The following is a 112,417-nucleotide window of genomic DNA, read 5'->3' as shown; positions in this document are numbered from 1 at the left end:
CATCGGTGCCACCAGCGAGGGGTCGGTCAGCAGCACAGCGCCCAGTGCGGCGACGGGCGCGAACAGGATCACGCTGTAACCGCGGTATGCCACCAGAATGAGGAAGGCCAGCGCTGCAAGTACGATCAGTAACGACATACGGCGCTTCCAGGTGGGGACGCGCCCAGTATCCGGATCTGGCGACCGCTGCCGACTGGACCTAGGTCCACTCGCCGGTGCGCCACGGCGCCGCTAGCCTAGGCAGCATGGGTGGCAATGGGCCATCTGCCTTGGGGGAGGACCGAATGAAACGGAATTGCTTGAGCCTGATGATCGGCACGCTGTTGGCCACCGGGCCGGTTCTGGCGCAGGACGCACCGCAGGGCACGCCGGCGGCGGGCAGGACCGCTTCGGCGACCAACCTGGACAGCATCACGGTGACCGCGCGCAAGCGCGAGGAAACCCTGCAGGAGGTGCCGGTTGCGGTCACTGCCTTTACCTCCGAAGCCCTCGACAAGATGAACGTCCAGGACATCAGCGACCTGGATGGACAGGTGCCCAACCTGACCATCTACGCGGCGCGTGGCGCCAGCAGCACGGTCACGGCCTACATCCGCGGCGTCGGCCAGTCCGATCCCACCTGGGGCGCTGACCCAGGCGTGGGCATCTACCTGGACGACGTCTACATTGCCCGCCCGCAGGGTGCGTTGCTGGACGTGTTCGACGTCTCGCGCATCGAAGTTCTGCGCGGTCCGCAGGGCACGCTGTACGGCAAGAACACCATCGGCGGTGCGATCAAGTACATCTCGCGCGGCCTGCCCACCCAGACAGAAGGCTTTGCCCAGATCACCGTGGGCAACTACAGCCAGCTGGACGCCAAGGCGGCCATCGGCGGCCCGATCGGTGGCGCCGACAGCGGTCTGCGCGCCCGCGTGGCAGTGGCCAGCATGAATCGTGACGGCTTCGGTGAGAACACGTTCACCAACCAGCCGGTGAGTGACAAGCAGATCAATGCGGCACGCTTCAACCTGGGTGCGTATGCGGGTGACGATTTCGATGTGCAGTTCGCCCTGGACTGGATCGATGACCAGTCCGGCATGCGCGGTTCGAAGATGCTGGCGCCCAATCCATTCGTGCGCGCCTACCCGCCGATGGATGACCGCTACGACATCCGCTCGGGCATGCGCAACCTCAACAGCGTGGAGACCAAGGGTGCCTCGGCGACGGTGAACTGGCGGCCCAGCGAGGATGTTGCACTGAAGTACGTGGTGGCCAAGCGCGAATCGGACAGCGATGCGAACATCGACTTCGACAGCACGCCGGTCAAGCTGGCCGATGTGGGTGGCACTTACCACGACGACCAGGTCAGCAACGAGGTGCAGCTGAACTACGATGCCGGCGGACGCGTGCGCGGCGTGGTCGGCCTGTACCAGTTCAGTGGCGAAGCCGGCGGCCAGATCCGCAACAACTTCTTCAACCTGCAGTTCGGCGATACCCGCGGCAAGGTGCTGACCGACAGCATCGCGCTGTATGCCGATTGGACCTTCGACCTGACCAGCAAGCTGAAGCTGGACGTCGGCGCCCGCTACACCGACGAGGACAAGCGCGCGATCGTGTTGAACCGCTTCTACGCCGACGCGACCTTCAGCAGACCCATCGCGGTGGCGGCGGATTTCGACAAGAAGACCAACTTCAAGAACGTCTCGCCGAAGGTGTCGCTGGACTACCAGATCACCCCGGACATCATGGTCTACGGGCTGGCCACGCGTGGCTTCAAGTCCGGCGGATACAACATCCGCGCCAACGCCGTGGCCGTACCCCGCTCAGCCGAGCCGTTCGATGACGAGACCGTGGACAGCTTCGAGATCGGCAGCAAGATGGCCTTCCTCGACCAGCGCCTGTTCCTGAACCTGTCGGCGTTCCACAACAAGTACAAGGACATCCAGCTGTCGGTGTTCACCGGCATCGATACCAATGGCGATGGCGTCGACGATGCCTTCTTCGGCGACTTCACCAATGCCGGCGCCGGCACCATCAACGGCCTGGAAATCGAGTACCAGTACCTGCCCAGCCAGCACTGGCTGATCTCCGGCAACCTGGCCTGGCTGGACGCCAAGTATGACGAGTACATGGATCGTGGCGTCAACGTGGCCAAGCAGATGAAGTTCACCAACGCACCGGACTTCTCGGGCGCGTTGAACGTGGAATACCGCACCGAGCTGGCCAATGGCAGCAACCTGTCCGCTCGGGTGAGCTACAGCTACCAGAGCGAAGTGTGGCCGACCACCGACCTGAGCCCGGTGATCCGCCAGGATGGCTATGGGCTGGTCAATGCCGGCGTGATCTGGAAACTTGATGACGCCTGGACGTTCTCGTTGCAGGGCACCAACCTGGCCGACAAGGAATACCGCACCACCGGTTACAACATTCCGGCGGTCGGCACGCTGATTGGTTTCTATGGGCCGCCGCGCCAATATAGCCTCAGCGTCCGTTACGATTTCTAGGAAGCTTCTGCATGACACCGTCTTACGATGATCTGTACTGGAAAAGTGACGATGGGCTGCGCCTGCATGCGCGCGACCATGCCCCGGGTGCGGGGCGACCGCCCCGTGGCACGGTGGTCTGCATCCCCGGCTTGACCCGCAATGGCGCCGACTTCGATGCCCTTGCGCAGTCGCTGACCGCCGTCGGCTGGCGGGTGATCGCCGTTGACCTGCGTGGACGTGCGGGTTCGGAACGTGCGCTGGATCCGTCCAGCTACAACCCACGCGCGTATGCCGATGACATGGTGGCACTGCTGCGGTCACAGAACATCGACAAGGCGGTGTTCGTCGGCACATCGCTGGGGGTGCTGGTCACCATCACCCTGGCCTCGCGTGCGCCCGGGCTGATCGCCGCGGCGGTGCTGAACGACGCCGGCCCCAAGGTGCCGCGCGAAGCCCTGGCGCGCATCGGCAAGTACGCCGGCAAGCCCGTCCCACCGATGGACCAGGCACAGGCGACGAGCTATGTGGAGTCCATCGGCAAAGCCGCATTCCCGCGCTTTACCACCGACGATTGGCGGGCGATGGCCGTACGCACCTTCCGCCAGCGCAGCGATGGCCTGCTGGAACTGGACTACGACCCGGCGGTGATCCGCACTACGCGGCCGTGGGTGCTGTGGCTGCTGCGCCCGGTGTTGTGGCGGGCCGTGCGTGGCCTGACTTCGCGGGTACCGGTACTGGTAGTGCGCGGGGCGTTGTCGGACATCCTGCCTGCCGATGTCGCGCGGCAGATGGCAGCCACCTCGCCCAACACCCGCCTCGTTGAAGTACCGGAGGTGGGCCATGCGCCGATGTTGTCCGAGCCCGAGGCGCGCGATGCGATTCTGGCCCTGCTGGAGCGCGTGCGATGAGTTCCGGCGTTTCGACGGATGAGCTGCCTGCCGCCCTGCAGGCCCTGCGGCAATGGGCGGCAAGTGAACGGCTGAGCGGCAGCACGCGCATCACACAATCGCGCATCGATGCCTTCGCCGCCGCCACCGGTGATCACAACTGGATCCACACCGATCCGGTCCGCGCCCAGACCGGCCTGCCGGGCGGGCAGACCATCGCGCATGGTTTCCTCCTGCTCTCGCTTACCGTCGAGGACGATGTGGCGGCCCTGGCCGGTTTTCCCGGCATCGCCCTCGTACTGAACTACGGATTGAACAAGGTCCGCTTCCTGGCGCCGGTACCCAGCGGTTCCGAGGTGCGGATGCGCTCGCAGCTGCTGTCACTGGAGGCGCGCAGGCCCGGGCAGTGGCTGCTGACCCAGCACAAGTCGGTGGAAGTGATCCCCGCCGGCGAGGTGGCCGTGGTCGCCGAACAGCTGTCGCTGATCGTGCTCGCCGGCTAGCGCCGCCCTAACTCTGCAGCGCAGCACCTGCCGGCTGCCCGCCGGACGCGGTTCTCTCTACACTGGAGCGATGTTGACGCCCTCCATCGTCCTGTTCGCCTGCATCGCGTGGACCGTGCTGCTGTTCGGCGTCGCCCTGTGGGGGGAACGCCAGGGGCATCGGCTGTCGAAGGTCTGGCCGGCCATCTACGCGCTGTCGCTGGGCGTGCACTGCACGGCATGGACCTACTACGGGGCAGCCTCGCAGGGCGTGCAATGGGGCTTTCCAATCCCGCCGACACTGATCGGCATGGCGCTCATTTTTGCCTTCGGCCTGCCCTTCCTGGTGCGGCTGGGGCGACTGGCCAAACAGCACAACAGTGCCACCATCGCCGATCTGGTGGTCGCGCGGCTGCGAGCCGACCAAGGGCTGGGCATCACCATCACCCTGGTCGCGCTGTTCGGCATCATTCCCTACATCGCACTGCAGCTCAAAGCAGTCAGCCAAGGCCTTGGCGCCTTGCTTGGCGATCAGTTCGCGCCCGTCGGCTGGCAGCTGGACGTATCGTTCTGGTTCGCGCTGACGATGGCGGCATTCACCACGTTGTTCGGTGCGCGCAAGGCGTCGGCCACCGAACACAACCGGGGCATAGTGATCGCGCTGGGCCTGGAATCGCTGTTGAAGCTGACGGCACTGCTGGCGATCGGCCTGTATGCCGCGCTCTCGGTGCACAAGTCCGGTGAGCCGCTGCTTGAAAAGATGGCGCAGCTGCCGCCGCCGGCAGTCGTGCCGGATTACCTGACCATGGTGGCGCTCGGTGCGATGGCCGCGTTCACCCTGCCCCATCAGTTCCATGTGGGCGTGGTCGAACTGCGGCAGTCGTCGGACCTGAAGACGGCGCGCTGGCTGTTCCCGGTGTACCTGCTGTTGATCGGCCTGCCGTCGGTGCCGATGGCACTGGCCGGTGCCGCACAGCTGCCGTCTTCGGTATCGCCCGACCTGTATGTCCTGGCCCTGCCGCAGGAACGCGGCCACCACCTGCTGGCGCTGCTGGCCTACCTGGGCAGCCTGAGCGCGGCCACCGGCATGATGATCCTGTCCGGGCTGACCCTGTCGATCATGCTCGGCAACCACGGCGTCGGCTCGCGCCTGCTGAGCGGCGTCAACGGCTTCAACAGCGGCGCTGATCTGCGACCACGTGTGCTGGCCTTCCGTCGCGCCGGCATCCTCGCCGTGTTCCTGATGTCGTGGCTGTACAGCCGCGCGATGAGCGGCACCGAGGCACTCAGCGACTTCGGCCTGATGTCGTTCACCGCGCTCTCCCAGCTGGCACCGGCAGTACTGCTGGCGGTGTACCGTCCGCGCACGCCCTCCCCAGCCATCATCGCCGGGATCGTGCTGGGCTCACTGGTCTGGTTGTGGCTGGTACTGCTGCCGATGGTGATCCCCGCCCCGCCGCCGTCGGCCAGCCCCGACGGACTGCACTGGCTGGCGATGTTCTCGCTGCGCATGCAGCCGGGCCATATCGCCATCAGCATGGGGGCGAGCCTGGCGGTCAATCTGGCGACCGTTGTGCTGGTGTCACGTGCGGTGCGTCCCTCGATGCCACGGCAGCGCGACGCGGTGGCCGCAGCATCCTTGCGCAAGACGGCCGGTCGCTTCCTCGGCCAGGAACGGGCACGCCAGCTGATGGACGGGCATGCCGGGCAGATGCTGGATGACGAGCGCGTCACCGCCATCGAGCGGGAGCTGACTGCCGTGGTCGGTGCGGGCATGGCACGCCTGCTGGTGGAGGCGGCCCGCGATGGTGGTGCCGCACCGCTGGACGCCGTTACCCGCGCGGTCGGCGAAGCCACCCAGGTGCTGCGCTTCAACCAGCGCCTGCTGGAAGCCGCGTTGGAAAACATGAGCCAGGGCATCAGCGTGGTCGATGCGCAGCTGCAGTTGGTGGCCTGGAACAGCCGTTATGCCGCGCTGTTCAAGTTTCCGCCGGAGCTGCTGCAGGTGGGGCAACCGGTGTCGAACCTGACGGCGTGGGCGTTGGGACAGCTGAAGATCGGCGACGCCCCCGGCGACTCGCGCGACAAGGCGCTGCAACGCCGGGTGGTGCACATGCGGCGCGGCACCCCGCATCTGTCCGAGCGGATCTTCCCGGACAACACCATCGTTGAAATCCGCGGCAACCCGATGCCCGGTGGCGGCTACGTGGCCACCTTCACCGATGTCACCGCTTTCCGGCGGGCCGAGGACGCGCTGAAGCGCAGCAACGAAACCCTGGAGCGCCGGGTGCAGGACCGTACTGCCCGGCTGGAGCAGGCCGTGCATGAAGCCGAACGAGCCAACGTGGCCAAGACACGCTTCCTGACCGCTGTCGGCCACGACCTGATCCAGCCCCTGCATGCGGCGCAGCTGCTGACCGATGCCATGTCGCAGCACATCGAATCGGAGTTCCTGGACAGCTTCCTGCGCCAGATCCGTGGCGCGCTGGACTCCACCGACGATCTGCTGTCGGGCCTGCTCGATATTTCGCGGCTGGAAGCCGGCGGACTGGTCGCCGATCCGCGTCCGTTCGCGCTGTCGACCGTGCTGGATCCACTTGCACAGGAGTTCGCCGTGCTGGCGGCGGCGCGCGGCCTGCAGTTCCGCCATGTGCGGACCCGCGCGTGGGTGCACAGCGACCCGTTGCTGCTGCGTCGGGTGCTGCAGAACTTCCTGGCCAATGCCATCCGCTACACCCGTCGTGGCGGCGTGCTGCTGGGCTTGCGCCGGCAGGGCCAGACCCTGTCGATCGGCGTGCATGACAGCGGCCCCGGCATCGCACCGGAGCAACAAGCGGTAGTGTTCGAGGAATTCCATCGTGGCGACCGCAGCAACGGCCAGGGCCTCGGTCTGGGGCTGACCATCGCGAGCCGCATTGCCGACCTGCTGCACGCCCCGCTGCAACTGCAGAGCGCGCTCGATCGCGGCTCGACCTTCTCGATCACCGTGGCGCGGGCAGCGCCGCCTGCGGCCCCGCGCACTGAACCCGCCGCTGGCAACAGCAGCATCAAGGGTATCCGCGTGCTGGTGGTCGACAACGATCCGCAGGCGCTGGAGGCAATGCGACAGATGCTGCTTTCGTGGGGCTGCGATGTCATCGCGGCGCGCGATGTCAATGCGCTGGGTGCTGCAGCACAGGAGGCTGCACTGTGGCTGTTCGACTACCACCTTGATGATGGCGATACGGGTGTCGCGCTGTGGAAGCGCCTTGTCGCCGTCCACGGGACGCGGCCGACGGTGATTCTCAGCGCCGACACCGGCAGCGACACCCGCGAGGCGGTGCGCAGCGTGGGCCTGTCACTGCTCAACAAGCCGTTCAAACCGCTGGCACTGCGCTGGGCGATCAACCATCTGCTGGCAACGGCCGCTACGGCAACGCCCTGACCAAGGGTCAGGCGTCCTGCGTCTCTTCGATCTGCCGCGAAGGATCGGTCAACCCCATCTCGTGCAGCACACGGATGGCCTGCGCACGATTACGCACGCCCAGCCGGCCCATGATGCGGGTCATGTGCGCCTTGACCGTGCGCAACTGCACGCCCAGCCGGTCGGCGATCTGCTTGTTGAGCAGCCCTTCGGCCACCAGGCTCAGCACCTTGTACTGATGCGCGGACAGGCTGGACAAGCGCGCGGCAAGATCGGCGTCCTTGTTGAAGGGCGCGACCCGCGCCACCGGCTCGCGCAGCAGCGCCGGAATCCAGCGCTCACCTTCCAGCACGGTCTGCAGCGCGGACTGCAGGTCGGTCAGCCCTGAACTCTTGGGCAGATAGCCGGCTGCGCCCAGATCGATGGCGCGGCGGATCACGTGCGGCTCTTCATTGGCCGAGACGATGATGATCGCCAGCCCCGGTTGCAGTGCACGTATGGTTGCCAGCCCGGCAAGACCGTGGTTGCCCGGCATATGCAGGTCCAGCAGCATCAGGTCGATCTGCTGGCTCTCGATCGCTTCCAGCACGCTGTGCAGCGAATCGGCCTCGCTGATCTGCAGGTCAGCCACTGCCTCCTCGGCCGCGCGATGCAGCGCGGCGCGGAACAAGGGGTGGTCATCGGCGATGAGCAGGGTCGGCATGTCCAGCCGAGGTTAGCAAATCGCCTGCGGTTGGGCACGGGTACCAAGGTACGCTGGCGTGCGCCGCCCGGATTGCTAGGGTGGAGCAATGAACATCCATCGCTCCCTTGCTCCGCTGTGCGCCGCGCTGGCCCTGTTGCCGGGCGGGATCTCCGTCGCCGATGCCGCCACGCCCCGCCCCACCGCCGCAGCTCCGGTGTTCGAGCAGTGGCGGGAAACCCTGCATCGCGGCAACGATGAACTGCTGACGGCGGGACTGGACATCGACGCCCTGCGCTCGACCACCGCGCCAGCCTTCAGCAACCCGGCCCAGCCCACGGCGGAGGAGGCCCGGCGTCGTGCGATCTGGAGCAGCTGGCGCGGCATCGCCGACCTGACTCCCGGTGGTGGCTTCGGCGATGTCTACGGCAGCCTGCAGGCAGTGCCCGGCCGCGAGTTCTCGGCCTACGCGCGCATTCCTGGCGCGCGCCAGCCCCACCGCGTACTGGTGCAGGTACCCGACAACTTCGACGCCTCGCGACGCTGCCTGGTCGTCGCTGCGTCATCCGGCTCGCGTGGCATCTATGGCGCGATTGCGGTAGCCGGCAGTTGGGGTCTGGCCCACGGCTGCGCCGTCGCCTATACCGACAAGGGCGCAGGCAGCGACTACTACGACCTGGACGCCAAGGCCGGCTTCCAGGCAGACGGCACGCCCGCCTCACAAGGCGCGTTGGCCTTCATTCCTGCGGGTGCGGCAACCACGCAGGGGATAGCTTTCAAACATGCCCATTCGGGTGACAACCCGGAAGCAGACTGGGGCCGGCATCTGCTGCAGGCGCTGCAGTTCGGCCTGCAGTCACTGGACCGCGCCTACCCGGGATCGAAGCCATTCACAGCGGCCAACACGCGCACGCTGGGCGTGGGCGTATCCAATGGCGGTGGCGCTGTGCTGCGCGCGGCGGAGATCGAAGGCGATTGGTTCGATGCGATGGTGGCCGGCGAACCGAATGTGTCGGTGGCAGGCGCTCCGCCGCTGTACGACTTTGTCACCCAGGCCGCGTTGCTGATGCCCTGTGCCCTGCTGGCAGAGGACGATCTGCCGCAACCGCCGATGCGGGCGCAGGCCGTGCCGGTGTGGACACAGCGATGCGCCACGCTGAAGTCCGCCGGCTTGGTGCAAGGTGATGACACTGCGGCACAGGCACGATCGGCACGCCAGCAGCTGCTCGACGCCGGCTTGAGCGCCGACGCACTTCGCGCCGGCGCGTTCTCGACGGGATTCGATCTGTGGCGCGCCATCGCAGCGACATATTCGTCGGCCTATGGACGCCACGGCGCTGGCGAACATCCCTGCGCGTACAGTTTCTCGGCCACTGGGGCAGATGGCAGGCCTGGCGTGGCCGCAGCCGAGGCTCGCGCAACCTGGTGGAGTGAGGGCAGCGGCATTCCACCGGGCAACGGCGTGGTGCTGGTGGATGGCAATGCAGCCGGGGCGGCAGACAATCCGCTGCGTGGCCTGAACTGCCTGCGTGCACTCGGCAAGGGCGATAGCGCCGATGCCCGGCGGGTACGCGCCGGCATCGCCGCGGCCACCACCAAGGCGCCGCGTCGCGGCCTGCCCATCGTGGTGATCCATGGCATCGACGATGGGCTGGTGCCGATCAGCATGACCAGCGATCGCTACGTGCCACGTGCACGCAAGGCGGGGGCGCCGATCGCCTATTGGCGGGTGAACAACGCACAGCATTTCGACTCGCTGCTGGCCTTCCCGGATTACCGGAAGCGCTACGTGCCGCTGCTGCCCTACATGTTCGCGGCGATGGACCAGGTATGGGATCACCTTGAGGATCCAGCGCATCCACTGCCGCAGGATGCGCTCATCCAGCCAACGCCACGCGCCGAAGCGCCCTTGCTGCGCGAGCAGCTGTCCATTCCCGCAGCCCAGGCCATCCCCAACCGCTGACGCGCCGCCACCAGGAAACCCCACATGTCACCCGCCACCGCCACAGACGCGCCCGCCGCCGAGGCTCATGCCTATCCCCTGCTGATCAAGCAGTTGCTGCTGACGCCGCTGGCCGTGCGTCCACAGCAGGAAATCGTCTACGGCGACAACGTCCGCTTCGACTACCGCACCCTGCAGGCGCGCATCGGCCAGCTGGCCGGGCTGTTGACCTCGCTGGGGGTAAAGCACGGCGATACCGTGGCGGTGATGGACTGGGACAGCAACCGCTACCTGGAGAGCTATTTCGCCGTGCCGATGATCGGTGCGGTGCTGATGACGGTGAACATCCGCCTGGCACCCGAGCAGATTGCCTATACGCTCAATCACAGCGGTGCGCGGGTGATCCTGGCCAACCGCGAGTTCCTGCCGGTGCTGGAAGCCATCGACGAACAGCTGCCGGATGTGCGCACGCGTGTCCTGCTGGATGATGAGGATGGGCCGCTGCCAGCGGGCTTCGTGACCGAGTATGAAGCCGGGCTGCGCGAGGCCACGCCCATCATCAGCTTCCCGGACTTCGACGAGAACACCCGCGCCACGACGTTCTACACCACCGGCACCACGGGCCTGCCCAAAGGGGTGTATTTCAGCCATCGGCAACTGGTGCTGCACTCGCTTGCGGCGATGGCCGCACTCGGCAGCGCCTCCAGCCAGGGGCGCCTGCACCGCGACGACGTCTACATGCCTATCACCCCGATGTTCCATGTCCATGCATGGGGCATGCCTTACGTGGCCACGCTGCTGGGCATCAAGCAGGTCTACCCCGGGCGTTATCTGCCGGGCAAGCTGCTGGCGCTGATCGCCCGCGAGAAAGTGACGTTCTCGCACTGTGTGCCGACCATCCTGCATATGTTGCTGGGCCATGCCACGGCGGCCGATGCCGATCTGCGCAGCTGGAAAGTGATCATCGGCGGTGCGGCACTGCCGCGGGCACTGGCGCAGCAGGCACTGGCCCGTGGCATCGACATCTTCGGCGGCTACGGCATGTCCGAAACCTGCCCCCTGCTCACCGTCGCGCAGATCGATGCCCACGCCCTGGACGACCCGGATGAGGAGCTGTCACTGCGTACCAAGGCCGGCATCCCGGTGCCATTGGTGGACCTGCGCATCGTGGACGAAGACATGAACGACGTTGCCCACGATGGCGTCGCTACCGGCGAAGTGGTGGTACGCACGCCCTGGCTCACCCAGGGTTATCTGCACAACCCGGACGCTTCAACGGCGTTGTGGGCGGGCGGTTACCTGCATACCGGCGACATCGGCAACATCGATGGCGGCGGCTACCTGCGCGTGGCCGACCGCATCAAGGATGTGATCAAGACCGGCGGCGAGTGGATCTCCTCGCTTGCCCTGGAAGACATCATCGCCCTGCATCCGGCGGTCAACGAGGTCGCCGTGATCGGCATCAGCGATACGAAATGGGGCGAGCGGCCGCTGCCGTTGGTGGTCCGGCAGGACGGCAGCGATGTGACCGAGGCTGACATCATCGAACTGGTCGCAGCACGCAGCCGCTCAGGCGACATCTCCCGCTACGCGATCCCCGACCGCGTCAGCTTCGTTGATTCGCTGGAACGCACCAGCGTGGGCAAGATCAACAAGAAGAAACTGCGTGGGCTGCATGATCCAGAGGCAATTGTTGATGACCCGGGCTCACATGAAGCGGACCGTCCCAGCCATCGAGGTACTTCGGCAGCGCATCTGCAACGTCGATGACGCGCTCCCGATAGAACAGGTGCATCGTCGGCGAAAATACTTCATCCAGCACGCCATCAGCGGCTCGGGCAACCACCGCGTTGGGAACCACGCGCATTCCAAGGCGATTGGTTCCAAACAACACATCGCCGCAGTTCAGGCAGAAGGTCTTGGAAAGCTGCTTGGACGGGTGCTGGAAGCGCGCATTCTTCTCCCCTGAAACGGCCACCGATTCGGCCGCCCATGCGGTGGCCGAGAGCATCGCAACGCCGTAGAAATCCCTGCAGGTTGCGCAGTGGCAGTTCGCCTGCGCAGCGGGAGTGCCGTGCAGTTCCATGGTATTTGCGCCGCACAGGCAGGTGATGCGAAGGGCCATGGACGTCTCTTGAAGGGAATGGCTGGCGAGGAGTGTGCTGTTACCGCTCGCCGTTCACAAGAGGCGATGGAAGGCTGAAGCCTCTACTTACTGGCCGGGTCCACGCCAACGTACTGGTTCCGTCGCAGATAGACCTCACCCGTCTTCATGTCCAGCAGCATGTTGAACTGCCGGAGAACACCCGCGCCGATCGTACCGTCGCCGGTGGAGGCGTCATCGTCGATTGGGAAGGATGCAGCAGGCTTGCCGATGGCCAGCCCCTGGATGCCAGCCGAGGGGACCCGCACATCCACTGCACGGATGACATTGCCCGCGCTGCCGGTGAAACGGGACGTTCCCACCTTCTGGGTGAACACTTCCATCAGGCCATGGCGCGAGCTGTAGGCATAGCTGAGATCGATGGAGCCGTTGCTTCCCGTATCCAGTGCCAGCCAGGGCTTGACGACGGCGTCACCGTTGCCGAGCGTGACTTCGATTGCGGGTGTGTTGTCGATCCAGCGGACGTTGGCGCGGGTATAGCCGGTTACATCCGGCAGGCTACGATGGACGAGCAGCTGCTGCCGGTCGTAATCGATCTCGACCACCTTCCCTTCAAAAAACTTCCATCCCAGAACCGCATCAAAGGGACGGTTCCTGTAGTCGACCACTACCGCGCCCATGCGCGTATGCAGCCCGCCGATCTCCACGTCGTTGCGCGTGCTGTAGTCCATCGTGGTGACGCCGTCTGAACCTATGTTCTCAGTGCGATCATCGATGACCACCGATGCCTTCGGCACGATGGCGCGCGATATGGCCAATCCGTCCGCGCCGGTGTCCACCAGGAATCGCAAGGGCTCGGACCTGTTGACGCTGCCGCGGACGTAGATCCGGTGGTCCTTGTCCTGCTCGAACGGGATAGCCACGGGCGTGGCATTGGCGCCGGCACTCGCGCCTGAAGCGGCTGAAGTGATGGCGGCAGCCAGCAGAAAATGCAGGATTCCAGGCACGGGCGACTTCCCTTCCGTTTGGCGATAGTGGCGTGGCACCTGATGGATGCTGCCAATGCGGGAAAGGTTTAAATCGATGCCGGTGCTGCGGGTGATGCCGACCGATGGGGTGTCACTGCGGTGGCGCTGACGGAACCGGCGCATCACGTTTTTCTGGCGGCGTCATGTCGGCAGAGGCATACTCGCGCGCCTTTACGCGAAACGGGGCAATGCAGCCGGCAAGGCTGATGCAGATGGAGAGGGAAAGTGCGATCAGGGCCAGTGTTTTCATCGAGCTGCCAGGTTGTGCGGGGTATTCTTGGAGCGCCATGGTCAGGTGCTCGTGGCTATAAGTCCATAGCCATCTGCCGCTGTCGGCATGCTGCCCCGTGGTAGGCTGGCCCAGCAGAAACTGCGCACGATCTCCCAGCCACGCCTCCTTCCGGGATGACTTCCATGAAGAACCCACCCGTACCTGCCGCCGAGTCGGATCGTGGAATGGAGGACCAGTCGCCCAACCTGTTTGCCGCCCTGCGCGATCTGCTGCTTCCCTACAAAACCGATCTTCTCGTCGTGCATGACGAGGACGATCACTTCTACGCCAATTGCAGGAACGTAGACGCCAAGGGCAAGGCTCAGTTCTTCAGCGCGGTGAAAGTATCGGGTCGCAGGCATTCATTCCATTTCATGCCCATCTACACCTTCCCCGACTTGTTGGCCGGCATCAGCCCGGCCCTGAAGAAGCATATGCAGGGGAAGTCCTGCTTCAACTTCGATGCCTGGGATCCAGCGTTGCTGCACGAACTGCAGATGCTGATCGAACAGGGTGTCTCCCGCTACCGGGTGGTCGGCAAGCTCTGAGCACACCACGCGGCATCTGCCGCCGGTGTGCCCACGGAGCGGCCGCGGCATGGATTCAGTGCAACGGCACCTTCAGCACTGATGGCGCGGATGCGGGTGAACTGAAGGTCACCGCCCCGCCCAACTGGCTGATGCCTGCATAACGCAGGTCCACCGTATCGACCACCAGCGTCAGGCGACTGCCGGCGGGAATGTTCCAGCTGCTCGCTTCCAGCCGCAGATCGAGGGTGGTCGCCTGGCCCGGTGCAACGCCGCGCAGGGTGTAGGGCTTGTGGCTGATCAGCTGGCCATTGCCCAGCACATCTTCCGCGTACAGATAGGCATACAGCGTGGTGTTGGCGCGGCTGGGGGTGACGGTCACGCGCACTTCCGGCGCACCGTCCAGGCGGCGTGCGTTCCAGTAGATCGGCCCCTGCCAGACGCCTGCAGCGTTGCGCCCGATGAAAGGCACGTATGCACCCGGCGGAAGGTTGATCATCTGCAGCGAGCCCGACACCATCGCCACGCCGGAATTGGCAGCGGTAGGCAGGCCGCTGCCGATGCGGTAATTCCAGCCATTGCTGCGCCCGTTTTCAACCAGGCCTCCGGTGGGCAGAAGCAGGCCGCCGGGTGCGGTCAACGCGTAGCTGACCGCGCCACTGTTGGTGGCCTGCCAGTTCGGGTAGCTGCTCCAGCTGCCCTTCTGTGACTTCAGCTGCACCGCCGGCTCGCGGTCGATGCCGTTGGTCACGCCCTTGAGGTAATGGTCGAACCAGTTGCCCACCGAGTCATAGGCCTCGTTGGGAATGCCCAGTGCGCCCAAGGCCTCGTTGAGGGCGTGGTCGCCATGGCGCAGCTGCAGCTGCTTGGGGCCTTTCAGCTGGTTGAAGAAATCCACCAGCTGACCCGGCGGAAACAGGCTGTCGTTGAAGGCGTTGGCCAGGAAGACGGCCGGCTGGTTGGCGTTGATCTCGTTGATGCTCGCAGCGGGGCTGCGGATCGCGGCCACCGGCAACAGCGATTCCACTGCGCCCTGATAGTTGCCGACCACCACGTTGCGGTTGATCGTGGCCAGTTCGGACCCGGGGCGGCCGGTGACCAGGCCGGCGGCCACCAGCAGTGCGATTCCCTGTGCACTTGGGGTGTCGTTGGCGTACAGCGACGCCTGCAGGTCGGCCCATCCGCTGAGGGCGGCCACTGCCTTGATGCGGGGATCGCGTGCCGCCGCCAGCAGGCTGGTGCCGGCGCCGTAGGAGATGCCCGAGACGCCGATCCGCGCCGGGTCGGCCTGGGTGTTGTCCAGCGCCCAGTCGATCAATGCGCTGACATCCTCGACCGTGGCTGGCCCGGCGATGTCGATGGCCCCGCCGGACTCCCAGAAGCCGCGCGAGCTGTAGCTGATGACCACGTAGCCGCGTTTGGCCAGCGACTGTGCGACCCCTACGTACTCCACGCTGGGAACGGCCCAGCTGCTGGGCATCACCAGCAGCGGGTACTTGCCGCTACCCGCGTCCTGGGGCTCGATGACAAAGACCCCAAGGGGTGTGCCGTCCCAGCTGGGAACGGTGCGGTGGGTGGTCTTGACCGTGGCGGCCCAGGCGGTGGGCGCCAGTCCGGTCAGCAGGATCAACAGCAGCAATACCTTGCGCATCGTCGTCTCTCCCCGTTGTTGGTGGTGCAACGGGTTGGACCGTACCAGTGCGAATGGTGGCTGACACCTTGCGCCGCAACATGCGGTGGCGGCCCTGCCACCCCACGCCACGGGCCTGAATGCGCCTACAGCGTCGCCTGCGCCTGCAGGGTGAACACCCAGCTGTCGGGTCGGCTGGCATAGGCGCCGGGACGTGCCACGTACTGAACCGCCGGCCGCAGCACCAGCCACGGGGCGACCTGCACGCCGTAGTTCAGCTCGACGAACTGCTCGTTGCTCTGCACATCCTTTCCGGTCAGCTGCTGATGGCGGGCGAGCCGGTCGGAGATATCCAGCCGATTCCAGGCCAGGCTGAGCACATCATCCTCGCGCGACGCGATCACGCCGCGCCAGCTCACGCCCGCTTCCCACGAGTAGCGCATCAGCCCTGTTTTCGCGTCCGCACGAGTGGCCACGCCGAACACCGAGATGCCGCGCACCGTATCGCCCTCGGGCTTCCACACGCGCTGCGCGGCCTGCACGTACGAACCGCTGCGATGCGAGGCGCGAGGTGCGGCCGGATTACCGATGTCATCGGCGTTGGAGGTGTCCAGGTAGTAGCCGACCTTGTAGGTGCCGCCATAGTCCTCGCCGGACTTGCCATGGCTGTAGCCCACTTCCACGGGCAGGAACAGACCGGTCTTTCCCCTCGTCGAAACACGGAAGCCACTGTTGGCCTGCTTGCGCGTCGGGTTGACGTCGTAGATGCCGGTCTGTGCATACCAGCCCGACGGATCGTTCCACTTCACCCGCAGGCCCCACTGGCCCGTGGGGTTGTCCAGCCACCCGGAACTGTAGATCGGGCCCAGCGGATGCCCGCATTGACCGTTGTTGTTGAAGTTGCAGGTGTAGGGCAAGCCACCGAAGTCGTTGCCCATCGAGTAGAAGCCCCCTTTCAGGCTCAGCCGCTTGTCCAGCAGCAGCCGCTCGTAGGAGAGCTCGTTGAAACGCAGGTTCTGGCCTTGGCCATAGAAGGCCTGGTTCTGGATATAGGAACCGGTGGACCGCTCGTTGATGGCGTTGCCGAAGCGGTCGGAGATCACCACGCGCAGCGTGCCGTCGAAACCGAGTGCTTTGCCGGTATCGATCGTCGCGCCCAGATCGATGTGTTCGGCGGTGGACCAGCCACTGCCCTTGTAACCGTCGCTGTTGACGCCGCTGCCGATCACGATGCGTGCGCTGGGGGTTACACCACGGTCCTGCAGCCAGAGGCGCGCGGCCCAATCCGCACTCAGCGGCGTCTGCACGATGCTGTCTACCGGTTTGGGCTTGGCGGTAGAACTCGCTTCGGTGGCCGACACCGGGCCATTGGCCACGAGCAGGAGCAGGCCGAGGCCGTTCAAGGAGAACAGCTTCATGCTGCGGCCCTCCTGTCCTTGCGCTTCTTCCAGGCGCGCCGCACCAGCAGCACGACGCCGACCAGCGCCAGCACGGCAACGATGAGCATCGGCAGCCACAGCCGTGCGATCTTCGCCAGCAATGGCTTCTCGCCGCCGGCGCGGGTCAGCGCCACCTGGGCCTCGGTGACCTGGTCGCCCGGCCCGAACTGTGTACGCACGTAGGTCGCCACCGCTGCGATATCGGCGTCACTCAGGTCCTGCACGAATGAGCCTTTCGAGAAATGCGGCATCAACGCGTGTTCGCCATGCACATCGCGGTCGATGCCGCCGATGATGGTGGCGATGAGGTTCTGCGGGCGGGTCATGCCGACGGTGGTGTTGTGCACCAGGGAGGGGTAGTACCCGTCCCTGCTGCCCTCGCCCCGCGATCCATGGCAGCTTGCGCACAGGCCCGAATACAGTACTCCGCCCGATGCCAATGCCGCACCCGTGCCGCGTACCGGTTGCTCGCCCGGCGTAGCGGCGGCATCGCCCCAGGCAAAGGCGGCCCGCGTGGCGTCAGGATCGGCCACCGCCGGTACCGTGCGCAGGTAGGCAACGATCGCGGCGATATCCTCGTCCTGCAGCTTGGACAGGCTGTTGCTCACTGCTTCGGCCATGCCGCCACCGGCCTGCGCCTTGCCGGCGACACGGCCGGTCTTCAGGTACTGGGCCAGTTCTGCATCGCTCCAACCACCGATACCGCTGGCGGGATGGGAGGTGATGTTGGGTGCGTACCAGTCCCCCAGCGATCCGCCGGCGAAGGCCTTGCCGCTCACTTCCTGCATCATCAGCCCACGCGGGCTGTGGCAGCTGGAGCAATGCGCCAGACCCTCCACCAGGTACGCGCCGCGATTCCATTGCGCACTCTTGCCCGCATCGGGCGTGAACGTTTCCTTGTCCAGGAACAGCAGGTTCCACACCGCCATGGACTGGCGGATGCTGAAGGGGAACGGCAGTTCGGTCGCGTGCGCTTCCTCGTCGACCGGCGCCACCTCCGTCATGAAGTAGGTATACAGCGCGTGGATGTCCTCGTCGGTCAGCTTGGCATACGAGGTATAGGGCATCGCCGGATACAGATGGGCGCCATCCTTGCGCACGCCTTCGCGCACTGCTTTGGCGAAGTCATCCTCGCTGTAGAGACCGATGCCATGGCTTTTCGAGGGCGTGATGTTGCTGGCCCAGATCTCACCCAGCGGGGACGCAATCGCGTAGCCGCCGGCGTAGGGTTTGCCCTGTTTCGGGCTGGTGTGGCACGCCACGCAGTCTGCGGCGACCGAGAGGTAGCGCCCACGTTCGGCGACCTCGTCTGCGCGCGCGGATTGGCTGGCTGCAGCCAGCAGCATCAGCAGAGCCGACGCGAAGGTCTTCATGCCGCACGCTCGATGGCATCTGCAGCCCGCAATGCCAGCGCGGCCATGGTCAAGGTGCTGTTGACCACGCTGGCCGATACCATCGGACCACCGCCTGGCAGCCACAGGTTCGGGTGGTCGTGCGCTCGGCAATTGCCATCGACCACCGAATCGCGCGGGTCAGCGCCCATGATGGTCGAGCCCATGATGTGGTTGTTGGCGTTGAGCGCCGTGGTGATGACGAATTCCTCGGCGTTGAACAGCGAACCGATATGCCGCAGCTGTTTGCAGGACTCGTCATAGCCCTTGCGGGCGTAATCGCCCAGCGAGTAGTGGATGTCCGGGCAAGCCAGGCCATGGCCATCGACCCGTGTCTTCGACAGCGTCAGCCGATTGCTCGGGTCCGGCAAGGGTTCCAGGCTGATCGAAAGATCGACGCCGAAGATCGCGCGGCGACGGATTTCTGCATCCAGCGCGTCGCCCACAAGCCCCTTCTGCAGCGCCTGGTCAGTGGCGATCGCCACGCGACTGATGTTGTTGAGGATGATCTTGGTGGCCGAGTACTGCGAGCGGAAGGCGCCGTCGCGCGGACCGACCATGCAGCTGGACTGCGCCGGTCCGCGTCCCAGCCAGATCGGGCGATCGGCGATGAACGAGCAGTGGAACCCGGAATGGTCGAGCATGTTGCGCCCAACCTGGTCGGAACTGTTGGCGATGCCGTTGGGGTTCTGCTCGTTGGCGGCAAGCAGCAGCAGGCGCGGCGTTTCCAGCGCGTTGCAGGCAATCACGAAGCTGCGCCCGGTGGCCTTGTGGCTGACCTTGTTGTTGTCATACCAGTGAATGGCCGTCACCCGGTTCTGCGCATCGGTGTCGATCTTGTAGGCCACGGCTTCGGCCAGCACCTGCGCACCCAGCTTCTCGGCCGCTTCGATGGTATGGATGCCGTTGTACATCGCGCCGATCGGGCAGATCGGCTGGCAGTTGTTGTTGCCGCAGCAGGCGGGCCGATCATTCCAGGGCGTGACCATGCGGCCCTGCGGAATAGGCACCAGGTTGTAGCCGTGCGGATTGACCACCTCGGCGAACACCTTGTCGCCGTTCCCCCAGGGAATCATGTCGGCCAGGTACGGCTTGGATCGCTCGGAGGGGCTCTGCTTGCCCGGGTCGTTCGGCCCGGAGACACCCATGGCCTCTTCCGCGCGGCAGTAGTACGGCTCGATGTCGTCGTAGCTGATCGGCCAGTCGCGCCCTACGCCATAGGTGGACTGCATCTTGAAGTCCACCGGCAGGTGGCGCCAGCAGGAGGCGGCCCAGTGCCAGGTGGTGCCACCCACCGCCTTGATGAAGCCCTGGTGGAAGCTGCTGGCGTCCGGGCCGGTCAGGCCCACGTAGTCGTTGGCCGGGAAATACAGCGGCGCGGTGGCCAGCGGCGACTGCGGATATGGGCCCTGGAAGTCGCTGCCGATGCGTCGCTCGAAGCTGACGTTGCGCCAATTTTCAACCACGTCGGAACGATGCAGGCGCGGGCCGGCTTCAAGGACCAGAACCGATTTTCCGGCACGAACCAACTGATGGGCGATCAATGCGCCGACGACGCCCGAACCGACGATCACAACATCGGCATCGGCGTCGCCATCACGGAAAACCGGAGCTTTCATGAGGGGAATCCAGATCAATTACGGGAAAGAGATGGAAGCGCTGGCTCAGCCGTGCGCTCGTACCGTCGGCGGCGGCGCAGCCGTCCACCACGCAGGGCCACCTTGTGCGTAGGTCGGCGGGAACAGACCATCGTCCACCGGACGCTGCATCAGCGCGTCGCGATAGGAAACGGTGATGGCCTGCGGGCCCTTGCCGACGCTGCCGGTGTACCAGGCAGTGATGATGGCCAGCGCTGTGGGCCGTGCGTCACCAGCCGCAGCCAGCAGTGCTTCAGGGCCTTGTGCCTGTTGCGCCTTGGCCGCGAGTGCCGGGAACCGGGCGTGCATCTCGGGATGCAGCTTGGCGAATGCGGCTTCGATGCGGCCGGCGGTCGCCGGATCGAGATCGATCTTGCCCGTCAGCGCCTGCGACAACTGCAGAAAGCGCCCGTCCGCCGGCTTTGCAGGGGCGGCACTGACAGCGGTTGCTGGCACCTTGCCGTTGCAGGCCACCAGCAACGAAGCCGAGCCGACTGCCAGCAGGAAGGTTCTGCGCGTCAGGCCTTGCCCACTCCCTTCCAATCCCTCGGGAACACTCATGATGTGGACTCCTGATGCGTCACTTCTTCGGCTGCCCCGGACCGCGACGCGGGGGGCACCTACAGGTGAAACTGTAACGCACCTGCTCGTCGTCGCGGGGTGAGTGGGAGGGGCGATACAAGGGCCACGTGCGCTCCCTTTCAGCGCCAGAGGCGGTGGATTTTCGTTGGTGGCAACGCGATCCCGTCACGCCCGGAGAACGCGCTCAGCGCTAGAAACAAGGGGGTTTTCCACTCTGGAGTCTGGCCATGCGGGTACTACTGTTCTGTGCCGTGGCGGTGATGGCATTGTCGGCCTGCGACCAGGCCGAACGGACCGATCAGGCACAGCATGCCGATGCGGTTCGGCAAACCGCACCAACGGGCAGCGAGCCGGCGCGCAACGTGCCTGGCGGCGGCAGCGGGACCGCAGCCTCCGAGGACCAGGCATCGGGAACGGACGCCAACGACGGAAAGGATGCCCCGCCACAGCCTCCTGCAAAGCGTTGAGCTCCAAAAGGACGACCCTCAGCTTGCCGTAAGGGTGCTCGATCCCATGCTGGCGCCATGGGGCGTTCAAAGGAAAAGCCGCCGCGACAGAACACCGTCGCGGCGGCCTGGATCAGGCGTTTTCAACGAGATGTGAAACTCGACCTGACGTGGATTCACGCCGACAGCGCTTGAGCAGTGGCATGTTTGCACCGCTACCAGAGAGGTCTGCTCCATGCCCGATACCGGACTCTTCTACGTCTTTTCAGTGGATTACGCGGCCGACGCAATGGGCGGCCCCGATCAGGTCAGCTCGATCACCTTTCGCTGCAACCAATGCCACCACGTGTCCCGCACTGAAGCCGGCGTCCAGCGTGTAAGCGGGGGTACGCTGCTGACCTGCGGAAAATGCGGCGCCCACCAAGCCGTCAGCAACGCGCGCTTCGTCGACTGCATGCCTCCGCCTGCAGCTCTGCGATCTGCAACTGCTCTAGGTGAACGGTAAGGTCGCTACCCCGGCACCTTTCGTAATCCACTACGTCCACTCCATCCCCTGACATCCATCACGCCAGCGTTGTCAGGCGTTGCGGGCTGCTCAGGTGCTGGTGGTACTGGCCACGATGCCTGCGGGCTGCTGCCGCAAGGGCATGCAATGTCTGCTCGACGGCGCAACGCGCTCGTGGGTGGCGGCGAGAACCTGGTTCACGCGATGAAGCGTGCCACGACCACCGGGTTCGATACCGATGATGTAGACGAAGCGGCCATCGCAGCGCGACTGGGCCGATTCAAGCCCCTCTGCTTCAGCAAGGACACGCTTCAACGTCTTTTCCCAGGCTCTGCCCGGAGCCGATGCCAACTCCACCACCACCGCAGTTTCCCCGCAGTCCAGCGGCATCACCTCCACGCGCAGGATGCGTGGCGTCCTGATGGTCTCGGCGCTACCCATTTTGAGTCCTCCTCAGCATGCGACGGCGGCAGTATCCACGCCCGGCGCCAAGGCGGCGTCAAGAATGGATGGCCGTTGCGTGCAGATCGGCCTCTGCCAGCTTTCCCGCGTGAGCCATTGACATCAAGGCGTGACCAGATGCTGCCCGCCCTCTTCTTCTGCCGGCGGGGGCACTGCGGGAGCGCTGACAAATTCATGGCGTGCGAGCAACCAGGCGTGATCGGCAGCCAGGGCGGCTCTCGCCTGTGCCTCCCGATCAATGACGCTGACCAGATTGCCCGTTATCCGCAACAGTGTCTCGGTGTCCACGCGGAAGGGTGAAACGTCGCCAACGTAGATATCACCGATGTAGTTGAGCTTGCCCGCCTCGATCGTGAAGCTGACTGCCTGGGGCTCGGCAATGGCGATGCCCTGCTGCCCGATGCCAACCCAGCCGATGTAGTAGCGGCCAGCCTTGATGGGGCGGGTCTTCAGGCCCTTTGCGCAGGTGGCTACGGCATCGAACCTGTACGGCCCCCAGAAGCCGGTCGACGTATTTCCAGACAGGTAGAGCTGCACGAAGTTGATCTGATCTGCGCAGGTGACCGAAGTGACCAGAATCCCTTCGTCCGGCTTGAGCTTCTTCGATTCCTTCATGTTCTCGATACCCGCGCAGGCCGTTGTAGACAGCATCAGCAGCACTGCCGCCGCAATGATTCGCTTCATTTTCCAGGTTCCGTTGAAATGCTGGGTGTCACGCGGGGACTACCGCATCTGCAATGGTGGTGCGAGGTACGCGTTGCACTTTTCGCCGCAGGCTCTCAACTCTTCTTCGAGCGCGTCGCTGGACGGTGCGCCCTGCGCGGGAACGGCCAGCTGGCGTCGGAAGGGATACCGCGCGAGCAGCCATCCCTGCTTCTCTTCGAGAAGGCGTCGGGATTCGGCTTCGCGGTTGCGTACCGACACCCAGCGATCGCTGTTGCCGGCGTGGCTGTACAGCCCGAACACGATGATCTCGCCGACGTAGGTGATCACGCCGGGCTGAACATCGAAAACGAGCGCCTCACCTTCCTTCACCAGACCCATGAAGCCGTAGCCATGTTCGATAAGGTGGCCGATGTAGTGCCGCCCTGCCTTCATCCGCAAGGACACCAGTCCCGCCTTGCAGCCCACATCGAAGTCACTGCGCCTCTCGGCAAATGCGCCGCCGGAATCCGCGCCGCTGGGAAAGAGGGTGACGTAGTTGATGTTGCTTTGGCAGTTCATCGACATCACCACCATGCCCTCGTCTGTGGCGAGCGGGATATCGGGTCTGGCCAAGTAGGAGGTGCAACCGCTCATGGGTAGCGCGCAGAGTGCTGCGGCCGCGATGGAAGTCCATTTCATCTGCGTATGCCCTTTTTCGGGCGAGCATAGCGCCAGCGCTGCGCGGCCGCTACGGGGCATCGAGCCGCTCACTCGTGATGCGTCACGTTAATCATCGGCGAGCGCTCTGCAGGCAGGTCTCGCCCAGGCAACGGCCACGCCACTAGCAGCTCTTCTTTTCATGCATGGGTGCCCTGATCTGACAGGAGCCCAGTGCTTGCGCGCAGCCACACCTTCGCACTTTGGTCGTTGACCTGCTGGCGTCAACAAATGACGCTAACGACACCGCAGCACTATTCCTAGTGCCCTTCCGCGGTCGAGATCCCAGGCAGTACCGGCCACGGCCGGGTCGCGTCCCCAATACCTGTCACCGCATCGTCCTTCACACGGAAAGGCCTGGCCTGCCGTGGTGGACGGCTGCGCCTTGCCCATACCCATGGAGATCCGCAATGCGCCTTGCCACGTTCTTCTTTGCCCTTGTTTTCAGCAGCTTTGCCGGTGCCGCACACGCCCAGGTCGTGACCCTCAACAAGGGCGGATTCGTATTGACCTATGACTGCAGCATCCACAGCGCGACCCGATACGAATACACACTGGTGGCCGACACCGGCTCGGCCGCCCGCCCGTCCAGCTTCTACAAGGACCCGGACCTGCCGGCCGGCTGCCTCGGCCAGACCAGCACCGCCTCCTATGCCAGCGTGCAGTCCGGCTATGACCGCGGCCACCTGGTGACGTCCAACCACATGGACTACGACACCACCTACATCCGCCGCGCCAACTACATGACCAACATCGTGCCGCAGGTTTCCAGCTTCAACCAGGGCATCTGGGTGAAGGCCGAGAACGTGGCCGAGTGCTATCGGGACATTGCCCCGGTCGACGTCTATGGCGGCGTGGTCTATGGCGATGCGTCCAATGACTATTTCCTGTCCAGCCATGGCATTCCGACCCCGGAATTCTTCTGGAAGACGATCATCACCAAGGATCCGAACACCGGCACCGCCAAGGCCATCAGCTGGATCATTCCCAATGAAACGGGACTGGGCAGCCTGGACAGCTATCTGGTCACCATCGCGGATCTGGAAGAGTTGCTGGGCGCCAGCTACGTGGCGATCAACGCACCGGCGTCGCTGAAGAACATGCTGCCCAGCGCCAGCTGGCCGCTGCCCAGCGGTTGCGATCTGAGCTGAGCACCCAACGGCCCGACGGAGTGCGCTCCGCCGGGCCCATCACGCCCGCCGGCTCAGCCTCGGTGACCCTATGCCGGGCAGCCTCAAGGTGCCGCCTCGGCGCGCGAACCGAGAGCTCCGCGCCGGTAGTGCAGCGCAAACAGATACAGCCCCGTGAACAACTGCAGGAACAACGGCGGCAGCGGCGAGTACGTGATCCACGCCGGGGGCTCGCCCTGCCCGATCCCGCGCGCCACGAAGTTGGCGATCACCGCCAGGGTGAAAACGATCGAGGTCCAGCGGTGCACGGGACGCGCCCAGCCGCCGGCCCTCACTGCGGCTTCCTCGCGGGGCGCTCGATCATCTTCCAGCCATTGCCGGACGGATCACGGAATCCGGCATCCACCGCACCGTAGCGCTCCACCGGCTCCTGGGTGAATTCCACGCCACGGGCCTGCAGTTGTTTGTAGCTGGCCCGGCAATCATCCACCGCCAACACCAGCGGCGGCATCGCGCCCTTGGCCACCATCTGCTGCAGGGTCAGCGCAGTGGCTGCGTCGTGCACCGGCGGCCCCGGCTTGAACAGCCCGAGCTGGAAACCGCCCTCGTCGCCCGAATGCACCGTCAGCCAGCGATAGTCGCCGCTGCCCACGTCGGTGTGCACCTGGAAGCCGAGTTTGTTGACGTAGAAATCGAGCGCTGCGTCCTGGTCATGCACATACAGGCCGACCACATTCACCATGCCAGTCATAGGATCCTCCCTCAGGTGGGATCTACGCTAACAAGGCCGCCGCGGCGGCGCTTCTCCAAAACTGCGATCTTCAGGTCCGGACGCTGCGCGGCACGGGCGTGGCACTCGGGAACCAGGTCCTGCGCCGGGGCGCTTGCACGCTGGCGGTCGCGGATGGCGCCGGGGCTGTCGCCGGTGATGTCGCGGAAGATCCGGCCGAAGGTGCCCAGGCTGGTCCAGCCGGTCTGCAACGCGATCTCGGTGATCGGCAGGTCGGTATCGCGCAGCAGAGCGACGGCGCGCTCGATGCGTCGACTGAGCAGATAGCGGTGCGGCGGCACTCCGAACGCCTCCTTGAAGGAACGCGCGAAATGGGCCGTGGAGACCGCACTGACCTGTGCCAGCCGCGCCACCGGCCAGTCTTCATGGCTGGCCCGATCCATGTGATCTTTTGCGCGCAGCAGGCGGCGCAGCAGTTCCGGACTCTGAGGGGAGTGGGCGGCCATAGGTGCGGCCTAGCCTGAGCCGTGCCGCCTGCGGGGTCAATCCCCTGGTCGACGTCCGCGCAGCGGCGTGTACCCGAGGCAGATTCCGCTGCGGATTGGCGCAGGGATGTTCACCCCTGCGCCAACGCTCAACTCAGTGCGCCATGACTCGGGCCGACTGCTCACGCGCAGACTGCTCCTGTTCCCGCTCCTGCTGCGGGCTTGGCTGCTGGGCCGCTGCCGACTGCGTCTGCTCCTGCAGTTCACGCACATGCTCGCTGACCGGCGTCGCCACCGCCTGCGCGGTCTCGGTGCGGGCGATCTGTCGATCCGCGGCGTGCGGCTGGCCCTGCACCGCAAATGCATACCTGCCGTCGTCACTGAGCACGGCCTCGTCGATCCGCTGCATGCCCTTGTCCTTGGCCGCTACCAGCAGTGCCATGCCAAGGCGTTCGCTCATTTCATCCGGCTGTCGCCCCATCGCCTGGTCGAGGCTGCTGACCGCGCCTTGGCTCTGCAGCCACATGCCATGGTCCGGGCTGGAAGTGTGCCGGGGGTCCTGCCGGAGCAGCAGCGGTGACGGCGGCGCAAGTGACTGCAGGTGCTCGCCCTGAACGCCAGCGTCGATCTTCTGAAGATCCTTGCCGCCAGCCGCGGCGATGTGGAACATGCGCTCGGCCATGCCGTAGGTGGATTGCCCCTGGTTGCGCGCCAGCCCCAGGGCGAAGGCGTCCACGTCCTGCTGCGGCTTGCCGCTGCCGTCCTCTGCAAGCACCTGCCACGATGGCCCCAGCATCGGGTTGTCCTTGACCATCGACTGGGTGCGCTCCATCAGCGTGCGCATCTGGGCCTCGCTGAAGCTCAGGGTATTCAGTTCGCCGGCCTTCATCGGCCCGCGATCACCGGCAGGGTCGCCGGACAGCGCCGCGTTGACCATGCCGGCAATCTGTTCGCCCTGCGCATTCCCGCGCAGGTCGAAGGTGAATTCGTAGCGGCGCTGCGCCGTATCCTCCTGGCCATCGGCGCCGTAAGCGCTGATCCGGGATGCAGGCAGGTTGCCGTTGTACTGCACGCTGCGCAGCTCGGTGCGGCTGCCGTCTTCGCGACTGACCTGCACCACATCACCGCTGTTGCGAGCACCCGCCAGATCCATGCCAAACGTGTCGCCGTAGCCGACCTTCAGCCGCGTCTGCGAACTCATTCCCAGCCGCTCGACCGTGGCCAGATCCTGCACGCCCGCGGTCTGGCTGTTCAGCGTGCCGTTGTCGATGAACTGTTCATAGGCCAGGCGGCCTTCGGGTTGATTGATGTCGAAGGTCGCAGTGCGGACGGCCGAATGGCCGAGCGCGTCCTGGCGACCGGCGATCGCGCTGAACCTGCCTGCAGTGAATCCCATGCCGTTGAAGGCTTCGACCGCCTCGTTCGGCCCGGTGGTGACGCGCACCCGGCCATCATCCAGGCGATCCACGCGGTAGCTGGCACCGCTAGCCTCGGTCGTCTGGCTCTGCATGGCGATGTTGCGGAAACTGCCTTCCAGTGCAGTTCCAGTGAACTGCTGGCCATCCAGGGTGACGCTGCCACCGTTGGGAATGGTCTGCGGATCGAAAGGATTGATGCGGGTGGGATCGACGTCCACCGCGTCGCTGGGCAGGCTGACCCTGTAGCGCCCGCGTACGCCGGTGCTGCTGGTGTCCTGGAAGCCGGCACTTTTCACGCTTGCACCGACCACCGACTCCATCGTCAGCAGGTAGTCCCTGCCACCGTCGGCTGTCGGGCTGCCGGCCATGTTCAGCGACGTGCCCTGGAACTGCGATGCAAGACTGGACGCTGCGCGTTTCTGCTCGGCGCCCACCTTCAACGCCCCATCGCCCTCGTTCAACGTGACCGAGTAACCGCCGGCGGCAGCGCGGACCTCGCTGTTGGCCGAGGTGTAAGTCGGATCGAATGACGCCGCGGCGGCATCGCGTGGCGCATCCGGGGTTGCGCCTTCCTTGCTGGTCTGGGCATTCATGCCGTGACCTCCTTGAACAGAGACTCGCTGATTATAGGGCGCAGGGCGCGCGGCACGTTCACATCGCGCCGCAGCAGCATCCACGATAGTGATGGCCATCCCATTCCCTGCCGAGGGTCCATGCCCCGCTCCCTCGCCCGCCCGCAGCGATGGCTCCACCATGCCCGCAAGCTCCTGCCTTATCTGCTGGGCCTGTATCTGCTGTACCTGCTCGCGGGCAATGTCTTTCTCAACACGCCGCTGTTCGATCAGGTCACCAATCGCAAGCCGCACAAGTTCGTGATGACCACCGGGCCCGCGATCACGCTGCTGCCGGGCCATGTGATCGCCTGGAACGTGCAGATGCGCGGCCACGTCAATCGCACGGTGTATGTGCTGCGCGCAGACCGGGCCAGTGCGCGTCTGGCGTTGTTGCCACTGTTTCAGCGCGAGGTGCGGGTGCCGTCGCTGCACGCGACCGGTGTAGCCGCCGAGATCGCGCGGGTGGATGAGGCGATCCCCTCACCTCCGCGCGGCGATCGCGGCTGGACGTTGCGATTCGATGCCATTCATAGTGAGAGCATCCGCAGCTTCCGCGCCGGCAAATTGTTGATCGTCGGCGAAGGCAGCGGCACGGTCGGCTTCGTCAAGCAGCTGCGCGGCGGGCCATCGGAGCTGCTGGACTCGGAGGTGGCTTTCGCGGATGCCGATGTGAGCATTGATGGCACCCAGCTGCTCGGCGACATGCAGTTGAAGTCGCAGTTCTCCTATCCACGGCACTACCGTGACCAAGCGCCGGGCCTGGAAAAGCTGGGCCTGCTGCACGCAGTGCTGGAGGTACAGGCGCGCAGCCAGGGGTTGCGCCTGGATACGGACACGCAACGACCCGCCGTTGCCAGCGCCGCCGTACCGGGGCAGCTGCAGGCCTCGCTTACCCTTGACCAGGGCGCGCTGCAGCCAGGCAGCCATGCCGTCTGGCGGGTTCCGTTGCAGGTAGGGGCCGGCGCACCGGACCGTGGAACGCTGGCGATACAGCTGGATGCCGCTCGCGATATCCGTCTGCAGGCGCGATTGCCGCAGCGCGATGGCACCGGTGCTGCACTGGACGCGGATCTGATCATTGCCGGGCGACACCTTCCATTTGAGGATCCCAGCGAGGTGCTGGGGCGCACCTCCGGCACGGTCAAGGGCGAATGGACCTTCACCTCGCTCAACTGGATTCCCGCACTGTTCGTGCAGAAGCCCTGGTTCCAGCTGCAGGGCGGCGGCGTGCTGCGCGCGGACCTGCGCCTGCAGAACGGCGAGCTGGCCGCCGGCAGCAGCGTCGATATTCCCGCGGCGCGGGCGGTGGCCGAGGTCGCCGGCGTGCACATGCAGGGAACGGCCAGCGCGCATGGGCAACTGCAGGCCGGCACGCCGACGCGCGCCGTGCTGGCAGTGAAGCTTCCCACGTTCAATGCCCGTGCGGGCAACCCCAAAGGTGCCACGCTGTTCGATGGGCGCGACCTGGCGCTGACACTGACCGGTGACGGGCGCCTGCGCGAGCTGCGCAAGGGTGTGCGTGCGCAGCTGCGCTTCGACGACGCAACCATTCCAGACCTCACCGCCTACAACCGCTACCTGGGCAACGGCCAGGTGCGGCTGCTGGGAGGCGCCGGCCGGGTGAGCGGCGATGCTCAGCTTGATACCCAGGGCCGGGTCGGCAACGGCAGCGTGCGCCTGCGCAGTCAACGCGCACGGCTGCAGGTGGCGGGGCTCGACCTGCAGGGCGACGCGCGCGTGGATGGCAGGCTGAAGCGTGGCGATTTCAGCCAGCGCCGGTTCGATCTGGGCGGAAGCGTGATCGAACTGCGCAACGTACAGGTCGGTGACCAGCAGCGACCACAACCGTGGTGGGGCCGTGTCACCATCGCCCGCGGCGACATCGATGCGCAGTCCCCCTTCCAGGTGGACGCACGTGCGGACCTTGCCATGCGCGACGCCGGCCCGTTGCTGGCGCTGTTCGCCGAGCGCAGCGATTACCCGCGCTGGGCATTGTCCCTGCTCGATTCCGGCCAGGTGGACGCGCATACCCGACTGCGCTGGCGGGCCGGGCATCTGGTGCTGGATGGGCTGCAAGCGGAAAACGAGCGTCTTTCGCTGCGTGCGCGGCTGGATCTGCTGGACCAGCGCAAGCGCGGCGACCTCTACCTGCGCTGGGGCCTGCTGGGCGCCGGCATCGAACTGGATGGCCAGCGCCGGCAATGGCATCTGGCCGGCGCGCGGGAGTGGTTCGACGGTCGGCCTGCGTTGTTGCCAGCCCCTGCGCAGTCTGGCACCGGTGGCACAGCCGACTGACCGGGCGCCTGCATCCAGTCGCGACGCAACTGCGTACAACGCGCTGTCACAACCGGTGGCAGTGCAGGAGGAGATACACCATGAATGTCCGCAGGCAGGTTGTTGGTCTTCTGGGCTGGGCCGTGGTTACTTTTCTGGCTGCCGCGCTGGGTGCTCGCGCCTCTATTTCTGCGGCGGACTTCTACGCAGGCCTCACGTTGCCTGCATGGGCGCCGCCTGCCAGCGTGTTCGGTCCGGTGTGGACGGTGCTGTACGCGCTGATGGCGCTGGCCGCGTGGCTGGTCTGGCGCCAGGGCGGATGGCGCGCGGCCACGCCTGCGCTGGTGCTCTACCTGCTGCAGCTGGCCCTCAACGTGTTGTGGAGCTGGTTGTTCTTCGGCTGGAAGCAGGGAGCGCTGGCGTTTGCGGACATCCTGCTGTTGCTGGTGCTGATCGTGGCCACGGTGGTCGCCTTCCATCGCGTGCGTCCGGCAGCGGCGTGGCTGCTGCTGCCTTACCTGGCATGGGTGGCGTTCGCCAGCGCGCTCAACTTCGCCGTGTGGCAGACCAATCCGGGCGTGCTTTAGCCGGGCAATGCTTACAGAGCGTGTGGCGCCTGCCGCCACTGGCGCAGCACGCTGCCCCTGAAAGCCTGCTCGCCGCAGCCGGTCGGACAACGCAGTACGCGTGCGGCAGAGGTGCTGACCAGTCCATCGCCTTCCTGCGCCTTGAACACCAGTTCGCAGGACAGGCAGCGCGCCACCAGCGAGTAGAGATGGACGATGCGGCCGCTGCCGGGATCCTGCAGCGCGTTGACATCCAGCAGGTCGAAACGGCCGTTGTCAGGCACTGGACGCGAGGGGCGAAGCGGAGAGGACGATGGCTGCAGGTTCACGTCGATGCGTCACAGAAGGAGGAGCCTCGACTGTAGTTGCCGCGATGTGCAGCAGATGTGCACCACGGTCCTCAGCCTGCGGAAGCAGAACCCAGTCGATTGATCTGCGCACATTCCAGCACTGCTGGCGGGTCCGGCATCGTCGCCAGCACGATCATCGCGCGGCCGATGGCCTCGTTGCTGGTCACCAGCGAAGGCAGGACGCGGCCCGCCGCCGCCATCAAGGGGCCGCCGAAGCGGTACAGCGGCTTCAATGCCGCATGACGGGTGCCGGTTCCCGCCACCGGGCGTACCCCGGCTGGACGCAGCATGACGGTGCGCACCGCGAGCTGCGCCAGCGCGGCCTCGGTCTCGCCCTTGATGCGCAGCGGCATGATCCGGCTGTGTGGATTGGCGTGGGCGCCAGAGACATACAGGAACCGGCCGTCCGGATTCGCTTCCGCCCACGCTGCAGCCACAGCCAGAGTGGCATCGAGCGTCACCTTCCGATACTCATCCTCGGCGGTGCCGACCGGTGGCGCGCCGGCGCAGTAGAAACAGGCATCGAATCCGGACAACTGCGGGCTCACGTTGCGGGCCTGCTGGAAATCCGCCAGCACGATCTGCTCGATTCGAGCATCGAGCCCGGCCTTGCTACGGACCAGGGCTGCGGTCCGCGCAACCTGCGGCGAAGCGAGGCAGGCACGGGCAACGCCCTGCCCGACCAGTCCAGTTGCACCGGCCAGCAGAATCCGCAGCGGGCGTGTTTCGTGCATGCGTTGACCTTGAAGAAGGCTAGAGTTTGACGAAGCGCTGGATTTTGCGGGCCAACCAACCACTGAACACCAGCGGCGCGTCCAGCGCGGAAACGCAGATGCACGGTACACCAGGCGCCGTTACCGGCTGGTGCTCGACGTCCTCGTCCAGGTCTGCAACATCGCCCGGCGCGAACAACCCGAGCGCATCATTGTAGGAGCCTCGCAGGATCTGGGTCAGCTCGCTGCGGCCGTGGCTGTGCATCGGCAGGCATTTGCCCGGCGCGATCTTCAGCATGATCAGCGAAGGCATCTGCTCGGCGCGGATGCAATGCACACCGGGGGCCATCCAGCGCCAGTGCAGCCGACCCAGCGAATCGCCAAAGTAGGGATGCAGCGACTTCGGCAGATGGTCCGGGTCGGCCTCGGGCCGTTCCGGCGGCATCGACCGCGGCGGGCTCGGTACGATGCCGGCATGGTCCTCACCGAGCTGCGCAAGCATTGCGTCGCGCAGCCCTGCCCGCCGCGCCTCAGCTGCCGGCGGCTGGGTCTGCTCCAGCAGTGCGGCACCGATGGCCTCCGCTTCGCGCAGGCGCTGGCGGCAGTGCGGGCACTGTTCCAGATGCGTGCCTGCGACAATGCTCAGGGGTGTCGGCAGCGCACCGGCGGCGTAGCTCATCAACGTCGACTCATGCAGGTGGTGGTGCGGATTCATGACGCACCCCCGACCTTCGACTGCAATTGCAGGAACGCCCTTCGCAGGTGCGATTTGACCGTGCCCAGCGGCATGCCCAGCGCCTGTGCGATCTCGCTGTGGCTCTTGGCCTCGAAATAGGACATCCGCACCAGGCGCGCCTGTGTGGCCGGCAACTCGTTGATACGCTGGCGCAGACGGGCATGGTCGGCAAACTGCTCGGCGCTGCTGCGTTCGCTGACATCTCCAGCGGCAGCATCCTCCACCGCCTCCTGCACCTGCATCCAGCTGCGCTCGCGGCGCACGCGGTCGATGTGCAGGTTGCGGCCGATGCGGTACAGCCAGGTGCTCAGCGCGCCCTGCGCAGGATCGAATTCGGCCGCGCGCAGCCACAGCCGCAGCAGGCACTCCTGGGCAAGCTCTTCGGCCACCGCTGCAGGTGCGCCAAGGCCGCGCAGGTAGATGCACAGGCGCGGCATGAAATGGTCGTAGATGCGCATGAAACAGTCACGGTCGCGCAGCCGGGCGACGCCGTCCATCTCGCCGTTCCAGTTCGTCGGCTCGTTGCTGGGCTGCTGTGAACTGGACACGATCCGCGCGGTGTCGAAGGAAAGAGAGGGGCTGGCGGGTGGACGGTACATCGGCGGGGGCAGCCGTTGAGTGAAGAGGAGTCCTTGTCTCTACGCACAGCAGCACCGGTTGGATGCACCCCGGATGGGCGCCAGCGTGCATCCAGCCGGTGCCACCGCCCGTACAGCCGGGCAAGCCTCCCATGGATCGCCCCGATGCGTGTTGCCTGGTTGTTGATGGTTGCCCCCTGCGCCGCCGGTGCGGCGCCGCTATTGCGTTCGGAGGGCGTTGCCACCCTACCCGATGGAACCGCCGCCTACCGCGAAGTGCATTGGCAGCGCGGCGCCGGCGATGGCAGCGAGCGCTGGGTGGAGTACCTCTGCCCTGCAGGGCAGCCCTTCGCCCGCAAGCAGATGCCCGCCGCCGCGCGGCTGCAGGCGCGGGGCTATGTGCTGCAGGACGCCCGCAGCGGCCAGGCGGCCCGCGTGGTGGTCGGCCGCGACGGGGTGCAGGTCGACTGGAAGGAAGACAGGTCTTCGCCATCACGAACGAAGCAGCTGCCTCTACCGGCGGATGCCGTGATCGACGTCGGCTTCGATGCCGCCGTACGGGCCCACTGGCAGACGCTGTTGGGTGGTACGCCGGTCAGCCTGCCCTTTCTGGTCCCCGGGCGGCAGCGCTTCTATCCCGTGCAGGTGCAGTACCGCGGCCTGGTGCGCTGGCAAGGGCTTGCCGCCCATGCGGTGGAGGTCCGCCTTGATACCTGGTTCGGGGCGGTGGCGCCGCGTCTTTCGCTGGTCTACGCCGATGCCGATCGCCGCCTGCTGGAGTTCCGCGGCACCAGCAATCTGCGCGATGCGCGTGGCGATTATCCGCAGGTGACCGTGCGCTTCTCGGCACCCGCAACGGAACGACCGGAGCAACGCTGGCGCGATGAACTGCAGCGACCGCTGGTATCGAGCTGCGTTGTGACAACCAAGTGAAAACACAGACGGATGCGATCCACTGCATCCAACCTGCACTACTACACGTAGAGGTAGGCAATCGACTCCCTCGGGCTTCCGTCCATGGCATCCGCAGCGCCTCCACTCCGCAGACGTTCGCGCCTGTTGCGTACCTTCCAGCGCTGGTTCGATACCGATGCCGGAAGCGAAGCGGCGGCCGACGGTGGCCAGGGTGACCGCATCGACTGGCTGCGCGCCCTGCCCTTCGCGCTGCTGCATGTGGCCTGCCTCGGGGTGATCTGGGTAGGCGTGTCCTGGACGGCCGTCGCGGTCGCGGTGTTCCTGTACGCGATCAGGATGTTCGCCATCACCGCGTTCTATCACCGCTACTTCTCTCACCGTACCTTCGAGGCATCGCGCACCGTGCAGTTCGTGTTCGCGGTCATCGGTGCCGCCAGCGTGCAGCGTGGCCCCCTCTGGTGGGCAGCCCACCACCGCCATCACCACCGCCACGCGGATCAACCGCAGGACCCGCATTCCCCACGCCAGGGCGGATTCTGGCGCAGCCACATGGGATGGTTCCTCACCCGCGGCGCCTTTGCCACCGATCTGCAGCGCATTCCCGATCTGGCCAAGTACCCTGAGCTGCGCTGGCTGGACCGGTTCGACACCGTGGTTCCGGTGGTTCTGGCCGCTGCGCTGTACGGCCTCGGCGCGGTACTGGAGCGCGTGGCCCCGGCGTTGCATACCTCCGGCCCGCAGCTGCTGGTTTGGGGCTTCTTCATCTCCACCGTCGTGCTGTTCCATGCCACGGTCACCATCAATTCGCTGGCGCACCGCTTCGGCCGGCGCCGCTTCGAGACCCGCGATGACAGCCGCAACAACCTGTGGCTTGCCCTGCTGACCTTCGGCGAGGGCTGGCACAACAACCATCATTTCTTCCCCGGCACCGCGCGCCAGGGCTTCCACTGGTGGGAGATCGACATCAGCTGGTATGGCCTGCGCGTCATGGCCGCGCTGGGCCTGGTGAAGGGGCTCAAGCCGATCCCGGCCTGGGTGCTGGCCAAGGCGAGGCACTGACATGCGTATCGCGGTCATCGGTTCCGGCATCGCCGGTCTGTCCAGCGCGTGGTGGCTGGACGGCGAACATGACGTCACCCTGTTCGAGGCCAACGACTACCTGGGCGGCCATACCCACACCCATGAGGTGACGGTGGACGGACGCAGGATGGCGGTCGACACCGGGTTCATCGTCTTCAACCCACACCACTACCCGCTGCTGTCGGCCCTGTTCAATGAACTTGGCGTGGCCTCGCAGCCGACCACGATGAGTTTTTCGATGCACAGCGAGCGCAGCGGCGTGGAGTACAACGCCACGTCGCTGGATGGACTTTTCTGCCAGCGCCGCAATCTGCTCTCACCGCGCTTCTGGGGGATGCTGGCCGACCTGCGGCGCTTCTATCGTGACGCCCCCCTGCTGCTCGGCGAGGAGAAGGGGCCTACGCTGGGCCAATACCTGCACAGCCAGCACTATGGCGAGGCGTTCGTGCAGGAGCATCTGCTGCCGATGGCCTCGGCACTGTGGTCATCACCGACCGCACAGGTGCTGGACTTCCCAGCGCGCTACCTGGTGCAGTTCATGGCCAACCACCAGATGCTGCAGATGACCGGGCGTGCATCCTGGCGCGTGGTCAAGGGCGGTTCGGCCCGCTATGTGGATGCCCTTCGTGCGCGCTGGCGGGTACACGAGCGGCTGGAATGCCCAGTGCACGCGGTCGAGCGCATGCCCTGGGGCGCGCGCGTGCACACCGCGACCGGCGTTGAAGGCTTCGATGAAGTGATCCTGGCCTGCCACAGCGACCAGGCCCTGGCGCTGCTGGCCGACGCCGACCCGGTTGAGCAGGCGGTGCTCGGTGCGATCCGCTACCAGCCCAATGAGGCGGTGCTGCACACCGATGCCTCGCTGCTGCCCGCCAACCGCAAGGCCTGGGCGGCCTGGAACGCGCATGTGCCGCGCGATCCAGCAGCGCCCTGCACGGTCAGCTACTGCATGAACCTGCTGCAGGGGCTACCCGGCGACACTCCGTTGGTGGTGACCCTCAACCGCAGCGAGGCCATCGATCCGGCCAAGGTACTGCGGCGCCTGCACTACGCACATCCGGTACATGACCACAGCGCCGTAAGTGCACAGCAGCGTTGGGCCGAGGTGCAGGGACATCGCCATACCTGGTTCGCGGGTGCGTACTGGGGCTGGGGTTTCCACGAGGACGGCATCCGCAGTGCCCGCCGCGTGGTCGACGCGCTGCAGGCACGCTCATTCCGCAGCCACAGCGCGCAGCAAGCGGAGGTGCCCGCGTGAGCGCCAGCGCCATCTACTTCGGCCACGTCGAGCATCGTCGCCACCACCCGCATGCCCACGCGTTCCGCTACCCGATCGCGCAGCTGCTGCTGGATCTGGACGAGCTGGACCAGGTATTTGCCGGACGCTGGCTGTGGTCGGTCGGGCGCCGCAACCTGGCAGAGTTCCGCCGCAGCGACTACTTCGGTGATCCCGCGACCTCCCTGGCCGACGCAGTGCGTGACCATGCCGCGACGGCGCTGGGGCGGCGCCCCGACGGCCCGGTGCGGCTGCTGACCCACCTGCGCTTCGGTGGCCACGTGTTCAACCCGGTCAGCTTCTACTACTGCTACCAAGCTGACCGGGAGACCCTGGACTGCATCGTCGCCGAGATCACCAATACGCCCTGGAAGGAGCGACACGCCTACGTGCTTCCGGTCGAAACTGCGATACGGCAGGGCCGCGCCCTGCGCTGGCAGTTCGACAAGACCTTCCACGTTTCACCCTTCATGCCCATGGATTGCGCGTATGACTGGCGCTTCACCGCGCCCGCGGACGACCTGCGCGTGCACATGCAGGTATGGCGCAACGGCCAGCGCCAGTTCGATGCCACACAGAGCATGCAGCGGCGGCCCATCGATGGCCGTGGGCTTGCCCGGGTATTGGCCTGCTACCCGCTGATGAGCGCGCAGGTGGTCACCGCCATCCACTGGCAGGCATTGCGCCTCTGGCTCAAGCGCAACCCCGTGCACGACCATCCTTCCCTAGCCGAGAAGCCGCGATGAACGAAATGACCCCCTCGGCCACCCTGCCCCAGCCCGGCACCCTGGACGCGTTCCTCCGCCGACGCCTTCTGGTCCAGCTTGCGCCGCTGCACAACGGACGTCTGTGCGTGCGTGATGCGTTTGGCGAGGTGCAGCTGGGCAACGCAGGCAGCGACCTTCAGGTCACCGTGACCATCGATGACCCGGCGTTCTACCGCAAGGTGGCGGCGAACGGCAGCGTTGGCGCCGGCGAGAGCTACATCAACGGTGATTGGCGCTGCGACGACCTGGTGGCGCTGGTGCAGCTGCTGGTACGCAACCGCGACCTGCTGGATGGCATGGAACGCGGGCCGGCGCGCATCGGCGGCTGGCTGCTGCGCGGCTGGAACCGGCTGCGGCGCAACAGCCGCGAAGGCAGCCGTCGCAACATCGCCGCCCATTATGACCTGGGCAATGATTTCTTCGCCCTGTTCCTGTCGCCGGACCTGATGTACTCCTCGGCGCTGTTCACCGATGCCGGTGACTCACTGGAAAGCGCATCGCGACGCAAGCTGGATCGCATCTGCCAGCAGCTGCGACTGCAGCCGGGTGATCGCGTGGTCGAGATCGGCACCGGCTGGGGTGGCTTTGCCGTGCATGCCGCGCAGCACTACGGCTGCCATGTCACTACCACCACCATCTCCGCCGAACAGCATGCCTTGGCCGCACGGCGGGTGGCCGATGTGGGCCTGCAGGATCGGGTGACGTTGCTGATGCAGGACTACCGCGATCTGCAGGGACAGTTCGACAAACTGGTTTCCATCGAGATGATCGAGGCCATCGGTGCCGAGTATCTGGACACCTACATGGCCACCCTGCAGCGGCTGCTCAAGCCTGATGGGGTGGCGCTGCTGCAGGCTATCACCATCGAGGACCAGCGCTACGAACAGGCGCGGCGCAGCGTGGACTACATCAAGCGCTTCGTATTTCCGGGCAGCTTCATCCCGTCGATCAACGCCATCCTGGCCGCCAAGACCCGGGCCAGTGACCTGCAGCTGATCGCCCAGCAGGACTTCGGCCACTCCTATGCATTGACCCTGCGCGCCTGGCGGCAGCGCTTCCTCGGGCAGTTGCCGGCGGTACACGCGCAGGGCTTCGATGAGCGCTTCTGCAGGCTGTGGGAGTTCTACCTGGCCTACTGCGAAGGTGGCTTCCTGGAGCGCTCCATCGGCGTTTCCCATCTGCTGCTGGCACGCCCTGGCTACCGCCCCGAAGCGGATGCCCATGGCGAACGGATCGGCTGACATGCGTCGCACCTGGGTCAACGTGATCGGCAACCAGCTGGTATGGCTGTGCGCCGTCGCCGGCGCCGGCCGGGGCTGGCAATGGCCGGCAATGCTGTCGGCCACTGTGTACATCGGCAGCCAGCTGCTCACCTCAGCGCAGCCCCGCCTGGATCTGCGCTTGTTGCTGCTCGCGCTGGCATGCGCATTCCTGGTGGATGGCAGCGCGGCCGCCAGTGGTGGCGTGCACTACGCCGCTGCGCCGCTGGGTTGGGTACCGCCACCGTGGATTCTCGCCCTGTGGGCTGCCTTTGCGATGACGCTGACTGCATCGATGGCGTTCCTGCAGCGGCACTGGCTGCTGCCGGTGGCCCTCGGCCTGCTGGCGCCGCTGGCGTATCTATCTGCGGCGCGCGGATTCCAGGCGGTGCATTTCACCCCCCCGGCCTGGCAGGGCGTAGCAACACTGGCGCTGGGCTGGTGCATCGCGCTGTCGCTGCTGTGCGCGGTGGCACGCTGCGGAACGCCCGGCAACCACGACACCCCATTGATTGGAGCAACCTGATGAGCAGCGTGTGGTGGGTACTGCTGTACGCCGTGCTGATCATGGCTTGGGGCTGGGCGTGGCAGCGCAGGCACCAGAACATCGGCATCGTCGATGTGCTGTGGGCAAAGGGTGTGGCGGCAGGCGCGCTGCTGCTTGCATGGCTGGGCGATGGCGCGCTGCAGCCCCGCATCGCGCTGGCGCTGCTGGGTGGGCTGTGGGGAAGCCGGCTTGCCCTGCATCTGTGGCGGCGTGTGCGCAGCGAAGCAGAGGACGGTCGCTACCGCTATCTGCGTGAGCACTGGCACGGCCACCAGGGAAAGATCTTCGGCTTCTTCATGGCACAGGCCGCGCTGGTGGTGCTGTTTGCGCTGCCGTTCGTGGCCGTGGCCAACAACCCGCGCAGCGACATGCCTGCCTGGATCGCAGCGGCGCTCGTGGTGTGGCTGCTCAGTGTAGGTGGCGAAGCACTCGCCGACCGCCAGCTGGCTCGTTTCCGTGCCGACCCGGCCAACAAGGGCCGCACCTGCCGCGAAGGGCTGTGGCGGTATACGCGCCACCCCAACTACTTCTTCGAGTGGCTGCACTGGTTCACCTATGTAGTGCTGGCAGCGGGGTCGCCGCTGTGGTGGCTGGCCTGGACCGGGCCGGTGCTGATGTACGTGTTCCTGCGCTACCTCAGTGGCGTTCCCTTCACCGAGAAACAGGCGCTGCGCAGTCGCGGTGATGACTATCGCGACTACCAGCGCAGCACCCCGATGTTCTTCCCGTGGTTTCCGCGCAGCCCCAAGGAGTGATTCCGATGAACAGCACCCCGTCCCTTGCTCCGGTTGCCGATACCGAGGGCGGACTCACCGGCTGGGCCGAGCGTGGCTGGCTGCCTGATGCGGCGCTGCGCGCGGGCATCCGTCGCCTGTGCGCACAACGCCTGGCCGAAGAGTCGGCCGGCAGCATGGAGGAGCAGTCGCAGCGCTTCAGCCGCCGCATTGCCGAACTGGCCAGCAGCCCGCTCGCCCTGCACGTGGATGCAGCCAACCGCCAGCACTACGAGGTTCCTGCCGCCTTCTTCCAGGGCTGCCTGGGGCATCGCCTGAAGTACAGCAGCTGCTACTACCGTACCGGCAGCGAGACGCTGGACCAGGCCGAGGACGCGATGCTGGAACTGTACGGGCAGCGCGCCGGGCTGGCCGACGGCCAGCACATCCTGGAGCTGGGCTGCGGCTGGGGCTCGCTGACCTTGTGGATGGCCGAGCGCCACCCGAACGCGCGCATCACCGCCGTGTCCAACTCGCATAGCCAGCGCGACCATATCCTGGCGCAGTGCGAGGCGCGTGGGTTCGGCAACGTCGAGGTGCTGACCCGCGACGTCAACCAGCTGGAGCTGCCTGCAGCGGCATTCGACCGCTGCGTATCGGTGGAGATGTTCGAGCATGTGCGCAATTACGACCGCCTGCTGGGTCGCATCGCCCGCTGGTTGAAGCCGGACGGCGCGCTGTTCGTGCACATCTTCGCCCATCGCACCCTGATGTATCCGTTCGAGACCGAGGGCGACGACAACTGGATGGGCCGGCACTTCTTCACCGGCGGCCTGATGCCGGCTGCGGACACGCTGCTGCACTTCCAGCGCGAGCTGGTACTGGACCAGCGCTGGCTGCTGGACGGCACCCACTACCAGCGTACCGCCAACCACTGGCTGGCCAACCAGGATGCCGCCCGCGAGCAGCTGCTGCCGATCCTGGCGCAGACCTATGGCGACGAAGCCGCCGCACGCATCTGGTGGCAGCGCTGGCGCATGTTCTGGATGGCCTGCGCCGAGCTGTTCGGCTACGACGATGGTCAGCAATGGCTGGTCGCCCACTATCTGTTCCGCCCGCGCTGAAGGAGACCGCCACCATGCGTATCGCCCCACTGTTCACGCTGCTGGCCGTGGCCCTGTTCGGCGCAGGCTGCAGCAGCCACGACACCCGCCCCATCCCACTGCCACCGAAGGTGGACGTGCCCCGCTTCATGGGCGACTGGTATGTCATTGCCCATATTCCTTCGCGGCCCGAGCGCGAGGCCTTCGATGCCGTGGAAAGCTATGCGCTGCAGGCTGATGGGCGCATCAAGACCACCTTCACTTATCGCAAGGGCAGCTTCCAGTCGCCACAGAAGTCGATGCACCCGATAGGCCGCGTCGAGAAGCATGGCAATGGTGCGGTCTGGGGCATGCAGTTCATCTGGCCCATCCAGGCCGAGTACCTAATTGCCTGGCTGGATGAGGGCTACACGCAGACCATCGTGGCCCGCAGCAAGCGCGACTACGTGTGGTACATGGCGCGTACGCCGCAGGTGAGCGAAGCGGAGTATCAGCAGGCGGTGGCCCGCATCAAGGCAATGGGGTACGACACCGGGAAGCTGCGCCGGGTGCCGCAATCGGTGCGCTGAGACGCCTGCACGTGCTACGGGTTGCGGCTGGGGCGTCAGGCGGGCCAAGGCCCCACAACGAGATGAATGGGGGCTCGCCCGGCCGCTAGCCGGGCGTAGCCTGCCTCCTCTATAGTCAGCCGAGCACGACAGGCGTGGTGCCTGTCCGGCAACTACAGGGAGTGGGTCATGGGTCTGGTACAAGCGGTGAAGGGTGCAGTCGGCGGCGTGCTGGCTGACCAATGGAAAGACTTCTACACCGTGCCGACCGGCCTGCCGTCCACGGCAGCCCTGTTCGCGGCGGTGCCGCAGGGCACCAACGCCGGGCGCGGCTCGAACACCAGCGGCTCCTCCAACATCATCAGCAACGGCTCCAAGATCGTCGTGCCGGAGGGCTACGGCCTGCTGCTGTTCCAGGATGGCGCGATCACCGCCTTCGTCGCCGAGCCGGGTGGCTACGAGTGGCGATCGGATGATCTGAACTCCCAGTCGATCTTCGCCGGCGACGGCCTGGTCAGCACCTTCATCAAGCAGAGCTGGGAGCGCTTCAAGTTCGGCGGCCAGCCGGGCTCGCAGCAGGCCGCCTTCTTCGTTTCGTTGAAGGAACTGCCGGACAACCGCTTCGGCACCCAGTCGGAAATCTACTGGGACGATGGCTTCCTCAACACCCAGGTCGGCGCGGTCACCCGTGGCTCGTACACGCTGAAGATCGTCGACCCGATCCTGTTCGTGAAGAACTTCGTTCCGGCCAGCTACCTGCAGCCGGGCCAGGTGTTCGACTTCACCGACCTGGACAACGCCGCTGCCAGCCAGCTGTTCAATGAAGTGGTGGGTTCGCTGGCGCCGGCATTCAGCCTGTACACCAACGATCCAAGCAAGGGCAACCGCATCACCAAGCTGCAGCAGGATTCGCTGGGCTTTGCGCAGAGCCTGTCGGCTGCCGTCGAGCAGGGCTACCAGTGGAAGTCCGATCGCGGCCTGGCCATCGTCAAGACCGCCATCGTCTCGATCGAGTACGACGCCAACACCCGTGAGCTGCTGAAGACCGTGCAGCGCGCCGATGCCTTGTCCGGCTCGCGCGGCAATTCCAACCTGCAGGCCAGCGTTGCCCAGGGCATCCAGTCCGCAGGCGAGAACGGCGGTGCCGCCGGCCTTGTCGGCGTGGGCATGGCGTCGGGCATGTTCGGCGCGGGCAACCTGCAGCAGCCGGCAACCCCGGCCGCGCCGGCTGCCGACGACCCGGTGGCCAAGCTGAAGAAGGCCAAGGAAATGCTGGATCTGGGCCTGATCACCCAGACCGACTATGACGCGCTGAAGGCCAAGGCGCTGGGACTGTAAGCAGACGCAGGACGCGCAACCACCATGTCCGATCCCAGAAACACGCCGCCGCCGCTACCCCGCTCCGCTTCAGCACCGCCGCCCCTGCCGGCGGCGGTGCTGGATGGGCCGGGATCGCCGCAGGACGTCCCTCCCCTGCCCGGCAGCTTCCCGCTCGATACCTCGACGCTGCCTGAGGCCATCCGCAACGAGGTCGGGGCGCCCGACCCGGTCGCCATCGATACCTCTGCGGCCGAACTGAAAGACGGCCTCAACCGCTGCCCGAAGTGCGGCGCTACCGATATCCGGCCCAAGCTGGGCACCGATATCCTGGTCTGCCTGTACTGCCGTCACGAATGGCATGGCGCACGGGTGGAGGAGGAGTTCGGGCTGGGTGAAGCCATCGACCAGCTGCGTGGCACCGTCATCGCATCGGGCGCGCGCGATATCGATGCCGACACCTCGGCACTGATGACCTTCAAGTGCACCGGTTGCGGCGCCGAAGTCACGGTCAACACTGAAAGCACGATGACGGCGCGCTGCCACTGGTGCCGTCACGTATTTGGCGTGAACGAACAGATCGCCAATGGCGCCGTGCCTGACGCCGTGCTGCCGTTCCACATCAAGAAGGAGGATGCGGTCGCGCGCATCCGCCAGTTCGTCGACAAGCGCCGGATGTTCGCGCTCAAGGCGTTCAAGGAACAGTTCACCCCGGAAAACGTGGTGGGTGTGTACCTGCCCTACATGATCGTCGACGGCAATGTCAGTGCGGCGGTGGCCGGCAAGGGCGAGATCAAGACACGCGAATACACCCGTGGCAGCGAAAAGAACAAGCAGACCTACTACGACGCGGACATCTACCAGGTAGAACGCCAGGTCGATTTCACCGTGGACGACCTGCCGCTGGAATCGTCGGCAGAGCGCGGCAACCTCGACACGCGCGCCAACACCAACAACATCATCAACACGATTCTGCCGTTCGACACCAAGAATGCAGTGAAGTGGAACGCCTCCTACCTGGCGGGTTTCACTTCGGAAAAGCGCAACCTGGATGTCGAAAAGCTGCGGCCGCGACTGGAAGACCAGCTGCTGTCGATCGCCCGCGCGCAGGTGGAAGGCACGGTGCGCCGTTACGACCGTGGCGTGCGCTGGGAACAGGAGCAGCTGGAGGTGCACGGCACCCGCTGGGTGGCCATGTACCTGCCGGTGTGGCTGTATTCGTACCACCAGCCCGGCAAGAACGGCGGCATGCTGCACTACATCGCAGTGAACGGCCGGACCGGTGAAACCATGGGCAGCGTGCCCGTGCAGCAGTGGAAAATGCTGCTGGCGGCGCTGACCGCCGGCACGATCATCGAAGCCCTCGCAATTGCCTTCCTGGTGGCCAGCACATGAGTGATGACAGTGGTCTTTGGTTGTTGGCTGCAGGCCCGGCCGGCGCGACCGCGCTGTACTGGGCGCTGTACCGGTTCTACCGCAACACCGACAAATCGCATTCGTTCGAACACGAAACCGAGATCGATGCCAAGCCGGTGACCGGCTCGGATCGTCGCGTGGACAGCATCAGCGGGACGCAGGAAAAGCGGATCCGCGGTGACAACGTGTATGAGTACCGAAAGCGTGTGGCGCGGGTGAAGACCGGCCCGGAATAGTCGACCCGGCCGGCCAGGGCCGGCCATGACTGTGGCGTACTGCCCAGATCCGGGCGCAATGCCGTGCCTATACTGCTGCCGCCCTGGTCCGGCGGCGCCTTCGCGCCCGTCGATCCGGGCGGCGGGGCTGGATGTCCCCGTCCGGCCCGTGGCAGCAGTCACGGGCCCTTGCAGTGATTCGTAACCCGACGCGGTTGAACCAATCACCAGGGAGGACGCTATGCGTTACACACGCCGTGATTTCCTAGCAACCACTGCCACCGCCTCATTGGCCTCGCTGTTCGCGCCCAGTGCCTTGGCCAGTGCCCAGAGCGCGACCGACGGTACCGCAGTGGCGCGCTTCCACCGCTACAACGTCACCAGCCCGGAAGGCCAGCGCATGCTGGCCAGTTATGCCCGAGGCATCCAGGCAATGCTGGCGCTGCCGGCTGACGACCCGCGCAACTGGTTCCGCAATGCGTTCGTGCACCTGATGGATTGCCCGCACGGCAACTGGTGGTTCTATGTCTGGCACCGCGGCTACGTAGGCTACTTCGAACAGACCATCCGCGAGCTCAGCGGCGATCGCCAGTTCGCCATGCCGTACTGGGACTGGACTGAACTTCCGCAGATTCCGGTTGCGATGTTCGACGGCCTGTTGACCCCGACCGACAAGGCCTATACGCCCTACACCCGCAACCTGGCGGTGTTCACCCAGTTCATGAAGCCTGCGTTGCAGCGCCACTGGAACACCCTGGACAGTGGGCAGCGGCAGCAGCTGTCGCTGCGTGGCTACAACAGCGCCGAAGACGTCTGGAACGACGTCACCGGCTACAACGCTAAGGAACAGACCGGCATTTCCGGCAATGCGGCGTACGCGGTTACCTGTGGCGCCCGCTATCTCTGGCGCGAGCATCCGGGCTTCGACCCGAAGACGGCCTCCGCCGTGTCCGCCGACACCATCCGTGCCGGCCTGTCACCGGTGGAGTTCAACAACCCTGACATCAGCCGCAGCTTCACCAGCTCGCGCACCACCTCGCACGTGCTGCAGCCCGATGGGGCCACCAAGTTCTCGGTGCTGGAAGGCTTCCCGCACAACAAGGTGCACAACTGCATTGGCGGTGTCGGCGCCGTCGATCCCGGCCCTTACGGCAACATGACCAACTTCCTGTCGCCGCTGGATCCGATCTTCTACCTGCACCACGCCAACATGGATCGCCTGTGGGATGTGTGGACACGCAGGCAGCAGGCCTTCGGCCGCCCGATCATGCCGACCGACGCTGCCGAACGCCGGCAGTTCATGGACGAACCGTTCCGCTTCTTCGTCAATGGCCAGGGCCGTTACGTCGGCACGCGCCCGGCCGCGGAATTCTTCTCCACCACCGCGTTCGACTATGACTACGTCTATGGCCGCGGTGTCCGTGCCGCAGAGCAGGCCGCAACGGCTCCGAACGCCGCGAAGGCCGCGCGGCTGGTGCGCGGCAAGCGGACCGACGGCGCCGTGCGTGTAGCCGTGCCCAACGAAGCGGTTCGTGCGCATCTGGCGGCCACCGGCCCGCGCATGCTGATTGCGGAGGTGACCCTCGAGCGTCCCCATGGACTGCACAACACGCGCGAGTTCGACGTGCTGATCAATGCACCGGCCGACGTCACGTCGGTCAGCGCGGACAGTCCGTACTACGCCGGCACGGTCTCATTCTTCGGGCCGAGCATGGCGGCCATGGGCCACGATCATCCAACGACGTTCGCCGTGCCATTGCCACAGACGCTGGGGGCGCTGCGCGCGGATGCTGCCGGCGGCGGTTCGACGACGCTGGAGATCCGCCTGGTCGCCTCGTCGGGCCAGGCACCGCAATCGTTCCCGGTGCTCGACGCTGCGATCCTGGTGTCCCCGAACTAGCGGGCACCCATGCCGGGTGGCGTCGCCACAGGGCGGCGCTACCCGGGTCTGCGCAGGCAATCGACGCGGGGAATCTATCCGGAGTTCTGGCCCCGGCACATCGCCAACGCGCCACGTATCAGCGCCTGCATGCCACGATCAAACTCGGCCTCGGCTTGCTCCGGGTCGTAGGCGCGGCGTGAGGTGTCCACCGTCTCGTGCCGTGCATACACCGTGTCAGCCAACGCCACGCAGTGGTAGGCCACGGTTGACAGCAGCCAGGCGGCCTGTTCCAGCGGCAGGTCGTGGGCACGCGCGAATGCCGCATGGTGCTGGCGGATGCGCTCGACCATCTCCGGCGTCTTCGCACCATGGCTGACCAGGAAAGGTGCCAGGCCCGGGTTCTGTTCGACCAGTGTGCGCAGCGATCGATGGAAGGTGAACAGATCACCCTCGATCGTCGCACCTTTGCCCGTGGCCAACGGCGGCGCGTGCCAGCGCTCGAAGATCGCCTCGGCCACCTGCTCGCGCAGCGCCGCAAGATTGGCCACGTGCTTGTACAGCGCGATATGGCTGACGCCCAGCAACGCGGCCACGCCGACGAAGCTGAGCTTCGGCAGTGTCATCTCGATGCCGGCGTCGGCAATCCGCTCACGGGTGATGCTGGGCGGTCGTCCGCGCGTCGAGCTTTTCTTCGGTGCAGCCATGGAACTCCGGTGCGCGGCATGTGGATGGATTACGCGCCATGGTGGTCAGCACTGCCGGATTGGTCAATGCGCCAGCAACCGCATTGTTGCGGCCGCGTGAAATTAGTTTACTATGATGTAACTAATTCGCATTCGCGCAGTTGCAGGCCATATCCGATGTCCGACACCTCCATTGCCGAAGGTCCGCCCGGCGCCCTCCGCGGCGCTGACCACGATCGCGGCCTGCAGTCGTTGCGGGTCGGCGTCGTCGATGTAGTGCGACCGGCCGGCAGCCTGCAGCGGGTGACCGCGCAGCTGCCTGCGCAGGCCGATCTGGCACCCTGGCTTCGCGCGAACACAGCGGTACGGATCGCGCTGGGTGCCACGTTCGGCGATGTCTCACGCATCTATACCGTGCGCAGCGTCGACCCTGCCGCAGGTCGTTTCGTGTTCGACGTGGTGCTGCACGCATCACCGGGCCCGATGCTGGCCTGGGTCGCTGCGTTGCAGCCAGGCGACACATTCACCCTGACCGGCCCGCGCCCGCATCTGCAGGTGCCACACAGACAGGGCGCCAGTGCGCTGCTGTTCGCCGACCAGAGCGCCATTCCCGCGCTGTACGCGCTGCTGCAGCAATGGCCTGAGGGCCTGCGCGCCGAGGCCTGGATTGCATCGGATGACCCGCTGCCGGTGGCCGAACTGCCTGCGGTGGCCGGCGTGGTCCTGCACCGCATCGAGGCGCCCTCCCCGGCTGCACCGACGCCGCTGCTGCGCACTGCGCGCGCCCGCAGCACCAGCGCGGCAAGCGTGGTGTGGGCGGCCGGTGAACGCGAAGAAATGCGTGAGCTGCGCCGCCATTTCCTGCATGACATCGGCCTGGATCGAGCGGACGTTGCAGTCGCCGGCTACTGGAAACGCGGCGAGACCACCAGCGAGACCGACCAGCGTCGCCGCCGCAACTACGAGCGCGTGCTGGCAGGTGGCGGTGGCCTGCAGGATGTCGACGACCTCGCCGACGACATCTGATCCGCCCCTCATCCACCCGCTTCATCCTCCGCGCTCCGAAGCACGGAGATCGTTCCACCGAGCCACAGATCGCCGATGTCCCTTGCCCGTCGCAGGGTGTTGCGTGCCCTCTGCCAGCCATCCCTGCAGCCCGCGTCGTCCTGCCCCCAGGTCATCGACGGCGCCGCGCTGGCCGAACGCACCGCTTCCCACGACGAGTACCCCCATGATCTGCCTGACATCCATCCCCACCCTTCCTCGCCTGCGCTTGCTGGCTGGTACCGCGCGGCTGGCGCTGCTGCCATCGCTGCTGGCAGCATCGCTGGTACACGCGGCCGAGCCCGATCAGGGCGCCACGCAGTTGCCGTCGGTGAACGTCCGCGCCGACAAGCTCGCGCCGACATCACCGTATGCCGGGGGCCAGCTCGCACGCGGCAGCCGCGTCGGCCTGCTCGGCGACCTGGACTTCATGGATACGCCGTTCAACACCACCAGCTACACGGCCGAGTTCATCGACAACATCCAGGCACCGGACCTGGTGCAGGTGATCGCGCTGACCGATCCCAGTGTCTACAGCAGCGGCTCGAGCGGCGGCATCACCGACTACTTCAACATCCGCGGCTTCGGCGTGGCCTCGTCGGACATCGGATTTGGCGGCCTGTACGGGCTGATCCCCTACTATCGAGTAACACCGGAGCTGGCCGAGCGCGTCGAAGTGCTGAAAGGCCCGTCGGCGCTGCTCAACGGCATGCCGCCCGGTGGCTCGGTGGGCGGCGCGGTGAACCTCGTGCCCAAACGGGCCGACGACACGCCCTTGACCCGCTTCACCGCCAGCTACGGCAGCGATGCCCAGTTCGGCGGTCATCTTGATATCGGCCGGCGCTTCGGTGCCGGCAAGCAGTTCGGTGTGCGCCTCAATGCCGTGCACCGCGATGGCGACACCGCGACGCGCAACCAGCAGCACAGATCGCAGCTGGCATCGCTGGGGCTGGACTGGCGTGGCGAGCGCTCGCGGGTATCGATGGATCTGTTTGCCAGCCGTGACCATGTTGATGGCCTGAATCGTGGCGTATCGCTGGCGGCGGGGCTGGCGGTGCCGCACCCACCAAAGGCAGACACCCTGTTCGCGCCGGACTGGACCTTCAGCAACGTCAAGGACCAGGCAGCGGCGCTGCGCTGGGAGTTCGACATCAACGAGCAGCTGTCCGCCCACGCGGCCTACGGCCATGGCCACACCGACTTCGATTCCATCGCCAGTGGCACCACGCTGATCGTCAACAGTGCAGGCGACTTCCGCAACAACTTTGCCCATCAGCGCTTCATCTACAGCAAGGACACGGCCGAGGCCGGCCTGTCCGCGCGCTTCCGCACCGGTCCGGTCGACCACGCGCTGGCGCTCAGTGCCGCGTGGTATCACCACGACTACAAGTTTGGCTTCCAGCGCAACCTGCTGCCGCGGGACTGGATGACCAACATCCACGACCCGCAATGGGGCCCTGCGGTGGATCGCAGCTTCAGTGACGCCTCGCTGCCGAAAACCGGCGAAGTGCGCACTACCAGTGTCGGTATCGCCGACACGCTGTCTTTCGCCGGCGACCGGCTGCAGCTGACCGTGGGCATCCGTCGCCAGACCGTGCTGAGCGACACCCTGGACGGCGCTACCGGCAAGCGCACCGCGCGTTACGATGCCAGCGCCAACACGCCCGCAGGCGCGCTGCTGTTCAAGGCCAGCGAACGCCTGTCGCTGTATGCGAATTACATCGAAGGCCTGAGCCAGGGCACCACGGCACCGGTCACCGCCGCCAATGCCGGCGAAGTGTTCCCGCCCTACAAGACGCGGCAGCGCGAGATCGGTGCGAAGTTGGATTTCGGCCAGTTGGCCAGCGCTTTCAGCGTGTATGAGATCGAGAAGCCCGGCTCCTATACGGACCCGGCCAGCAATGTGTTCTCGTTCGGCGGCCAGCAGCGCAACCGCGGCGTGGAATGGACCGTGTTCGGACAGTTCAGCGACCAGCTGCGTCTGCTCGGCGGCATCGGCTGGCTGCAGCCGAAGCTGACCCGCACCCAGGGCGGCGTCAACGAGGGGCGGCTGGCCACCGCCTCGCCGCAATGGCAGGGCAAACTCGGCGCGGAATGGGACGTTCCCGCCCTGCCCGGCCTGACCCTCACCGGCAACGCCATCAGCATGTCCAAGGGCTACATCAACGCTGACAACAGCCAATGGGTACCAGGCCGCACGGTGTTCGATCTGGGCGCGCGCTACGCCACGCAGGCGGCGGGCCATCCGCTGGTGCTGCGGGCAAGCGTGCAGAACCTGACCAACAAGGCGTACTGGGCCGGCAGCCTCGGTTCTGGACTGGGCTCGCCGCGCACTGCGCTGCTGTCGGCCACCGTTGATTTCTGATTGCCTGCCAACCTGCGCCAGGTCTTCGGGCCTGGCGCGCTGGAGTTCGCTTCCGTGAATGCTCGTTGGATTGTTCCGGTAGCTGCATGGCTGCCGCTGATGTCACGTATCGCCGCTGCACTGTTCGGCGGCTACGCCCTGGCTGCGCTGTGCAGCGTCGCGGCCCTCGCATTGCCGATTGATCCGCAACAGGCCGTGTTCACCGGCATGCTGGCCAGCTTCCTGCTGTATGCCGGCGCGGTGATCTGGGTGTTCGCGGTGCGCTCGGCGGCACGGGCCTGGCTGGGGTTGGGGATCGCCGCCATGCTGTTGCTGCCGGCGGTTTACCGGGTCTCTGCCGGAGCAGGCCCATGAGGTCGTCCGCCGCCCGTGCGGCGACACCGCGCGGCATCCGCCAGACCATGTCCGACCTGCACATCTGGGTGGGGCTGCTGGCAGGCTGGATTCTGTACGCGATGTTCCTTACCGGTACCGCCAGCTACTTCCGTGATGAGATCTCCCGCTACACGCGCCCGGAAATCAACACACCGCAGGCCCTGCCCGATGCGGCAGACACTGCCACGCGGCTGACAACGCACGTGCTGGCCAACGCACCTGCAGTCACCCAGATCAACATCACCCTCCCCAGCGAACGTATGCCGTGGGCGTCAGCGATGTGGGCCAGTCCGGGTGGGCGCGGTCGCCACGGATTCGATTCGGGTCTGTTCGACGCCGCCACCGGCACACCGCTGCAGTCGCGCGATACCAGCGGCGGTGACTTCTTCTACGCCTTCCATTTCAACCTGCATTACATGCCAGCGATGTGGGGTCGCTGGATCGTCGGCATATGCGCGATGTTCATGCTGGTGGCCATCGTCAGTGGTGTCATCACCCACAAGAAGATCTTCGCCGACTTCTTCACCTTCCGCTGGGGCAAGGGCCAGCGATCGTGGCTGGACGGCCATGCGGCCGCTTCGGTGCTGGGCCTGCCGTTCCACTTCATGATCACCTGGAGCGGGCTGGTGATGCTGGCGGTGCTGTACATGCCGTGGGGACTGTCGACGCTGGACGACAAACGGCAGCAGGCCGAAGTGGTCAGCGAAATGCGGCTGTTCCCGCCACCACATCCCGCCGCCGCAAGCGCTGCGCCATTGGCGGATATCGGTGCGATGGTGCGCCAGGCAGAACATCGCTGGGGCAGTGGCGCCGTGGGCGGCATGCAGATCCAGAACCCCGGGGATGCACAGGCACGCGTGGCGGTGGTGCGCGCACAGTCCACCCGCGTATCCACCACCCCGAACTACCTGCTGTTCGATGGCACCGGTGGTGAGCTGCTCCTGGCAAAGGAGTCCTCGGGCGCCGCTGCACAGACCCAGGGCGTCCTGTACGGCCTGCATCTGGGCCGCTTTGCCGATGCCGCTACGCGCTGGCTGTACTTCCTGGTCAGCCTGGCTGGCACGGCGATGGTCGGTAGCGGGCTGGTGCTGTGGACGGTCAAGCGACGCAGCCAGCTGCCCGATCCGCAGCGCCCCTACTTCGGCTTCCGGCTGGTCGAATGCCTGAACATCGGCACGGTGGCTGGGCTGTCAGTGGCGATGGCGGCGTTCTTCTGGGCCAACCGCCTGCTGTCGGTCACGGTGGCCGGTCGCTCGGCGTGGGAAGTCCATGTGTTCTTCCTGGCGTGGGCGGCGATGTTCGTCCATGCCTTCCTGCGCCCATCCAAACGTGCGTGGGTCGAGCAGTTCGCACTGGCGGCCATCCTGCTTGCATTGCTTCCCGCACTGACCGCGTTCACCACCCCGCATCCGCTATGGCGGACCCTGGGCGCTGGTGACTGGGCGTGGGCCGGTGCGGACCTGACCCTGCTGGCGTTGGCGATGCTGCATGCGTACATCGGATGGCGCGCCTGGCGCTTCACGCCCAAGGCCCGACGTCCGCGCGCATCTGCCGCCCCGCAAAGCGCATCCGTGCGTTCGGCAGCGGAGGTTGGGTGATGGTGCATGCACTGTTGTTCGTGCTTTCGCTGGCAGGGTTCGTCTGCCTGGCCCTGGCGATGGAGCGCCACCAGCGCGATCTGTGTGGTCATGCGTTCGCGCGGCATCGCAGCCGTCACTGGCGTGTTGCCGGCTGGGCATTTCTGCTGCTGGCACTGGCCACGGCAGTACTCGCGCAGGGCGTTGGCTTCGGCCTGGCCAGCCTGTCCGGACATACCAGCATCGCTGCGGGTGTCGTGGTGCTTGCGCTGATGCTGCGTGCCCGACAGCGTCCCTGACTTCCAGCCGGGGTCCTGCACACCGCCGGGACAGCGGCAGCGCGATCATCGGCCATCGATTCCACCGCCGCGCTGCCATGTCCCGTCCTACCGGCTCACGCCTTGTCATCTACGCTGCACTGGCAGGCAACCTCGCCATCGCCATTGCCAAGTTCATCGCCGCCGGCCTGTCCGGCAGCTCGGCCATGCTCAGCGAGGGCGTGCACTCGCTGGTCGATACCCTCAACGAAGTACTGCTGCTGTACGGTCTGCGCCGTGCCGAGAAGGTCCCCGACACCCTGCACCCGTTCGGCTACGGTCGCGAGCTGTACTTCTGGAGCTTCATCGTCGCCCTGCTGGTATTTGCCGCCGGTGCCGGCGTCTCGGCCTACGAGGGCATCCAGCACATCCGCCAGCCGGAGGCGGCCACCAATCACGCCATCAGCTACGGCGTGCTGGGCATCTCCATCCTGTTCGAAGGTGCCTCATGGTGGGTGGCGCTGCGCGAATTCCGCCGCGGCAAGGGCTCATTGGGATACTTCGAGGCGTTCCGCCGCAGCAAGGATCCTTCCACCTTCACCGTGCTGCTGGAAGACAGTGCCGCCCTGCTCGGCCTTGGCTTCGCCCTGGTTGGGCTGCTGGCCGCGCAGCTGCTGGAGATGCCGGTGCTGGATGGGGTCGCCTCGCTGTGCATTGCGGGTGTGCTGGCGCTGACCGCGTTCCTGCTCGCGCGCGAGACCAAGGGCCTGCTGATCGGTGAGCCGGCCCACCCGGCGGTGGCGCAACGGATCATGGCCGTGGCCGTGACCGACCCGGATCTGCGCCGCGCCAACGGTGTGACCACCCTGCAGATGGGCCCGGAACAGGTGGTGGCGATGCTCAGTGCGGAATTCGAGGACGATCGCACCACGCCGCAGATCGAGGCCTGCATCACCCGCATCGAGTCTGCGGTGAAACAGGAGTTCCCGGAACTGGTGGCATTGTTCATCAAACCGCAGACACCGGAGGTGTTTGCCGCGCGCCGGGCCGCGCTCGATCGTCCAGCCACGGCGGACTGACACCACACTGGCGACAGCTTCACCGCGGACAGGCGATGATTCCAGCATGCCGAAGCAGACCGATCCAGATGCCACGTTCGCCGCGCTGCCCGTTGACGGAGCCCGGCTCCCGCGCGCCTTCTATCAGCGGCCTTCAACGGTGGTCGCACCGGAGCTGCTGAACAAGCTGCTGGTCCGCACCGATGGCCGCGTGGCGCGCATTGTCGAGGTCGAGGCGTATGCGGGCAGCGAAGATCCGGCGGCGCACTCATGGCGCGGCATGACCGCGCGCAACGCCAGCATGTTCGGCGAAGCGGGCCATCTCTATGTCTACTTCACCTATGGCATGCACTGGGGCAGCAATGTCGTCTGTGGTGACGTCGGCAAGGGTGTTGCGGTACTGCTGCGCGCCGCCGCGCCGGTTGCCGGACAGGACCTGATGTACCCGCTGCGCCCTGCCGCCCGTCGCGACCATGACCTGACCAGCGGCCCCGGCAAGCTGTCGCAGGCGTTTGGCCTGGACCGGCGCTTCGACGGCGCTGACCTGGTGACTGCCAGCCACGGCATCACGATACTGGACGATGGCATGCCGCCGCCGGACGACCCGGTGGTGGGGCCGCGCATCGGCATCACCCGTGCCGTGGATTTTCCCTGGCGCTGGCATGTGCGCGATCACCGTCACGTTTCGGTACGCGCGCCCCGCGCGGCAACGCCAAAGAGACCTGCATGAAACCCATCACTGAAGGATCATTGACACCAGCCTCACTGTTTCGCGCAACGGCATAACGTGCCGCGCCCTAGCGTGACCGCTGTGACCTGCCCTTCCCTGCCGGAGACGCAGTGCCTGCCATGGATGAAGCTTCCAGACTCCTCGAGATCGACCGCCTGGGTGTTCTCGATACGCCGCCAGAGCCCGTGTTCGATGCCATTGTTGCCGCCGCGCTCGCTGCCACCGGCATGCCCATCGGGTTGATTTCCATCGTTGCCGCGCAGCGGCAATGGTTCAAGTCCAGCATCGGGCTGGGAGACGTTACCGAAACGCCCCGCTCGATTTCGTTCTGTTCGCATGCCATCGAGCAGGACGAGCTGCTGGAGATTCGAGACGCGAGGCAGGACCCACGGTTCGCCAGCAGTCCGCTGGTCACCGCAGGGCACCGGGTACGCCACTACGCCGGGATAGCACTGACCACCGCCCATGGCGCACGCATCGGCACACTGTGCCTGCTCGACACGCTGCCCGGCGTGCTGTCGCCGTCGCAACGGGAATTGATGGTCCATCTTGGCCGGGTCACCACGCAGGTGCTTGAACAGCGCAGCGCACTGCTGCGGCAGATCGACCAGGCGCAGGCGCTGCATCGCGATCTGAAGCGCAGCGAGGACTTCCTGCAGCGCACCAACACCGCGGCCAAGGTCGGCGGCTGGGAACTGGACCTGGACACCCGCGAGGTACGCTGGACGCGCGAGACCAAGCAGATCCACGGCGTGCGCTCCAGCTACCAGCCCACATTCGAATCGGCCTTGTCGTTCTACCGCCAGGACAGCCGCAGCATCATCCAGACTGCCGTGCAGCGTTGCGTGGAGGATGGCACGCCCTGGGAGGTGCAGCTGCCGATGAGCACAGCCGATGGACGCAGCATCTGGACCCGCGTGGTGGGCAACCGGCAGCAGGTGGAGGGCCATCCGCGGCTGGTGGGCGCGATCCAGGACGTCACCGAAGAGCGCGCGGCGCTGGACGCCCTGGAAGCGAGCGAGGTGCGCTATCGGCGTCTGTTCCACTACAGCCTGGGGCTGATCTGCACGCATACGCTGGATGGCACACTGACCTCGGTGAACCCAGCGGCGCTGCAGTCGCTGGGCTATGAGGAACGCCAGATCATCGGCCGCAGCCTGTGCGACTACATGCCGCCCGAGCGCCGCGAGGTATTCAATGCCTACCTGAAGCGCATCGAGGCCAACCACACCGATGCCGGCGTCATCGAACTCATTGCCGCCGATGGAACGCTGCGCTACTGGGCCTACAACAACGTGCTCGACAGCGAAGGACAGCCCCCCTTCGTGCTCGGCCACGCCCAGGATGTCACCGCGCTGCGCCTGCAGGAGCAGCGCCTGCGCGAACTATCGCTGAAGGATCCACTCACCCAGTGCCACAACCGCCGCTACCTGCACCGGCTCGACGAGATGACCGCCGGAACGTGGGCGTGCCTGGTATTTGACCTGGACGATTTCAAACGAATCAATGATGCGCAGGGCCACCGCCGCGGCGACGCGATGCTGGTCGAGTTTGCCGCCTTCCTGAAGGCGCCTCTGAGTGCGGGAGAGACCGTGGTCCGTCTGGGCGGAGACGAGTTCCTGGTGGTGTTGACCGCATCGGCGTCCGAACGCCTTCCCGTGCTGGAGGGCTGGTACACCACCAACGCAGCGCAGTCGCCGACGGCGTTCTCGATGGGCGCGGCGGTCAGCGCGCCGGGTGAGTCCGTGGCTGACACCATCCATCATGCGGACAGCCAGCTCTATGACGCACGCGCACGGGTACGTACGCAGCGGCGCGACGACTAGCAACAGCGTCTGCTGTCACCGCAAGGCAGGACTTCATCCGGTGAGGAATCGCGTCATACGCTCCAGTTCATCATCCAGCGCATTGCGGAACAGAACGTCCTTCATGGGAGAGGCGCTGGCGAAACCAATATCCGGCTGCAGGGCTCCATCCTTGGCGGTGACATTGGCCCAGCCGACCACTTGGTCGCGCCACAACAGCGGCAGCGCGTAGTAGCCGAAGCGACGCTTGGCCGCAGGGGTGTAGGCCTCGAACTTGTAGACCCAGCCCCAGAATAGTTCGAATCGTCGCCGATCCCAGGCCACGGGATCGAACGGTGCCAGCAGCCGCACCTGCTCATCGGCCTGGTAGCGCCGCGAACGGGGGTTCTCCTCGGCCGACCAGTACCAGCTGGTCCCGTCGATGATGCCGCCAGCCAGTCGCTCGCGCGCCAGCCGCAGTGCCTGCTGGATCTCAACGGACAGATGTGGAGCGCCATAGCCCAGCAGCCGCGCCAGATAGGTGAGGCTGGCCGAAGGCAACGGCGCGTACTTGCGCACCACCAGGTCGATCAGTGCGGTGGCGCGCTGCAGGCGTGCGGCCTTGCCGCCCTCGGCGAGTGCATGTGACGCAACGGCGTAGATGCGGGTACCACTGTCACGACGAGCGATGCGCAACATGCCGCGGTAGTGCATGCCATCCAGCAGATGGGTGCTGGCATTGCTGGTGCCGCCCCAGTAGTTGGTCACCCGGCCATGCGCGAACGCCTGATCGACCTCGCGTGGATGCACCGCACCCCGCTCCTGCACGAACGCAAGCACCTCGGCCGCCTTGCGCCGCGTGCTGGCATCCCACGGCCTGCGGGACACCCGCGGATGCATCAACGCCAGGTGCTCGCGCGGCAGGAAACCGTAGTTGACCAGGAAGTCTTCCTCGATCGGCAGCCGGCTGTAGCGGCGCTCAAGATCCCCGGCCTGATAGCCCTTCACCCGGTGCCGCAGGGTCAGGTCCTGGGCTCGCGCGGGCGCACGGATGGGATCGGCCTGCACGAAGCCCAGGCGACGGATCGCGGTCAGCAGCGTGGTGGGCGTGAACAACGTGCGGGCTACGGCGTAGCGGCGCAGATCGTCGAGGGTTGGCGGGGCAGGCATTGGCCGATTGTAGAGGCGAGCGTGCCTGGTGTGCGTTGCGGCCTGGAAAGACACCAGCGGCGTGATCGGGGCAGCTGACCGCTACCATGAGTGCCGTTGCTCAGCGCAGCCACTGCGCATAGGCGGCGAGGACCGCCAGGTGCCCCACGTAGTACACGTAGAACGCCCAGCGTGAACGCGGAACCTTCCACGGCACCCTGGCCAACGCCAGCACCAGCGGGATGGCCAGCAATGCCCATCCGTTGCCGTTGACCCAGCACAGCCCGCCGAATCCGAACGCCAGCAGCCAGTACGCCCGGTGTCGGAACGCGATCCAGCCCAGCATCACGAATGCCACGCCCGCCCATTGGTAATCCACGAAGAACGGCAGCAGGCCTCCCGCCACCAGCAGCAACAGCTGCCGGTTGTTGACCAGCGCATGTACCGCCACGGCGGCCAGACCGAAGGTCAACAGGATGTTGAGCGGAAGCCAGTGGCCGAAGGCGAGCATGTGCAGGGGTTGCGCAACCAGGCCCCATGCGGACAGGCGCCGGATCGACTTGCCCAGATCGGCGCCCGGTTGCGCCAGGTTGCAGGCCATCACCAGCGCGAACAGCGGGAAGGCGATGCGCCCAAACTCGCTGACCACCGGCACATAGCCACCGAAAACCACCTTGGCGACGTGATCACCGGTCATCGACAGCAGCGCGATCCACTTCATCGACTCGCGGGCGCCGCTGCTGAGGATGCCGCGCGCCGATGGGGCGTGTACGGCGACGTCCTGCGCGCTCATGTCGTTCATCCTCTGCGTCCTGCCATGTCCATCCCGCCAGGCATCGACGGCATTGCCCCTTGAACGCAGAGAATACTTGAACCTGACGCGGATGACGCTGACCGCTGCACCCCGCTATCCTTGCAGTCCCCGCTTGTGAGGCATCGCCATGCGCACGCTGTACCCGCCGATCACCCCGTACCGCGAGCACACGCTGCCCGTAGGTGCGCTGCACACCCTGCATATCGAAGAGTGCGGCACGCCTGATGGCATTCCGGTGGTGTACCTGCATGGTGGCCCGGGCGCTGGCATCTCGCCTACCCATCGCCGCTTCTTTGACCCGGCGCGCTACCGCATCGTGCTGATCGATCAGCGCGGCAGCGGCCGCTCCACGCCGTTCGGCGAGCTGCGTGACAACACCACGCAGGATCTGGTGGCCGACATCGAGAGGGTGCGCGAACACCTGGGCATCGAGCGCTGGCTGGTCTACGGCGGCTCCTGGGGTTCAACCCTGTCGCTGGCCTACGCACAGGCCCATCCCGACCGTGCCACCGGGCTGATCGTGCGCGGCGTTTTCCTCGGTCGCGAGGAAGAGAACCGCTGGTTCGCCGAGCTCAACGGCGGTGCCCGCTGGATCTTCCCGGAGCGTTGGGATCGCTACGAGGCGCACATCCCGGAGGACGAGCGCGGCAACATGCTCGAAGCCTACTGGAAGCGCCTGGACCATGCCGACGAAGCCGTCCGCATCGCAGCGGCACAAGCCTGGCTGGGCTGGGAAGACAACGCCGCCACGCTGGTGCATGACGTCGACGCGGCCTCCGCTACCGATCCGCTTGATACCCTGGCCAAAGCGCGCATCGAGGCGCATTACTTCCGCCACAACACCTTCCTGGAACACGGCCAACTGCTGCGCGATATCGATCGCATCCGCCACCTGCCCGGCGTCATCGTGCAGGGGCGCTACGACATCATCTGCCCACCACGCAGTGCCTGGGACCTGGCCAAAGCCTGGCCGGAAGCCACCCTGGAGATGGTCATCGCCGGCCACAGTGCCAACGAAGCGGCCACGACCGATGCGCTGGTGCGGGCCACCGACGCTTTCGCGGACCGCAGCTGAACAAAAGGGGCCCACGGCCCCTTTTTCTATACCAAGGTATAGCCGGGCTAACCCACGGGCCTCTAGGCCTGCTGAATACGAGCGCGGACAATAGCGCCACTGGCCAGCGACTGGCCGCCCCACGCGGAGACGCAGATGGATCCCGACCCTGCCGGGCGCGACGCGCGCCCCTGCCTGCCTACTTGTTCACTGCTGGCGACTGACGACCGGTTCCTGTCCGTGTAAGCGATGGGAGCCCCGGGCAGCGCCTGCCCGGAGGAATCCCATGTCCTACAAGATTCTCTACATCACTGTCCGCCGCCTGATCGGTGAGCGCGATGTTTCCGCCCTGCGCAGCCTGCTGCTGCAGCACGGCCCTGTCCTGTTCGCCCGTTCGCTGGCCCTCGGCTCGCCACGGGTGGTGGCAGACGCCCTGTCGCTGCTGCCGATCAGCGAGCGCATCAACGTGCTGCGCCACCTGCCCTACCCGCTGCGCGATGCGATGAAGCCGCTGTGCATCGGCGGCAGCCAGCGGCTGCGCATGCAGCCCTGGTCACCCGCGGTGCTGGCCATGCGCCACGCCTGACGACCTGCCCCTTCCGCTCCACGCGCCGGCTCCACCCGGCGCCGTTCCAAGAGGATCTTCCCATGAGCCTGCTCAACGCCTGGTTCAACGCCTTCCTGCGCAGCCGCCGCGCGGGCAACCTGTTCGGTCGTCGTGCGATGCCCGAAGCCGGTTACGGCCGTGGCAGCACGCAGGCCGCACCGGCCACGCTCACTGCCGGACTGCTCGCGCTTGCACAGGGCAGCGAAGCCGATGCGCTGGCCACCCTGCAGTCGCACGTCGACGGTCTCAGCCCGCACGAAGCCGAAGAGCGCCTGTTGCGCTTCGGCCCGAACGAGGTCGACCACGAGAAGCCGCTGCCGTGGTGGCGTCATCTGTGGCAGTGCTATCGCAATCCGTTCAACCTGCTGCTGACGGTGCTGGCGGCCGTGTCCTGGCTGACCGAGGATGCCAAGGCGACCGTGGTGATCGGCGCGATGGTGGTGCTGTCCACCTTGATCCGCTTCGTGCAGGAGGGGCGCTCCAACCGCGCTGCCGAACGGCTGAAGGCCCTGGTGGGCAATACCGCACGCGTGCTGCGCCGCGCTGCGGGCACCGAAGCGGCGGAAGTGGCCGACCAGTACTTCGGCGCACAGCTGCACAGCCGGCGGCCGGCACGGCTGCTGGATCTGCCGATCCGCGACCTGGTACCGGGCGACCATATCGTGCTGTCGGCCGGCGACATGATCCCGGCCGATTGCCGTGTCCTCGCGGCCAAGGACCTGTTCGTCGCACAGGCCGCGATGACCGGCGAATCGTTGCCGGTGGAGAAGTTCGTGCAGGCGGGCAACGCCGAGGCTGGCCTGATGGAACAGGCCAACCTGTTGTTCATGGGCACCAATGTGGTGTCCGGCACGGCAACAGCGCTGGTGCTGGCGACCGGCAACAGCAGCTACTTCGGCACCCTCGCCCAGCGCAGCATTGCAAGCGATCGCGCGCCGACGGCATTCCAGGCCGGGGTCAACAGCGTCAGCTGGCTGCTGATCCGGTTTGCATTGGTGATGGTGCCGTTTGTCCTGCTGGTCAACGGCTGGACCAAGGGCGACTGGACCGAAGCGTTCCTGTTCGCGCTGTCGGTGGCGGTCGGCCTGACCCCGGAAATGCTGCCGATGATCGTCACCTCCACCCTGGCCAAGGGCGCGGTGCTGCTGTCGCGGCGCAAGGTGATCGTCAAGCGCCTGGACGCGATCCAGAATTTCGGTGCGATGGAAGTGCTGTGCACCGACAAGACCGGCACCCTCACCCAGGACAAGATCGCGCTGGAGCGGCACACCGATGTGTTCGGGCAGGATTCGGAGGATGTGCTGACCTTCGCCTACCTCAACAGCCACTTCCAGACCGGCCTGATCAACCTGCTTGATCGTGCGGTGCTGGAGCATGTGGAGCTGCAGAGCTCGCTGCGCCTGTCACAGGACTACCGCAAGGTCGATGAGATCCCGTTCGACTTCGAGCGCCGCCGCATGTCGGTGGTGGTATCCGAGCGCGAGGACCATCACGAACTGATCTGCAAGGGTGCGGTGGAGGAAATGCTGGCGGTGTGCAGCACCGTGCGCGAGAACGGCCAGGACATGCCGCTGGATGAGCAGCGCCTGGCCCGCGTGCGGCAGACCACCGAGGAACTGAACGAACAGGGCCTGCGCGTGGTGGCCGTGGCGATGAAGGAAACCGCGGCCAGCCAGAACGTGTACTCGCAGGCCGACGAGCGGGAGCTGACCCTGGTGGGTTACGTGGCCTTCCTCGATCCGCCGAAGGAGTCGGCCGCGCAGGCGCTGCAGGCGTTGGCCGCGCACGGTGTGGAGGTAAAGGTATTCACCGGCGACAACGAACTGGTCACCGCCCGGGTCTGTGCCCAGGTCGGCCTGGACGCCGACACGATCGTGACCGGCCCGCAGATCGAGCGCATGGACGATGCGGCCGTGGCACGTGCACTGCAGGAACACCGCGTGTTCGCCCGCCTCACGCCGCTGCACAAGGAACGACTGGTGCGCGAACTGCGTGCACAAGGCAAGGTGGTCGGCTTTCTCGGTGATGGCATCAACGATGCTCCCGCACTGCGCGCAGCCGATATCGGCATCAGCGTGGACAGCGCGGTGGACATCGCCAAGGAGGCCGCCGACATCATCCTGCTGGAAAAGAACCTGATGGTGCTGGAGGAAGGCGTCATCCAGGGGCGGCGCACCTTCAGCAACATGCTGAAGTACATCCGCATGACCGCCAGCTCCAATTTCGGCAACGTGTTCTCGGTGCTGGTGGCCTCGGCGTTCCTGCCGTTCCTGCCGATGCTGCCGTTGCAGCTGCTGGTGCAGAACCTGCTGTATGACATCTCGCAGATCGCCATTCCGTTCGACAACGTCGATGAGGAACTGGTGCGCAAGCCGCTGAAGTGGAACCCGGCGGACATCGGCCGCTTCATGGTGTTCTTCGGGCCGATCAGCTCGATCTTCGACCTCAGCTGCTTCGCCTTGATGTGGTACGTGTTCGATGCACGCACGCCGGCCGACCAGGGCCTGTTCCAGTCCGGCTGGTTCGTGGTCGGCCTGCTGACCCAGACCCTGATCGTGCACATGATCCGCACGCCCAAGGTGCCGTTCCTGCAGAGCATCGCCGCGCCGCCGCTGCTGCTGATGACCGGGGCGATCATGGCGATCGGCGTGATCCTGCCGATGAGCCCGTTGGCGGGCTACTTCAAGCTGCAGGCGCTGCCGGCCGGCTACTGGCCGTTCCTGGTGGCGATCCTGTTCGGCTATGCGGTGCTGACCACCGCGCTGAAGAAGCTCTACATCCGCCGTTACGGCTGGCAGTAAGCGCATCGGCGCAGGGAGAACCGTCATGGACTTCAACCCCCACCTGCCCGCGTTCAACGCGGGCGCCACCCTCAGCTCGCTGATCAGCCTGTCCGTCGCCTTCGTGCTGGGCGCGCTGATCGGCCTGGAGCGGCAGTTCCGCCAGCGCACCGCCGGCCTGCGCACCAACACGCTGGTGGCAGTGGGTGCCGCGGTGTTCGTCGACCTGGCCGTGCGCTTCCACGACATGTACGGCGGTCCGCCGTCACCGCTGCACGTGGTGGCCTACGTGATCTCCGGTGTCGGCTTCCTCGGTGCCGGCGCGATCATGAAGGATGGCGCACAGGTATCGGGCCTGAACACCGCAGCCACCTTGTGGGGCTCGGCGGCGGTCGGCGCGTGTGCCGGCATCAAGCTGCTGCCTGAGGCGGTGCTGGCTGCGGTGTTCGTGCTGGCCGCCAACACCCTGCTGCGGCCGGTGGTGAACCGCATCCAGCGGCAACCGCTGCCGGAAGCGTTCAGCGAGGCAACCTACGCGATCAACGTGGTCTGCCAGCGTGAGCAGCAGGCCGAGGTGCTGGACCGTCTTCTGCTGTTGCTGGAGCAAGCACAGTACCCGGTGCGCGCGGTCGACCAGCGCCCGTTCGGCGAGCGCGATGTCGAGATCGAGGCGGTGCTGTACGCCACCACGGTCGATGGCGGCGAACTGGATGCCGTGCTGGCGACGTTGGCGGCCACGCCGGGCGTGCTGCAGGGGTTCTGGAACGCCAGCCTGGAGGAATGACGCCCGGTAGTGCCGGCTGCTGGCCGGCAACCAGCAAGAGCGTGCACACCAAGCTTCGGTAGGTGCCGACCGTTGGTCGGCACGGATCTTCAGATACCCCGGCTTCCTGCTGCTGTGCCGACCAACGGTCGGCACCCACCGCGGCACCCGCGGCCGTTCGAGGGCATGGGCTCACCTTTGCTATCCTTTCCACCCACGCCAGGGAGCCCCCGATGCCATCGCTGTCGCCCCGCCGCCCCCTGGTCGTGCTGGCCCTGATCATCGTGATGGCGGCCATCTTCCTGGTCGATACAGTTACCGATTACGCCGTTGCCGCCGCCTGCTTCTACGCAGCCGTCATCCTGGCGGCGTCGCGGCAGCTGCCCGCACGCGGCCTCATCGCGCTTGCGGCAGTCTGCATCGCATTGACCGGCATCAGTTTCTTCCTGACCCGTTTCGGCACCTACCGCATCGGCCTGGTCAATTCGGCCATCGGCATGCTGGTGATCGGCATCACCACGTATCTGGCATTGAAGATGGAAGCGGCCAAGGCTGCGGTGCAGGATGCACAGGCACGCCTGCTGCGGGTGGCCCGCGCCTCCACCGTCGGCGAGCTGACCACCTCCATCGCGCATGAAGTGAACCAGCCGCTGGCGGCCATCGCCAGCAGCGCGGAGGCCAGCCAGCGCTGGTTGGCCCAGGATCCGCCGAACCTGGACAAGGCACGGCAGACCATCGCCCGTATCGTCGCCGACGCCCATCGCGCCAGTGACGTGATCGCCCGCATCCGCGGCCTGACCCAAGGGGCTGCACCTGAGCGCCAGGCCTTCGACCTCAATCAGGCCGTGGAGGAAATGCTGGCGCTGTCGCACAGCGAACTGGAGCAGCATGGTGTGACGGTCGCGCTGGTGCTGGGCAGTGACCTGCCCCCCGCCCATGCCGATCGCGTGCAGGTGCAGCAGGTGATCGGCAACCTCATCCTCAACGCCGTCGACGCGATGGCCGGTACGCCCACGGGCGAGCGCAGGCTGTCGCTGCTGACCGCGCATGATGGGCACGGCCACGTCAGCCTGAGCGTGCGCGATCGTGGTATCGGCCTGCCGGCGGAGCAGCCCGACCGCGTGTTCGATGCATTCTGGACCACCAAGTCGAACGGCCTCGGCCTGGGCCTCAGCCTGAGCCGCTCGATGATCGAGGCCAACGGCGGCCATATCCGCGCCGAGCGCCCCGCTGGTGGTGGCGCCTGTTTCATCTTCGAGCTGCCCACGCACATGGAAGCTACCCATGCGTAAACCCACGACACTCCCTGTGGAACCGTCACCGATCGTCTACGTGATCGACGACGATGCTTCGGTGCGTGCTGCGCTGGAAGACCTGCTGGCCTCGATGGGCCTGCAGGTACGGGCCTTCGCCTCGACCGGCGAATTTCTTGCGCAAGCGCTGGAGGATGCCCCGGCCTGCCTGGTGCTGGACGTGCGCATGCCGGGCCAGAGCGGACTGGATTTCCATCGCACCATGGCCAGCCATGGCCTGCACCTGCCGGTGGTGTTCATCACCGGGCACGGCGACATCGCCATGGGTGTCAATGCAATCAAGGAAGGCGCCATCGAATTCCTGACCAAGCCCTTCCGTGACCAGGAACTGCTGGATGCCATCCACAAAGGCATCGAGATCGATCGCCAGCGACGCCGCGAGGGCGACCTGCTGGGCGCATTGCAGCAACGCTGGGACACCTTGAACACCGGCGAGCGCGAGGTGGTCGACGGCGTGGTGCGAGGTCGCCTGAACAAGCAGATTGCCGCTGACCTTGGGGTCAGCGAGATCACGGTGAAGGTGCGACGTGCGCAGGTGATGCGCAAGATGGGCGCGCGCACGCTGGTGGACCTGGTGCGCATGTACGATCGGCTGCAGGCGGGCCTCGCCTGAACCTTGCTTGCCTGATCCTGGCTTACTCCGGGTCGGGCAAGCTGTAGGCCAGACGGTAGTCGTGACGGCCATCGCTGATGGTGATCTGCAGCGTGCCGCTCAACCCGAGCAGTCCGTCCGTGCCTGAGTCCGGCACAACCACTACGCTCAGGCTCGGTGTGCCGCGCGTCATCACGCCGGTGTGCTGCAGCGTAAACGCGCCCTGGCGTCCGGCCAGCGTGGCGGTCACCCGCTCCATCGCCACGTAGCCCGCTGAACCCTGCACCGCGCTGCGGAATGCCAGCATCTGGCCAACGCTGATACCCTGCAGGTCGCCATGGAAGATCTTGTCGATTGACATCACCCCGATCGGGCCGTTATTGCCGCCGATCGGCAACAGCGTGACCTCGAACGTACCAGTTGCTTCGCCCTGCATCCTGCTCTCCCTTGTCGATTGGCTTGATGCTACCGCTTGGTCGCCAGCACGATCACACCGGCGACCACCAAGCCGATCCCGCTCCATTCACGCAGGCTCGGCCGTTCACCCAACAGGAGGTAGGCCAGCACGATGACCAGTACCACGCTGAACTTGTCGACCACCGCAACCTTGGCCAGTTCGCCACTCTTCAGCGCGCGGAAATAAAACAGCCACGATGCACCTGTGGCCAGCGCAGACAGCATCAGGAACAACTGGGTGCGACCCGGCAGCAGCAACGGGTTGGACCATTTTCCGCTGAGTACAACCAATGGCAGGACTACTGCAGCGACTACCAGGGTGCGGATCGCCATCGCCAGATCCGAGTCGACATCCCTGACCCCGGCTTTGACGAACAAGGCTGTCAGCGCCGCAAACAGTGCTGACAACGTGGCCCATACCAGCCATTGCGGAATGTTCTGCATGCCACTCCACTCCTGCATTAGAGGGTCGACATCCGCAACGCTACTCCCATCACCGGGTTCCGCAAGCACCCAGTCGCTGGCCGCAATCAGGCGCCTTGCAGGCGCCGCTGCAACCGCGTATCCATCAGCCCCACAATCAGCAGCACAGCGCTGGTCAACCAGCCGGCTGCGAGCAAGTGCGTATGCGGCAGGACCACGCCCAGCACGACCAACGCCGCTGCCCCCAGCAGATGCGAGCGCGGCACGTGGCCGTAGACCGCCCGCTTGTACAGCGCGCTGCCCAGCAGGTAGATCAATGGTCCCGCCGCCAGCATCGCGGCATACGGCAGGGTCACCACCGCTTCCGGTTCGTCCATCACCAGGTCATTGCCGACGGCGGTGGCGATGATGCCGGCGATCAGCAGCGCATGCACGTAGTGGAAATAGGCGCCGATGCGGCCCGGGTCGTCGGAACGGGTGATGGTGTCGGTGGCGTCGCGGCTGGAGATGCCGAAGTACAGCCACCACATCGCGATCGTACCGGCGAAGGTCGCCAGCACCGCCGAAACCACCGCGCCACTCCAGTGCTCCACTTCGCTCAGCACGCCGCCGGTTGCCAGCAGCGTCTCACCCAGTGCGACGATCACGAACAGCTGGCAGCGCTCGGCCAGATGCCCGCCTTCGATGGTCCACTCGCGGGTACGCGAGCGGCCGAGGCCAGGAAACGCGAAGCCGAACATCGGCGAGATGTATTCGCAGGCGACGGCCAGTGCCCACAGTGCCAGCCGCGCATTGCCCTCGACCGCTGCACCGGCCAGCCAGAAACAGGCCGACACGCTGACCCAGGCCAGCATGCGCCTGAAATTGGCGGCCAGCGGGTGTGCGCGCCCTACTTCCAGCAGGACGAACAGCGTCCGCCCCACCTGCATCGTGGCGTAGGCGCCGGCGAATATCCACGCGCGTCCGGCAAAGGCTTCGGGGATGGACGAAGACATCAGCAACGCCAGCAGCATCGTGACGAACAGCAGGCCGCGGATGCGCGGCGCTTCCGGGTCGAACCAGTTGCTGACCCAGCACGCGTACTGCCAGCCGAGCCAGACCGCAAACCACAGCACCAGCGTCTGCAGCACGCCCAGCAGGCCCAGGTGGTGCAGCAGGTGGTGGCTGAGCTGAGTGACGGCGAACACGTAGACCAGATCGAAGAACAGTTCTTCGTAGGTCACCCGCGCATGATGGCCGTCGCGGCGACGCAGGGCAGGAAGACGGGGTGATGCCGGCATCGCGGATCCTCGCTTCAGCGGCCCAGCCGCCAGAAAATGACACCGGCCACCAGCGCCGGAACGGCAAACACCAGCAGCAGGATCGGCAGCTCCTCGCGCACCGCATAGCCCGCCCGGCTGACCCCCACCCACATGTTCGCCACCGACACCAGCAGCCAGGTGCCGATGAAGGCCAACAGCGCCGTGGGCAGCTGCGAGCTGCCGGTGCTCCAGAGCCTGCCGAACAGGGCGAAGACGCCCAGCAGCAGGAACCCGCCGACGATCACCAGAAGCACGTGCATGGTCACTCTCCCCGATGGCTGCCCTGCAGCCTATCTGCAGCCGAGTGTGCGCGGCAGAGGGTGATCGTGGATTCACTTTCCGGCGGCCACGAACAATGTCGCCGCGGAACACCTGATAGCAAATGCGAACAGTTCCCATTACTATCGTGGCGCCGCGTAGGCCCGTCTTGCGTGGCCCCACCCCTTCCCGCCTGCGCCGCTTTTCCGGATGTCCACGCCACCGCACTCCCCACCACCTGCGCTGCCGCTGGTGTCCTCGCTGGTGCGCCACTACGAGGAACTGGTGGACTACCTGCGTCGTCGCTTTGCCTCGCCCGGGCTGGCCCGCGAGGTGGTGCACGATGTCTGCATCCGCCTGCTGGAACGCCCGGCCCCGGCCGACGTGCGGCAGCCGATGGCGCTGCTGCGGCGGATGGCCCACGACGCCGCGGTTGATCGTTGCCGTGCCGAAGACCTGCGCCGCCAGTGGGTGGAACCCCGTGCCGAACTGCCCGACGCCGCCTACGAAGGCGCCGGCCCGGTCAGGCAGGCCGTTGCCACGCAGGAACTGGAACGGCTGGTCGAGGTCATCCGTGCGATGCCCTGTCGACGTCGCCAGGTGTTCATCCTGCACAAGATCCATGACGTGCCGCAGGCGGCGGTTGCGCGGCGCATGGGGATCGGCCTGAAGGCCGTCGAGCGCCATCTGCGGTTGGCGATGGTCGAATGCCGGCAGACGCTGGATGCGGGAGCGCTGACGTGACAGCACCACGTCGCCCGCGCCCGCCGCGTCCGGACAAGACCGCCGCGCCCTCGCCTGATCGTGTGCTGGAACAACATCGGGACACGCTCAAGGCACTGTTTCCCGTGCCCGATGCGGCGCAGCTGTATCGCCCTCATCGCAGCCGTCGGATCGGCGGCGCCGTGCTCGGCCTGCTGCTGGTGGCTGGACTGGGCGGGCTTTACGCCTTCGATCCCGGCTGGCAACAGGGCGATTACCAGACGGCCATCGGCGAGCGCCGCAGCGTGCTGCTGGCCGATGGCAGCCGCATCGAACTGGATGCAGACAGCCATCTGCAGGTGCGCAGCCATCTGCGTTCGCGCCGCACGGTGCTGGTCTCCGGACGCGCCCGCTTCGACGTGGCGCCTTCGCGCTGGCGTCGGTTCCAGGTCGATGCTGGACCGGTGCAGGTGCGCAACTACGGCACCGTGTTCGATGTGGATCGACGCGGTGACCGCAGTGAAGTCCGCCTGTGGCGCGGCAAGGTCGGCGTGCGCGTGGCTGGCCGCGATGGCGAGCAGCGCCTGCACCCTGGCCAGCAGCTGCTGGCAGGGACAGGCCCGGTCCAGCAACCGCAGCCGATCGCCGCCGGCAGCGGAGAATGGACCGAGGGCCGGCTGCAGTTCGCGCAGACCCCGCTGGGCGAAGTGGTACGCAGCCTGCAGCGCTATCACCGCGGCGCGATCGTACTGGACGAACCCGGTCTGGCCACGCTGCAGGTTTCGGGCGTGTTCGATGGCGACCATGCCGCCACCGCGCTGGCGCTGCTGCCGGAGATCCTGCCGGTCGCCGTCCACCAGCGCGACGATGGCAGCGTCCACATCTCCGCACATCACTGAATTCCGCATCGAGGGTGGGTTGTGGCCCTGCTCATCCGGCTGCTGCTTGAACCCCTCTGAAGGACCCCGCATGACCCGCATTGCCCTGCCCGCCGCCCTGCGCCGCCTGACGCCTGCCCTGCTGGCCGTCAGCCTGTGCGCCGCCCTTCCGGTGGCGGCGCAGTCCACCCCCACGACGGTGGACGTCCATCTTCCGGCAGCCCCGCTGCAGCAGTCACTCAATGCGATGGCCAAGCAGAGCGGCATCCAGCTGCTGTTCGCTGCGGACAGGGTTGCCGGCCGCCAGGCGCCAGCACTGGACGGCCGCTATGCCCCGCGCGAGGCGCTGCAAAGGCTGATTGCCGGCCAAGGCCTGGACGTCGAGGAACGCTCGCCAGGCGTATTCGTGATCCGCAGTGCGGTCGCAACCGCGAAGCCGGCGGCAAAAGCAGATGGCCCGCGCACGGCAGCAACGGCGGCAGCTGCGACCTCACTCGGCAGAGTGACCGTGTCGGCGTCCACCGCGCGCATGCCGCAGGGCGAGACCGCCATGCCCAACACCATCACCGTGCTTACCCGTGAGGACATCCAGCAACAGCTGGCACTGGGCTCGGATGTGTCGCGCGTACTGTCCTCGCAGATCCCGGCCTTCGCCCCGGCGCGCGAGAAGATGTCCAACTATGGCGAAAGCATGCGCGGGCGCGGCATCCTGTACATGGTCGACGGCGTGCCGCAATCCACGCCGCTGCGCGACGGCTCGCGTGACTCGCACACCATCGATCCGGCGATGATCGAACGCATCGAAGTGATCCACGGTGCCAACGCGCTGCAGGGTATCGGCGGCACCGGTGGCATCGTCAACATCATCACCCGCAGCGCGCCGAGCGAACCGGGTGCTTTCCTGCTGGACAGCAACCTCTCGCTCACCGCCGCCTCGCCGGGCCGCCGCGACGATGATGGCCAGCGTGCTTCGGCACTGGTGGGTATCCGCGGCGAACAGTTCGACCTCGTTGCCGGCCTGGCCCATGAGCGACAGGGCCTGTACTACGACGGCGATGGCCGTGCGATCGGCACCAATGCGCAGGGCGAACTGATGGATTCGACCTCGACCAACATCTTCGCCAAGCTTGGCTGGAACATCGCCGAAGGCCAGCGCCTGCAGGTGATGGCCAACCGCTACGAACTCCGCGGCCTGGACAATTACCTGCCCGTGGATGGCAACTTCCGCACCGGTCGCCCGGCCACGTCGGTGCCCGGCGATACGCCGCTCGATCCGCCGATGAACCGCTCACGCTCGCTGACCCTGGACTACAGCAATGCCGATCTGTTCGGCGGCCAGTTCCTGGCGCAGGCCTTCGCGGTCGATTTCGAAGGGCGCTACGGTGCCAGCCAGTGGGACCCGTGGGGCAACACGGGTGCCAACGCCGCCTGGGACCAGACCCAGAACGAATCGGACAAGCGCGGCTTCAAGCTGACCCAGAGCTGGCGCCGCATCGGCGACACGTCGCTGGACGTGACCCTGGGCCTGGATGGCCTGCGTGACCGCACCCACCAGGTACTGCTGGCCAGCGGCCTAAACTGGGTACCACTGACCACCTACCAGAGCCTGTCGCCGCTGTTGCAGCTGCAGTGGTGGCCCACCGACCACGTCATGCTGTCCGCTGGCCTGCGTTACGAAAAGGGCGAACTGGAAGTGGGCGACTACACCACCCTGCCCCGCTACGGCGCACGCAAGGTGGCCGGTGGCAAACCGACGATGAGCGAGACGCTGCCCAATTTCGGCGCGGTCTGGTACATCAACGATCGCCTCAACGCCTACGCGTCGTACTCGGAGGGCTACACCGTGGCCGACGTTGGCCGCGTGCTGCGCGCGATCAACCGCGATGGCCAGCGCGTGGACAACCTGGTGGACCTGTCGCCGGTGGTGTCGGACAACCGCGAGATCGGACTGGAATATGACGATGGTCGCTTCAGCGGCGATATCGCGTACTACACTTCCGAATCCAAGCTGGGTTCGGTACTGGTCTATGACGCCGGCATCGATGCCTACAACGTGCAGCGCCAGGCTACGCGGGTGGAAGGCTTCGAGACCAACCTCCGCCTGCGCCTGGGCGACAGCCGCCTTGGCCTGGGCTATGCCCGCGCCAATGGCCGCTACGACGCCAATCTGGATGGCCGACTGGAAAGCGACCTGGCGGGCGTCAACATCGCCCCGAACCGGCTGACCGCGTTCTGGGAACAGAGCTGGACCTCGCAGCTCAGCACCCGCCTGCAGGCCAGCCATGCCTTCGACCGCGACTTCGACCTGCGCGGCGTGCCGGTGGCCAGTTTCAAGGGCTACACCACGTTCGACCTGGTCGCCCGCTATGCGCTGGACAAGAGCAGCTTCACCCTGGGCGTGCAGAACCTCGCCAACAAGCAGTACATCACCTACTACTCGCAGACCACGCCATCCAACCCGAGCTATTTTGCAGGGCGCGGACGTGTGCTGACGCTGGGATGGCAGTACCGCTACTGAGACATGCCGCCCTTATGGCTGCCATGAAATCTATGCGTGACGCGACGAAGGAGGCCCATGCTAGTTTCTGGGCCTCCTTCATCGGTGTCCACCCATGCGCCTGCAGACCCTCGCCATCACGCTCGCTGCCCTGCTTCCCGCTGCGGCTTCTGCCGCCGAACCGCCGCTTCCACAGCTGCGTGCCTACACCGTGGATGCGTCCTGGCTGCAGCCGATGGTGCCGCTGCAGATTGCCGACCACACCTGGCAGGTCGGCACCGAAGACCTGACCGCGCTGCTGGTGCAGACGCCGCAGGGCGCGGTGCTGCTCGATGGCGGCATGCCGCAGATGGCCGACCACCTGCTGCGCAACATGAAAGCGCGCGGTGTTGCGCCGCAGGATCTGCGCCTGATCCTGCTCAGCCATGCCCATGCCGACCACGCCGGCCCGGTTGCTGCGCTCAAGCGCGGCACCGCTGCGCAGATCGTGGCCAATGCAGAATCGGCGGTGCTGCTGGCGCGCGGGGGCAGCAACGACCTGCACTTCGGCGACGGCATCACCTATCCGCCGGCAACCGCGGACAGGATCATCATGGACGGCGAGGTGGTCTCGCTCGGTGGCATCGACTTCACCGCGCACTTCGTGCCCGGCCACACCCCGGGCAGCACCGCCTGGACCTGGACCGACACCCGTGAAGGAAAACCCGTGCGCATCGTCTACGCCGACAGCCTGAGCGCACCGGGTTACCAGTTGAGGGACAACCCTCGCTATCCGCGCCTGATCGAGGACTACAAGCGCAGCTTCGCGACGGTGCGGGCGCTGCCCTGCGACGAATTGCTGACCCCGCATCCTGGTGCCAGCAACTGGAACTACAGCGCTGGGGCCAAGGCCGGTGCCAAGGCCCTGACCTGCAAGGCCTATGCGGATGAGGCCGAGAAGAAGTTCGACGCGCAGCTGGCCAAGGAAGCGGCCGGGGCCCGCTGATCCTGTAGCCGAGCCGATGCTCGGCTTGCCGGCCGAAAGCAGCCGAGCGTGGGCTCGGCTCTACACGTGGCGCGCCGAAGAAGGACTACGTGGATGCAGCCGAATGGGCGCTCGACACGCAGCTGGCCAAGCGGCCGGGGCCCGCTGATTCTGTAGAGCCGAGCCGATGCTCGGCTTGCCGGCCGAAAGCAGCCGAGCGTGGGCTCGGCTCTACACAGGCCGCGTGGAAGGGTGCCGGTCAGACCGACCGGCACCGCCACTGACTGTCAGCCTCCCTGCCCGTGCTGTGCGAAGGGCTGGGTGCTGCCATCGGCCAGCACCAGCTCTACGGTATACGGCTGCACATAGCCATCAGGCATTTCCATGCCCGGAGATCCGGCCGGCATCCCCGGCAGCACCAGGCCACGCGCCGTCGGCCGTTCCTTCAGCAGGCGCTTGATGTCGCTGGCAGGAATATGGCCTTCCACCACATAGCCACCGATCTCGGCGGTATGGCAGGACGCCTTGCCGGCCGGTACGCCGAGGCGCTGCTTGACCGGATGCATGTCATCGGTGTCGCGTATCTCAACCGGGAAGCCTGCGGCTTTCAGGTGGTCGGCCCACACGCCACAGCAACCACAACTGGCCGTCTTGTGGACGATGGCCAGCGGTAGTTCCGGATCGATCGTCGCCTCTGCCGTCACCGCCGCTGCCGAGGCGGTTGCGGCTGCGACTGCGGTTGCCGTGGCGGACGAGGACACGGCTTCTTCGGAGGCGCGCGCGCAGGCGCTGCCCAGCAGAACGGTGGTAAGCAACAGGCTCAGGGAAAGAGTGCGGTTCATATGTCAGGTTGTCCTTTGCAATCGCAGGCGCGCGCGCCTGCCACCCACACGACGGATTCGCGTGGGTCAGGTAAATGAGGGGGGTACTGCAGGACGGCAGGCACGCAATGCCTGCGCGCGATCAGGCGATCGGCGGACGGATCAGGTGCGGCAGCGCAGGCGCGGGATGACCGGGTCGCAGCGCCTCGCCGGGCACTGCACGTCGCGGCGATGCAGCAACGCTTGCCGCCGACGGCAGCATGGCCACACTGGCCGGCACGCATTCGCAACCCTCGCTGCTGCACGCGCCTGCGTCCCGTTCATCGCAGCAGGCGGGCGCGGCAGAGATTGCAGTGTTGGCGCTCTCGTGGGGCGCACCGCAATGACCATCGCTGGCCTGACCGTTGATGCCGCCCGAGGCAAGCGCCAGCGCCGGTGCATTCAGCACCAGGGTCAGGAGCAGCATCAGTCGCAGCAGCAGGCCGGATATATCCACGGGCTGATGATAGCCGACGCACGAGGCACCCGTCGCCGCTGCCTGGTGTCATCATGGATGACGTTCATTGGAGCATTTCCATGTCTGCCCGCTGCACCCCTGCCGCCCTCCTGCTGTCTGCGTTGCTGAGCTTTCCGGTCATGGCAGGCGAACGCCAATGGACCGTGCTGTCCAGCGGCGTTGCTGACGACACCCATGAGCGCTGGCAGGTGAGCGCGACGCGGTTGCATACGCTGCCCGCCTTCGACCCGGCGCGCGCCGAGCCGCCGCTGTCGGTACATCAAGCGACGGCGGCAGCGCTGGCCCACGCACGCCTGCGTTATCCGGGCGACGACTTCGTGGTCTCCGAGGTCAGCCTGCAGCGCTTCACCGCCGGCGCGGCGGCGCATAACGAAGACGCAGCGCGCGGCTGGGTGTACCTGGTCAGCCTCGACTACAACGCCAAGGGCTGGACCCAGATGGTTCCCGTGCTGCTGGACGGCAGCATCGTGCTGAGCGACAGCGAGAAACCGTAGGGGCGGTACCCGCCGGCCTGTTCGGCTGGCTGACTCGTCCCGGACTTGCGCGGTGCACCGGTCTGTGGCGATATGGCGGTCGCGCCGCTGCCCCTAGGCTCGGGCCTCCTCCAGGACACGGAATTGTCTCGATGAATGGAATCATGCGATCGCTGCTGGCGCTCGTCCTGCTCTTCGCCGCCACGTCCATACGTGCCGACGAACTGACTGATCGCCACGCTGTTACCCGGCAGGCCACGGAACTGTTCGAGAAGCAGGATTTCGCCACGCTGGAACGACTGGGCGAACGCTACCGCACGACGGATCAGCGCTTCGGCAGTGGCGTCTGGAAACTGTCCACCTACTACGCCGGTATCTCCAGAGCGTTCAGCATCACCAACCGCGACCCCGCCTACTGGGCTGGCCGCGAGAAGATCGTGCGCACCTGGATCGAACGGCATCCGAAGTCGCCAGCGGCGCACCTGGCCATGGCCAGGATGCTGTCCAGCCACGCATGGAGCATTCGCGGCAGCGGCTATGCCAACACGGTCAAGGACCAAGACTGGGGGCCCTTCAATACCTACCAGCAACAAGCCATCGACTACCTGCAGCAGCACAAGGCCGTCGTCTCGACGGATCCATACTGGTACGAGCTGATGGAACACCTCGCCATCGAGCGCAGCTGGCCACTGGAGCAGTTCATCGCACTGCACGACGAAGGGATCAAGCGATTCCCCGGTTATTACCCGCTGTACTTCGCGGCCGTCCGCTACTTCGCGCCAAAATGGGGGGGCGATGCACAGGGCCTGGAGATCTACGCACGGCGGGTCATGGCTTTGGCGCCGCCGCGCGATCAGTACATGCTGTATGCGCGCATCTACTGGGTAGCCTCGCAGGATGAGTATGGCAAACGCCTGTTCGTCGATTCGGCCGTCGACTGGCCGAGCATGAAACGCGGCTTCGAGGACATCCTGGCGCGCTACCCGGACGAATGGAACCAGCAGGCGTTCGCCTACTTCGCCTGCCAGGCCAATGATCGGGAAACGGCCCGCGGACTGGTGACAAAGATCCAGGAGCCCATCCTGGCGGTGTGGCGGGATACCGCCGACTACTACCGCTGTTCGTTTGCCCTGGACGAAGATACCAACCCACACCTGGGCGCCCGCTAGCGCCGAGTCTACTCGACGCCACCGGCCCCGCCGGCAAGCAGGCATGACCCTCCTCTACGCGGGCACCTCGACCTGCGCGCGCATGCGTACCGGAATGGATTTCGCCGCTGGCGTACCGCTGATCCGATCGTAGTAGTCCAGCGGCAGCAGCGGGTTGAGCTCAGGATAGTAGCCGGCCAGCGCACCGCGCGGCATCGGATAGTCAAGCACAGTCAGGCCTTCGATGCGCCGCGTCACGCCATCGTCGCTGATCGTTTCCAGGCTCACCAGGGCTTCCTTGCCGAGCCCGCGCGCCAGACGGTCTTCGATGTTCATGAACACCACCATGCGGTCGTTGTACACGCCCCGGTAGCGGTCGTTGTAGCTGTAGATGGTGGTGTTGTACTGGTCGTGCGAACGCACCGTGGCCAGCCGCAGCATCTCCGGATCATCGACCACCGTGTTCACTTCCAGGCCGGGCATGACCAGGATGTTGGCCTTGCCGTTCGGCGTCGGCCACACGCGCCGGCGCGGTGGAATATCCAGGTGGAAGCCGTGCAGTGCCTGGATGCGTTCGTTGAAGCCTGTGTAGATGTCCGGGTAGACGGCGGCGATCAGGTCGCGGATCGGGCCGTAATCGTGCATGTACGCGGCCCAGTCCACCTTGCTGTCCGGCAACGCCGCCATCGCCATGCGGCAGACGATCTCCACTTCCGGCAGCACGTGCTCGCTGGCCGGCTCCAGCACGCCGCGCGACGCGGTCACGTTGGACATCGCATCTTCGATGGTGACGAACTGTTCCCCCAGTGGTGTGCGGATCCACTCCGAACGCGCCACCACCGGCAGGATCAGCGCGTCGCGGCCATGCACAAGATGGCCTCGATTAAGCTTGGTGGCGATGCCCACGGTCAGTTCCAGTCTGCGCATGGCTTCGTAGGCGCGTTCGGTATCGGGCACGGCATGGATGAAGTTGCCGCCCATGCCGATGAACACCTTGGCGCTGCCATCCAGCATCGCCGCGATCGACTCGACCACGTGGTGGCCGTGTTCGCGTGGCGGATCAAAACCGAATACCTGCTGCACGCGATCCAGGTAGCGCGCGGTGGGCTTTTCATCGATGCCGACCGTGCGGTCGCCCTGCACGTTGGAATGCCCGCGGATCGGGCCGATGCCCGCGCCCGGCTTGCCGAAGTTGCCGCGCAGCAACAGCAGGTTGGCCACCTGCTGCAGCAGCCGCGAACCCTGCTGGTGCTGGGTCAGGCCCATTCCATAGCAGATGACCGTCGCACGCGAACGGATATAGATCTCCGCGCAGCGCCGTATCTGCTCCTGCGCGATGCCCGACACCCGCACGATCTCATCCCAGTCCTGCGCCAGCACATCCTGGCGCAATGCCTCCAGGCCAACGGTGTGCTCGGCCAGGAAGGCATGATCCAGCACCTGCTCGCCCTCGGCTTCGCGCTCGAACATCACCTTCATCATGCCCTTGATCAGCGCCAGGTCGCCGCCGATACGGACATGCACGAACTCGCTGGTGATCTCGGTGGACCCGAACGTGGCCATCTGCACCACGTCCTGCGGTTCGGTGAAGCGGATCAGGGCGCGCTCCGGCATCGGGTTGACCGCCACGATCGGCACGCCGCGTTTGCGCGCTTCCACCAGATTGCTCATCATCCGCGGCGAGTTGGTGCCGGTGTTCTGGCCCATCACGAAGATCGCCTCGGCGTGTTCGAAGTCGTCCAGCACGATGGTGCCCTTGCCCACGCCGATCACCGGCGGCAGGCCCCGGCTGGTCGGCTCGTGGCACATGTTCGAACAGTCCGGGAAGTTGTTGGTGCCGAACTCGCGCACGAAGATCGAATACAGGAACGCCGCCTCGTTGGGCGTGCGGCCGGAGGTGTAGAACTCGGCCTGGTCGGGGTGGTCCAACGCCTGCAGATGGCGGCCGATCAGCGCGAACGCCTCGTCCCATTCGCAGGGAACATAGTGATCGGTGGCGGCGTCGTAGCGCATCGGCTCGGTCAGTCGGCCCTGCAGCTCCAACCAGTAATCGGTCTGCGCCATCAGCTCGGTGACGGTGTGCTGGGCGAACAGCTCGCGGGTCACCCGGTGCTGGGTCGCTTCCCAGGCCAGGGCCTTGGCGCCGTTCTCGCAGAATTCCAGCTTCTTGCGGTGGTCGGCATCGGGGAATGCGCAACTGGGGCACTTGAAGCCACCCGGTTGGTTCATCGCCAGCAGTGCCTTCGATCCTTTGCCGATCACGCTCTGCTGCAGCAGCACCTTGGCGGTCGCACCGGCGGCCCCCCAGCCGCCTGCCGGTTGGTTGTAGGGCTTGTAACGCGGCGGCTTCTGTTCGGACATGGTCGGGAACCTGCGTTGGTGGAGTGCCTGCCTGCAGTGCCGGGCCCGCGCCCGGCTGCCGTGGCCAGTCAAGCACGCCGGCAACCGCGGCGCCATAGCCCGGCTGTGGTAACGCAGGCTGCCATGGCAACGGTTACCGCCGCGTCTTCACTGGATGGCTGCGCTATTCTGCGGGCGTAGCCTGCCCTTCTGCTTTGCCCAGGATGTGCCGCATGCCCGGATCGACGCCGCCCTCCCCTCCGCCCGCCGGCACGGCACTGCGCACGCTGCAACGCTGGCGCAGCACAGGGCAGGAGCAACAGGTGGACGTGATCGCCGAAGAAGTGCCGGTGGTGATGCGCTACAACGGTGCCGCCTTCGCGGTGATGATGGCCACGCCGTGCGACCTGGAGGATTTCGCCCTGGGTTTCTCGCTCAGCGAAGGATTGATCGAGCGCCCCGATCAGCTGCTGTCCGCCGAGGTGCAGCCCCAACTGGAAGGCATCGAGCTGAAGATGACCGTGTCCGCCAACGCCCCTGGCGCAGGGCTGGACCCCGACAATGGCCGCCTGCTGCCTGGTCGTGGCGGTTGCGGACTGTGTGGTGCGCGTCAGCTGGAAGACGTGCTGCGTCCGCTGCCGCCGGTAGAAGACCGCCGCACCTATCAGACGGCTGCCCTGCAGCGGGCGCTGGCCGGGTTGGCCCCGCACCAGCCGATGAATGCTGCCAGTGGTTCGACCCATGCAGCGGCGTGGGCCGATGCCAGCGGCCGCATCGGCTGGGTGCGCGAAGACGTGGGCCGTCACAACGCGCTGGATAAGCTGATCGGTGCGCTGCACCACAACGAACACAGCATCGATGGTGGCCTGCTGGTGGTGTCCAGCCGTGCCAGCTACGAAATGGTCAGCAAGGCCGCACGCGCCGGAGCGAGCGTACTCGCCGCCGTCTCGGCCCCCACCGCGCTTGCCATCGATCTGGCCCGCAGCGCCGGTCTGTGCCTGGTGGGTTTCGCCCGCGAAGGGGGCTTCAACGTGTACACCCATCCGGAGCGGCTGCAGGGGGATGGCCTGCACGGCCACCCTCCTGCCTGACGGCGCGGCCTCAGCGCAGCGCCACCTTCGGGAAGTCCACCGGCACGTCAAAGGCCACGTTGACGTAGTTGGTGAACAGATTGAGCGCTACGTGGGCCAGGATCTCCACAATCTGCTCGTCATCGAAACCAGCCGCGCGCAGCGCCTGCACGTCAGCGTCGGCAATCTGCGCACGCTGCTCGACCACCTTCAGCGCGAAGTCCAAGGCGGCGGCGGTGGCCGGATCGCTGGACTGGCCGATCTGCGCAGCGGCCATCTGTTCACCACTGGCGCCGGCCTTGCGCCCCAGCGCCGTGTGCGCGGCCAGGCAGTATTCGCACGCATTGCGGTTGGCGATGGCCACCGCGATCTGTTCACCCAGCAGCGGCGACAGACGGCCGCCACCCAGCGCGCCGAATGCGCCCCACATGCTCTGCAGTGCGGCGGGCGAGTTGGCCACGGCACGGAACATCGCCGGCGTGGCGCCGAAGGCGGCGTGGACCTGGCCCAGCAGGGCCTGACGCTCGGGCGTGGTCGAGGTCGGGTCGATCAGGGGAATGCGGGACATGGGGTACTCCTTGCGATAGCGCCCGGGATTGGACGATGGGCTCATCGTAGGTAGACTCGCCGGACGAATAGAGCATTTATTTCCACATATGTTGTCCATTCATCCATGAACGCCACGCCGCCCGCATTCCCACCGACCGACGATGTGCCTGACCGGCTGTCGACCCTGCTCGAACGGTTCCGGGTGCAGGCAGCGCTGTTCCATTCCGGCCCGTTGTGCGGACGGCACGTGTTCGAACCGCAGCCGGGGCGCGCCTTCCTGCACATCCTGCGCAAGGGGGAAATGGAGGTGCATCACCCCGATGCGGACTGCATCACGCGCCAGCTGAAGGTCACCGCCCCCAGCCTGCTGCTGTACCCGCGGCCCCTGCGGCATGTGTTCCTCAACGCGCCGCTGGACGGTCCTGATTTCACCTGCGCCACGCTGGATTTCGACGGCGGTGCACGCAATCCGGTCGTCCAGTCGCTGCCGCCGGTGATGGTGGTGCCGCTGTCGGCCATCGGTGAACTGGACGGCACCCTGCACCTGCTGTTCGCGGAAGCCGACCGCCAGCGCTGCGGGTCGCGCCTGCTGACCAACCGGCTGTTCGAGGTTGCCCTGATCCAGGTATTGCGCTGGGTGATCGATCATCCCGATGCTGCGGGGGTAAGCCACGGGTTGATGCGCGGGCTGTCCGATGCGCGCCTGGCACGCACGCTGGTGGCCCTGCACCAGTCGCCGCAGCAGGCTTGGACCCTGCCGAAGATGGCGGCCATCGCCGGGCTGTCGCGCAGCGCGTTCGCGGCGGTGTTCAAGGAAGTGATGCAGACCACGCCGGCCAGCTACCTGCTGGATTGGCGTTTGAGCCTGGCCTGCACGCAGCTGCGCGCGGGGGCAGCGGCCAAGCAGGTGGCGACCGACGTCGGCTTTGCCGATACCGCCTCGCTGTCCAAGGCGTTCCGCAAACGCCTGGGGCTCTCGCCCCGCGCGTGGCTGGCGACGCTGTAGCCCGCGGCTAGTCCTTCGGGGACTGTTCGGGAGAGAGCAGCCCGCCGATCCGCTCGGTCAACTGTGCGCGCACCTTCTCGTCCAGCTGGCCTTCGTACATGGCCTCGTAGATCCACAGGCCGTCGGCGGCCAACCGCGCCACGAAATTGTCCAGCGCCGCAGGGTCGTTGCTGCCGGCGGCCGGTGGCGAAGGCGCCCAGCGCTGCACTACCGGTGCCCACGGCCGGTCGCTGGGGAACTCGGGGTCCACCGAGTCCAGCATGAACATCAGCTCGGCGCGGGTGGCGCTCTGTGCCGAAACGCGCACGAAGGTCTGATAGCGCTCCAGCGCAGTGGCCTCGCCAGCCGACTTGCCCAGCAGCGCCTCCATCGATGCTTCCCAGCTCTGCACCAGGTGCTCGTCGATGCCGCGCAGCAACGCCTCGCGCGAGGGGAAGTGGTACAGCAGGCCGCCACGGGTCAACTGCGCCTCGGCCGCCACCGATTCAAAGGTGACCGCACGCACGCCGTCGCGGTTGATCACGCTGACGGCGGCGTCGAGGATGCGCTCGCGCTTGCTGGTTCTCATTGCCGCTATTTTACGCGATCGGCAGCGCCGTCGCGGCCACCGGCACGTCCACGCAGCAGGCGCGCGATGATCACCGCGCCGGCCGCCAGCACCGCGCTGATCACCAGCAGCACGATCTGGTAACCGCGATCGTAGGCCGCGGTTGCCAGGGCGAACCACTCACCCTGCCCCGCCTCACGCGCCACGTGCAATGCCTGGGTGAACCCCTCGCGCGCGGCGGCCGGAATGTCCGCCGACTCCGGCAGGAACGCGCCGTACATCGCAGCGCTCAGGCTGCCCAGCAGCGCGACCGCCAGCAGGCCACCGAACTCGTAGGACACCTCCTCCACCGACGAGGCCATGCCCGCACGATGCGGCGGTACGTTGTTGAGGATGGCAGTGGACGCTACCGAGATCGCAGCACCCATGCCGAAGCCGGTGATCGCCATGCCGGCCACCACCCAGCCCAGACCGTGCGGGAAGCCCAGCGCCACCACCCCGACACCTACCGCGCCAGCCGCAAGGCCGCCACAGATCAACGGACGCAGGCCGACCCGATGCAGCACGCTGCCGCCCAGCAACGCGCTGGGCAGGCTGCCCAGCGCCGCCACCGATACCAGCAGGCCCGCCTGCAATGGGCTGAGGCCGGCCACCAGCTGGAAACGCTGGGTGGTGAGCAGCTGCAGCCCGGCCATCGCAAACAGGGTGAACACTGCCGACAGCGTGCCTGCAAGGAACGCCGGGTTACGGAAGATGGCGAAATCCAGCAGCGGATAGGGCAACTGCTGCTGACGGCGGCTGAAGGCGAAGCCGGCGATGACCGCCAGCAGCAGCGAGACCGCGCCGACACCGTACGAGGGCGGCGTAGCGATCAGCGACTTGATCGCCAGCACCAGCCCGGACAGCGCGGCCAGTGCCAGCAACGAGGACAGCAGGTCCCACGGCCGCGTGCTGTCGCGCTGCCCTTCCGGCGCCAGCACCAGGGTCGCGATGAAGGCGACCACCACCACCGGCACGTTGATCAGGAATACCGAGCCCCACCAGAAGTGCTGCAACAGCCAGCCACCGATGATCGGCCCCAGTGCCGCACCGACGATGGCCACCGAACCCCAGATCGCGATGGCGATGTTGCGCTCGCGCTCTTCATGGAAGCTGAGCCCGATCAATGCCAACGTGGCCGGCATCATCGCCGCCGCACCCACGGCGAGGAAGGCACGCGCTGCAATCAGCTGCGCGGCGGTCGCAGAGAACGCGGCCGCCAACGAGGCGATGCCGAACACCACCAGGCCGATCAGGAACATCCGCCGGTGGCCGATGCGGTCACCCAGGGTGCCAGCGCCCAGCAGCAGGCCAGCCATCACCAGCGGATAGGCGTTGATGATCCACAGCGCCTGCCCGGCGCTGGCCGAGAGTTCCTCGGTCAGGGTCGGCAGCGCCGTGTACAGCACCGAGTTGTCCAACGTGACCAGCAGCAGGCCGGCGGCGACGGTGAACAGCAGCGACCAGCGTCGGGCGCGCGACAGGGACGGAGCACCGTCCAAGGGCTGGGAGAGAGCCATGGGAACCTGGAGGGGAAGGAGTACGCCCATAACTATACAGGACATCCTGTATAGTTATAGCTGTCCCAACGAACGCCATTCAGCTTCCCGGAGGCGCAATACCCGCTGCCGACAGGCCCTGGCTCACCTGCATTCCGCGGGCAATGCAGCGACCGCCTGCACTATCGGGTCCTGCATGGCGTGTCCCACTGCGGCATCCAGTTCGCCACGCAGATGGCCGTGCTGCCGCTGCATCACGTCTTCGCACAGCGCACGCACCCGCGCACGGGCGTTGCTGCGCAGCGTGCTGCAGCGCCAATCCCCCCCTCCCAGCGGCAGCACCGAATAGACCACGCTGTTGCAGGCGTTGCCGGCGCGTTCTGGCAGCGGGCGCCCGCCGAAGTCACGCGGCGCACTGCTGCGCTGCGGGTCGAAGTAGCTGTCCGGGAACGTGCGTGCGTACTGTTCGATATCCACCTCGATGCTGCCGCCATCGCCTGCCGGCAGGCGCAGCACCGCGCCGCAGCCGGTGGCATCGGCGCGGTGCTGGATGTACTGGTAGATCGGCCGATCCAGGCTCGCATCCTGCGTGGTCACAGTGCTCACCGCCGCCAACACCGGCAGCGACGCACGGTTGGCCATGCGTGCCAGCACTCCCGCCTGCGCCGGTTCGCAACGGTCGCGCAGCGTCGCCACCAGCAGGAACAGCAGGTCATCACGAAAGGCCTTGTCTGCAGCCATGTGATGTTCGATGCGTGCCTGCGCTTCCGCCGCCGGTGCGGGAAATGCCACTGCCGGTGGCGAGGGCGCGTGCGTTGCGTTCCATAGCAGCGCCACGCCGGTCCCTGCCAGCAGCAGCACCACCATCAGCAGCGCAACGGTGCGTGCGCGGAGCCTGGTCATCGGGTGATCGCGGAAAGCGTCGCCGCGGCTGCGTCATAGGACGCGCTGGCGATATCCGCCTCGAAGTGCTTCACCTGCAGGCGCCCTGACAGCCGGTAAGGGTCCCACAACGCGCCCATCGTGATCGGAGTGGCCAGGGTCACATGGATGATCTGGTTCGGCGGTGGTGGCGGTACGTGGATGCACGCGCCATAGAACGGCACGAACAGCAGTTCGTCCACCTGCCCGGCGTCGTTCATCGCCAGCGGCACCACATAGCCATCCAGGTCCAGCGCCCGTCCATCCACGCCATCGACCACCGCCGACGAGCCGAACTGCTGCGCGCGCACAGGGCTGGAATGATCGATGGCCTGCCCGGGCAGCGAGCCCGACCCGGTGTCGTCGATCAATCCGCCTATCCCATCCATGCCGTTGCCACGCGACAGCCCGATCTGCGGCGGAGGACGCTGGAAGCTGTCCTCCCCGGGCATCAGCGCGTCCCAGCGGTCGATCACTGCAGACGGCGCCGCTGGCGAAGCGGCAGCGCTGCTGGCCTGTGGCTGCGGAGCCTCCACGGCGGGCCGGCCACAGCTGGTCAGCAGTACACCGGGAAGCAGAACGGCAAGCACCTTCGCGCTACGGTTCATAAGGCCTCAATTCGGCGTCGGCCATGCTGTATGCCGAGCCTGCAAGATCATCGTCCACCCGCTCGGCGCGCAACACGCCGGCCAGGAAGAACGGCGAGTACATGTCGGGCATGGCGATCGGCCGCGGCAGTACCACGTGCACGATCTGGTTCGGTGGCGGCGGTGGCACGTGGATGCACGCGCCGTAGTACGGCACGAACAGGAATTCGAGCAGTCGACCATCCGCCGCATTGGCCAAAGGCACGACATAGCCCGGCAACCGCACCGCGCGATCCAGTACCGCGTCCACGGTACGGAACGTACCGAACTGGGCCATGCGCCGGTTGCCGCTGTGCTGCACCTCCGGCCCCTCGCCGCGCTCCAGTGCGGCCAGTTCATCGCCCGGCAGCATCTGCAACCAGTCCAGTTCCTGCTCGCTTTCGGTGCCAGCATTGCTCTGCACCGGCGACGGAGGCAGTGCCTGCACACCGGTATCGGTCGGCCGCGTGCAGGCGACCAGCAGCATTGCCGCAGCCAGCAGCAATCCGCGGACGCCCGGGCTCATGACGCAGGCGCCAGGCCATCGGCCAGGGTGCGCCGGTAGGCCAGCAGCGCAGGCAGCAGGCCTGCGACCGCGCTGATCAGCAGCACGCCCCCCACCCAGGCCAGTTCGCGCGCGTCCGGCCAGACGTGGGTAATCGACAGACCGAAATTGGCCAGCGCCCAGCTGCGCCCCACCACGCTGGCGCAGGTCAGCACGGCCAGCGCCAGCGCGCAGGCCATCGCAGCGGTGGCCACGGCTTCAACGACCAGCAGGCAGGCCACATAGGCTGGACGCGCACCGGTAGCGCGCAGCACCGCCATCTCACGGCGGCGCTCCTGCAGCGTCGATACCAGCAGCGCCATCAGCGAAACCATGCCCAGCAGCACCACCATCGCACTGATCAACTGCAACGCGCGCTCGGCCGTCCCCAGCGACTGCCACAGCTGCTGCAGGGTCACGCCGGGCAGGATGGCCTGCAACGCTTCGTCTGGATACTCGTTGATGCTGCGCTGCACGCCGAACGTGGCGATGCGCGAGTTCAGGCCCAGCATGAAGGCGGTGATGCTGGTCGGGGTCAGGTCGAGCTGGCGCGCCTGTTCGGCGCTGACATGCTGGCTGCGAAGGTGCACGCCGGAGCGCCAGTCGACATGGATCGCCTCGATCGCCGGCAGTGACACCAGCACGGAAGAATCCACCGGCGTGCCGGTCCGCTGCAGGATGCCGACCACACGGAACGGCTTGTCGGCATGCGTGGCCAGGGTTACCGCACCGGTGCCATGGGCCAGCACGATGTCAGCGCCCACGCCGATATGCGCCGCCTGCGCGACTTCAGCGCCGACCACCGCGTCATACAGGTCGTCGAACGGCTTGCCCTGTGCGAATGCCAGCGGATGCCCCGCGCCATGCCGGTAGTGTTCGAAGTAACCGGCAGTGGTGCCGATCACCCGATAGCCACGCCAGGAATCGCCCAATGACAGCGGCACTGCCCATTTCACCTGCGGCAGCGCCGACAGTTCCTGGTAGGACTGCCAGGACACGTTGTTGGTCGGGTCTCCGATATGGAACACCGAGTACAGCAGCAGGTTCACCGGCCCCGAGCGTGCGCCGACGATCAGGTCCGTGCCCGAGACGGTGCTTGCAAAGCCCTCGTGGGCCTGCGTGCGGATGCGTTCCACGCCCAGCAGCAGGACGACGCTCAGGGTGATGACCAGCACGGTCAGGCTCACGCTCAGGGCGCGGCTGCGCAGGCTGGCCCAGGCCAACTCAAACATGTGCGCCCCCTGCCCGGTTCAGATCGCCCAGCGACAGCACCTGGTCGAACAACGGCTGCAGGCGGTCATCGTGGCTGACCACCAGTGCGGTGGTGCCGGCGGCGCGGCACTGCGCGGACATCAGCTGCAGGAAGGCCGTGGCCGCGTCGGGGTCCAGCGCCGAAGTCGGTTCGTCGGCCAGCAGTACCGCTGGGCGGCCGATCAAGGCACGGGCAGCGGCAACGCGCTGCTGCTGGCCAACGCTGAGCGTGCCCGCCGCACGCGGCATCAGTGCCGGGTCCAGCTGCAGCGCGCGCAGCAGGCGCGCGATCTCGGCATCCAGCCCACCGTCGATGCGCGCATTGCGCAACGGCGAGAAGCGCACGCCAAGGGCGATGTTGTTGCGTACGCTCAGGAACGGCAGCAGGTTGAACTGCTGGAAGATCACGCCCAGCTGGTCGGCGCGGAAACGATCGCGCGCGGCGGCGCCGAGCGTGTTCACTGCGTGGCCGGCGACACGGATACTGCCGCGGCCCGGCAGCAGGATGCCTGCCAGCAGGCCCAGCAGCGTGCTCTTGCCCGAGCCGCTGGTGCCGCGCAGCAGCACGCTGCTGCCCGCACTCACCTGCAGCTGTGCGATGTCCAGCACTGCTCGGTCTGCGTAGCCGAACTGCACGCCCTGCAGGTCGATGATGGTCGCTTCGTTCATGGCGCCAGCGGCACCCGCAGGCTGTCGGCGGTCACCACGCTGCGGCCTTGCCCGGTCGACGTCGCGGTATTGACGATCACCTCATGCAGACCTGGAAACAGCGTCGGCAGCGGTAATGCCAGCCCACGCAATGCCGCCGGGTTGGCGCAGTGGTAGCGCAGTGCTGCGGTGAATCCGGCGTGCGTGTGCTGGCCAGGCTGCGTTGCCACTGCTACTGGCGCAAAGCCCTCCGCAGTCGCCTCGGCATGGTCCAACCGGCACTGCGCAGCGCTCGGCAACGTGACCCAGCTGCCGCTCTGCAGGATCGATCGCGCCCGCGCCAATGCGGCCTGTTCGCGGCTGTCGGCAGGTGGTCGTTCGAAGTCGAGGATGCCGATGCCCGGCGCACGCAGTGCCAGTTCCAGCGTTCCCTGGTCCACGGCCAGATCGACATCGGCCTGGCCATGGACATGCGCATCGTGATGGCGCACGTCGTGGGCGTTCGCAGAATGAGCAGCAAGCAGCAGTAGAAGGGCGGCAGAACGTTTCATGGGGGAGCTCCGTATTGTTACTATGTAACATTATGGACCATATCCCGACCTCGCCCGCAAGGGCCCGCACCCAGCCGCCAGCTTCGGCACGCTGGCATCCCCGCTTCGATCTGGCAGGCGCCTGGCTGACGCTGGCCTGTGCCGCACACTGCGTGGCCCTGCCCTTGCTGCTGGCCTTCACGCCCGCGGCGATGATGGCGCTGCGCTCGTTCCAGCACCCTGGCCACGCGGCGATGACCGCGCTGCTGGTGATGTCGCGCTGGGAATGGCTGTTCGCGCTGCTGGCCTCGACGATCGCCCTGCTCAGCACCGCCGCCGGGCAGCGCCGCCATCAGCGCGCACTGCCGCTGTGCGTGGCCCTTGCAGGCGCGATCCTGCTGCTGTCGGCCTCGCTGTACCTGCCATTGAAGGAATCGCTGCTCTGGCATGGCGCTGCCACCGCCTGCGGAGGGGTGATGCTGGCCGTCGCACATCTGCGCAACCGGCGGGCCCTGCGGTCCGCCGGCTGATGACCCTTCAGAACCGGTAGCCGACCTCGGCACCGACAATGCGCGGGCTGTCCACCGGCCCGTAGTAGTTGCCATCGCGGCCGAAGGCCAGGTTGTCGAAGATCAGGCCGTTGATGCGGCGCTTGTCGGTCAGGTTCTGCACGAACACGCGCGTGCTCCACGGGCCCCGCTCGTAACCCAGCTGCACGCCCAGTACGGCCACGGCCGGCTGGAACGCGCGGTTGCGCTCGTCCAGCGCGCTGGAACCGGTGAACTGCGATTCCACCCGGGCATAGATGCCGGAATCGAACTGATACCGCGCGGCCAGGTAGCCGGTGTAGTGCGGCGTCAGCTTGACCCGCTTGCCGTGCAGGTTCTCCTGCGGGCTGACCCACAGCTTGGTGTACGTCGCATCGACATAGCCGACATTGGCCATCACCGTGAACCCCGGCGCGACTTCAAACACCCCTTCCAGCTCTGCACCGCGCGAACGTATCGAGGCATCCGAGCCCACGTAGTCGGAGGAGATCGGCCGGCCGTTGGCATCGGTGGCCACCTGGATTTCCTGCCAGTTGTCCGAGCTGATATGGAACAGGGCGCCGCCGATATGGCCACGGCCGCCCGCCAGGTTCATCTTGAAGCCTACTTCATGGCTCCACATGCGTTCGGATTCGTAGCGCAGCACCTTGTCGTTGATCACATCGCTCTGCGCGGCGGCCAGGTTGAAGCCACCGGGGATATAGCCCTTGGCCGAGGCCGCATAGAACGACAGATCATCGCTGGCGTCATAGCGCAGCGAGACGCGCGGCAACGTGGCTGAGAACGTATGCGCCAGGGCTGCGTCGCGGTAGCGCACCAGGCCGCCCGCACCCAGGTCGAGGAATCCGGCGCGCTGTTCGGTGGAACGGCGGGCCTGCTCGTGGCGGATGCCGAGGCTGGCGGTCAGCTTCGGCAATGCAGGCAGCGTGTAGCTGGCGGTCGCGAAAACACTGTAGTCCTCACCCTTGGAGGTCTGCCGCGGCCCCAGGTTGTAACTGTCCAGCCCGCGCAGCGCCGGGCCGACGAAGGTGCCCTGGATCGAATCCTTGTCGATGCGATAGGTCGATACACCGGCCATCCAGGTCAGCGCCTGGTCGCTGGGCGAGCTGAAGCGCGCCTCGGCATTCCATGCATCCTTCTTGTCGTAGATGTAGCCGGCCAGCGCGGAGCTGGCGGTCATGTCGAAGTCATAGCCAGCCGAGGTGGTTTCCTCGCTGCGGTACGAGGCGGCGACATCCAGGGTGCCGGACTGCAGTTGCCACTGCGCGCTGAGGCCGGCAACGGTCTCGTCCTTTTCGGTGCGCTTGGGCGCATCGTTGATGTAGGTGAAATCACCTGCATGGCGGCCACCATTGAGGCGGTCGCCATAGGTGCGGTTGTACAGGCCGGTATCCAGCGGCAGGTACTCGTACTCGAACATGCCTGGTGCGCGCGTGCGCAGGTGATAGGCCAAGGCGTTGACGGTCACGTAATCGCTGGGCCGCCAGCGCAGCTTGCCCTGCAGATAGCCCTCTTTCACTTCGCCGCGCGCGCCGTACGGGGTCAGGTTCTTCAGGTGGGCATCCTCATCGGACCCCATGAACGCCACCGAGCCCGACAGCGTGCCGTCCTTGCTCAGCGGGCCTGCCAGGAAGCCATCCACGGCCGTACCGTTACCGTTGCCGAACCAGGTGCTGCGTACGTTCACCTCACCCTCGCGGGTATCGGCCGGGCCGCGCGTGCGCACCAGCACCAGCCCCGATTCGCTGTTGGCGCCGTACAGGGTGCCCTGCGGCCCCCGCAGCACCTCGACCGATTCCACCTGGTTGAGTACCGCGTTGCTCAGCTCGCGGAACGGAATGCCATCGATGTAGACCGACGCGCGGTTGACCAGGAAAGGATTGGATTCGATGCCGCGGATGGAAATGAACATGTTGCTCAGCTGGCCCATCACGTTGAACTTCACGTTGGGGGCCAGTTTGTCCAGGTCACGGAACTCGGTGACACCGGCTTCTTTCAGCGCCTGCCGGTCAAGCACGGTCACCGACAGGTCACTCTTCAGGTAGGGCGTGTCGCGCTTGGAGCCGGTGACCACCACGCCATCGAGGGTGGTGGCATCGGCGGACTGGGCGTGGGCGGGAAGAACAGGAACGAGCAACGACGCTGCGACGAGGGCAACGGAGGACACGGGGGCTTTCAAGGGCAACCTCATGAGGAACGGAAACGCGCCTGGCGGGCCGGCTGGCGCAAACTGTTATCCTGTAACATTCGACGCTCGCCGCCACTCCATTGCAGTCAGCGCTGCTCCATTCCTGGACCCGCCATGCCCGCCCTCGCCGACCAGTTGCACCGGGAAGCCGCCCAGCCCATGGAGGGAACCGTGACCAGCGAGGATGGCTCGGTCGTTCTGCTGCGCCATGGTTTCCAGGCCAGCGAAGGCCCCATGGGGCACCCGCACCAACTGCGGCTGGGCCTGCTGCTGGCCGGCGGCGGCAACCTGTACCAACGCACGACTGCCGGGGTATTGCAGGCACAGTGGCATCCGGGCCAGTTCAACGTGGTACTGCCCGGCGATCATGGACACTACGCCAGCCCTGCGGTGGAGCTGCTGGGAATGGCCATCGATACCGCGCAGTGGCGCGATGCGCCTGGCGGCTTCCCGGACGTCCCCTCCCTTTCCCTGCGGCTGCATCGCGACCCGGTCATCGCCTCCGTGCTGCAGGCGCTATGGTCCAGCGCGCAGGTTGACGCCAGCGTGCCCGGCTTCCTGCAGTACGGCGCAGAAGTGGTGGTGCGGCGATTGGCCCAGCTTGCCGGCCAACCACACGCCCGGCCGCCGATGGCCGCACCGCTGTCATCGCGGCAGCTGCGCCAGCTGCAGGGCTTCATCGATGAACACCGTTCGCAGCCGCTGGATGTCGCAGCACTGGCCGGCGTACTCGGCATGGAACCAACCACCTTCAGCCGCGCGCTGCGCGCCGCCACTGGCATGCCGCCGTATACCTACCTGACCCAGCGCCGCATGCAGTGGGCGCAGCAGGCACTGCAGGGCGGCCTCAGCGTGACCGAGGTGGCCATGGCCTGTGGCTACGCCAATCCCAGCAAGTTCAGCGCCGCCTTCCGCCGCGTTGTCGGCGTCTCCCCGTCAGCGTGGCCACGCCGGTAAATCCACGCCATGCGTGGATGGGCCACCACGCGGCGCCAACGCGAACGGTTACGCCAGTAGATCCACGCCATGCGTGGATGGGCCGCCGTGCGCGCGCTCCGCCTCGAACACACCCGCCACCCAGTCGATGAACACCCGCAGCCGTGGCGATGGCGTGCGGTTGCGCGGATAGACCAGGCTGACCGGGCTCGGCGTGGGCGGCATCTCGGGCAGCAGCTCCAGCAGCTGCCCGCGCGCGATGTACGGGTCCATCCGGTAACGCGGCGCCTGGATGATGCCCAACCCGGCCAGCGCGGCACCGAGGAAGGCGTCGGCACCGGACACCCGCACGCGTGCCGGCAACGGCATATGGCGCACCTGGCCGCCCTGCTGGAACTCCAGCGGAATCAGCTGGCCGGTGGCGCTGGAACGGTAGCCGACCATCTGGTGTCCCGCTGCCAGCGACGCGATGCTTTTCGGCTGCCCGTGCGCCTGCACGTAGGCAGGCGACGCCACCGTGACCTCGCGCAGCAACGCCAGGCGCCGCGCGGCCAGATCGCTGTCGGCCAGGGTGCCAACGCGGATGGCCGCATCCACGCCCTCGCGCAGCAGGTCGACATAGCGATCGCCCTCGCTGACCTCCAGTTCGATGTCCGGGTAACGCTGCAGGAAATCCGGCAGGTGCGGGAACAGCAGGTGACGCCCCAGCGTACCGTGCACTTCGATCCGCAGTGGCCCACGGGGTGGCACGTCACGGAACGCGGCTTCGGCATCGTCCATGTCCGCGATCAGGCGCAGGCAGCGGCCATAGAAGGCTTCGCCTTCCAGCGTCGGCACCACCACGCGCGTGGTCCGGTGCAGCAGGCGCACGCCCAGGCGCAGCTCCAATGCCTTGATCGCGTCGGTCACCGTGGCCCGCGGCAGCCCCAGGTCTTCGGCGGCACGGCTGAAGCTGCGGCGCTCGACGATCCGGACGAAGGCACGCAGGGCGGTGAATCGATCCATTGTTCGGCTGGCCGGATGATGTTTCCGGATTATCCGTGATTATCCGCGACGGCGGAGAGACGAAAATGGCCCTGCGCCATCCCGGCGTGACTTCCTGGAATGTGCCATGACCTCCCCCGCTTCCCGCTCTGTCGCCCTGGTCACCGGCGGCTCCCGTGGCATCGGCGCTGCCATCTCGCGCCGCCTGGCCGCCGACGGCCACGCCGTGGTGATCAACTATGCCGGCCGCCGCGATGAGGCCGAGGCACTGGCGGCCGAACTGACCGCCCATGGCGGCCACGCCATGGCCCTGCAGGCCGATGTGGCCGACCCGCAAGCCGCGCATGCGCTGTTCGATGCGATCGAGGCGCGCTTCGGTGGCATCGACGTGGTGGTCAACAGTGCCGGCGTACTGCAGTTGGCCGCACTGGCCGACAGCGATGATGCATTGTTCGACCGCGTGATCGGCATCAACCTCAAGGGCGCATTCAACGTGCTGCGCGAGGCCTCGCGGCGCGTGCGCGATGGTGGCCGCATCGTCACCCTGAGCACCAGCGTGGTGGGCATCAAGCTGGAAAACTACAGCGTGTATGCCGCCAGCAAGGCCGCCGTGGAGACGATGGGGGCGATCCTCAGCAAGGAGCTGCGTGGGCGTGGCATCACCGTGAACGCGGTGGCACCCGGGCCGACCGCCACCGATCTGTTCCTGGACGGGAAGTCGCCCGAGCTGATTGATCGGCTGGCGAAGATGAATCCTTTGGAGCGGCTGGGTACGCCGGAAGACATCGCCGGTGCGGTGGCGTTCCTGGCCGGTGCCGATGGTGGCTGGATCAACGGCCAGGTGCTGCGCGCCAATGGTGGGATGGTGTAGATCGCATGCCAACCAAGGTTGGCATCTACCAAATCACGCCACATCGGTAGTCGCCCACCCTGGTGGGCGCTGCGTCACGGGCTCATCGAATACGGTGCCTGCGCGCCCTGCCCCGGCCAGTTCTTGTTCGGTTCGGCCTGCATGGTGAAATGCAGCTCGCCACCAGCCAGGATCTCATCGTGGCGCAGGAAGGTGCGCTGCAACGGCTTGCCGTTGAGGGTCACGCTGCCGACATAGGTGTGCTTGTCGTCCAGGCCTTCGGCCACGATGGTGAACGTCTTTCCGTTCGGCAACCGCATTGCGGTCTTCGGCAGGAACGGCCGGCCGAGGATGTACTCGCCCGAGCCCGGCGCCACCGGGTAGAAGCCCAGCGCGGTGAACACATACCACGCCGACATCTGGCCCACGTCATCGTTGCCGGCCAAACCATCGGGGCGGTCGGCGTACTGGGTGTCCATGATCTGCTTCAGGCGTGCCTGCGTGCGCCACGGCTGGCCGGCATACGAGTACAGGTAGGCCACGTGATGGCTGGGTTCGTTGCCATGCGCATACCAGCCGATCAGGCCGGTGATGTCTTCCATGTGTTCGAAGATGGCCGGATCGACCTTGGCGTTGAACACTTCATCCAGGCGTGCCAGCAGTTTGTCACTGCCACCATGCGCGGCGGCAAGGCCTGCCACATCCTGCGGCACGTACCATGAGTACTGCCAGGCATTGCCTTCGGTGTAGTCGGTGCCGTAGCCACTGGCGCTGGGGTCGAACGGCGTACGGAAGCTGCCATCGCGCTTGCGCGCACGCATGAAGCCGGTGTCCTTGTCGAAGGCATTGCGCCAGTTGCCGGCACGCTTGTCGAAGGTTGCCGCCACATCGGCCTTGCCCATCGCCTGTGCCATGCGCGCGATGGTCCAGTCATCGAAGGCGTACTCCAGCGTCTTGCTGGCCGCTTCGCCTTCTTCGTCGATCGGCACGTAGCCCAGCTCACGATACTGCGCGATGCCATCGTAAGGACCGTAGTTGGCGGTCTCCACCATCGCCTTAAGCGCCTTGTCCGCGTCGAAACCACGGATACCCTTCACGTAGGCATCGGCGATCACCGGCACCGCGTGGTAGCCGATCATGCACCAGTCTTCCAGGCCATGGAACGACCACACCGGCAACATGCCGTAAGGGCTGTGCTCGTGATGGGCCAGCATGGAATTGACGAAATCGCTGTTGCGCTTTTCCGGCTGCACCAGGGTCAGCAACGGGTGCAGCGCCCGATAGGTATCCCACAGCGAGAACGTCGAATAGTTGGTGTAGCCCTTGGCCTGATGCACCGCATTGTCAGAGCCGCGGTATTGGCCGTCGGCATCCATGAACAGCGTTGGCCCCAGCAGCGTGTGGTACAGCGCGGTGTAGGCGCTGCGACGCGCGTGCTCCGGCGCGTCGATATCCAGCACCGACAACGCCTGCGTCCACTCCTGCTTTGCCTGCACGCGCACGCGGTCGAAATCGAAGTCGGCCACTTCGGCATCCAGGTTGGCGATGGCGCCGGCCTCGCTGACCGGCGAGATCGCCACCTTCACCACCAGCGGCGCCTCCAGCTTGCCGAAGTCGAAGGTGCCCACCAGCTGCCGCCCCTCGATCTGCGCGCGCTGCTTCGGGTCCTTCTCGCCCGGGGGCGCAAAGCCCTTGTAGACGATGTTCTGTTCGGTGTTGTGCAGTTCGTGGCTGGCCAGGGGCCGCGAGAAGCGCATCGCGAAGTACAGCTGGCGGCCGGCGGCCCAGCCGCGGGTCTCGCGGAAGCCGGTGACGGTGCCATCGTCGCGCACGCGTACCCGTGACCACAGGATCTTGCCCGGGTAGTCATACATGCTGGTGCGCATGTCCAGCAGCACCTTGGCCTCGGTGCCCTTGGGGAACGCATAGCGATGGACGCCCACGTGCGCGCTGGTGGTCAGCTCGGCGCGCACCTTGTAGTCGTCCAGGGTGACCGCGTAGTAGCCCGGCTCGGCCTTCTCGTCGTCGTGGCGGAAGCGCGAGGCGTAACCACTCCTGGGCTTCTCGGGGTCGCCGCGCTCCAGGCCCGGGTTGCCGGTGAACGGCATCAGCAGGATGTCGCCCAGGTCGGAATGGCCGGTGCCGGAAAAATGCGTGTGCGAGAAGCCGACGATGCTGCTGTCGTCATAGCGATAGCCCGCCGCCCAGCCATAGGCCTTCTCTCGCGGCTGGATGCGCGTATCCGGGCTGAGCTGGACCATGCCGAACGGCACCGTTGCGCCGGGGTACGTGTGCCCCTCACCGCCGGTACCGATGAACGGATCGACCGAGGCATAGGCCTTGTCGGCGGCGGTCTTGGCCGGGGCAGCCACGGCCAGGCCGGAGGCGAACATCGCCGTAGCGGCGACAGCGATCAGGAGACGACGGTCCAGCGTGGGCATCGGCATTTGGATCGATTCAGGTGATGGTCAGATCCTAGCACCGGCCCTGCCACACCGCATGCTGCGCTGCGGCTGAATGGTCTTATTCACCAGGGCTATCGAACGGAACGATTGCAACAAATTGCATGGATCGAACCCTGCCCGATCAACAGACTGTGCCCCATGCCAATTCCGACCAGAGCTGAGCAAAGACGCCACTGCGAGTCGTGATGTGACCGCTTTCGCACTCTGTCACAGCCATGCCCGAAGGCCTCAAAAAATCACAACGCCTTCACCGCATCTGCGCGCTTGATTCACGTCGGCGACATGAATGCGGTCCCTTTCCGGAATTTCCATCTACCAGGAGTCCCCATGAAGATCGCTGTTCGTTGTTCGCTTGCGCTGGCCATTGCGGCTGGTCTTGCCATTGCCCCCGCCGTTCAAGCCAGGAACCTCAACCCTGGAGAAAGTGCCACCGTCAACGCAGGCGATCCAATTGAAGATTGGACGGCTCGCGGTAACGGCGCGACGCTTGCTTTCACCGCCGGCAGTGTGGCGTCCCGCGCAGGCGTGGGGCCCGGCGCCCACCTGATCATGGAAGGCGCCACTGTAAACAGCAGCGACGATTTCCAGGCGGTTTATGTCACCTCAGCAACCGCCAGGATCTCCTCTTCCCGCCTGAGCAATGACCTGTCTGTCGGCCTCACATTGTCCAACGGCCCCCTTGTCGATGGAACGATACCCTCCACGCCATCCAATGTGATCGTCACGGATTCAACCATCAGCGGGCGAGGTGCGGGCGTTTCAATCTGGGGCGGCGAGCTTCAGCTTTCCAACACGAGCGTTGACGCTGCTGGATCCAGCTGGCTCCATCCAACAACGTCTGCCGGAATCCTTATCTCCTCCAACTCTACGATTCGCGTCACCGACGGCTCATCCATCGCTGGCGACGAGAACGGAATCGTTGTCAGGGATGAATGGAGCAGGCCTGAAAGCGAGATCGCTGACAACGCAATCACCCTCGACAATTCAGCTGTCATCGGTCGCAATGGATCTGGGATCCTCGTTGGTATTGGCCAGAATCTCGGCAACACCACGATCAACGTGACCAACGGCAGTACGGTGTCTGGCGGCAACGGCGTGATCGCCGAAGTCATCGACGGCGGCACCCTGGACTTCAATGTGCAGGCCTCCAATCTGCAAGGCGACCTGCGCGCCGATGCGGCGTCGCAGATGCACGTAGCCCTGTCCAACACCGCCAGCATCACCGGCGCCATGACCAACGTCACCAGCGTTGCGCTGGACGCCGCCACCTGGAACATGACCGGCAATTCCACCGTTGGCCGGCTCGATCTCGGCAGTGGCACGGTGTCGCTGGGCAATGGCACAACCTTCAATACCCTCAACGTCGCCGGCAACTTCAACGGCAATGACGGCACGATCCTGTTCAACACCGTGCTGGCTGGCGACACCGCTGCCTCCGACAAGCTGATCATCGGTGGCGACACCAGCGGCAGCGCCAACGTGCGCGTCAACAACGTCGGCGGTGCCGGTGCGCAGACCGATAAGGGTATCGAGCTGATCCAGGTGGGCGGTGCCTCCAATGGCCAGTTCACCCTGGCCGGCCGTGCCGTGGGCGGCCAGTACGACTACTTCCTGTTCAAGGGCACCGGCACCGATGGCAACTGGTATCTGCGTTCGCAGCTGCCGACCCAGCCGGAACCGTGCGAGGTCGACCCGAGCCTGCCGGAATGCAACCCGGTGCTGCCGGGTCCAGATCCGGACCCAGTGCTGCGCCCCGAGCCCGGCGCCTACCTGGCCAACCTGCAGGCCGCGCAGACGATGTTCCGCCTGGGCTACCACGATCGCCAGGCCGGCCAGAACGGTGGCCGTGCGTGGGCGCGCGTGGACGGCTCACGCAACGGTTTCGATGCGGTCAGCCGCCAGCTCGACATCCGCGGCAACAGCCAGGCACTGACCGTCGGTGCCGATGTGTGGCGCCACGATTCGGGCAGCAGCGTGGGCGTGATGCTGTCCAGCGGCAACGCCACCAGCACCTCCACCAATGCGCTGACCGGCTACTACGCCCGCGGCAAGGTGAAGGGCGAAGCGCTGGGCCTGTACGGCACCTGGCGCGGCGGCAATGGCGCCGACCCGTATGCAGGTTTCTACGTGGATGGCTCGGTGCAGCGCGCCCAGTTCCGCAACCGGGTGCAAGGTATCGGCCTGGCCGACGAGCGCTATGACAGCCGTGCATGGCAGGGTGCGGTGGAAACCGGCTACGCCTTCCGTGTGGGTGGCGCCAGCAACGGCGGCATCTATCTGGAGCCGCAGCTGCAGCTGGGTTACAACCGCTGGGACAGCAACCGCCACACCGAAGCCAACGGCACGGTGGTAACCAGCGAGGATGCCGATGGCCTGTTCGGTCGTGCTGGCCTGCGCCTGTCCGGCGTGACGCGCTGGGGTAATGGAACGACCGAAGTGCAGCCGTACATCGCGGCCCACTGGCTGCACACCCGTGCCGAGTCGCAGATCCGCATGGACGATGAGGTGGTGGATGCGCGCATCCCGCGCAGCCGTGGTGAATTCAGTGCCGGTGCGTCGCTGACGTTCGGCAACGGTGTGGGTGCGTGGGGTGGGCTGTCGCTGCAGAAGGCCAGCGGTTTCCACCAGACCAGTGCGCAGGTGGGTGTGAGCTACAGCTGGTAAGGCGTTTCTGGCCTTGTGAGGGCAGCCCGGGTTTGCGTGCCGGGCTGCCTTTTTGCTTTTCGGGTTGCGCCGGCGAGCGCGCTCGTCACCGCGGAACGAGCGCATCGCGCCACATCATGCCGCTATCAGGTCGTCTGCTGGGCTGCTCGCGACATGCAGATGCTCGCGCTTCAGTTGGAGAAATTTCCGTATGAAAAATCTATTGGAACTGCGCTGGCTGGCGTGTGCAGGATGTCCGCGCAGCACGAACACCGCTGCCGGGATTGGAACCCCGGAATGAGCTACGAGAGCTGCTTGCCATGACTACGGCGGGCGGTGCGCGGCGGCCGCATGGCCCTCCGGCTTTTCTCGTAGCTCAGCCGAAGTTCCAACCCGCATCGCCCGCCACCCTCCGGTGGCCACGTACCTCAAGGAGCCATCGCATGTCGCATGAACCGCCCATCCTGACCCCGGAAATGGAATCCCTGTTCTTCCGCATCGAGCACGCCCTGAACACCGCCGAGGGCATGGCAATGATGATCGGTGAGAACGAACCGGTAGACCCACAGGCGCATCTTCGCCCGGGCTACAACCTACAGAAGATCATGGTTGCGATGATGGCGCTGAGCCAGCATGGCCGGCGGTTGCTGCATGAACTGCGCGAGCAGCATGTGCGGGTGACGCTGCATTGAAGCGTGTAGAGCCGAGCCCATGCTCGACTCTGGTGTGATCGAGCACTACGGTTGGTGACGGAGCAAGCCGGGCATGGGCTCGGCTCTACAGGAGCCGGTCAATCCGGCAGCGCGCTCTGCAGTGTGGCGAGATCTGCCGCATCCACCGGCCGCACCACGCGCGCCACTTCCTTGCCGTCACGCAACAGGATCACCGTCGGCCACAGCTTCACCTGGAACGAGCGGCCCAGCGGCTTGCCCTTGCCATCTTCGATCTTCCAGTGCGGCAGATCATGCGCATCCACGAAGGCCTGCAGTGCCGGTTGCGCGGCCTGGCAATGGCCGCACCACGGCGCGCCGAATTCCAGCAGCAGCCAACCGGCCTGCGCATCCACCTCCGCGCGGGCCGGCTCGGCGGCTACATGATCACGCATGAAGGGCATGCCGGTTACGCCTGCAGCGTGCGCTGGATGTCTTCCAGCGGCGCGTTGGTCAGATCCTTGGCGATATCGACCAGCAACCGCGCCTGCGTCTCTTTATGCAGCAACGGACGGATGCGGCCAAGCGTGGTGGGATCGGCGATCAGCACCAGATGCGCGTAGCGGTTGTTGAGTGCATCTTCGTTGAGCTGCTCGGCCACCTGCTTGGCGAAGGTCGCTTCGTTGAGCTGCGAGATCGACATGTCCTTGGGCACCGCGCCGGACGGCCCCTGTCCGGATACACCCTGCTCGCTGATGTCCTGCAGGCGCAGCTCGCCTTCCTGCTTCAAGGTGAGCTTCTGCTCGCTGCCGACGTTGGTGAACACGCGGGCCGAGCCACCATCGGCGACGATAACCAGGGTGCCTTCGGGAATGCGACGGGTCATGCGTTACTCCTTGCGTTGGTTCGCAACCACCGTAGAAGGCATGGCGTGAGCGAGGTGAGCACAACATGTTCATTCGATGTGCGTGGGTCATCTGCATGAACAGGCAACATGGAACGCTGCGTTCGTGCTGGCGCGATTCTCGGCACGCTCACACTGTAACCGTTATCATGAACACATGATCGACACGACCCACTGCGCGTCAGCACCTGTTGCTGGCATGCGGGAAGCACTGCCGACCGGCGCTTCGCTTTCCATCATTGCTTCCCCCTCGCCTTTCCATCGCCTCGCGCTGGATCCCGGCGGATGACGCCTGCGGGCCCTGCCCCGCCTGTTCTCTGCGCCTGCCACCACCCCACGTGCACTGACGCGGTCTGACATGTAATCGGACCCATCCGATTGTCCCGCGTTCTGGCAGCGGGCAATGCTTGTCGCGTGCGCGGCGTTTGATCGCACACACCATTCGCCCCGTTCCGGGCCTTCCATTCGATGCCCCTGCGCCTGCTGCGCCAGCATCGCCGTTTCCGACTTTCGGGACATCCGTACCGCCCATTCCACTCCATTTCCATTCTTCCAAGGGAGTCCCCATGCAGGACAACTCCGATGCCCACGCCCATTTCGGCTGGTTCAAACGCCGCCGCCATCTGAAGGTCGACGAGATCACCGTTGTCGACAAACCCATGCTCAAGCGCGCCGTGGGCGCCGCTGCACTGGGCAATGCGATGGAATGGTTCGACTTCGGTGTCTATGGCTATCTCGCCGTCACCATCGGCCAGGTGTTCTTCCCCTCCAGCAACCCCACCGCGCAGGTGATCGCTGCGTTCGCCACGTTCACCGTGGCCTTCCTGGTACGCCCGCTGGGCGGCATGGTCTTCGGGCCCCTGGGCGACCGGTACGGGCGCCAGAAGGTACTGGCCTTCACCATGATCATGATGGCCCTGGGCACCTTCGCCATCGGCCTGATTCCCTCTTACGAACGCATCGGCATCTGGGCGCCGGTGCTGCTGCTGCTCGCGCGCGTGGTGCAGGGCTTTTCCACCGGTGGCGAGTATGGCGGCGCGGCAACCTTCATTGCCGAGTACTCCACCGACCGCAACCGCGGCCTGATGGGCAGCTGGCTGGAGTTCGGCACACTGGGCGGCTACATCGCCGGCGCCGGTACGGTCACCGCCCTGCACATGCTGCTGAGCAGCGAGCAGATGCTGGACTGGGGCTGGCGCATTCCGTTCCTGGTGGCCGGCCCACTCGGCCTGCTGGGCCTGTATATGCGCATGCGGCTGGAGGAAACGCCAGCGTTCCGCGCCTTCGCCGAAGAAGCCGAGAAGCGCGACCATGAGCGCCCCGGCCTGCTCGATCTGTTCCGTGTGCACGGGCGCCAGCTGATCGTCTGCATGGGCCTGGTGCTGGTGTTCAACGTGACCGACTACATGCTGCTGACCTACATGCCCAGCTACCTGAGCGTGACCATGGGGTATGCGGAGAGCAAGGGCCTGCTGCTGATCATCATCGTGATGCTGGTGATGATGCCGTTGAACATCGTCGGTGGCCTTTTCAGCGACAAGCTGGGCCGGCGCCCGATGATCATTGGCGCCTGCATCGCGCTGCTGGTGCTGGCGGTGCCGAGCCTGCTGCTGGTGGGCAGCGGCAACGACTGGCTGATCTTCCTTGGCCTGATGCTGCTGGGCCTGGCGCTGGTGTGCTTCACCAGTTCGATGCCCTCCACGCTGCCGGCACTGTTCTATACGCCGGTGCGCTACAGCGCGCTGTCCATTGCGTTCAACGTGTCGGTGTCGCTGTTCGGTGGCACCACGCCGCTGGTGACCGCCTGGCTGGTGGAGCGCACCGGCGATCCGCTGGTGCCGGCCTACTACCTGATGGGCGCGGCGGTGATCGGCCTGATCACGATGATCTTCGTGAAGGAAACCGCCGGCCTGCCGCTGCGCGGTTCGCCGCCAGCCGTGGGCTGCAACAAGGAGGCGGCGGCGCTGTTGAAGAGCGATGCCCCGGTAACAGTGGATCGCACCCTGCCGCCCTTGCCGGACGTAGCCGAACCGGAACAGGTGACCCCGGCCTGAGTGGCTGAGGCAGCGCCGGGCATTGCCCGGCGCTGCCGGTAACGCGATTACTCGGCGCGGGTCAGCTTGCCCGGCGTCCAGCGCAGGGTCCAGACATAGTCGCCATCCGGTGGGCAGACATGCTTGTAGCCCACGACATCGCAGGTGCTCGCACCGGCAACGACCTTGAACGCGACGATGATGCGGTCACCTTCGATCTTGATGGAATGCACGGCACCCGGAATCTGCTCGCCCGCATCATCGCCATAACCTGACGCGCGGATGGCGGCGAAGTCCTCTGCCTCCACAGGCGACAGGCTCTTGGGGTTTTCCTTGCCCCGAGGATCATCTGCTGCCAGTGCAGTCATCACGGCCACCACATTGCTCTGTGCGAACGAGCCACCGGTATAGGTCGACGTATAGAGATAGATGACCTCCGCACGACCATCACCGTCCAGATCGGCAACGGCCGTCCACACCGGGCGGAAATCACTCTCGATGTCATCGCCAGGGATCAGGCGCAGCGAGGCCTCGGCTGCGTTGAACGCCTGTACCAGGCTCGGTGGCGATGCCTTCGATGCCGCAAACACCGGGGCACAACCGACCAGCGTGCAAAGTGCGAATGCGGAAGGCAGCAGGATGGAACGGGAAAATGCAGGTCCGTGCATGGTGTTCTCCTTGGTGAATGGTGCAGCCGGTAATGCGATTACTCGGCGCGGGTCAGCTTGCCTGGGGTCCAGCGGTACACCCACGCATGCTGCCCTTCCGGCGGGCAGGCCACCTTGCCACGCACGCACAGCTTCGAATTGCGGGTGCTGTTGAAGGTGACACGGATACGATCACCGTCCATCGTGATCGTTTCCATCTCGCCGGGAATGTGCGCACTGGCATCATCGGCGTAGCCGGACGCGCGGATCAACGCGTAGGTTTCGTCGTCATAGGCGGATTTGCCCGGTGATGCGGTCTGGCCCCGCGCATCGCCTTCGGCCAGCGGGGTCATCACCACCAGTTCGTTGAGCTGCATCGCGCTGCCGGTCTGGGTCGCGGTGTAGAGATAAACGATTTCCGGGCGGCCATCGCCATCGAGGTCGGCATTGCCGGCCCACAGCGGACGGTAATCGTACTGGCTGTCGGTGCCGGGGTGCAGACGCAGGGAGGCCTCGGCGGTACGACGCGCCTTGTCGTAGCTCATCGGCTCGTTCTTCGGCTCGCTCTTCGCTTCATCCTTGGCGTCGGCCGGCGTTGCATCCTGGGCAAGCAGCGGTGCCGCCACCGTCAATGCCATGGCCGCCACCAGCGCGCGCAGGCCGATGGCCTGCCAGTGCTTCCGCTCGTACATCCCTGTTCCTCGATCACTGAATCTGCGGAGTCGGATCATCGCACAGGCGGACCGGCAAGCGGCGTGCTGTCGGCATGCAGTTCCATCGCGCGCATGACGATGGGCTTGGCCCAGTCCGGGGTGTGCAGCAGCTCCACCACCGACACCGGATACTGCAGGCCTTGGCGATCCAGCGCCAACACCGGCAAGGGGGCAACACGTCCGTAGCGATCGGCTGGTGCGCTGTTGTCATACACGTGCAGTTCGGCCAGGTGCGGCATCAATGCCAACAGGTTCTCGCGTGCGGAATCGAAGCGAGCGCGGATCTTGTCCTGCGGAATGTCGTGGCCGCCGCCAGCAACGCGGGCGGCCACGCGGGCTACATGCAGTTCGACGGTGGCCAACCCGCAGAACCAGATCGCCACGTCGTGCTGGCTGCAGGCCTCACGCAACAGACGCGGAATGGTGGTGCCCCCCAAGGTGGTTTCAAAGGCAAAATCGCTGCCGTCGGCGATCGCCTGGCGCAGCCGTCGTGCGCCTTCCTGCCACGCTTCAGCGTTGGCTTCGGCCAACGGCCAGCCCGCCTCCACCAGCCGTCGGGTGAAGCTGTCCGGGTTGTACCAGCCCAGGCCGTCGGCCTCCAGCCAAGTACCGAGCAGCGAACTCTTGCCGGCGCCGTTGACGCCGGCCAACGCCAGGATCCGCCCCATGAGTCAGAGCGGACGGCCGAGCGCGACCTTGTGGCCGCGGCGGATCGGCTTGCCCATCACCTTGCCCAGCCCCTCACCCTGCTGCAGCCCGGCCAGCGCCTGGTCGAACTCGGTACGCAGGCGCGAAAGCACGTCGCTGCGCTCTTCGGTATCGCTGCCGCTGGCCCTGGCCAGCAGCTCCTGGTAGGTCTTGATGTCCACGATCACCGCTTCGGGGTGGTTGTGGTTGGTGATGACCAGCGCCTGCTTCTCGCGCACGGTACGCATCAGGCTGGGCCAGCCACGGGTCTTGACCGAGGATGCCGGGGCCTTGTCGAGGCCGGGCAGGTCGAGCGGGAGGATCATGGCACGGCTCCAGCGGAAGGATATGAGGCCACTATACCCAATTTGGCCAAATTGGGGATAAATGGACCCTCCCACCCTCCGGACCCGGCCGACGGCTCAGAACGCCCGTTCCCATTTCAGGCTCAGCAGGCTGCGGTCATGGCTGTACAGCCAGTCCACGTTGCTGTCGATGCGCGCGTAACGCAGGCTCAGGCTGGGCACCAGCCCGGCCACGGCCAGGCGCTCGCTGCGCACGATGGCGATCAGGTTCTGCTCGCAGTCCTGCCGACGCGCTTCCAGCAACGGGCTCCACGCATCGTAGTCACGCTCACGCAGCGACACGAACACGGTAGCCGTGGTGCCGCTCCACTGGCGAGCTGCGCCCAAGCGCAGGCCGCGTTGCCGGTAGCCATTGGCGGGATCAGCGGCGCTGCTGTCACTCAGGTCGACCCCGGCAAATACCGTCCAGCGTGGGTTGAGCGCACGGAACCAGGTGGCATAGATCGCCGCCAGTTCACCGTCGTAGTTGCTGGCCAACCCCGGCTGTCGATAGCGCTGGCGTTTCCAGTCGGCTTCCAGCTTCAGCAGGCTGCGCGCATCGGCGGCGAACTGCCATTCGCCATGCACGCCGGCACCGCCCTGCAGCGCATGGTTGCCCAACCCCTGGTAATCGTAGCTGGGCGCCAGCAGCACGGTATGCCGTGCGCTGCGCCAGCTGTAACCGGCCTGCACGCTGGCATTGAGCTCGTTGTAGTCGCTGTGCCCGCGCCACGCCTGGCCGAACGCCAGCCCGCGCAGGTACAGCCCATGGTGGCCGGCCAACGGCAGGCGCCGTTCCAGGCTGGCGTCGTAGTCCAGGCCGAATGCTGCCTGTGCATCGGGCAACCGGCGTTCGATGAAACAGGTGGTGCCGTCACCGAACAGGCAGGTACGGCTGGCCGAACTGCGGTTGATGTTGTCGCTCCAGGCCGGGCCAGCGGCGATCCCACCCTTCCAGCGCTGGCGCGCCTGCAGGGCCTGCAGGTAGCCGTCCACCCGCGTACGCACGCCCGCTGTTGCCGGATCGTCGCCATCGATACCGGCTGCGATCGCCTCGAACAGGGCGATGGCATCGCGGTCGCGCTGGTCTTCGGCGTAGACACGTGCCAGTTCCAGCCGCGCCGGCAGGAAGTCCGGCTGCGCGGCGAGCACGGCCTCGTATTCGGCGGCGGCCTTGCCGTGCTGTCCAGCCACCCGCGCCAGCGCGCCCTGCGCGTAGTGGCGCAGCAGCGGATCATGGCCGGGCAGTTGGATGTACTCGGCCAGGAAGGCGGCCACGGCCTGCCATTGCTGATGCTGCAGCGAGAGATAGAGCGCCTGGCCGAGGTCGTCGACAGTGCGCTCCACGCGGTACTGCTGGCCGTCGAGGGTGATGGTCGGTCGCTCGTGCTCGGCCTGGCGCAGGCGTTGCTGGTCCTGCTGCTGATGACGCAGCTCGCTGCCCTGTTCGAGCACGCGGCGCAGGTCATCCTGCTGGGCGCGGGCATCATTGAGCGGCCATGCCAGCAGCAGGACGACAAGAAAGAGAAGGTGGCGCATGTTCGATCCGGTTGAAGCACTATCGCGGGCCGAAGCAGGGACTGGCGGATCGCGGCTTGTCCCTGCCCTGCCCCGTCAGGGGCGTGGCGATCAGTTCTTGCTGCCGCCGAAGGCGGTGTCGTACTGGCTGTTGCCGGCGAAGGTGGCGATGCCGGCCAGGGTAGCGGCGTTGGCGCCGAAGAACTGGCCCTGGCTGGTGCCGGCAACCGTACCGTTGGCCGTAGCCGAACCGGCGAACGACGCGTTGGCGCTGTTGATCGATGCAGCCACGGCCACGGTCAGGCCCGAGCCGGCCAGCGCGCCGTTGAGGCGGCCGGTGCCGAAGTCAGCGCGGAAGGTGCCGCTGAGCAGGTTGCTGCCGTTGAACTTGTTGAGGCCTGCGACGGCGTAGGTGGCCACGCCTGCCGGCAGCGTGGTGCCCGCGCGGTCACCGGCGAAGTAGACCTGGCGGTTGTTGAAGCCGCCAGCCGCGCCATCCTTGGACCATTCGCCGAACCAGACATCGCCGCTACCGACCTTGACGAAGTTGAAGTGGCCCATGCCGGCGTGGCTGCCCGGGGTACCGGTGATCGGCATGGCGAGGGTGCGCACGGTGGTGCCGTTGATGACGGTGGGTGCCGAGTAGGCGCTCAAGCCCTGGAAGTCCACACGCGTGCCACCCGAGACGGTGCCGACGCCAATACCGGCCTTGCCTGCCGAGTGCGGGCCACCATTGACCTGCGATTCGCCGACGTTGACGTTCAACTGCGGATCGGTGACGGCGCTGGCCGCACCGACGATATCGGCAGCGTGGGCGGCACCGGCCAGGGCCAGGCTGGCGGCGACGGCAAGCAGGGAACGGGAGATCATTTTCATGGAAAAACTCCTTGGATTGAGGGAACTACAGGTACAACGCTTGCAACGGTGGAACTCAGAAGCGCGCAGTGAGCGCAAGCTTGACGGTGCGACCCGGCGCCGGCAGCGTGGAGCGCGTGGCGGGGTCGACGTAATAGCGGTTGCCGAGATTGCTGCCGACCAGTTCAACGCTGGCGTGGTCGTTGAAGCGCCAGCGCGCATAGGCATCCACGGTGGTGATGTTTCCCCAGGTGAACGGCACGTTCTGCCAGAGCAGGCTACTGCCACCTGCCAGCAGACGATCGCGGTAGACCTGCAGGTCGGGGTTGTCGTGACGCCGGTAGTGCACGATGCGGCTGCCCAGTTCCAGCCGCTCATCGAACAGGCGCGTGCCCAGTGACAGATTCACCGACAGCTTGGGAATCGCCTGGGTCAGCAGGTAGCCGCCCACGAAACCGTCCTGTACACAGTTCGGCACCAGCCCGCGGTTGGCGTCGAGCAGCATCGCGCTGCTCTCGTCGCACACCTCGTTTTCCAGCGTGCGCGCGATACCCAGGTCGCTGAAAAAGCGTCGATTGTCGAAGCGCGCCTGCAGTTCGATGCCACGGATGGTCTGCTTGTCGATGTTGTCGAACAGGAAGTAGGCGTCGCGCTCGATCACATCGCGCGTCTTGTGCACGTAGTAGGCCAACTTGACGTCGGCATCGGCGGTGCCGCCGAACAGCGCGGACAGATTGTGTACATAGCCCAGCTCGTAGTTGTAGGCGTGCTCGGGCTTGAGCGCGTACAGCGGATTGAGGCTGCTGGAGAAGGCAATGGTGCTCTCGAACATGCTCGGGAAGCGCACCGCCTCGCTGTAGCGCAGGTAGATGCGCGCGGCCGGCGACAGGTTCACCGTTGCCGAGAAGGTGGGCAGCCAGGCATGGTCGCGACGGCGGGTATTGCGTCCATCCACCGGCCGCGACTGCACTGTGTTGCGGATGCTGCAGACCTGGTCGCTGCCGGGGAACAGCGGCAGCGCGCCGGGGATGGCGGCCACTTCGCCATTGAGGCACGGATTGGTGGCACGGGAGTAGTTGCCGTCGGCATCGGGCAGCCAGGCGATGGTGTGCTCCACCGGTTGTGGCGTCTGGTAACTCTGCAGCAGGCCACGGATCGCATCGTCGACGAACCAGCCCATGCCGATGCTCTCCCAGAAGGCGCGCTCGGCTTCGAGCGAATCCACCTGCGCCTGCACGCTGGCTGGGCGCTCCGGCAGCTCATTGACCCGGTAGCTTGCCTGCTTGCCGCCCACCCCGCGGGTCAACAGTTCAGGATGCTCGCCGAGGAAGTCATCAAAGGCCCAGTAGCGGCTGTAGCGCACGCCGGCATTGAGGGTGAGGAAATCGACCGGCCGCCACTCCAGCGTGAGGTAGCCCTCGCCTTCCTGGCGACGGCCCGCGCGCGGGTACATGCGCCAGCCATCACTGACGCCGAAGTACGGGTCTCCCGACCCCAGTTTTTCATACTGCCAGTTGCCCCCCACGGTCAGGTCAAGCGTGGAATGCAGGCCGAAGCGGTTGCTCAGGGTCAACCCGGTACGGTCGTTGCGGGCATTGGCCAGTGCGGTGTTGCGCAGGATCGGGCTGCGGCTGGGGTCCCAATCGGGGTTGCCCGAGGCGAAGTTGGGGAAACCACCGGCGGTGTAGGTATCGCTGTTGGTTTCGGTCCGCCACAGGTTGGCGCGCAGGTCGAGCCAACGGCTGCCGGCCGGCTGCCAGCGGTACTCCAGGTTCCAGGCATCCGAATCGACCCGGCTGAGCGGCCACTGGATGCGCCCGTAATCCGGCGCGGACAGGATGCGCGAAGGCATGATCTCGCCGTAGTGCGAAAGCGTGTGCCGCCAGGTGGCCTTGAGCTGCTGGTCATCGCTGATCTGCCAGGTGGCCTTCAGCAGCCACGACTCCTGTTCGCTGGACGTGTTGGGGACTTCATCACCCGGCTTGAAGTAGCGCGCCAGCGTGGTGATGTAATCGATGCCCTGGTATTCGTACTGCTCGCGCGGGTCCTGATCGTAGTAGGCACTGCCCTTGCTACCCGAGAAATAGTTGCCGCGCTTGCGCCACGCGTAGGCCGCCATCACGTCCACCCGCTCACCGCGCCAGCCCAGCGCCAGCCGCCAGGCCTGGTCATCGCCATCGAACGGGTTGTCACCGCTGCGCGATTTCACCGGCACCACCAGGGTGCGGTCAGCATAGGGCGAGTTCGGCGACTGCTGCGGGAAGCCATCCACCGTGCGGTAGTCCTCGCCGGTGTGCAGCCGTGGCAGGCGCGGTGACACCGCATTGCTGCTGCCTTCGATCTTCAGCTCCCCGCCGAAGCGCTCGCCGGCCGGCACGATGTCGTCGACGTCGAGGGTCTTGATGACCATCGCTCCGCCGATACCGCTGTGTACATCGCGCACCAACGCTGGCCCCTTGATGACCTGGATGCCACCAATCAGGTTGGGATCGATGTAGTTGCGGTTGCTGACGCCGTTGTAGCCCCGCCATACGGTCAGCGCCTGCTCGCCACCGTCGATGCTGACCGGCACCCGTCCCGGCCCCTGGATGCCGCGGATGTTGAGGTCCAGCGCGCCGCTGTTGCGGGCGTCGCCGCTGAACACGCCGACCAGGTCCTTGACCACATCGGCCGGGTTGGCGCCGCGATAGCGCTCCACGCGGTCGCGCCCGGAATAGGCCGTGCTCAGGTCGAGCGCGAACACGTCGTCGTATCCCCAACGATCACGTGTTTCGCCGCCGTCGGCCTGCAGGCGCCCGCCCACTTTCAGCGTGTCGGTGACCACCACCCCGCCGTCAGCGGCGGCGGCCTGCAGGGTCCAGGTGCCGCCCAGCTCCTGCTGCGCGCGCAGGCCACTGCCCTGCAGCAACTGGTCCAGTGCTTCGGTGGGGCTGTATCGGCCCTGCACTGCACGCGAGCGCCGCCCTTCCACCAGATCGCTGCGGAAGACCACCTGCACCTGCGACTGGCGGCCGAAGCTGCGCACTGCGTCGGCCAAGGCCTGTTCGGGAATGGCATACGTGCGCACGGAGGCAGTAGCCGCCTGGGCGCGGGCGGTCGGCGCCCAAGCGAAGGGAACCAGTGCCGTGGCGATGGCCAGGGCGAGGACGGTGGCGTGGCGATGACGGGCGGATGCCGGGAACGGCATGAACGGTGACTCCTCAAGGTGGCGGTACCGTGCGCACATCGGGTGCACGCGGCTCGGTTGGCTTGAGAAGAAACGCGGTTTCGCTCTGGCTATACCACTAGAGACAAGGGGGGGGCCGGATCTGCCCACGGTTTTTTTGTTGACCGGCAGATCATCCACGCATGGCGTGGATCTACCCGGGCTCTTGGTAGATCCACGCCATGCGTGGATGAACCCGAATCACGCAGTAGATCCACGCCATGCGTGGATGGGCCCACCCGCCACCCCTCGACATCACCACAACAACAACGCGCCGCCCGGCAGGCGCTGGCTGCGCAGGCCGGCCTGCTGGGCCACGGCGGCAATCGCCGCATCCGGCTGCTGCAGGTGGAACAACCCGCTCACCGCCACCTGCGCGCCCTGCCCGCGCAGAACCCAGACCGGCGCACGCCGATAGCGGGCAAGGCGCTCGATCGCCCGTTGCGCAGGCAGATCATCAATGACGATCTCGCTGCGCCGCCACGGTGCGATGGCCTCCACATCGGTCAGCTGCAGCGGTTGCAGCCAGCGGCCATCACGGAACGCGCGTGCCTGCCCGGCCTGCAGCCGCTGCGCAGCGACATGACCTGGCCTGATCTCCACTTCGCCCTGGCTGACCTCGGTGGTCACCACGGCATCCTGCAACGCAACGCTGAATGCCGTGCCGATGTCACGGATCTCGCCACCGCCGGCCTCCACCCGGAACGGTCGTGCTTCGTGCGCGACCTGGAACCAGGCGCTGCCACGCAGCAACTGCAGGCGGCGCTGGCCGGCGCTGAAATCAAGCGCCAGCGCGCTGCCTGCATCCAATATGGCAGTGCTGCCATCCTGCAGCTGCACCGTGCGCGGCGCGTTGCCGCTGCGCACATCGCTGCGGACCAGCAGCCACGCGTGCGGCGCCACCGTCACCGAAAGCAGCAGCACCGCCGCACTGGCCAGCAGCCAAGTCAGTCGACGACGTGGCTGCAGCGGCCGCAGCGCGGGTTCGGCGGTCAGTTCCGGGAGCGCCGCCAGGACATCCGGGCCGGCGGCATCCAGGCCTTGCCAGAAGGCCTGCTGCTGGCGCCAGGCATCGGCATGCCGGGGATCGGCCTGCAGCCAGCGCTGCAGGGCGCGTTGCTGGCGCTCCGGCAACCGGCCCGCATTGCACCGTATCACCCAGCGCAACGCCTGCCTGGCCTGACGCGGCGAGGGTATGGACGTAGTCATGATTGTGGCCCGCGGCACCACCAACGGGTGCGCCTTACAGTTGAGACAACGGTGAGCGGCATCTGCCCACGGCACATGCAGGTCATGCGCGGCTTCCCCGCTGGTGCTGCTGGATGAGCAGGGCTGCGCGCAGCACGTACTTGCCCACCACGCTCTTGGAAATACCCAGACGCACCGCGATCTCGCGCTCGCTCAGGCCCAGGTAGCGGTTGAGCACGAAGCACTCGCGCACCTGTGGCGGCAGCGCCAGGATGGTCTGGCTGATCTCGCGCAGCTGGGCCTGGTCCAACACCTGCGCCTCGCCATCATTGCTGGCATCGGCCAGGTCGCTGGCGTACTCCGCCATCGCCCGCCGTTCGCGCGCGTCGGCCTGGCTGCGGTTAAGCGCGTGGTGGTAGGCCATGCGGTACAGATACCCGCGCGGTTCCAGGATCGGCGGGTCGCCGGGCACGCTGCTGGCCTTCAGATAAAGGTTCTGCAGGGTGTCTTCGGTACTGGCCGGGTCGAGGTAGCGGGCAATGAAGCGGGACAACGCACGGCGCTCGCGGATCAACAGCTCGATCAGCGCCAGGGCATTGGGAGACATAAGTGCCAAGGCCGGACCGGGGAATGATGGGCGTGATGGCGACGGTCCGGACCGGGAGTGTAGGCGGCAACCGCCGATCCTGCACCCCCGGCCATGACGGCAGGCAGGACCTTCGGCCTATGAAGGCCGCGTGAAAAGGATGTTATGTTATATCGTCACTATTGAAGCCCCCTTCCCATGATCCGATTCCCCGATGCGGGCCGCCTGTCCTGCGCCGTGCTTCTCGCCTTGGTGCCGCCGCTGGCCGTGGCCGCTGCGACACCCTCTCAGCTGGACCCGGTGGTGGTGACGGCCACCGCCACCGACCGCCTGGCCAGCGATGCGCCGGCCTCGATCAGCGTGATCACCCGCGAGCAGATCCAGCTGCGGCCGGTGCTGGACCTGGCCGATGCCCTGCGTGGCAGCCCGGGCGTGACCGTGGCCGGGGTCGGCTTCGGCCGACGCGGCATCCGCATCCGCGGCATGGACCCGGGCTACACCCTGGTGCTGCTGGATGGCCAGCGCGTGAGCGCCTCGGCCGACGCGATCGCCCATTCCGATTTCGACCTGGGCTGGCTGCCGGCCGCGGCGATCGAACGCATCGAAGTGGTGCGCGGGCCGATGTCATCGCTGTACGGTTCGGAGGCGCTGGGCGGCGTGGTCAATGTCATCAGCCGTCGCGCCACCGATGACTGGCAGGGCAACCTGATCTACAACGGCGGCGTGGTGGCTGGCGATCGCGGCGGCAACAGCACCCAGGCTGGCCTCTACGCAGGCGGCGCACTGTTGCCCGGCGTGCTGGGCCTGAGTGTGTTCGCCGAGCACCGGCAGAAGGACGCCACACGCGACCCCACCGACGAGCGCTTGGACGAGCAGGAAGCCCGCCGCGCCAACACCGGCCGCGCGGTGCTCACGTGGACCCCGGACGCGCGCCAGCGCATCGATCTGTCGCACCTGCAGGGCAGCGAACAACGCCGCCGCCATGCGCTGCAGGCCGGCACCGCACCGTACGTGTATGAAACCGTGGATGACATCCAGCGTCGGCAGACGACACTGTCGCACCAGGGCGACTGGGCCTGGGGCCAGACCCGGGTCAGCGCCTATCGTGCACAGCTGGACCGGGACAACCGCCGCGATCGCGGTGAGGCGACCCGCCCGCAGCAGCTGACCGACCAGATTGTCGATGCACGTGCAACCGTCTCCCTCGGCACACACCACCGCGTCAGCGTGGGTGGCGAATGGCGGCGCCAGGAACTGGACGACGCCTCGGGCGCGCGCAGTGGCCATCTGCAGGCCGACCAGACCGCTGTGTTCGTACAGGACGAGATCCAGCTCAACGACAGCCTGTCGCTGGTCGTTGGCAACCGCAGCGATCGCCATCCGGAATTCGGCTGGCACCACAGCCCGCGCGCATACGCGGTGTGGCATGCCAATGAAGCATTCACGATCAAGGGAGGTATCGGCAGCGGATTCAAGGCGCCCAGCCTGAAACAGCTGTCGCCCGAGTACTCGGCGGTGGGCGGTGGTGGGCGCTTCACCATTGTCGGCAATCCACAGCTGAAGCCGGAACAGAACAGCAGCGCCGAACTGTCGGCGGCGTGGCAGCGTGACCGCTGGTCGCTGCAGGCCACCGCGTTCCAGAA

General features: G+C 66.2%; 105 protein-coding genes and 1 pseudogene (2 of these 106 cut by a window edge). 52 read left to right on the top strand and 54 right to left on the bottom strand.

The annotated features are described in order from the left end of the window. Window positions 1-138, bottom strand: the 5' portion of a protein-coding gene (locus AC27VL_RS01010; RefSeq protein ID WP_100552556.1) for a GntP family permease. Its footprint begins 1,266 nt before the window's first position; 138 of the gene's 1,404 nt are visible here — the first part of the coding sequence; the start codon lies at window positions 136-138; its stop codon lies beyond the left edge, outside the window. A gap of 170 nt (window positions 139-308) precedes the next feature. Between AC27VL_RS01010 and AC27VL_RS01005 the strand changes: the two genes are divergently transcribed. The 4 genes from AC27VL_RS01005 (at window position 309) to AC27VL_RS00990 (ending at window position 7,258) form a co-directional block, all read left to right on the top strand. Next, window positions 309-2,483, top strand: a complete 2,175-nt coding sequence (locus AC27VL_RS01005; protein WP_488765398.1) for a TonB-dependent receptor — start codon at window positions 309-311, stop codon at window positions 2,481-2,483. Between the two features lie 11 nt (window positions 2,484-2,494). Beyond that, complete coding sequence (locus AC27VL_RS01000) at window positions 2,495-3,373, top strand: alpha/beta fold hydrolase (RefSeq protein ID WP_488765319.1); 879 nt, start codon at window positions 2,495-2,497, stop codon at window positions 3,371-3,373. After that, on the top strand, window positions 3,370-3,855 hold the full coding sequence (locus AC27VL_RS00995; protein WP_488765318.1) for a MaoC family dehydratase: 486 nt from the start codon (window positions 3,370-3,372) through the stop codon (window positions 3,853-3,855). Before AC27VL_RS01000 ends, AC27VL_RS00995 begins: the two co-directional genes overlap by 4 nt. 70 nt (window positions 3,856-3,925) lie before the next feature. Next, entirely contained in the window at window positions 3,926-7,258 is a 3,333-nt protein-coding gene (locus AC27VL_RS00990) for a hybrid sensor histidine kinase/response regulator (protein ID WP_488765316.1), read from the top strand. A gap of 7 nt (window positions 7,259-7,265) precedes the next feature. Here AC27VL_RS00990 and AC27VL_RS00985 read toward each other — a convergent pair whose 3' ends face one another. Next, window positions 7,266-7,940: a response regulator transcription factor gene (locus AC27VL_RS00985; RefSeq protein WP_100552561.1), complete on the bottom strand. Its 675-nt coding sequence runs from the start codon at window positions 7,938-7,940 to the stop codon at window positions 7,266-7,268. 88 nt (window positions 7,941-8,028) lie between these two features. On the opposite strand from AC27VL_RS00985, the gene AC27VL_RS00980 reads away from it, so the two are divergent. Both AC27VL_RS00980 and AC27VL_RS00975 read left to right on the top strand, forming a co-directional pair. Further along, window positions 8,029-9,882: a 3-hydroxybutyrate oligomer hydrolase family protein gene (locus tag AC27VL_RS00980; protein WP_488765315.1), complete on the top strand. Its 1,854-nt coding sequence runs from the start codon at window positions 8,029-8,031 to the stop codon at window positions 9,880-9,882. Between the two features lie 24 nt (window positions 9,883-9,906). Beyond that, complete coding sequence (locus AC27VL_RS00975; RefSeq protein WP_488765314.1) at window positions 9,907-11,631, top strand: fatty acid--CoA ligase; 1,725 nt, start codon at window positions 9,907-9,909, stop codon at window positions 11,629-11,631. 19 nt (window positions 11,632-11,650) lie between these two features. Here the strand turns inward: AC27VL_RS00975 and AC27VL_RS00970 are convergent. From AC27VL_RS00970 to AC27VL_RS00960, 3 genes and pseudogenes are all read right to left on the bottom strand, one after another. Beyond that, a pseudogene (locus AC27VL_RS00970) lies at window positions 11,651-11,986 on the bottom strand (GFA family protein); the annotation flags it as partial. Window positions 11,987-12,069: 83 nt separating this feature from the next. Then, window positions 12,070-13,116 (bottom strand): retropepsin-like aspartic protease, encoded by a 1,047-nt coding sequence (locus tag AC27VL_RS00965; protein WP_488765313.1) that lies wholly within the window; start codon window positions 13,114-13,116, stop codon window positions 12,070-12,072. Further along, window positions 13,085-13,243: a hypothetical protein gene (locus AC27VL_RS00960; protein WP_205404197.1), complete on the bottom strand. Its 159-nt coding sequence runs from the start codon at window positions 13,241-13,243 to the stop codon at window positions 13,085-13,087. The genes AC27VL_RS00965 and AC27VL_RS00960 overlap by 32 nt, the downstream gene beginning before the upstream one ends. Before the next feature lie 164 nt (window positions 13,244-13,407). Between AC27VL_RS00960 and AC27VL_RS00955 the strand changes: the two genes are divergently transcribed. After that, window positions 13,408-13,812 carry a hypothetical protein gene (locus AC27VL_RS00955; RefSeq protein WP_488765312.1) on the top strand — a complete coding sequence of 135 codons (405 nt, stop codon included), beginning with the start codon at window positions 13,408-13,410 and terminating at the stop codon, window positions 13,810-13,812. Window positions 13,813-13,867: 55 nt separating this feature from the next. On the opposite strand, the gene AC27VL_RS00950 is transcribed toward AC27VL_RS00955, so the two are convergent. From AC27VL_RS00950 to AC27VL_RS00915, 8 genes are all read right to left on the bottom strand, one after another. After that, on the bottom strand, window positions 13,868-15,442 hold the full coding sequence (locus tag AC27VL_RS00950) for a CocE/NonD family hydrolase (RefSeq protein WP_488765311.1): 1,575 nt from the start codon (window positions 15,440-15,442) through the stop codon (window positions 13,868-13,870). A gap of 125 nt (window positions 15,443-15,567) precedes the next feature. Next, the gene (locus AC27VL_RS00945) at window positions 15,568-16,839 is read right to left on the bottom strand and encodes a carbohydrate porin (RefSeq protein WP_488765310.1); all 1,272 of its coding nucleotides are present in this window, start codon (window positions 16,837-16,839) and stop codon (window positions 15,568-15,570) included. After that, on the bottom strand, window positions 16,836-18,233 hold the full coding sequence (locus tag AC27VL_RS00940; protein WP_488765309.1) for a c-type cytochrome: 1,398 nt from the start codon (window positions 18,231-18,233) through the stop codon (window positions 16,836-16,838). Before AC27VL_RS00940 ends, AC27VL_RS00945 begins: the two co-directional genes overlap by 4 nt. Continuing rightward, the gene (locus AC27VL_RS00935; RefSeq protein WP_488765308.1) at window positions 18,230-19,870 is read right to left on the bottom strand and encodes a GMC family oxidoreductase; all 1,641 of its coding nucleotides are present in this window, start codon (window positions 19,868-19,870) and stop codon (window positions 18,230-18,232) included. Before AC27VL_RS00935 ends, AC27VL_RS00940 begins: the two co-directional genes overlap by 4 nt. A gap of 45 nt (window positions 19,871-19,915) precedes the next feature. Further along, window positions 19,916-20,449 (bottom strand): sugar dehydrogenase complex small subunit, encoded by a 534-nt coding sequence (locus tag AC27VL_RS00930; RefSeq protein WP_488765307.1) that lies wholly within the window; start codon window positions 20,447-20,449, stop codon window positions 19,916-19,918. Between the two features lie 1,062 nt (window positions 20,450-21,511). Further along, a complete protein-coding gene (locus tag AC27VL_RS00925; protein ID WP_100552574.1) occupies window positions 21,512-21,862 on the bottom strand; it encodes a hypothetical protein in 351 nt (116 codons plus the stop codon). 123 nt (window positions 21,863-21,985) lie between these two features. Next, entirely contained in the window at window positions 21,986-22,567 is a 582-nt protein-coding gene (locus AC27VL_RS00920; protein WP_488765306.1) for a hypothetical protein, read from the bottom strand. Window positions 22,568-22,606: 39 nt separating this feature from the next. Further along, window positions 22,607-23,227: a hypothetical protein gene (locus AC27VL_RS00915; RefSeq protein ID WP_488765305.1), complete on the bottom strand. Its 621-nt coding sequence runs from the start codon at window positions 23,225-23,227 to the stop codon at window positions 22,607-22,609. 428 nt (window positions 23,228-23,655) lie between these two features. Between AC27VL_RS00915 and AC27VL_RS00910 the strand changes: the two genes are divergently transcribed. Continuing rightward, window positions 23,656-24,396 (top strand): DNA/RNA non-specific endonuclease, encoded by a 741-nt coding sequence (locus AC27VL_RS00910; RefSeq protein ID WP_205404209.1) that lies wholly within the window; start codon window positions 23,656-23,658, stop codon window positions 24,394-24,396. A gap of 83 nt (window positions 24,397-24,479) precedes the next feature. Here the strand turns inward: AC27VL_RS00910 and AC27VL_RS00905 are convergent, their stop codons facing one another. From AC27VL_RS00905 to AC27VL_RS00890, 4 genes are all read right to left on the bottom strand, one after another. Continuing rightward, window positions 24,480-24,710 (bottom strand): hypothetical protein, encoded by a 231-nt coding sequence (locus AC27VL_RS00905; protein ID WP_100552578.1) that lies wholly within the window; start codon window positions 24,708-24,710, stop codon window positions 24,480-24,482. Next, on the bottom strand, window positions 24,707-25,126 hold the full coding sequence (locus AC27VL_RS00900; protein ID WP_100552579.1) for a VOC family protein: 420 nt from the start codon (window positions 25,124-25,126) through the stop codon (window positions 24,707-24,709). Before AC27VL_RS00900 ends, AC27VL_RS00905 begins: the two co-directional genes overlap by 4 nt. Before the next feature lie 11 nt (window positions 25,127-25,137). Next, a complete protein-coding gene (locus AC27VL_RS00895) occupies window positions 25,138-25,611 on the bottom strand; it encodes a helix-turn-helix domain-containing protein (RefSeq protein WP_488765304.1) in 474 nt (157 codons plus the stop codon). Window positions 25,612-25,744: 133 nt separating this feature from the next. Further along, a complete protein-coding gene (locus AC27VL_RS00890) occupies window positions 25,745-27,601 on the bottom strand; it encodes an XVIPCD domain-containing protein (protein ID WP_488765303.1) in 1,857 nt (618 codons plus the stop codon). 120 nt (window positions 27,602-27,721) lie between these two features. Between AC27VL_RS00890 and AC27VL_RS00885 the strand changes: the two genes are divergently transcribed. Next, entirely contained in the window at window positions 27,722-29,917 is a 2,196-nt protein-coding gene (locus AC27VL_RS00885) for a hypothetical protein (RefSeq protein ID WP_488765302.1), read from the top strand. 80 nt (window positions 29,918-29,997) lie between these two features. Then, window positions 29,998-30,483, top strand: coding sequence for a TspO/MBR family protein (locus AC27VL_RS00880; RefSeq protein WP_100552582.1), 486 nt, complete (start codon window positions 29,998-30,000; stop codon window positions 30,481-30,483). 11 nt (window positions 30,484-30,494) lie between these two features. On the opposite strand, the gene AC27VL_RS00875 is transcribed toward AC27VL_RS00880, so the two are convergent. The 4 genes from AC27VL_RS00875 to AC27VL_RS00860 all read right to left on the bottom strand — a co-directional run bounded on the left by AC27VL_RS00875 (window position 30,495) and on the right by AC27VL_RS00860 (window position 32,860). Beyond that, a complete protein-coding gene (locus AC27VL_RS00875; protein WP_100552583.1) occupies window positions 30,495-30,791 on the bottom strand; it encodes a hypothetical protein in 297 nt (98 codons plus the stop codon). A gap of 71 nt (window positions 30,792-30,862) precedes the next feature. Continuing rightward, window positions 30,863-31,546 (bottom strand): NAD(P)H-binding protein, encoded by a 684-nt coding sequence (locus AC27VL_RS00870; protein ID WP_488765301.1) that lies wholly within the window; start codon window positions 31,544-31,546, stop codon window positions 30,863-30,865. A 19-nt stretch (window positions 31,547-31,565) separates the two neighbouring features. After that, window positions 31,566-32,240: a ChrR family anti-sigma-E factor gene (locus AC27VL_RS00865; RefSeq protein WP_488765300.1), complete on the bottom strand. Its 675-nt coding sequence runs from the start codon at window positions 32,238-32,240 to the stop codon at window positions 31,566-31,568. Next, window positions 32,237-32,860 carry a sigma-70 family RNA polymerase sigma factor gene (locus tag AC27VL_RS00860; protein ID WP_089235738.1) on the bottom strand — a complete coding sequence of 208 codons (624 nt, stop codon included), beginning with the start codon at window positions 32,858-32,860 and terminating at the stop codon, window positions 32,237-32,239. Before AC27VL_RS00860 ends, AC27VL_RS00865 begins: the two co-directional genes overlap by 4 nt. Before the next feature lie 144 nt (window positions 32,861-33,004). Between AC27VL_RS00860 and AC27VL_RS00855 the strand changes: the two genes are divergently transcribed. The 13 genes from AC27VL_RS00855 (at window position 33,005) to AC27VL_RS00795 (ending at window position 45,895) form a co-directional block, all read left to right on the top strand. Further along, the gene (locus AC27VL_RS00855; RefSeq protein WP_100552587.1) at window positions 33,005-33,772 is read left to right on the top strand and encodes a hypothetical protein; all 768 of its coding nucleotides are present in this window, start codon (window positions 33,005-33,007) and stop codon (window positions 33,770-33,772) included. Window positions 33,773-33,856: 84 nt separating this feature from the next. Further along, a complete protein-coding gene (locus AC27VL_RS00850; protein ID WP_488765299.1) occupies window positions 33,857-34,813 on the top strand; it encodes an acyl-CoA desaturase in 957 nt (318 codons plus the stop codon). Between the two features lies 1 nt (window position 34,814). Further along, window positions 34,815-36,092, top strand: coding sequence for an NAD(P)/FAD-dependent oxidoreductase (locus AC27VL_RS00845; protein ID WP_488765298.1), 1,278 nt, complete (start codon window positions 34,815-34,817; stop codon window positions 36,090-36,092). After that, window positions 36,089-36,856, top strand: a complete 768-nt coding sequence (locus AC27VL_RS00840; RefSeq protein ID WP_488765297.1) for a DUF1365 domain-containing protein — start codon at window positions 36,089-36,091, stop codon at window positions 36,854-36,856. Before AC27VL_RS00845 ends, AC27VL_RS00840 begins: the two co-directional genes overlap by 4 nt. Next, window positions 36,853-38,118, top strand: coding sequence for a class I SAM-dependent methyltransferase (locus AC27VL_RS00835; protein WP_488765296.1), 1,266 nt, complete (start codon window positions 36,853-36,855; stop codon window positions 38,116-38,118). The genes AC27VL_RS00840 and AC27VL_RS00835 overlap by 4 nt, the downstream gene beginning before the upstream one ends. Before the next feature lies 1 nt (window position 38,119). Next, entirely contained in the window at window positions 38,120-38,662 is a 543-nt protein-coding gene (locus AC27VL_RS00830) for a DUF2878 domain-containing protein (protein ID WP_488765295.1), read from the top strand. Continuing rightward, the gene (locus tag AC27VL_RS00825; RefSeq protein WP_488765294.1) at window positions 38,662-39,438 is read left to right on the top strand and encodes a DUF1295 domain-containing protein; all 777 of its coding nucleotides are present in this window, start codon (window positions 38,662-38,664) and stop codon (window positions 39,436-39,438) included. Before AC27VL_RS00830 ends, AC27VL_RS00825 begins: the two co-directional genes overlap by 1 nt. Before the next feature lie 5 nt (window positions 39,439-39,443). Continuing rightward, window positions 39,444-40,520 carry an SAM-dependent methyltransferase gene (locus AC27VL_RS00820; protein WP_100552593.1) on the top strand — a complete coding sequence of 359 codons (1,077 nt, stop codon included), beginning with the start codon at window positions 39,444-39,446 and terminating at the stop codon, window positions 40,518-40,520. Window positions 40,521-40,534: 14 nt separating this feature from the next. Next, window positions 40,535-41,068, top strand: a complete 534-nt coding sequence (locus AC27VL_RS00815) for a lipocalin family protein (protein WP_100552594.1) — start codon at window positions 40,535-40,537, stop codon at window positions 41,066-41,068. A 168-nt stretch (window positions 41,069-41,236) separates the two neighbouring features. Further along, window positions 41,237-42,385 carry an SPFH domain-containing protein gene (locus tag AC27VL_RS00810; protein ID WP_089235748.1) on the top strand — a complete coding sequence of 383 codons (1,149 nt, stop codon included), beginning with the start codon at window positions 41,237-41,239 and terminating at the stop codon, window positions 42,383-42,385. 24 nt (window positions 42,386-42,409) lie between these two features. Beyond that, complete coding sequence (locus tag AC27VL_RS00805) at window positions 42,410-43,759, top strand: TFIIB-type zinc ribbon-containing protein (protein ID WP_488765293.1); 1,350 nt, start codon at window positions 42,410-42,412, stop codon at window positions 43,757-43,759. Next, window positions 43,756-44,016: a hypothetical protein gene (locus tag AC27VL_RS00800; RefSeq protein ID WP_099818559.1), complete on the top strand. Its 261-nt coding sequence runs from the start codon at window positions 43,756-43,758 to the stop codon at window positions 44,014-44,016. Before AC27VL_RS00805 ends, AC27VL_RS00800 begins: the two co-directional genes overlap by 4 nt. A 220-nt stretch (window positions 44,017-44,236) precedes the next feature. Next, the gene (locus tag AC27VL_RS00795; protein ID WP_100552597.1) at window positions 44,237-45,895 is read left to right on the top strand and encodes a tyrosinase family protein; all 1,659 of its coding nucleotides are present in this window, start codon (window positions 44,237-44,239) and stop codon (window positions 45,893-45,895) included. Between the two features lie 74 nt (window positions 45,896-45,969). On the opposite strand, the gene AC27VL_RS00790 is transcribed toward AC27VL_RS00795, so the two are convergent. Then, complete coding sequence (locus AC27VL_RS00790) at window positions 45,970-46,581, bottom strand: TetR/AcrR family transcriptional regulator (protein ID WP_488765292.1); 612 nt, start codon at window positions 46,579-46,581, stop codon at window positions 45,970-45,972. Between the two features lie 156 nt (window positions 46,582-46,737). Between AC27VL_RS00790 and AC27VL_RS00785 the strand changes: the two genes are divergently transcribed. The 8 genes from AC27VL_RS00785 (at window position 46,738) to AC27VL_RS00750 (ending at window position 55,792) form a co-directional block, all read left to right on the top strand. After that, entirely contained in the window at window positions 46,738-47,586 is an 849-nt protein-coding gene (locus AC27VL_RS00785) for a siderophore-interacting protein (protein WP_488765291.1), read from the top strand. A 205-nt stretch (window positions 47,587-47,791) separates the two neighbouring features. Beyond that, window positions 47,792-49,969 carry a TonB-dependent receptor gene (locus AC27VL_RS00780; RefSeq protein ID WP_488765290.1) on the top strand — a complete coding sequence of 726 codons (2,178 nt, stop codon included), beginning with the start codon at window positions 47,792-47,794 and terminating at the stop codon, window positions 49,967-49,969. Window positions 49,970-50,068: 99 nt separating this feature from the next. Then, a complete protein-coding gene (locus AC27VL_RS00775) occupies window positions 50,069-50,323 on the top strand; it encodes a DUF3649 domain-containing protein (protein WP_353098816.1) in 255 nt (84 codons plus the stop codon). Further along, the gene (locus AC27VL_RS00770; RefSeq protein WP_488765289.1) at window positions 50,320-51,942 is read left to right on the top strand and encodes a PepSY-associated TM helix domain-containing protein; all 1,623 of its coding nucleotides are present in this window, start codon (window positions 50,320-50,322) and stop codon (window positions 51,940-51,942) included. The genes AC27VL_RS00775 and AC27VL_RS00770 overlap by 4 nt, the downstream gene beginning before the upstream one ends. Next, window positions 51,942-52,220: a DUF3325 domain-containing protein gene (locus AC27VL_RS00765; RefSeq protein ID WP_191078005.1), complete on the top strand. Its 279-nt coding sequence runs from the start codon at window positions 51,942-51,944 to the stop codon at window positions 52,218-52,220. The genes AC27VL_RS00770 and AC27VL_RS00765 overlap by 1 nt, the downstream gene beginning before the upstream one ends. A 77-nt stretch (window positions 52,221-52,297) precedes the next feature. Beyond that, entirely contained in the window at window positions 52,298-53,257 is a 960-nt protein-coding gene (locus AC27VL_RS00760) for a cation diffusion facilitator family transporter (protein WP_488765287.1), read from the top strand. Window positions 53,258-53,303: 46 nt separating this feature from the next. Further along, on the top strand, window positions 53,304-53,966 hold the full coding sequence (locus AC27VL_RS00755) for a DNA-3-methyladenine glycosylase (RefSeq protein WP_488765286.1): 663 nt from the start codon (window positions 53,304-53,306) through the stop codon (window positions 53,964-53,966). Between the two features lie 119 nt (window positions 53,967-54,085). Then, window positions 54,086-55,792 carry a sensor domain-containing diguanylate cyclase gene (locus AC27VL_RS00750; protein WP_488765285.1) on the top strand — a complete coding sequence of 569 codons (1,707 nt, stop codon included), beginning with the start codon at window positions 54,086-54,088 and terminating at the stop codon, window positions 55,790-55,792. Window positions 55,793-55,825: 33 nt separating this feature from the next. Here the strand turns inward: AC27VL_RS00750 and AC27VL_RS00745 are convergent, their stop codons facing one another. Together AC27VL_RS00745 and AC27VL_RS00740 are read right to left on the bottom strand one after the other, a co-directional pair. Continuing rightward, the gene (locus AC27VL_RS00745; RefSeq protein ID WP_488765284.1) at window positions 55,826-56,920 is read right to left on the bottom strand and encodes a DNA glycosylase AlkZ-like family protein; all 1,095 of its coding nucleotides are present in this window, start codon (window positions 56,918-56,920) and stop codon (window positions 55,826-55,828) included. A gap of 100 nt (window positions 56,921-57,020) precedes the next feature. After that, window positions 57,021-57,701, bottom strand: coding sequence for a TraX family protein (locus AC27VL_RS00740; protein WP_488765283.1), 681 nt, complete (start codon window positions 57,699-57,701; stop codon window positions 57,021-57,023). 139 nt (window positions 57,702-57,840) lie between these two features. On the opposite strand from AC27VL_RS00740, the gene pip reads away from it, so the two are divergent. From pip to AC27VL_RS00710, 6 genes are all read left to right on the top strand, one after another. Beyond that, on the top strand, window positions 57,841-58,788 hold the full coding sequence (pip, locus tag AC27VL_RS00735; RefSeq protein ID WP_488765282.1) for a prolyl aminopeptidase: 948 nt from the start codon (window positions 57,841-57,843) through the stop codon (window positions 58,786-58,788). Between the two features lie 265 nt (window positions 58,789-59,053). Next, complete coding sequence (locus AC27VL_RS00730) at window positions 59,054-59,353, top strand: hypothetical protein (protein WP_100552609.1); 300 nt, start codon at window positions 59,054-59,056, stop codon at window positions 59,351-59,353. Between the two features lie 62 nt (window positions 59,354-59,415). Then, window positions 59,416-62,175: a magnesium-translocating P-type ATPase gene (gene mgtA / locus AC27VL_RS00725; protein ID WP_191078000.1), complete on the top strand. Its 2,760-nt coding sequence runs from the start codon at window positions 59,416-59,418 to the stop codon at window positions 62,173-62,175. Window positions 62,176-62,200: 25 nt separating this feature from the next. Further along, window positions 62,201-62,938 carry an MgtC/SapB family protein gene (locus tag AC27VL_RS00720; RefSeq protein ID WP_099818571.1) on the top strand — a complete coding sequence of 246 codons (738 nt, stop codon included), beginning with the start codon at window positions 62,201-62,203 and terminating at the stop codon, window positions 62,936-62,938. A gap of 212 nt (window positions 62,939-63,150) precedes the next feature. Then, complete coding sequence (locus AC27VL_RS00715) at window positions 63,151-64,209, top strand: sensor histidine kinase (protein WP_488765281.1); 1,059 nt, start codon at window positions 63,151-63,153, stop codon at window positions 64,207-64,209. Then, complete coding sequence (locus tag AC27VL_RS00710; RefSeq protein ID WP_488765280.1) at window positions 64,202-64,843, top strand: response regulator transcription factor; 642 nt, start codon at window positions 64,202-64,204, stop codon at window positions 64,841-64,843. The genes AC27VL_RS00715 and AC27VL_RS00710 overlap by 8 nt, the downstream gene beginning before the upstream one ends. Window positions 64,844-64,865: 22 nt before the next feature. On the opposite strand, the gene AC27VL_RS00705 is transcribed toward AC27VL_RS00710, so the two are convergent. The 4 genes from AC27VL_RS00705 to AC27VL_RS00690 form a co-directional block, all read right to left on the bottom strand. Then, on the bottom strand, window positions 64,866-65,258 hold the full coding sequence (locus AC27VL_RS00705; protein ID WP_100552614.1) for a DUF3224 domain-containing protein: 393 nt from the start codon (window positions 65,256-65,258) through the stop codon (window positions 64,866-64,868). 29 nt (window positions 65,259-65,287) lie between these two features. Continuing rightward, entirely contained in the window at window positions 65,288-65,722 is a 435-nt protein-coding gene (locus tag AC27VL_RS00700) for an EamA family transporter (protein ID WP_100552615.1), read from the bottom strand. A gap of 86 nt (window positions 65,723-65,808) precedes the next feature. Then, window positions 65,809-66,981 (bottom strand): low temperature requirement protein A, encoded by a 1,173-nt coding sequence (locus AC27VL_RS00695; RefSeq protein WP_488765279.1) that lies wholly within the window; start codon window positions 66,979-66,981, stop codon window positions 65,809-65,811. A gap of 14 nt (window positions 66,982-66,995) precedes the next feature. Further along, on the bottom strand, window positions 66,996-67,262 hold the full coding sequence (locus tag AC27VL_RS00690; protein ID WP_100552617.1) for a hypothetical protein: 267 nt from the start codon (window positions 67,260-67,262) through the stop codon (window positions 66,996-66,998). Window positions 67,263-67,470: 208 nt separating this feature from the next. Between AC27VL_RS00690 and AC27VL_RS00685 the strand changes: the two genes are divergently transcribed. The 4 genes from AC27VL_RS00685 to blaL1 all read left to right on the top strand — a co-directional run bounded on the left by AC27VL_RS00685 (window position 67,471) and on the right by blaL1 (window position 72,322). Continuing rightward, window positions 67,471-68,004: an RNA polymerase sigma factor gene (locus tag AC27VL_RS00685; RefSeq protein ID WP_180167199.1), complete on the top strand. Its 534-nt coding sequence runs from the start codon at window positions 67,471-67,473 to the stop codon at window positions 68,002-68,004. Continuing rightward, entirely contained in the window at window positions 68,001-68,861 is an 861-nt protein-coding gene (locus tag AC27VL_RS00680) for a FecR family protein (RefSeq protein WP_346577216.1), read from the top strand. The genes AC27VL_RS00685 and AC27VL_RS00680 overlap by 4 nt, the downstream gene beginning before the upstream one ends. 70 nt (window positions 68,862-68,931) lie before the next feature. After that, window positions 68,932-71,358 carry a TonB-dependent receptor gene (locus tag AC27VL_RS00675; RefSeq protein ID WP_488765277.1) on the top strand — a complete coding sequence of 809 codons (2,427 nt, stop codon included), beginning with the start codon at window positions 68,932-68,934 and terminating at the stop codon, window positions 71,356-71,358. A 94-nt stretch (window positions 71,359-71,452) separates the two neighbouring features. Further along, a complete protein-coding gene (blaL1, locus tag AC27VL_RS00670; protein WP_191077992.1) occupies window positions 71,453-72,322 on the top strand; it encodes a L1 family subclass B3 metallo-beta-lactamase in 870 nt (289 codons plus the stop codon). 266 nt (window positions 72,323-72,588) lie between these two features. Here the strand turns inward: blaL1 and AC27VL_RS00665 are convergent, their stop codons facing one another. Together AC27VL_RS00665 and AC27VL_RS00660 are read right to left on the bottom strand one after the other, a co-directional pair. Further along, on the bottom strand, window positions 72,589-73,143 hold the full coding sequence (locus tag AC27VL_RS00665; protein ID WP_488765275.1) for a DUF411 domain-containing protein: 555 nt from the start codon (window positions 73,141-73,143) through the stop codon (window positions 72,589-72,591). Window positions 73,144-73,264: 121 nt separating this feature from the next. Further along, on the bottom strand, window positions 73,265-73,618 hold the full coding sequence (locus AC27VL_RS00660) for a CopL family metal-binding regulatory protein (protein ID WP_100552623.1): 354 nt from the start codon (window positions 73,616-73,618) through the stop codon (window positions 73,265-73,267). 80 nt (window positions 73,619-73,698) lie between these two features. Here AC27VL_RS00660 and AC27VL_RS00655 point away from each other — a divergent pair, with 80 nt between their 5' ends. Then, on the top strand, window positions 73,699-74,133 hold the full coding sequence (locus tag AC27VL_RS00655; protein WP_488765273.1) for a hypothetical protein: 435 nt from the start codon (window positions 73,699-73,701) through the stop codon (window positions 74,131-74,133). A gap of 143 nt (window positions 74,134-74,276) precedes the next feature. Beyond that, window positions 74,277-75,281 carry a DUF4034 domain-containing protein gene (locus AC27VL_RS00650; protein WP_230109290.1) on the top strand — a complete coding sequence of 335 codons (1,005 nt, stop codon included), beginning with the start codon at window positions 74,277-74,279 and terminating at the stop codon, window positions 75,279-75,281. A gap of 54 nt (window positions 75,282-75,335) precedes the next feature. Here the strand turns inward: AC27VL_RS00650 and AC27VL_RS00645 are convergent, their stop codons facing one another. After that, window positions 75,336-77,621 carry an FdhF/YdeP family oxidoreductase gene (locus tag AC27VL_RS00645; RefSeq protein WP_100552626.1) on the bottom strand — a complete coding sequence of 762 codons (2,286 nt, stop codon included), beginning with the start codon at window positions 77,619-77,621 and terminating at the stop codon, window positions 75,336-75,338. A gap of 212 nt (window positions 77,622-77,833) precedes the next feature. On the opposite strand from AC27VL_RS00645, the gene fdhD reads away from it, so the two are divergent. Then, on the top strand, window positions 77,834-78,691 hold the full coding sequence (gene fdhD, locus AC27VL_RS00640; RefSeq protein WP_488765272.1) for a formate dehydrogenase accessory sulfurtransferase FdhD: 858 nt from the start codon (window positions 77,834-77,836) through the stop codon (window positions 78,689-78,691). 10 nt (window positions 78,692-78,701) lie between these two features. On the opposite strand, the gene AC27VL_RS00635 is transcribed toward fdhD, so the two are convergent. Beyond that, window positions 78,702-79,238: a carboxymuconolactone decarboxylase family protein gene (locus AC27VL_RS00635; RefSeq protein ID WP_099818599.1), complete on the bottom strand. Its 537-nt coding sequence runs from the start codon at window positions 79,236-79,238 to the stop codon at window positions 78,702-78,704. Window positions 79,239-79,343: 105 nt separating this feature from the next. Between AC27VL_RS00635 and AC27VL_RS00630 the strand changes: the two genes are divergently transcribed. After that, complete coding sequence (locus AC27VL_RS00630) at window positions 79,344-80,225, top strand: AraC family transcriptional regulator (protein ID WP_488765270.1); 882 nt, start codon at window positions 79,344-79,346, stop codon at window positions 80,223-80,225. Between the two features lie 7 nt (window positions 80,226-80,232). Here the strand turns inward: AC27VL_RS00630 and AC27VL_RS00625 are convergent, their stop codons facing one another. The 8 genes from AC27VL_RS00625 to AC27VL_RS00590 all read right to left on the bottom strand — a co-directional run bounded on the left by AC27VL_RS00625 (window position 80,233) and on the right by AC27VL_RS00590 (window position 86,851). After that, window positions 80,233-80,793 (bottom strand): TetR/AcrR family transcriptional regulator, encoded by a 561-nt coding sequence (locus tag AC27VL_RS00625; RefSeq protein ID WP_089235779.1) that lies wholly within the window; start codon window positions 80,791-80,793, stop codon window positions 80,233-80,235. A 5-nt stretch (window positions 80,794-80,798) separates the two neighbouring features. Continuing rightward, entirely contained in the window at window positions 80,799-82,331 is a 1,533-nt protein-coding gene (locus AC27VL_RS00620; protein WP_488765268.1) for an MFS transporter, read from the bottom strand. Between the two features lie 123 nt (window positions 82,332-82,454). Further along, entirely contained in the window at window positions 82,455-83,177 is a 723-nt protein-coding gene (locus AC27VL_RS00615) for a hypothetical protein (protein ID WP_488765396.1), read from the bottom strand. Window positions 83,178-83,209: 32 nt separating this feature from the next. After that, complete coding sequence (locus AC27VL_RS00610; RefSeq protein WP_488765267.1) at window positions 83,210-83,839, bottom strand: DUF3299 domain-containing protein; 630 nt, start codon at window positions 83,837-83,839, stop codon at window positions 83,210-83,212. Then, on the bottom strand, window positions 83,829-84,383 hold the full coding sequence (locus AC27VL_RS00605) for a DUF3299 domain-containing protein (protein ID WP_100552633.1): 555 nt from the start codon (window positions 84,381-84,383) through the stop codon (window positions 83,829-83,831). The genes AC27VL_RS00610 and AC27VL_RS00605 overlap by 11 nt, the downstream gene beginning before the upstream one ends. Continuing rightward, window positions 84,380-85,633 (bottom strand): ABC transporter permease, encoded by a 1,254-nt coding sequence (locus AC27VL_RS00600; protein WP_488765266.1) that lies wholly within the window; start codon window positions 85,631-85,633, stop codon window positions 84,380-84,382. Before AC27VL_RS00600 ends, AC27VL_RS00605 begins: the two co-directional genes overlap by 4 nt. Further along, window positions 85,626-86,321, bottom strand: a complete 696-nt coding sequence (locus AC27VL_RS00595; RefSeq protein WP_488765264.1) for an ATP-binding cassette domain-containing protein — start codon at window positions 86,319-86,321, stop codon at window positions 85,626-85,628. The genes AC27VL_RS00600 and AC27VL_RS00595 overlap by 8 nt, the downstream gene beginning before the upstream one ends. Beyond that, on the bottom strand, window positions 86,318-86,851 hold the full coding sequence (locus AC27VL_RS00590; protein ID WP_100552636.1) for a ZrgA family zinc uptake protein: 534 nt from the start codon (window positions 86,849-86,851) through the stop codon (window positions 86,318-86,320). Before AC27VL_RS00590 ends, AC27VL_RS00595 begins: the two co-directional genes overlap by 4 nt. Before the next feature lie 32 nt (window positions 86,852-86,883). On the opposite strand from AC27VL_RS00590, the gene AC27VL_RS00585 reads away from it, so the two are divergent. Then, window positions 86,884-87,360, top strand: a complete 477-nt coding sequence (locus tag AC27VL_RS00585; RefSeq protein ID WP_488765263.1) for a MerC domain-containing protein — start codon at window positions 86,884-86,886, stop codon at window positions 87,358-87,360. Between the two features lie 7 nt (window positions 87,361-87,367). On the opposite strand, the gene AC27VL_RS00580 is transcribed toward AC27VL_RS00585, so the two are convergent. Continuing rightward, on the bottom strand, window positions 87,368-89,545 hold the full coding sequence (locus AC27VL_RS00580; protein ID WP_488765261.1) for a TonB-dependent receptor: 2,178 nt from the start codon (window positions 89,543-89,545) through the stop codon (window positions 87,368-87,370). A gap of 135 nt (window positions 89,546-89,680) precedes the next feature. Between AC27VL_RS00580 and AC27VL_RS00575 the strand changes: the two genes are divergently transcribed. Beyond that, the gene (locus tag AC27VL_RS00575; protein WP_488765259.1) at window positions 89,681-90,523 is read left to right on the top strand and encodes a helix-turn-helix transcriptional regulator; all 843 of its coding nucleotides are present in this window, start codon (window positions 89,681-89,683) and stop codon (window positions 90,521-90,523) included. A 48-nt stretch (window positions 90,524-90,571) separates the two neighbouring features. On the opposite strand, the gene AC27VL_RS00570 is transcribed toward AC27VL_RS00575, so the two are convergent. Next, entirely contained in the window at window positions 90,572-91,507 is a 936-nt protein-coding gene (locus tag AC27VL_RS00570) for a LysR family transcriptional regulator (protein WP_488765258.1), read from the bottom strand. A 106-nt stretch (window positions 91,508-91,613) separates the two neighbouring features. Here AC27VL_RS00570 and AC27VL_RS00565 point away from each other — a divergent pair, with 106 nt between their 5' ends. After that, the gene (locus AC27VL_RS00565) at window positions 91,614-92,357 is read left to right on the top strand and encodes an SDR family oxidoreductase (RefSeq protein ID WP_488765257.1); all 744 of its coding nucleotides are present in this window, start codon (window positions 91,614-91,616) and stop codon (window positions 92,355-92,357) included. A 74-nt stretch (window positions 92,358-92,431) separates the two neighbouring features. On the opposite strand, the gene AC27VL_RS00560 is transcribed toward AC27VL_RS00565, so the two are convergent. Beyond that, window positions 92,432-94,783 (bottom strand): GH92 family glycosyl hydrolase, encoded by a 2,352-nt coding sequence (locus AC27VL_RS00560; RefSeq protein WP_488765256.1) that lies wholly within the window; start codon window positions 94,781-94,783, stop codon window positions 92,432-92,434. A gap of 1,077 nt (window positions 94,784-95,860) precedes the next feature. Between AC27VL_RS00560 and AC27VL_RS00555 the strand changes: the two genes are divergently transcribed. Together AC27VL_RS00555 and AC27VL_RS00550 are read left to right on the top strand one after the other, a co-directional pair. Continuing rightward, window positions 95,861-97,465, top strand: a complete 1,605-nt coding sequence (locus AC27VL_RS00555; protein ID WP_488765255.1) for an autotransporter family protein — start codon at window positions 95,861-95,863, stop codon at window positions 97,463-97,465. 422 nt (window positions 97,466-97,887) lie between these two features. Beyond that, a complete protein-coding gene (locus AC27VL_RS00550; RefSeq protein WP_100552644.1) occupies window positions 97,888-98,136 on the top strand; it encodes a hypothetical protein in 249 nt (82 codons plus the stop codon). 98 nt (window positions 98,137-98,234) lie between these two features. On the opposite strand, the gene AC27VL_RS00545 is transcribed toward AC27VL_RS00550, so the two are convergent. Further along, window positions 98,235-98,558, bottom strand: a complete 324-nt coding sequence (locus AC27VL_RS00545) for a thioredoxin family protein (protein WP_100552645.1) — start codon at window positions 98,556-98,558, stop codon at window positions 98,235-98,237. A gap of 5 nt (window positions 98,559-98,563) precedes the next feature. After that, complete coding sequence (locus tag AC27VL_RS00540) at window positions 98,564-98,980, bottom strand: baeRF12 domain-containing protein (RefSeq protein ID WP_089235798.1); 417 nt, start codon at window positions 98,978-98,980, stop codon at window positions 98,564-98,566. A gap of 584 nt (window positions 98,981-99,564) precedes the next feature. Here AC27VL_RS00540 and proP point away from each other — a divergent pair. Next, window positions 99,565-101,052: a glycine betaine/L-proline transporter ProP gene (proP, locus tag AC27VL_RS00535; protein ID WP_100552646.1), complete on the top strand. Its 1,488-nt coding sequence runs from the start codon at window positions 99,565-99,567 to the stop codon at window positions 101,050-101,052. Between the two features lie 47 nt (window positions 101,053-101,099). Here proP and AC27VL_RS00530 read toward each other — a convergent pair whose 3' ends face one another. The 9 genes from AC27VL_RS00530 to AC27VL_RS00490 form a co-directional block, all read right to left on the bottom strand. Then, window positions 101,100-101,699 carry a hypothetical protein gene (locus AC27VL_RS00530; RefSeq protein ID WP_100552647.1) on the bottom strand — a complete coding sequence of 200 codons (600 nt, stop codon included), beginning with the start codon at window positions 101,697-101,699 and terminating at the stop codon, window positions 101,100-101,102. Window positions 101,700-101,737: 38 nt separating this feature from the next. Next, complete coding sequence (locus tag AC27VL_RS00525) at window positions 101,738-102,370, bottom strand: hypothetical protein (protein WP_488765252.1); 633 nt, start codon at window positions 102,368-102,370, stop codon at window positions 101,738-101,740. A 35-nt stretch (window positions 102,371-102,405) separates the two neighbouring features. Next, a complete protein-coding gene (locus AC27VL_RS00520; RefSeq protein WP_191077970.1) occupies window positions 102,406-103,059 on the bottom strand; it encodes an ATPase in 654 nt (217 codons plus the stop codon). 3 nt (window positions 103,060-103,062) lie between these two features. Further along, complete coding sequence (locus AC27VL_RS00515) at window positions 103,063-103,404, bottom strand: type II toxin-antitoxin system prevent-host-death family antitoxin (protein ID WP_488765251.1); 342 nt, start codon at window positions 103,402-103,404, stop codon at window positions 103,063-103,065. 96 nt (window positions 103,405-103,500) lie between these two features. Further along, a complete protein-coding gene (locus AC27VL_RS00510) occupies window positions 103,501-104,961 on the bottom strand; it encodes a surface lipoprotein assembly modifier (protein ID WP_488765250.1) in 1,461 nt (486 codons plus the stop codon). 90 nt (window positions 104,962-105,051) lie between these two features. Next, window positions 105,052-105,816, bottom strand: a complete 765-nt coding sequence (locus tag AC27VL_RS00505) for a Slam-dependent surface lipoprotein (RefSeq protein WP_488765249.1) — start codon at window positions 105,814-105,816, stop codon at window positions 105,052-105,054. A 55-nt stretch (window positions 105,817-105,871) separates the two neighbouring features. Continuing rightward, a complete protein-coding gene (locus AC27VL_RS00500; RefSeq protein ID WP_488765248.1) occupies window positions 105,872-108,982 on the bottom strand; it encodes a TonB-dependent receptor in 3,111 nt (1,036 codons plus the stop codon). Between the two features lie 273 nt (window positions 108,983-109,255). After that, window positions 109,256-110,209, bottom strand: coding sequence for a FecR family protein (locus tag AC27VL_RS00495; RefSeq protein ID WP_191077967.1), 954 nt, complete (start codon window positions 110,207-110,209; stop codon window positions 109,256-109,258). Window positions 110,210-110,291: 82 nt separating this feature from the next. Beyond that, on the bottom strand, window positions 110,292-110,795 hold the full coding sequence (locus AC27VL_RS00490; RefSeq protein WP_100552654.1) for an RNA polymerase sigma factor: 504 nt from the start codon (window positions 110,793-110,795) through the stop codon (window positions 110,292-110,294). Window positions 110,796-110,972: 177 nt separating this feature from the next. On the opposite strand from AC27VL_RS00490, the gene AC27VL_RS00485 reads away from it, so the two are divergent. Next, window positions 110,973-112,417 carry the 5' portion of a TonB-dependent receptor domain-containing protein gene (locus AC27VL_RS00485; RefSeq protein WP_488765247.1) on the top strand. Its footprint extends 499 nt past the window's final position, so only the first 1,445 of its 1,944 coding nucleotides appear in the window; the start codon lies at window positions 110,973-110,975; the stop codon falls past the right edge of the window.

It is taken from the genome of Stenotrophomonas sp. 14P6.2.3 (genome assembly GCF_057799055.1).
This window is presented reverse-complemented; position numbering and strand designations above follow the sequence as displayed.

Excerpts from the sequence above, each read along its gene's own strand:
- AC27VL_RS01005 (WP_488765398.1), top strand. The coding sequence starts at position 309 with ATGATCGGCACGCTGTTGGCCACCGGGCCGGTTCTGGCGCAGGACGCA.
- AC27VL_RS01000 (WP_488765319.1), top strand. The coding sequence starts at position 2,495 with ATGACACCGTCTTACGATGATCTGTACTGGAAAAGTGACGATGGGCTG.
- AC27VL_RS00995 (WP_488765318.1), top strand. The coding sequence starts at position 3,370 with ATGAGTTCCGGCGTTTCGACGGATGAGCTGCCTGCCGCCCTGCAGGCC.
- AC27VL_RS00990 (WP_488765316.1), top strand. The coding sequence starts at position 3,926 with ATGTTGACGCCCTCCATCGTCCTGTTCGCCTGCATCGCGTGGACCGTG.
- AC27VL_RS00985 (WP_100552561.1), bottom strand. The coding sequence starts at position 7,940 with ATGCCGACCCTGCTCATCGCCGATGACCACCCCTTGTTCCGCGCCGCG.
- AC27VL_RS00980 (WP_488765315.1), top strand. The coding sequence starts at position 8,029 with ATGAACATCCATCGCTCCCTTGCTCCGCTGTGCGCCGCGCTGGCCCTG.
- AC27VL_RS00975 (WP_488765314.1), top strand. The coding sequence starts at position 9,907 with ATGTCACCCGCCACCGCCACAGACGCGCCCGCCGCCGAGGCTCATGCC.
- AC27VL_RS00965 (WP_488765313.1), bottom strand. The coding sequence starts at position 13,116 with ATGCGCCGGTTCCGTCAGCGCCACCGCAGTGACACCCCATCGGTCGGC.
- AC27VL_RS00960 (WP_205404197.1), bottom strand. The coding sequence starts at position 13,243 with ATGAAAACACTGGCCCTGATCGCACTTTCCCTCTCCATCTGCATCAGC.
- AC27VL_RS00955 (WP_488765312.1), top strand. The coding sequence starts at position 13,408 with ATGAAGAACCCACCCGTACCTGCCGCCGAGTCGGATCGTGGAATGGAG.
- AC27VL_RS00950 (WP_488765311.1), bottom strand. The coding sequence starts at position 15,442 with ATGCGCAAGGTATTGCTGCTGTTGATCCTGCTGACCGGACTGGCGCCC.
- AC27VL_RS00945 (WP_488765310.1), bottom strand. The coding sequence starts at position 16,839 with ATGAAGCTGTTCTCCTTGAACGGCCTCGGCCTGCTCCTGCTCGTGGCC.
- AC27VL_RS00940 (WP_488765309.1), bottom strand. The coding sequence starts at position 18,233 with ATGAAGACCTTCGCGTCGGCTCTGCTGATGCTGCTGGCTGCAGCCAGC.
- AC27VL_RS00935 (WP_488765308.1), bottom strand. The coding sequence starts at position 19,870 with ATGAAAGCTCCGGTTTTCCGTGATGGCGACGCCGATGCCGATGTTGTG.
- AC27VL_RS00930 (WP_488765307.1), bottom strand. The coding sequence starts at position 20,449 with ATGAGTGTTCCCGAGGGATTGGAAGGGAGTGGGCAAGGCCTGACGCGC.
- AC27VL_RS00925 (WP_100552574.1), bottom strand. The coding sequence starts at position 21,862 with ATGGGTAGCGCCGAGACCATCAGGACGCCACGCATCCTGCGCGTGGAG.
- AC27VL_RS00920 (WP_488765306.1), bottom strand. The coding sequence starts at position 22,567 with ATGAAGCGAATCATTGCGGCGGCAGTGCTGCTGATGCTGTCTACAACG.
- AC27VL_RS00915 (WP_488765305.1), bottom strand. The coding sequence starts at position 23,227 with ATGAAATGGACTTCCATCGCGGCCGCAGCACTCTGCGCGCTACCCATG.
- AC27VL_RS00910 (WP_205404209.1), top strand. The coding sequence starts at position 23,656 with ATGCGCCTTGCCACGTTCTTCTTTGCCCTTGTTTTCAGCAGCTTTGCC.
- AC27VL_RS00900 (WP_100552579.1), bottom strand. The coding sequence starts at position 25,126 with ATGACTGGCATGGTGAATGTGGTCGGCCTGTATGTGCATGACCAGGAC.
- AC27VL_RS00895 (WP_488765304.1), bottom strand. The coding sequence starts at position 25,611 with ATGGCCGCCCACTCCCCTCAGAGTCCGGAACTGCTGCGCCGCCTGCTG.
- AC27VL_RS00890 (WP_488765303.1), bottom strand. The coding sequence starts at position 27,601 with ATGAATGCCCAGACCAGCAAGGAAGGCGCAACCCCGGATGCGCCACGC.
- AC27VL_RS00885 (WP_488765302.1), top strand. The coding sequence starts at position 27,722 with ATGCCCCGCTCCCTCGCCCGCCCGCAGCGATGGCTCCACCATGCCCGC.
- AC27VL_RS00880 (WP_100552582.1), top strand. The coding sequence starts at position 29,998 with ATGAATGTCCGCAGGCAGGTTGTTGGTCTTCTGGGCTGGGCCGTGGTT.
- AC27VL_RS00870 (WP_488765301.1), bottom strand. The coding sequence starts at position 31,546 with ATGCACGAAACACGCCCGCTGCGGATTCTGCTGGCCGGTGCAACTGGA.
- AC27VL_RS00865 (WP_488765300.1), bottom strand. The coding sequence starts at position 32,240 with ATGAATCCGCACCACCACCTGCATGAGTCGACGTTGATGAGCTACGCC.
- AC27VL_RS00860 (WP_089235738.1), bottom strand. The coding sequence starts at position 32,860 with ATGTACCGTCCACCCGCCAGCCCCTCTCTTTCCTTCGACACCGCGCGG.
- AC27VL_RS00855 (WP_100552587.1), top strand. The coding sequence starts at position 33,005 with ATGCGTGTTGCCTGGTTGTTGATGGTTGCCCCCTGCGCCGCCGGTGCG.
- AC27VL_RS00850 (WP_488765299.1), top strand. The coding sequence starts at position 33,857 with ATGGCATCCGCAGCGCCTCCACTCCGCAGACGTTCGCGCCTGTTGCGT.
- AC27VL_RS00845 (WP_488765298.1), top strand. The coding sequence starts at position 34,815 with ATGCGTATCGCGGTCATCGGTTCCGGCATCGCCGGTCTGTCCAGCGCG.
- AC27VL_RS00835 (WP_488765296.1), top strand. The coding sequence starts at position 36,853 with ATGAACGAAATGACCCCCTCGGCCACCCTGCCCCAGCCCGGCACCCTG.
- AC27VL_RS00830 (WP_488765295.1), top strand. The coding sequence starts at position 38,120 with ATGCGTCGCACCTGGGTCAACGTGATCGGCAACCAGCTGGTATGGCTG.
- AC27VL_RS00825 (WP_488765294.1), top strand. The coding sequence starts at position 38,662 with ATGAGCAGCGTGTGGTGGGTACTGCTGTACGCCGTGCTGATCATGGCT.
- AC27VL_RS00820 (WP_100552593.1), top strand. The coding sequence starts at position 39,444 with ATGAACAGCACCCCGTCCCTTGCTCCGGTTGCCGATACCGAGGGCGGA.
- AC27VL_RS00815 (WP_100552594.1), top strand. The coding sequence starts at position 40,535 with ATGCGTATCGCCCCACTGTTCACGCTGCTGGCCGTGGCCCTGTTCGGC.
- AC27VL_RS00810 (WP_089235748.1), top strand. The coding sequence starts at position 41,237 with ATGGGTCTGGTACAAGCGGTGAAGGGTGCAGTCGGCGGCGTGCTGGCT.
- AC27VL_RS00805 (WP_488765293.1), top strand. The coding sequence starts at position 42,410 with ATGTCCGATCCCAGAAACACGCCGCCGCCGCTACCCCGCTCCGCTTCA.
- AC27VL_RS00800 (WP_099818559.1), top strand. The coding sequence starts at position 43,756 with ATGAGTGATGACAGTGGTCTTTGGTTGTTGGCTGCAGGCCCGGCCGGC.
- AC27VL_RS00795 (WP_100552597.1), top strand. The coding sequence starts at position 44,237 with ATGCGTTACACACGCCGTGATTTCCTAGCAACCACTGCCACCGCCTCA.
- AC27VL_RS00790 (WP_488765292.1), bottom strand. The coding sequence starts at position 46,581 with ATGGCTGCACCGAAGAAAAGCTCGACGCGCGGACGACCGCCCAGCATC.
- AC27VL_RS00785 (WP_488765291.1), top strand. The coding sequence starts at position 46,738 with ATGTCCGACACCTCCATTGCCGAAGGTCCGCCCGGCGCCCTCCGCGGC.
- AC27VL_RS00780 (WP_488765290.1), top strand. The coding sequence starts at position 47,792 with ATGATCTGCCTGACATCCATCCCCACCCTTCCTCGCCTGCGCTTGCTG.
- AC27VL_RS00775 (WP_353098816.1), top strand. The coding sequence starts at position 50,069 with ATGTCACGTATCGCCGCTGCACTGTTCGGCGGCTACGCCCTGGCTGCG.
- AC27VL_RS00770 (WP_488765289.1), top strand. The coding sequence starts at position 50,320 with ATGAGGTCGTCCGCCGCCCGTGCGGCGACACCGCGCGGCATCCGCCAG.
- AC27VL_RS00765 (WP_191078005.1), top strand. The coding sequence starts at position 51,942 with ATGGTGCATGCACTGTTGTTCGTGCTTTCGCTGGCAGGGTTCGTCTGC.
- AC27VL_RS00760 (WP_488765287.1), top strand. The coding sequence starts at position 52,298 with ATGTCCCGTCCTACCGGCTCACGCCTTGTCATCTACGCTGCACTGGCA.
- AC27VL_RS00755 (WP_488765286.1), top strand. The coding sequence starts at position 53,304 with ATGCCGAAGCAGACCGATCCAGATGCCACGTTCGCCGCGCTGCCCGTT.
- AC27VL_RS00750 (WP_488765285.1), top strand. The coding sequence starts at position 54,086 with ATGGATGAAGCTTCCAGACTCCTCGAGATCGACCGCCTGGGTGTTCTC.
- AC27VL_RS00745 (WP_488765284.1), bottom strand. The coding sequence starts at position 56,920 with ATGCCTGCCCCGCCAACCCTCGACGATCTGCGCCGCTACGCCGTAGCC.
- AC27VL_RS00740 (WP_488765283.1), bottom strand. The coding sequence starts at position 57,701 with ATGAACGACATGAGCGCGCAGGACGTCGCCGTACACGCCCCATCGGCG.
- pip (WP_488765282.1), top strand. The coding sequence starts at position 57,841 with ATGCGCACGCTGTACCCGCCGATCACCCCGTACCGCGAGCACACGCTG.
- AC27VL_RS00730 (WP_100552609.1), top strand. The coding sequence starts at position 59,054 with ATGTCCTACAAGATTCTCTACATCACTGTCCGCCGCCTGATCGGTGAG.
- mgtA (WP_191078000.1), top strand. The coding sequence starts at position 59,416 with ATGAGCCTGCTCAACGCCTGGTTCAACGCCTTCCTGCGCAGCCGCCGC.
- AC27VL_RS00720 (WP_099818571.1), top strand. The coding sequence starts at position 62,201 with ATGGACTTCAACCCCCACCTGCCCGCGTTCAACGCGGGCGCCACCCTC.
- AC27VL_RS00715 (WP_488765281.1), top strand. The coding sequence starts at position 63,151 with ATGCCATCGCTGTCGCCCCGCCGCCCCCTGGTCGTGCTGGCCCTGATC.
- AC27VL_RS00710 (WP_488765280.1), top strand. The coding sequence starts at position 64,202 with ATGCGTAAACCCACGACACTCCCTGTGGAACCGTCACCGATCGTCTAC.
- AC27VL_RS00705 (WP_100552614.1), bottom strand. The coding sequence starts at position 65,258 with ATGCAGGGCGAAGCAACTGGTACGTTCGAGGTCACGCTGTTGCCGATC.
- AC27VL_RS00700 (WP_100552615.1), bottom strand. The coding sequence starts at position 65,722 with ATGCAGAACATTCCGCAATGGCTGGTATGGGCCACGTTGTCAGCACTG.
- AC27VL_RS00695 (WP_488765279.1), bottom strand. The coding sequence starts at position 66,981 with ATGCCGGCATCACCCCGTCTTCCTGCCCTGCGTCGCCGCGACGGCCAT.
- AC27VL_RS00690 (WP_100552617.1), bottom strand. The coding sequence starts at position 67,262 with ATGCACGTGCTTCTGGTGATCGTCGGCGGGTTCCTGCTGCTGGGCGTC.
- AC27VL_RS00685 (WP_180167199.1), top strand. The coding sequence starts at position 67,471 with ATGTCCACGCCACCGCACTCCCCACCACCTGCGCTGCCGCTGGTGTCC.
- AC27VL_RS00675 (WP_488765277.1), top strand. The coding sequence starts at position 68,932 with ATGACCCGCATTGCCCTGCCCGCCGCCCTGCGCCGCCTGACGCCTGCC.
- blaL1 (WP_191077992.1), top strand. The coding sequence starts at position 71,453 with ATGCGCCTGCAGACCCTCGCCATCACGCTCGCTGCCCTGCTTCCCGCT.
- AC27VL_RS00665 (WP_488765275.1), bottom strand. The coding sequence starts at position 73,143 with ATGAACCGCACTCTTTCCCTGAGCCTGTTGCTTACCACCGTTCTGCTG.
- AC27VL_RS00655 (WP_488765273.1), top strand. The coding sequence starts at position 73,699 with ATGTCTGCCCGCTGCACCCCTGCCGCCCTCCTGCTGTCTGCGTTGCTG.
- AC27VL_RS00650 (WP_230109290.1), top strand. The coding sequence starts at position 74,277 with ATGCGATCGCTGCTGGCGCTCGTCCTGCTCTTCGCCGCCACGTCCATA.
- AC27VL_RS00645 (WP_100552626.1), bottom strand. The coding sequence starts at position 77,621 with ATGTCCGAACAGAAGCCGCCGCGTTACAAGCCCTACAACCAACCGGCA.
- fdhD (WP_488765272.1), top strand. The coding sequence starts at position 77,834 with ATGCCCGGATCGACGCCGCCCTCCCCTCCGCCCGCCGGCACGGCACTG.
- AC27VL_RS00635 (WP_099818599.1), bottom strand. The coding sequence starts at position 79,238 with ATGTCCCGCATTCCCCTGATCGACCCGACCTCGACCACGCCCGAGCGT.
- AC27VL_RS00630 (WP_488765270.1), top strand. The coding sequence starts at position 79,344 with ATGAACGCCACGCCGCCCGCATTCCCACCGACCGACGATGTGCCTGAC.
- AC27VL_RS00625 (WP_089235779.1), bottom strand. The coding sequence starts at position 80,793 with ATGAGAACCAGCAAGCGCGAGCGCATCCTCGACGCCGCCGTCAGCGTG.
- AC27VL_RS00620 (WP_488765268.1), bottom strand. The coding sequence starts at position 82,331 with ATGGCTCTCTCCCAGCCCTTGGACGGTGCTCCGTCCCTGTCGCGCGCC.
- AC27VL_RS00615 (WP_488765396.1), bottom strand. The coding sequence starts at position 83,177 with ATGGTGGTGCTGCTGCTGGCAGGGACCGGCGTGGCGCTGCTATGGAAC.
- AC27VL_RS00610 (WP_488765267.1), bottom strand. The coding sequence starts at position 83,839 with ATGAACCGTAGCGCGAAGGTGCTTGCCGTTCTGCTTCCCGGTGTACTG.
- AC27VL_RS00605 (WP_100552633.1), bottom strand. The coding sequence starts at position 84,383 with ATGAGCCCGGGCGTCCGCGGATTGCTGCTGGCTGCGGCAATGCTGCTG.
- AC27VL_RS00600 (WP_488765266.1), bottom strand. The coding sequence starts at position 85,633 with ATGTTTGAGTTGGCCTGGGCCAGCCTGCGCAGCCGCGCCCTGAGCGTG.
- AC27VL_RS00595 (WP_488765264.1), bottom strand. The coding sequence starts at position 86,321 with ATGAACGAAGCGACCATCATCGACCTGCAGGGCGTGCAGTTCGGCTAC.
- AC27VL_RS00590 (WP_100552636.1), bottom strand. The coding sequence starts at position 86,851 with ATGAAACGTTCTGCCGCCCTTCTACTGCTGCTTGCTGCTCATTCTGCG.
- AC27VL_RS00585 (WP_488765263.1), top strand. The coding sequence starts at position 86,884 with ATGGACCATATCCCGACCTCGCCCGCAAGGGCCCGCACCCAGCCGCCA.
- AC27VL_RS00575 (WP_488765259.1), top strand. The coding sequence starts at position 89,681 with ATGCCCGCCCTCGCCGACCAGTTGCACCGGGAAGCCGCCCAGCCCATG.
- AC27VL_RS00570 (WP_488765258.1), bottom strand. The coding sequence starts at position 91,507 with ATGGATCGATTCACCGCCCTGCGTGCCTTCGTCCGGATCGTCGAGCGC.
- AC27VL_RS00565 (WP_488765257.1), top strand. The coding sequence starts at position 91,614 with ATGACCTCCCCCGCTTCCCGCTCTGTCGCCCTGGTCACCGGCGGCTCC.
- AC27VL_RS00560 (WP_488765256.1), bottom strand. The coding sequence starts at position 94,783 with ATGCCGATGCCCACGCTGGACCGTCGTCTCCTGATCGCTGTCGCCGCT.
- AC27VL_RS00550 (WP_100552644.1), top strand. The coding sequence starts at position 97,888 with ATGTCGCATGAACCGCCCATCCTGACCCCGGAAATGGAATCCCTGTTC.
- AC27VL_RS00545 (WP_100552645.1), bottom strand. The coding sequence starts at position 98,558 with ATGCCCTTCATGCGTGATCATGTAGCCGCCGAGCCGGCCCGCGCGGAG.
- AC27VL_RS00540 (WP_089235798.1), bottom strand. The coding sequence starts at position 98,980 with ATGACCCGTCGCATTCCCGAAGGCACCCTGGTTATCGTCGCCGATGGT.
- proP (WP_100552646.1), top strand. The coding sequence starts at position 99,565 with ATGCAGGACAACTCCGATGCCCACGCCCATTTCGGCTGGTTCAAACGC.
- AC27VL_RS00530 (WP_100552647.1), bottom strand. The coding sequence starts at position 101,699 with ATGCACGGACCTGCATTTTCCCGTTCCATCCTGCTGCCTTCCGCATTC.
- AC27VL_RS00525 (WP_488765252.1), bottom strand. The coding sequence starts at position 102,370 with ATGTACGAGCGGAAGCACTGGCAGGCCATCGGCCTGCGCGCGCTGGTG.
- AC27VL_RS00520 (WP_191077970.1), bottom strand. The coding sequence starts at position 103,059 with ATGGGGCGGATCCTGGCGTTGGCCGGCGTCAACGGCGCCGGCAAGAGT.
- AC27VL_RS00515 (WP_488765251.1), bottom strand. The coding sequence starts at position 103,404 with ATGATCCTCCCGCTCGACCTGCCCGGCCTCGACAAGGCCCCGGCATCC.
- AC27VL_RS00510 (WP_488765250.1), bottom strand. The coding sequence starts at position 104,961 with ATGCGCCACCTTCTCTTTCTTGTCGTCCTGCTGCTGGCATGGCCGCTC.
- AC27VL_RS00505 (WP_488765249.1), bottom strand. The coding sequence starts at position 105,816 with ATGAAAATGATCTCCCGTTCCCTGCTTGCCGTCGCCGCCAGCCTGGCC.
- AC27VL_RS00500 (WP_488765248.1), bottom strand. The coding sequence starts at position 108,982 with ATGCCGTTCCCGGCATCCGCCCGTCATCGCCACGCCACCGTCCTCGCC.
- AC27VL_RS00495 (WP_191077967.1), bottom strand. The coding sequence starts at position 110,209 with ATGACTACGTCCATACCCTCGCCGCGTCAGGCCAGGCAGGCGTTGCGC.
- AC27VL_RS00490 (WP_100552654.1), bottom strand. The coding sequence starts at position 110,795 with ATGTCTCCCAATGCCCTGGCGCTGATCGAGCTGTTGATCCGCGAGCGC.